Below are 115,343 nucleotides of genomic sequence, written 5' to 3' on the forward strand. Positions count from 1 at the left end.
CCTGCACCCGCACCTGCACCTGCACCTGCACCTGCACCTGCGAAGCAGCCTGAGCCGGCGGCGCCCAAGCCCGCGGCTCCTGCTCCTGCTCCGGCTCCGGTGCCTGCGGCCAAGCCCGCGCCTGCTTCAACAGCCGCGCCTGCTGCAGCCTCGGGTGGCTGGTATGCGCAGCAGCCGGCGTCCCGCTATGCCTTGCAGGTCGTCGGGTCGCGTTCGGAGGCCAACATTCAGGCGCTGGTGCGTGAGGGGGGCAGCGAGTACCGCTATTTCAAGAAGATCCACCAGGGGCAGCCGCTGTATGTGCTGACCTATGGTAGCTTCTCCAGTCGCGATGCCGCGCAGGCGGCCGTGAAGACTCTCCCTGCCACGCTGCAGGCCGGCAAGCCCTGGCCTCGTACTCTGGGCAGCATCCAGCAGGAAATGAGCCGCTAAGCGCTCTGTCCCAAGATGACCGCTTGGTCGCTAGCACGACCTTGCGGTCTTATCCTTCGGTTTTGCGACATTAATTTTCACCCCCTCGTCACGAAAATTTGTGACGCCTTGGGTGGATATGTACAATGACCTCCCTTTTGCCCAGAGCAAAGCTGGCCCGTGCCCGCTATTCGGGTTTAAGTAATTGAATTAGAAAGTAATTTGCCTGAGGTCTAGGCAGCCTGGTGAGAGTTTCCCCTATGAAAGCAGGTTTGTACCGTCCTGATGAGTTCAAGGATAACTGCGGCTTCGGCTTGATCGCCCATATGCAAGGTGAGGCTAGCCATCACCTGCTCAAGACCGCTATTGAGGCCCTCACCTGCATGACCCACCGCGGCGGTATCAACGCCGACGGCAAGACCGGTGATGGCTGCGGCCTGTTGATCCAGAAGCCCGATCAATTCCTGCGCGCCATCGCCCAGGAGCAATTCGGCGTCGAACTGCCTGGGCAATATGCCGTGGGCATGGTGTTCTTCAATCAGGATTCGGCCAAGGCCGAAGCCGCGCGCGAGAACATGAACCGCGAAATCCTGGCGGCCGGCCTGCAACTGGTGGGCTGGCGCAAGGTGCCGATCGACACCAGCGTGCTGGGCAGGCTGGCACTGGAGCGCCTGCCGCAGATCGAGCAGGTGTTCATCGGCGGTGATGGTTTGTCCGACCAGGAATTCGCCATCAAGCTGTTCAGCGCCCGCCGTCGTTCCTCGGTGGCCAACGCCGACGACAGCGATCACTACATCTGCAGCTTTTCGCACAAGACCATCATCTATAAAGGCCTGATGATGCCTGCGGACCTGCAGCAGTTCTACCCGGATCTGGGTGACGAGCGCCTGCAGACCGCCATCGCGGTCTTCCACCAGCGCTTTTCCACCAACACGCTGCCGAAGTGGCCGCTGGCGCAGCCGTTCCGCTATCTCGCGCACAACGGCGAGATCAACACCATCACCGGCAACCGCAACTGGGCGCAGGCTCGGCGTACCAAGTTTGCCAACGAGCTGATCCCCGATCTCGATGAGTTGGGTCCGCTGGTCAACCGCGTTGGTTCCGACTCCTCGAGCATGGACAACATGCTCGAGCTGATGGTCACCGGCGGCATCGACCTGTTCCGCGGCCTGCGCATGATCATTCCGCCGGCCTGGCAGAACGTCGAGACCATGGACGCCGACCTGCGCGCGTTCTACGAATACAACTCCATGCACATGGAGCCCTGGGATGGCCCGGCCGGCGTGGTGCTGACCGATGGGCGCCATGCCGTGTGCCTGCTCGACCGTAACGGTCTGCGCCCGGCGCGTTGGGTTACCACCAAGAACGGCTACATCACCCTGGCATCGGAAATCGGCGTGTGGGATTACCAGCCCGAGGACGTCATCGCCAAGGGGCGTGTCGGCCCGGGGCAGATCCTCGCCGTCGACACCGAGACCGGCCAGGTGCTGGATACCGAGTCCATCGACAGCCGCCTGAAGTCGCGCCACCCCTACAAGCTGTGGCTGCGCAAGCATGCCCAGCGCATCAAGGCGACGCTGGAAGACCGCGACCATGGTTCGGCCTTCTACGACCCGGACCAGCTCAAGCAGTACATGAAGATGTTCCAGGTCACCTTCGAGGAGCGTGATCAAGTCCTGCGCCCACTCGGTGAGCAGGGCCAGGAAGCCGTCGGCTCCATGGGCGATGACACGCCGATGGCGGTGCTTAGCCAGCGCGTACGTTCGCCCTACGACTACTTCCGCCAGCAGTTCGCGCAGGTCACCAACCCGCCGATCGACCCGCTGCGTGAAGCGATCGTCATGTCCCTGGAAATCTGCCTGGGCGCCGAGCGCAATATCTTCAGCGAGTCGCCTGAGCACGCCACCCGCGTGATCCTCAGCAGCCCGGTGATCTCGCCGGCCAAGTGGCGCGCGCTGATGAACCTGGATCGCCCGGGCTTTGACCGTCATGTCATCGACATGAACTACGACGAGTCGCTGGGACTGGAAGCGGCCGTGCGCAATATGGCCGACCAGGCCGAGGAAGCCGTGCGTGCCGGCAAGGTGTTGTTGGTACTGAGCGACCGTCACATCGCCCCGGGCAAGCTGCCGGCGCATGCCGCGCTGGTCACCGGTGCCGTGCATCACCGCCTGACCGAGAAAGGTCTGCGCTGCGACTGCAACATCCTGGTAGAAACCGCCACCGCGCGTGACCCGCACCACTACGCCGTGCTGCTGGGCTTCGGCGCCTCGGCGGTCTACCCGTTCCTGGCCTACGAAGTGCTGGGCGACCTGATCCGCACCGGCGAAGTGCTGGGCGATCTGTACGAAGTCTTCAAGTACTACCGCAAGGGCATCTCCAAGGGCCTGCTGAAGATCCTGTCGAAGATGGGCATCTCCACGGTCGCGTCCTACCGCGGGGCGCAACTGTTCGAGGCCGTCGGCCTGGCCGATGAAGTCACCGAGCTGTGCTTCCGGGGTGTGGCCAGCCGCATCCAGGGCGCGCGCTTCGTCGATATCGAAAGCGAGCAGAAGCTGCTGTCCTTCGAGGCCTGGAACAATCGCAAGCCGATCCAGCAGGGCGGTCTGCTCAAGTTCGTCTACGGCGGCGAGTACCACGCCTACAACCCGGACGTGGTGCGCACGCTGCAGGAAGCCGTGCAGCAGGGCAACTACGCCAAGTACAAGGAATACTCGACGCTGGTCGACACCCGTCCGGTGTCGATGATCCGCGACCTGCTCAAGGTCAAGGAGTCCGCCACGCCGATCACTCTCGACCAGGTCGAGCCGCTGGAGTCGATCTTCAAGCGTTTCGACGCCGCCGGCATCTCCCTCGGCGCGCTGTCGCCGGAGGCGCACGAGGCGCTGGCCGAGGCGATGAACCGTCTGGGTGGTCGTTCCAACTCCGGCGAGGGCGGCGAAGACCCGGCCCGCTACGGCACCATCAAGAGCTCGAAGATCAAGCAGGTGGCCACCGGCCGTTTTGGCGTGACCCCGGAATACCTGGTCAACGCCGAAGTGCTGCAGATCAAGGTGGCCCAGGGCGCCAAGCCCGGTGAGGGCGGCCAGTTGCCGGGCGGCAAGGTCAATGGCCTGATCGCCAAGCTGCGCTACGCGGTGCCGGGCGTGACCCTGATCTCGCCGCCGCCGCACCACGATATCTACTCGATCGAAGACCTGGCGCAGCTGATCTATGACCTCAAGCAGGTCAACCCGAAGGCGCTGGTGTCGGTCAAGCTGGTGGCGGAAGCCGGCGTCGGCACCATCGCTGCCGGTGTGGCCAAGGCCTACGCCGACCTGATCACCATTTCCGGTTACGACGGTGGTACCGGCGCATCGCCGCTGACTTCCATCCGCTATGCCGGCGCGCCCTGGGAACTGGGCCTGGCCGAAACCCACCAGACCCTGCGCGGCAACGACCTGCGCGGCAAGGTGCGGGTGCAGACCGACGGTGGTCTGAAAACCGGTCTCGACGTGATCAAGGCAGCCATCCTCGGCGCCGAGAGCTTCGGCTTCGGTACTGCGCCGATGGTGGCCCTGGGCTGCAAGTACCTGCGCATCTGCCATCTGAACAACTGCGCCACCGGCGTGGCCACGCAGAACGACAAGCTGCGCAAGGATCACTTCATCGGCACCGTCGAGATGGTGATGAACTTCTTCACCTACGTCGCCGAGGAAACTCGCGAGTGGCTGGCCAAGCTGGGCGTGCGCAGCCTGGAAGAGCTGATCGGGCGTACCGACCTGCTCGAGATGCTGCCGGGCGAAACCGCCAAGCAGGGCAACCTGGATCTGTCTCCGCTGCTGGCCAGCGCACATATCCCGGCTGACAAACCGCAGTTCTGCCAGGTGCCGAAGAACCCGCCGTTCGACGAAGGCCTGCTGGCCGAGAAGATGGTGGAAATGGCCAAGGACGCCATCGCCGGCAAGACCGGTGGTGAGTTCGAGCTGAACATCGGCAACTGCGACCGCTCCATCGGTGCGCGCATTTCCGGTGAGATCGCCCGTGTGCATGGCAACCAGGGCATGAACGGCGCGCCGATCACCTTCCGCTTCAAGGGCACTGCCGGTCAGAGCTTCGGCGTATGGAACGCTGGTGGCCTGCACCTGCGCCTGGAAGGCGACGCCAACGACTACGTGGGCAAGGGCATGACGGCGGGCAAGATCGTCATCACTCCGCCTGCCGGCAGCCCGTTCGCCACCGAGGACAGCGCCATCATCGGCAACACCTGCCTGTACGGCGCCACTGGCGGCAAGCTGTTCGCCACCGGTACCGCGGGTGAGCGTTTCGCCGTGCGTAACTCCGGCGCCCACGCCGTGGTGGAAGGCACTGGCGACCACTGCTGCGAGTACATGACTGGCGGTTTCGTCTGCGTGCTGGGCAAGACCGGCTACAACTTCGGCTCCGGCATGACCGGCGGCTTCGCCTATGTGCTCGACATGGACAACGGCTTCTACGACCGCGTCAACCACGAGCTGGTGGAAATCCAACGCATCAACAACGAAGCGATGGAGGCCTACCGCAGCCACCTGGAAAGCGTGCTGGCCGAGTATGTCGAGGAAACCGGCAGCGAGTGGGGGCAGAACCTACTGGAGAACCTGGACGATTACCTGCGCAAGTTCTGGCTGGTGAAACCGAAAGCGGCCAGTCTGAAGTCGCTGTTGTCCAGCACCCGTGCCAATCCGCAGTAAAGCTGCAAGCGGCAAGCCCCAGGCTGCAAGTCAGACGCAGCCACGGGCTTGCCGATCCAACGTGATTGTCTTGCAGCTTGCAGCTTGATGCTTGCCGCTGCTGTTATGAGGTAATGCAATGACTGAACGTCTGAACAACGACTTCCAGTTCATCGAAGTCGGGCGCAAAGACCCGAAGAAGAAACTGCTGCGTCAGCGCAAGAAGGAATTCGTCGAGATCTACGACAACTTCAAGCCGGCGCAGGCCTCCGACCAGGCGCATCGCTGCCTGGGCTGCGGCAACCCGTATTGCGAGTGGAAGTGCCCTGTGCACAACTTCATTCCGAACTGGCTCAAGCTGGTCTCCGAGGGCAACATCCTCGCTGCCGCCGAACTGTCGCACCAGACCAACACCCTGCCGGAAGTCTGCGGCCGCGTGTGCCCGCAGGATCGTCTTTGCGAAGGTGCCTGCACCCTCAATGACGGCTTCGGCGCAGTGACCATCGGTTCGGTGGAGAAGTACATCACCGACACCGCCTTCGCCATGGGCTGGCGCCCGGACATGTCGCGGGTTGTGCCGACTGGCAAGCGTGTCGCGGTGATCGGTGCCGGCCCGGCTGGCCTGGGCTGCGCCGACGTGCTGGTGCGCAACGGCGTGACCCCGGTGGTGTTCGACAAGAACCCGGAAATCGGTGGCCTGCTGACCTTCGGTATTCCCGAGTTCAAGCTGGAAAAGACCGTGCTCAGCCGCCGCCGTGAAGTCTTCACCGGCATGGGCATCGAGTTCCGCCTGAATACCGAGATCGGCAAGGACGTGACCATGCAGCAATTGCTGGATGAGTACGATGCCGTATTTATGGGCATGGGCACCTACACCTACATGAAGGGTGGCTTCCCGGGCGAGGACCTGCCGGGCGTCTATGACGCGCTGGACTTCCTCATCGCCAACGTCAACCGCAACCTCGGTTTCGAGAAGTCGCCGGAAGACTTCATCGACATGAAGGGCAAGCGCGTCGTGGTACTGGGCGGCGGCGACACCGCGATGGACTGCAACCGCACCTCGATTCGTCAGGGCGCCAAGGCCGTGACCTGTGCCTATCGCCGTGACGAAGAGAACATGCCCGGCTCGCGCAAGGAAGTGAAGAACGCCAAGGAAGAGGGCGTGAAGTTCCTCTTCAACCGCCAGCCCATCGCCATCGTCGGTGAAGACAAGGTGGAAGGCATCAAGGTGGTCGAGACCCGTCTCGGCGAGCCGGACGCCCGTGGCCGTCGCAGCCCCGAGCCGATCCCGGGCTCCGAGGAGATCATCCCGGCCGAAGCCGTGCTGATCGCCTTCGGCTTCCGCCCGAGCCCAGCGCCCTGGTTCGAGCAGTTCGAGATCCAGACCGACAGCCAGGGCCGCGTCGTCGCGCCCGAGCAGTCGCAGTTCAAGCACCAGACCAGCAACCCGAAAGTCTTCGCCGGTGGCGACATGGTGCGTGGTTCCGACCTGGTGGTGACGGCGATTTTCGAAGGCCGCAACGCTGCCGAGGGTATCCTAGACTACCTCGGCGTCTGATTCGTCTCGTACCCGCGCGGCTGAGACCTCCCTGGTCTATAGTCGCGCGGGTCGATGGCGAAGCTCTCCAGGCGTGAGCGCAGGGTCGTTGGCTTCAGCTCCAGCAACCGCGCCGCGCCGTCCTTCCCCGATATTCGGCCTGCGCAGGCCGTCAGCGCCGCGATCAGGTTTTCACGCATCTGCCGGCGTTGTTCGCCCTGGGTGAAAATCCGCATTTCCTGTTCGGCCGGTGGCTGTGACGGTACCTCGTTGCCGTTGTCGTTGGGCAAGTCCAAACGTAGCCGGGTGCCGGGAGAAATGATCACCGCGCGCTCGATCAGGTTCTCCAGTTCACGAATGTTGCCCGGCCAGGAATAGGCCTGCAGGCGTTGGATGTCGGCTAGTCGCAGGCTGGGCTCAGGGCGATTGAGCTGGCGACAGGCGCGGCTTAGAAAGTGTTGGGCCAGGGGCGGAATATCTTCCGGGCGCTGACGCAACGGTGCTGACTCGATGGGGAAGACGTTGAGACGAAAATATAGGTCTTCACGGAAGCGGCCGGCACGCACTTCCTGGCGCAGGTCGCGGTTGGTGGCGGCGATCACGCGTACATCCACCTGACGGGTACGGTTGTCGCCAACCCGTTCCAGCTGCTGTTCCTGCAGCACGCGCAGCAGCTTGCTCTGGAGCTCTAGGGGAATTTCGCCGACTTCGTCGAGAAACAGCGTGCCGCCATCGGCCAGTTCGAAGCGCCCGACACGGTCGTTCAATGCGCCGGTAAATGCGCCGCGGATATGGCCGAAGAATTCGCTCTCGAACAGTTCGCGCGGTACTGCCGCGCAGTTTACTCGTATCAACGGGCGGCGGCTGCGTCCGCTGTTGTCGTGAATGGCGCGGGCGATCAGCTCCTTGCCGGTGCCTGACTCGCCGGTGATCAGTACGTTGGCGCCGGTCGGTGCGACCAGCTCGATCTGGTGGATTACCTGCTGCATGGCGGCGCTACGTCCGACCAGGTCGTGCTGGGCGTACTCGCCACGAATTTCCTCCTGCAGGTAGGCATTCTCCAGCTCCAGGCGTTGCTTGAGCTGCTGCACCTCACTCAGGGCCTGGCGCAGGCGGCGCTCGGTTTCCAGGCGCTCGCTGATGTCGCGAAACACCACTACGGCGCCGACCAGTTCGCCGTCATCGCGCAGCGGCGTGCTGGTGTAATCAACCGGGATCGGCTTGCCGTCCTTGTTCCAGAACACCTCGTCGGCCACCTGATGCACCTCGCCGTCGTTGAAGGCGGCGTATATCGGGCAGGTGTGGCCGTCGTAGGTGCTGCCGTCGGGATGGTGGTGGTGAATCAGGTCGTGAATGTTGTGGCCGATAAGGTCGTCGGCACGCCAGCCGAGAATGCGCTCGGCTGCCGGGTTGACGAAGGTGGTCTCGCCGTTACGGTTGACGCCATAAATGCCCTCGCCAGCGGCACCGAGGATCAGCTGATTCTGCCGCTCGAACTGGCGGAAGATGCGTTCCACGCCCTGCCATTCGAGCAGCCCCTGGCGTTGATAGCGCTCGGCTTCGGCCAGCCCGCGCAGGGCATCCAGGCGACGGCGCTGCTGGATCAGCAGGCCGAGCAGGCTAGCGCCGTCATGTTCCAGCCGGCTGCCGTCGATTTCCACCTCCAGGCGCTCGCCATCGCGATGCAGCAGTCCGAGGCCGTCGCGCCAGGCATTGCCGCGCACCTGCACTTCCTCGGTGAAAGTGACCAGTGCTCCCAGGTCATGCGCCCAGAGACTGCTGGCGCGCTGTGCGAGCAGTTCATCCAGCGGCCAGCCGAGCAGGGCGCAACAGGCTGGATTGGCATGCAGGGTGCGGTCGTGGATTGGATCGATGACCAGGCTGGCGCTCTGCATGTGTTGCAGCAGCAATTGGCTGGCGGCATTTGGATCAGGCATCTCGGGCCTCGCGGGATTGAGCTTGTGTCTTGTTATCCAAAGGCCGTGCCATTTGACGAAATATCGTTTCTAGCGATGACGAAATCTCGTTAATGACGAAATATCGTTTTTAAGGGATTTGATTAAAGTCTTTATTTTTCAATTGCTTAATTTGTTTTTTTGAGCTGGTACAGCTCCTGCAATAGCTGACATGAACCGGCCAGCAATGGCTCAGCCCAATCAGCGCCCGCCTCACCAATCTGGGGCAGGCCATCGCAGGAGTGATCACGATGAGCGTCAACAGTCTGGACGATCCATTCAGCCCCGACAGCGAGCTTTCCCATGCCGCCGGGTGTGCTTGCCAGCGTTGCACGCCGAGTGCCGCTGCGCTGCCCGATAGCAGCGAAGCCATGCTCGATCGCGCGGTGGAGAACGCCATCGTGCGTGGCGTGTTCGGCCACAACGATTTCTCCCGACGCAGTTTCATGGGGATGATCGGTGGCGGCGTCGCGGCGGCGATTCTGGGCAGCATGATCCCGCTGGATGCGGTCAAGGCGGCGGTCAAGGACAGCCTTGGCCCGCTGGAAAAGACCAAGCTGAAGATCGGCTTCGTGCCCATCACCTGCGCCACGCCGATCATCATGGCCGAGCCGATGGGCTTCTACGCCAAGTACGGGCTGGAGGTGGAAACGGTGAAGACCGCCGGCTGGGCGGTGGCGCGCGACAAGTCGCTGGCCGGCGAATACGACGCCTCGCACATGCTCTCGCCGATGCCACTGGCCATCAGCCTGGGGCTGGGTTCGACGCAGACGCCCTTCGTCATGCCAGCATTGGAAAACGTCAACGGCCAGGCCATCGTGCTCGGCATGCAGCACCAGGACAAACGCGACCCGAAGCTGTGGAAAGGCATGCGCTTCGGGGTGCCGTTCGAATACTCGATGCACAACTTCCTGCTGCGTTATTACGTCGCCGAGCACGGCCTGGACCCGGATCGCGACATCCAGATTCGTGTGGTGCCGCCACCGGAGATGGTCGCCAACCTGCGCGCCGGCAACCTCGATGGCTTCCTTTCGCCGGATCCGTTCAACCAGCGCGCGGTATGGGAAAAGGTCGGTTTCATCCATCTGTTGACCAAGGAGCTGTGGCCGGGCCATCCGTGCTGCGCCTTCGCCTGCAGTCAGCGCTTCGCCAGCGAAAATCCCAATACCTATGGCGCGCTGCTGCATGCGCTGATCGACGCCACGCAATACTCCTCCAAGGCCGAGAATCGCAAGGCGGTGGCCGAGGCGATCTCCACCCGCAACTACCTCAACCAACCGGTACCAGTGGTGCAGCAGGTGCTCAGCGGACGTTATGCCGATGGTCTGGGCAACATCCATGATGAGCCGCAGCGTATCGACTTCGATCCGTTCCCCTGGCAGTCGATGGCGGTGTGGATCCTCACCCAGATGAAACGCTGGGGCTATCTGCAAGGCGATGTCGACTACCGCAACATCGCCGAGCGGGTGTTCCTCGCGGCTGACGCCAGCAAGGTGATGAACGACCTTGGCCTGCCGGTGCCGGCCGACACCTACAAATCCTTCAGCGTAATGGGCAAGCCGTTCGATCCGGCTGATCCGGACGGTTACCTGGCCAGCTTCGCCATGCGGAGGTCGTGATGAAAGCGTCCAGTTCCCTGCGTGCGGCGATCCTTTCCGTTTTGCTGCTGGTTCTACTGCTGGTGGTCTGGGAGGTGCTCTGCCGCGTGCCCGCCAGCGCGGCAGTCAGTGCCGATGACGAATATGCCCTGCTCATGGGCGAGGCCGAGCAGGAGGCCCGCGTGCCGCCGCCCTCGGTGGTGCTGGCGCATGCCTACACCGAGCTGAGCCAGCCGTTCTATGACAACGGACCCAACGACAAGGGCATCGGCATCCAGCTTGCGCACTCGTTGTACCGGGTGCTGACCGGCTACCTGCTGGCGGCGCTGGTGGCGATCCCCATCGGCTTCGTCATCGGCATGTCGCCGCTGATGTACCGCGCACTCAACCCCTTCATCCAGATTCTGCGGCCAATTTCACCGCTGGCCTGGATGCCGCTGGCGCTGTTCGTGATCAAGGATTCGCAGACCTCGGCGATCTTCGTGATCTTCATCTGCTCGATATGGCCGATGCTGCTCAACACCGCATTCGGCGTCGCCGGCGTGCGCCGCGACTGGATCAACGTCGCCCGCACCCATGAGCTGAGCCCGCTGCGTACGGCATTCAGCGTGATCCTGCCCGCGGCCATGCCGACCATCCTTACCGGTATGCGTATCTCGGTCGGTATCGCCTGGCTGGTGATAGTCGCCGCTGAGATGCTCGTCGGTGGCACCGGTATTGGCTACTACGTGTGGAACGAGTGGAACAACCTCAACCTGGCCAGCGTGATCTTCTCGATTCTGATGATCGGCGTGGTCGGCATGCTGCTCGACCTTCTGCTGGGCAGCGTCGCCCGTCTCGTCAGCTATCAGGAGTGATGTCATGTCCCGCTATTTTCTCGATGCCCGCCGCCTGGCTAAGCGTTTCCCGCAACCCGGCAGCGAGCCGCTGACAGTCTTCGAGGACGTCAGCTTCGGCCTCGACCAAGGCGAGTTCGTCTGCATCATCGGCCACTCCGGCTGCGGCAAGTCGACCATCCTCAATGCGCTGGCCGGGCTCGACAGTTTCAGCGAAGGCACGCTGGAAATGGCCGGCAAGGAAGTCGCCGGACCCAGCCTCGAACGCGGCGTGGTGTTCCAGAATTACAGCCTGCTGCCTTGGCTCAGCGCGCTGGAAAACGTCGAGTTCGGCGTACGCGCCCGTTTTCCCCAGTGGTCGAAGGAACAGCGCCGTGCGCATAGCCGCAAGTACCTGGAGATGGTCGGCCTGGGCGGTTCCGAGGCGCGCAAGCCGGCGCAGCTGTCCGGTGGCATGCGCCAGCGCGTCAGCATCGCGCGCGCCTTTGCCACTCAGCCGCAATTGCTGCTGCTCGATGAGCCTTTCGGCGCGCTGGATGCCCTGACCCGTGGGGTGATCCAGGACGAGCTGATCAAGATCTGGAGCGCCACCAAGCAGACGGTGTTCATGATCACTCATGACGTCGACGAGGCGATCCTGCTTTCCGACCGGATCCTGTTGATGACCAACGGCCCGCAGGCGCGTATCGCCGAGTCGGTGCGCATCGATCTGCCTCGGCCGCGCCAGCGCGACCAGGTGATTCACCACCCGGCGTACTACCGCATCCGCAATCACCTCGTGGACTTTCTGGTGAATCGCTCGCACGAGCTGCGCGGCCGCACCGTGGCCGACGAGCAAGGCTTCCCGCCCGATATCAACCCCGCCCTGGACGAGCCGGCACCTGCCGCCAGGGTCGTACCTCTGACCCCCGTGAAGGAGTTTCACCATGGATAAGCAACAGATGCGCAGCACCATCACCGCCGCCAAGGAGCGCCTGGGCCTGGACTGGGCGGAAATCGGCAAGGGCATCGGCATGTCGCCGGTGTGGACCACTTCGGCCTGCCTGGGCATGAACAGCATGCCCAAGGAGAACGCCGACGCCCTGTGCGAGATCCTCGAGCTGCCGGAGGAAGTCTCCGCTGCGCTGCAGAAATTCCCACACAAGCACTGGGACAAGGCCGTCCCCACCGATCCGCTGATCTATCGCTTCTACGAGATGATCAACGTCTATGGCGAGACCATCAAGGAACTGATCCACGAAGAGTTCGGCGACGGCATCATGAGCGCCATCGACTTCAGCATGGATATTTCCCGCGTCGCCGACCCCAAGGGTGACCGCGTGCAGATCGTGCTCAACGGCAAGTTTTTGCCCTATCGCAGTTGGTGAGTTGTCGCGGCATATCGTCGCGATGGACAAAAGGCACGGCACCCGTCGTGCCTTTTGTTATGCGCTCTGCGAAAATGCCCGCACTTTTTTCGCTGGATGCTGCCATGACTGCCCTGAAGAACGACCGTTTCCTCCGTGCCCTGCTCAAGCAACCCGTGGATGTCACGCCGATCTGGATGATGCGCCAGGCCGGCCGCTATCTGCCGGAGTACCGCGCGACCCGGGCCAAGGCCGGCGACTTCGTGAGCCTGATGAAGAATCCGGAGTTGGCTTGCGAGGTCACCATCCAGCCGCTGGATCGCTACCCGCAGCTGGATGCGGCGATTCTGTTCTCCGACATCCTCACCATCCCCGATGCCATGGGCCAAGGTCTGTACTTCGAGACCGGCGAAGGTCCGCGTTTCAAGAAGGTGATCAGCAGTCTGGCCGACATCGAGGCGTTGCCGGTGACGGATGCCGAGAAGGATCTGGGCTATGTGATGGACGCCGTGCGTACCATCCGCCGCGAGCTGAACGGCCGCGTACCGCTGATCGGCTTCTCCGGCAGTCCGTGGACGCTGGCCACCTACATGGTCGAAGGGGGCTCGTCGAAGGATTTCCGCAAGACCAAGGCCATGCTCTACGACAACCCGCAAGCCCTGCACGCGCTGCTCGACAAGCTGGCGCAGTCGGTCACCGCTTATCTGAACGGGCAGATCATGGCGGGTGCGCAGGCGGTGCAGATCTTCGATTCCTGGGGCGGCGCGCTCTCGGCGGCTGCTTATCAGGAGTTCTCCCTGGCCTACATGCAGAAGATCGTCGACGGTCTGATTCGCGAGCATGACGGGCGCCGCGTGCCGGTGATCCTGTTCACCAAGGGCGGTGGCCTGTGGCTCGAGTCCATGGCTGACACCGGTGCGGAAGCTCTCGGCCTGGACTGGACGTGCGACATCGGCAGCGCCCGCGCCCGTGTCGGCGACAAAGTCGCCCTGCAGGGTAATATGGACCCGGCAGTGCTGTACGCCAAGCCCGAGGCGATTCGCGCCGAGGTGGCGCGTATCCTGGCAGCCTACGGTGCCGGCGGCGGCCACGTGTTCAACCTCGGCCATGGCATCACTCCGGAAGTCGACCCGGCTCACGCTGGCGCCTTCTTCGAGGCCGTGCACGAGTTGTCGGCGCAGTATCATCAGTGACGCAATAAAAAGCCCGGCAATGCCGGGCTTTTTTTCAGAAGCCTGCTCGATACCTGGTATCGACCTTGCGCTTCTCCAGTGTGTATTGGGCGAGATCAAGCTGGCCACTACCTAGTTGGTTATCCAGCTCCTGCAGGTCCCGCTCGTGCAACTTGGCGACATGGGCCTTGGTTACGTTGTAGTTGATTGCGCGTGATGCATCGTAGCCGCTGATAGGGTCCCAAAGGATGGACAGCGGCCAGAACAGCAGGTTGACCACGCCGTATCCGTATTCGCGCCCGTAGAACGAACCGCCGCCAGGGAGCAGCCCTAGCGCGGCTCCGGTGCCAGGGCTCTTTTCCTGAACGGCTAGGCCACGGGCTTCGTAGGAGTCAAGTTCAGCTTTCTGTACGGAATTGAGTCCGTTGGCGCAGCCGGTGGTAATGACCAGAAGACCGCCAATCAATAGTGTGCGCAGGTACGGCATTGCATATCCTTGATTTATAAGTGCTTTCCTGATGCGCTTTATAGCGCGGGCGCAAGCTATCACGGGTAGTGGCGTTTGGCGATCATTTGCGGGGTTCTTTCGACGCCTCGCGCTTGTCACAGCCTTTGCATAGAATCCGAGGTCATTCAGCTCAGGGAGGTGTGCGATGCGACGTGTGGTGTTCAACCAGAAGGGCGGTGTAGGCAAATCCAGCATTGCCTGCAATCTCGCGGCGGTGAGTGCGGCGCAGGGTTATCGCACACTGTTGATCGACCTGGATGCCCAGGCCAATTCGACTCATTACCTCACCGGGCTGACCGGCGAGGAAATCCCCATGGGGATCGCTGATTTTTTCAAGCAGATCCTCTCGTCCGGGCCGTTTTCCAAGAAGGGCAAGGTCGACATCTATGAGACGCCGTTCGACAACCTGCATGTGGTCACCGCCACCGCCGAACTGGCCGAATTGCAGCCCAAGCTGGAGCAGAAGCACAAGATCAACAAGCTGCGCAAACTGCTCGACGAATTGGCCGAAGATTATGATCACATCTACATGGACACACCGCCGGCGCTGAACTTTTATACGGTATCCGCGTTGATTGCCGCCGACCGTGTGTTGATCCCCTTCGACTGCGACAGCTTCTCGCGCAACGCCCTGTACGGCCTGCTGGCCGAGATCGAGGAGCTCAAGGAGGATCACAACGAGGCGCTGGAGGTGGAGGGCATCGTGGTCAATCAGTTCCAGCCGCGTGCCACTCTGCCGCAGCAGCTGCTCGATGAGCTGATTGCCGAAGGGCTGCCGGTGCTGCCGGTCAATCTGATGAGTTCGGTGAAGATGCGCGAGTCGCACCAGGCCTGCACGCCGCTGATCCATCTCGATGCACGGCATAAGCTGACGCAGCAGTTCGTCGAGCTGCACGACCTACTCAACGCCGGTTGAGCATGAGCAAGGCGCCCGGAGGCGCCTTTTTCTTGGACCGCAGCCTCTAGCGCACCACGAATACGTCGCAAGGCGCCTTGTGCAGGAAATGCTGTGCCAGGCTGCCCAGCAGCGCCTGGGAAAAGGCGCTGCGGCCATGGCTGCCGAGCACCAGCAGTTCACCACGGCGGGTCTTGATCTGCTCCTGCAGGCTGCGCAGGATGCCGCCCTGGAGCACTTCGTGGCTCAGCTTAGGCCCGTCGGCCGGAAGCTTCTGCGCCTCGTCATGCAGCAATTGATCAATCAGTCCCTGCTGGGTCTGCAGCTGCAGTTCGACCTGCTGCGGCGTGCCCTTGTCCGGCTCGAACACATGCAGGGCATGCAGCTCGGCCTTGCCAGGCAAAAGGAGGTAGGCCTGTCCCAGAGCGCTGCAGGCGCACAGTGAGAAGTCGATGGCGGCCAGCGCCCGTTGATAGGGCTGGAAGTCGTTGCGTGCTACCAGTAGCAGCGGCACGGTGCAGCGACGGGCGATACGGTCGAGGCTGGTGCCGGAGAAGAAGTCGTGACGTTTCTGATGCCCGCCCAGTACCAGCAGGTCGCAACCGCTGTCCTGAACCTGTTGCAGCACCACGTCCGATGGCTTGCCGCTGAGCATGCGCAGCTCGGTACCGGGCGGGGCGTATTGGGTCAGGCTGCGGTCCAGTGCCTGGCGTGCCTTTTCGTGTTGCTCACTGCTCTGACTCGGGTCCAGCACATGCAGGAGGGTCAGGCGGGCACCGTGCTGGCGTGCCAGCTGGGTGGCACGACATAGCGCCATGTCGGCGGTGTCGCGCAGGTCATGAGCGATGAGGATGTGATTGAACATGGTGGCGGCTCTCCTGCCGATACCCGTCGGCAATTTTATTGTGCCTGTTCAGATAGCCGCTCTTTTGACCTGTGGCAAGGTCGGGGACCGTTAACGATTGCGAATCCGCTAGCGACGCCATTCAGCGTAAACGCAATTGATAGTGACCGCGACTTTCTGCGACGACTTCACCGCTGCCGTCGGTCAGTTGCAGTTCCAGCAGGTAGTCGGCCTTGCCCTGCTGGCTCGCCTGTTCTTCGAGACGGGCGATTTCCTCTGCCGAGAGACGCGCCTCCACCTGGATATCGCCCATGGCCGGACGACGAAAGCGCAGGTTCATTTCCTTGATGATGGGATAGAAACGCTGGGCGTCGAAGCTGGTCAGAAACAGCGCGCCGCCGGGAATTTCCGCGAGGGTGAAGAGGGCGCCGGCATACATGCTGCCGATATGGTTCTGGTTGCCTTGCAGGGGCATGCGCAGGCGTACGAAACCGGGTTCGAGTACCTCGGCCTTGAGGCCGCTGCGTTTGACGAAGGCGATCTGCTCTTCGGTAAGTTGGCGGGCAATTTCCGTGGGCAGCGGCATGGCGAGACTCCTTTGGCGGGCGCTTCGCCAGACTAAGGCTTGCTCCCTGCGCTGCAATTGACCGCAGCGCCCGTGCTGACTGACCGAAGCGCTCAGGCCGTAGTCTGAATGCAATCCGGGAAATTACATGTCGGCCATCCCCGAATTGCATTCGGGCTACTGCGCGCTAGATACCCTGCTGGCGCAGCCAGGCCTGCAGCTGCGGCAGCGGCGTGGCCCCGCTCTGGCGGGCAACTTCGACGCCGTCCTTGAACAGGATCAGGCTGGGAATGGAACGGATGCCCAGTTGCCCGGCCAGGCTGGGGTTGGCTTCGCTATCGAGCTTGCCCAGGCGGCAGCGTCCTTGCAGTTGCGCAGCAGCCTGCTGGAAGGTCGGGGCGAAGGCCTGGCAGGGGCCGCACCAGCTGGCCCAGACGTCCACCAGCAGCGGCAGGTCGCCCTTGAGCTGGCTGGCGAAGTTGCCTTGCGTCAGGGTGATGGGGGCCGCGGGCAGTACGTCGCTCTTGCAGCGGCCGCAGCGCGGGGCATCGCTGACGCGCTCGGCGGGGATGCGATTGAGCCCGTTGCAATGCGGGCAGGGAATCAGCAGGGGATCGGGCATGGCGACGAAACTCCGTGGGACTTACGCCTCAGATGGAGTCGCCGCGGCCTCATATCAAGTCAGATCGGCGTCAGCGGGAAAAACCAGGGGATGACCAGCGAGGCGACGCCCCACAACAGCAGATTCAGCGGAATACCGATTTTCATGAAATCGGTGAAGCGATAGCCGCCGGCGTTGTAGACGAAGGTGTTGGTCTGGTAGCCGATGGGCGTGGCGAAGCTGGCGCTGGCGGCGAACATCACCGCGACCACGAAGGCGCGCGGATCGACACCCAGGTGCTGGGCCATGCCGATGGCGATGGGCGTCACCAGCACCGCCACCGCGTTGTTCGACAGCATCTCGGTGAGGATCGAGGTGAACAGGTAGATGAAGCTCAGCATCAACAGCGGGCCGGCCCAGGGCAGCCAGCCCATGACGTTCTCCACCAGCAGCCTGACCAGGCCGACCTTGTCCATGGCGATGCTGATGGCCAGCATACCGAAGATCAGGCTAAGGATTTTCCAGTCCACCGCCTTGTAGGCGTCTTCCACATCCAGGCAGCGGGTGGCCAGCACCGTCACGGCGCCGATAATTGCCAGGCCCTCGATGGGCATCACGCCAAAGGCGGCCAGCAGCATCACGGCCAGGGTCGCGAGAATGGCGATGGGCGCCTTGTCGCGGCGAAAGGCGCGCTCCTGCACGGCGTTGAGGCTGATCAGCTCACCGTTGTCGGCGAAGCGCTTGATCTGCGCCGGGGTGCCTTCGACCAGCATCACGTCGCCGAATTGCAGCTCGAACTCGTCGAGGTTGCCCTGCACGTTCTCGTCCTGGCGGTGCACCGCGAGCACAGCGATGCCGTAGCGCGCGGTGAGGTCGAGGTCGCGCATCGGCCGGTGGCTGTAGCGCGAATTACGCCCGACGATGGCCTCGGCGAGGATCACATCGTGGCTGCTGATGGTTTCGAAGGCATCGCCACGGTTGAAGCTCAGGTGGCCGCTTTCGCGCAGCTCCACCACATCCTTGACCTGGCCATGCAGCACCAGACGGTCGCCGCTGGCGAGCTGGGTTTCGGCGTCGGGCTCGGTCAGCTCCTGTTCGTCGCGAAACAGCTTGAGCACTTGCAGGCCGCTACCACCGTTGAGGTTGGCCTCGTGCAGGCTCTTGCCGATCATCGGCGAGTCGTGCGGCACCAGCAGTTCGGTCATGAAGGTACGCGACAGGTCCGGGCGCAACTGGCGCGACAGGGTCTCGCGCTCCGGCAGCAGGTGGCGGCCGATGGTCAGCAGATAGAGCATGCCGCAAGCAGCCATGACCAGGCCGACGCCGGTGATTTCGAAGATACCGAAGGGCGCCAGACCGGCCTTGCGTGCCACGCCGTCGACCAGGATGTTGGTCGAGGTGCCGATCATGGTCAGGGTGCCGCCGAGGATGGTGGCGTACGACAGCGGAATCAGCAGCTTGGAAGGCAGGGTGCCGGCGCGGCGTGCCAGGGCGATCGCCACCGGGGTGAGGATGGCCACAACCGGTGTGTTGTTCAGGCAGGCAGACACCACCAGTGCGGTCACGGTCAGGCCGGTAAGCACGCGAATCGGGCTGGTACCAACCAGATCCCCCAGCCAGTTGCCGAGGGCGTCGATGCAGCCAGTGCGCTCCAGCGCGGCGGACAGCACGAACATGCAGGCGATGGTGACCGGTGCGGAGTTCGACAGCACGCTGAGCACTTCGCCCGGCGTCAGCAACTGGCTGACCAGCAAGGCGGCTACGGCGATGGCGGCGACGATGTCCGGGCTCCACTTTTCCCGAATGAAGGCATAGAGCACCCAGATCAGCAGGGCGCCGACGAAGAAGAGGGGCAGGGAATCCCAGAGCATGAAAATCCTTAGAACCGGCCTCTGATCCGCAAGGCGCCTGACTGTTTGGGCAGTAGGGTCTCAACTGGCGGGGCGGCAGGCAGGTTCTTTTGCGTCGAATCTCGTGTGAGGTATCGGGCACGCACTGGGCGGCCTGGATGGGCGCCAAGATAGAGAGGTTCTCTTAGATAGTCTAAGAATGTTTGGATAGATTGATATGCCTTTTCGGTTTAACAGATAAGCGACCGAGCGAGCCGAGCCGAACCTCAGGACGAACAACTGATCTCCAGGTGCTTGCCCCATTCAGGCGGCCGTTCGGCATAGCGTTCCTTGCCCAGCTGCTCGTCGAACGGGCGGGACAACACCGCGTGCAGTTCGCGCACCGGACCATAGTCACCAGCCTCGGCCGCTTCGATGGCCTGCTGCGCCAGATAATTGCGCAGGATGAACTTGGGATTGACCGCGTGCATGCGCGCCCGGCGTTCGCTTTGCTCGCCGCCTTCCAGTGCGTAGCGCGCCAGGTAGTCCTGGCCCCAGGCATCGAAACCGGCGAGGTCGACGAAGTCCTCGCGTACGACCTTCAGCGCCTCGGCGGGCGCCTGTTCGCCCAGATGGCGGAAGAACAGCGTGTAGTCGGTGGCCTTGCCCTGCTGCATCAGTTGCAAAAGACGTTGGACCAGCGCTTCGTCATCGGCCTCGGCGCTAGTGAAGCCCAGGCGCTTGCGCATCAGATCGAGGTAGTGCGCCTGGTACAGCGGCAGGAACAGATCCAGCGCCTCGCGCAGGCGCTCCACGGAGGCGAAGGGCGTCAGTGCCTGGGCCAGGGCCGCAAGGTTCCAGTGTGCGATCGGCACCTGGTTACTGAAGCTGTAGCGACCGGTGTCGTCGGAGTGGTTGCAGATGTGGTTGGCGTCAAAGTCGTCGAGGAAGGCGTAGGGGCCGTAGTCGAAGGTGATGCCGAGGATCGACATGTTGTCGGTGTTCATCACGCCGTGGCAGAAACCGTAGGCCTGCCAGTGGGCGATCATCGCTGCGGTGCGCTCGATCACCTCGCGCAGTAGCGCCAGCCAGGGCTCGTCCTGTTCCAGGCAAGCCAGGAAGTGGCAGGCCATGACGTGCTCGCCGAGGGTTTTCAGCTGCTCGTGCTGGCGGGTGTAGTAGAAGTATTCGAAGTGGCCGAAGCGCACATGACTCTGCGCCAGACGCAGCACCATCGCCGCGCTTTCCTTCTTCTCGCGCCACACGGGCGTGTCCGAGCCGGTGACACACAGCGCGCGCGAGCTGGGAATGCCGAGCGCATGCAGATGTTCGCTGGCAAGGAACTCGCGGATCGAACTACGCAGCACCGCACGGCCATCGCCCATGCGCGAGTAGGGCGTCATGCCGGCGCCTTTGAGGTGCAGGTCCCAGTGCTCGCCAGCGGCGTTGACCACCTCGCCGAGCAGCAGGCCGCGACCATCGCCGAGGCGCGGCGTATAGCCGCCGAACTGGTGGCCGGAGTACACCATGGCGCGCGGCTCGGCCTCTTCCCACAGCTTGTGCCCGGCGAACAGCTCGGCGAACTCAGTGCGTTGCGCTTCGTCAGGGGCGAGATCGAGCAGGGCCATGGCCGACTCGCTCGCCACCACCAGGCGCGGCTGCTCGATGGGCTCGGGCAGCACCTCGGTGGAGAAGGCATCGCCGAGACGGGCGAAGCGGTTGTCGAAGGCTAGCTGGTCGAGGCTTTTCACGGGAGGTTCCTACCTGCTCAGGACGCTGCGGGCGGTTGGGGTGGTTGCTGCACGCTGGCGGCACCGGCTGCTGCAGCTTTGGCCAGACTCTTCTGATCCAGCTTCTGCTCGCCATGTTCCAGGTTTTTCACGTACACCTCGACCTGGCGGAAGGCGATGTTGATGCCGTTCTTCGGGAATTCGCGGTCGATAAAGCGATTGATCTCGTCGGTGGCCGGGTTGCGGTCGCCGAGGTCGCGTACGTGGATGCGCAACTCGTGGTCGAGCGTGCTTTCGCCGAAGTTGAGGAAATACACCAGCGGTGCCGGCTCCTTCAGCACGCGTGAGTTTTCCTGCGCCGCCTGCAGCAGCAGCTTGCGTACCAGATCGAGGTCCGAACCATAGCCGACGCCGACCTTGAGGGTGACGCGAGTGACCGTATCGGTCAGCGACCAGTTGATCAACTGGCCGGTGATGAAGGTCTTGTTCGGAACGATGATTTCCTTGTGATCGAAATCGGTGATGGTGGTGGCGCGGATACGGATCTTGCTCACCGTGCCGGACAGGTTGCCGATGGTCACCACGTCGCCGATGCGCACCGGGCGCTCGAACAGGATGATCAGACCGGAGATGAAGTTGGCGAAGATTTCCTGCAGGCCGAAACCGAGGCCGACCGACAGCGCCGCCACCAGCCACTGCAACTTGTCCCAGCTGACGCCCAGCGTCGATAGCGTGGTGACGATGCCGATGGTCACCAGCGCATAGGACAGCAAGGTGGTAGTGGCGTAGGCACTGCCCTGCGCCAGGCGCATGCGCGACAGCACCAGGACCTCGAGCAGGCCGGGCAGGTTGCGCGCCAGCGCCACGGTGATGGCGACGATGATCAGCGCGCCGATCACGTCCATCAGGCTGATGGGCACCAGCGTCGTGTTGTCGCCGGTGCCGCTGCTGTATTCGTATAGATTGACGGTGTCGAGGTAGGTGAACACACCAATCAGATCGGCCCAAACCGCGTACAGGCAGACCAGGAAGCCGCCGAGCAGGGCCAGACGAATCAGGCGCAGGGACTGCTGGTTGACCTGCTCGATGTCCAGCGTGGGCTCTTCCACCGGTGATTCGCCATCCAGGCTTTCCTTGCTCTGCGCCTGACGCTTGGCCAGGGCGCGCTGGTAGGCCAGGCGCCGTGCCGCCACGCTCAGGCCGCGCACCAGGGTGGCCTCGACGAGCAGCAGAATGATCAGCAGGTAAAGGGTGTCGATCAGCCGGTCGGTGAGCTTGAGCGCGGTGTAGTAGTAGCCGAAGGCGACCGCGCCGATCAGAGCCAGCGGCAGCAGGTTGAACAGCACGCCGACGGTGGTACGCAGGGCCGAGGTGTTCTCGCGCAGCGGTGCGCTGAACAGCAGGTGGAACAGCAGCCAGGCCATCAGGGCATAGCAGCTCAGCACCACGGCGATGCCGATCACATCGTTGGCCAGGCTCGCCGGCTGGTGCTCGGCGATGCTCACCACGGCTACCAGAGCCATGACCACCAGGCCCAGGCGTCGCAGATGCTGGCGGAAGAAGGCCACGTTGGCCGGTGGCCAGTGGAAGTGCAGGATGGCCACCCCATCGGGTGACAGGATGCGGTGCAGGGTATAGAACACCAGCCAGGCCTCCGCCATCTCGTAGAGTGCGGCGCCCAGGTACAGGTTCTGCCCGCGCGCATCGTGCAGCAGGGCGTAGCCGCACAATGCCAGGAACAGCGTGACCGGCAACGCCAGGATCACGTTAAGCCCCAATGCCATTGGCGTGTGCAGCTGGCTGTCGTGCTTGTAATGACCGATGTCGCCATGCAGCGCGCCGAGCTTGTCGAGCAGGTACTGGCGACGCCATAGGATCAGGGCGCAGAGCAGAATCAGCGGCAGGAACACCAGTGGCCGCTCGATCAGGCCCGCGCCCAGTTCGCTGATGGCCATGCCCCAGGGCATGTCGGCCAGCTGCTGCTGGAAATGACGCGGCGCCGTTTTCAGCCATTCGAGGTCGAGCGGCTTGTTGCTGGGAATCCAGAACATCTGCTCGTCGATGGTGGCGCGCAGGCTGCTGGCGGTGCTTTCCAGCTCCTTCTGGTTGAGCTGCAGGGTAATCGATTCGTTGAGCAGCGCGTTCAGCGAGCGGTTCAGGCGGTCGAGCAATTCACGCCGGGTAGTGAGTTGCTCGCGCAGTGCGTTGCGCAGCTCCGGGGTGACTTCTTCGCTTGGCTGGTCGCTGAGCAGGTTCTGCAGATAGCGGGCGGGATCGCTGATCTCCTCGCGCTGCTTGTTCAGCTCGAACTGATAGAGGCGAATGTCGGCGATCTCGTCGGCCAGCGAGCCGTCTTCGAGCGCCAGCTTCGGCAGCGCCTGCTTCTGCTGGTAGAGGATCCTCGACAGCAGCAGGCTGCCTTGCAGCACCCGGATCTGCTCGTCCAGCGCCTGGTTGGCCTGGTTGAGGTTATCCAGTTGCTGGCGGGTTTGCAGGTTCTGCTCGGTCAGGCCATTGAGGCGCTCGGTCGCGCGCAGCAGGTAGTCGGAAAGCTTGAGGTTGAGCGCGCTTTCCCTGGCCAGCAGCTTGTCGGAGCTGGCACGTTCGGCCTCGCGCGACTGCTCGGCGACGGTTTGTTCCGACTCTGCGCGGCGTCGTTCGTTGATCAGGCTCTGCAGGGCCTGGCGCTCCTGCTCGGCGCGGTTGATGCGCTCCTCGAGCAACGCACGCTGGGCACCGCCGAGATCCTGCAGCAGGCTGTTGCCGGCCAGTTCCTGGCGCCGCAGCTGGGTTTGCGCGACGAGTAACGACAGCTCGGCGTTGAGCTGATTGCGCCGTTCCTGGTTCAGCGCCTTGCCCTCGTAGCGGCCGCTCTTGAGCGCGTCGTTGATCAGTTGGCTGCGCGCCTGGTTCTGGCTGATCTCCGCCTGCGCGCGTTCCGGACGGGTCTGCGCGGTGATCACCAGGCTGTTGGCCTCAATGATCGCCTTGTTCCATTCGCTGATCTGGCTGGAGCGTTCGCTGAGCAATTGCTCAAGCTGAGCGAGCGGGGTGCGCGCATGGCGCGTCGCGACCTGTTGTTCGGCACTGGCCTTGAGCCTATCCAGTTCGCGCTGGGCTTCGCTGATCAGACGCGGCGCATCGTCCAGCTGCGTGCGCAGGTCGTTGAGGCGTTGCTCGGCACTCTGCCGGTCCTGCAGCATGCGCAGCGTCTGCTCGAGGGTCTGCTTGAGCGCCAGTTGTTCGGCCTCCGGCAGCTTGCGGTCAGCCAGGCCGTCCAGGCTCTGCTGCACGTTTTCAGCCGTCGGCGGCTCCGCGGCGGCGAACACCTGTGGGATGCCGAGACACAAGACGAACAGAACGGCAGGTAGGGAAAAGCGCGACAGATGCATGGTCGATTGATCTACTGAGTGGACGGTTGCGATTGAAATGCCCGCGGCACAACGAAGGCGCGGGCCTGATGGCCCGCGCATGATGCTGGTGCTGATGCTAGCAGAGTCCCTGCCAGGCGTATTAACCGCCTGCTAGAAGTGCAGCCCAGGGCCCGGACGTGTGCCCTCGGGGAATCTGACGCCGACTTTGCGCACCTTGTTCCCTTCCATGGCCGCCACCGTCCAGGTCAGGCCCTGCCACTCCACCTGGTCGCCGACGACCGGCTCGCCACCGATTTCATGGGCGATGAAGCGGCCCAGCGGCTGATTGCCTTCCAGGTCGTCGAGCTTCAGGCCGTAGAGCGCCGCGACAGCGCTCAGTTCGGCGTCCCCTTCCAGCACGAAATCACCGAAGAAGCGCAGGTCCTGGCCGCGTTTTGGCGCCTGGCTGAACAGCTTGCCGAGTGCCGGCAGGTCGTGTTCGTGGCCGATCACGCAGAGCAGGTCGCCGGCTTGCAGGCGTGTACTGCCCGAAGGGTGGAGCAACTCGTGGCCACGGAACAGCGCGGCGATACGGGTGCCATCCGGCATATTCAGCTCGCGCAGGGCGGCGCCGATGCACCATTTCTCTGCGCCCAGTCGATAGACGAACAGCTCCCATTGACTGGTCGGGTGCACTTCCAGGCCGGCGCGCGACACCGGCGCCGGCTCCGGCGGCACGGTGACCCGCATCAGCTTGGCGGCCAGCGGCAGGCTGGTGCCCTGCAGCAGCAGGGAGATGATCACGATGAAGAAGGCCACGTTGAAGAACAGCTGCGCATTGGGCAGGCCGGCCATCAGCGGGAACACCGCGAGAATGATCGGCACGGCGCCACGCAGACCAACCCAGGCGATGAAGATACGCTCGCGGTCGTGGAAGGCACGAAACGGCAGCAGGCCGAGGAAGATCGACAGCGGTCGGGCGAAGAGAATCATCCACAGTGCCAGGGCCAGTGCCGGCAGGGCGATGGGCAGCAGCTCGTGCGGGGTGACCAGCAGGCCGAGGACCAGGAACATGCCGATCTGCGCCAGCCAGGTCAGGCCGTCGAGCATGTGCAGGATGCCGTGGCGCGAGCGGATCGGTCGGTTACCCAGCAACAGGCCACACAGGTAAATGGCAAGGATGCCGCTGCCACCGACTGCGGTGGTGATGGCGAAGATGATCAGGCCGCCGCTGACCACCAGCAGGGGATACAGGCCGGTGGCTAGCTCCATGCGGTTGATCAGCTTGAGCAGCAGCCAGCCGCCACCCAGACCCATCAGGGCGCCAAGGCCGAACTGCTGCACCAGTTGGATCGGCAGATCCCAGCTGAAGCCGGTCTGACCGCTGGCGAGCATGGCGATCAGGGTCACGGTGAGGAACACCGCCATCGGGTCGTTGCTACCCGACTCGATTTCCAGCGTGGAGCTGACCCGTTCGTTGAGGCCGCGGCCGCCAAGCAGAGAGAACACCGCCGCGGCATCGGTGGAGCCGACGATGGCGCCGATCAGCAGGCCTTCGAGCAGGGTCAGGTTGAACAGCCAGGCGGCGGCCAGACCGGTCAGGCCGGCCGTTATCACCACGCCCACCGTGGCCAGTGACAAGGAAGGCCACAAGGCCACACGGAAGCTGGAGACCCGCGTGCGCATGCCGCCGTCGAGCAGGATCACCGCCAGCGCCAGGTTGCCGACCAGATAGGCCAGGGGGTAATTGTTGAAGACGATGCCGCCGGGGCCGTCGGTGCCGGCCAGCATGCCGACGCCGAGGAAGATCACCAGGATGGGGATGCCGAAACGTGTGCCGAACGCGCTGACCAGAATACTGGCCGCCACTAGCATGGCGCCGATCAAGAACAGATTGTTGATGGCGCTGGCATCCAACTGCGCGTACTCCTGGCTGGGGGAATCGAAGCGCCGTTATGCATGGCGCGTGCCAGGGATTCTAACCGTAGCCTTCGTACCGCTGTCAAAAAGGTTATTACATTTTTCTAAAATGCCCCGAAGCGTCCCGCATGGCGCCGCTCCGGTGCGTTTGGTCGAACTTCAGAACCAGGCGTCCTGCATGCCCAGACAGGTGTCGTCGCGCGCTTCGAGAATCGCCAGATCATGGTGGCAGGCCGGTACTTCCCAGGTCAGGAAGTAGCGCGCCGCTTGCAGCTTGCCGCGATAGAAGGCCTGCTCGTCGGCGTTGTCCGTCTTTGCCAGGCCCTGTTCGGCGCGAATCGCCTGCTCCAGCCAGCGCCAGCCGATCACCGTGTGGCCGAACACTTTCAGGTACAGCGCCGAGTTGGCCAGGCACTGGTTGACTTTGCCGCTCATCAGATCGCCGAGCAGCGCCAGGGTGACCGCCTGCAGGCGGGCCAGCAATTGTTCGAGTGGTTGACGCAGGGCGGTCAGCGACTCGTGCTCGCTGGCGCGCTGGCAGCAGTCGTTGATCAGCTTGAGTAGCTGCTTGAGCGCGGCGCCACCGTTCTGCGAGACCTTGCGCCCGAGCAGGTCGAGCGACTGGATGCCGTGGGTGCCCTCGTGAATCGGATTGAGGCGGTTGTCGCGGTAGTACTGCTCCACCGGGTATTCACGGGTATAGCCGTGGCCGCCGAGAATCTGGATGGCCAGCTCGTTGGCCTTGAGGCAGAACTCCGACGGCCAGGATTTGACGATGGGTGTGAGCAGGTCGAGTAGCTCCAGGGCGCGGGTGCGATCTTCGGCGGTTTCCAGCGTATGGGTGTCGTCGAACAGTCGCGCCGCGTACAGGCCAAGGTCGAAGGCGCCTTCGACGTAGGCTTTCTGCGTCAGCAGCATGCGCCGTACGTCGGCGTGCTCGACGATGGAAATCTGCGGGCTGCTCGGGTCCTTGCCATCCGGCTGGCGCCCCTGCGGACGGTTACGCGCGTAGTCCAGCGAATACAGGTAGCCGGCGTAGCCGAGCATGATCGCGCCCATGCCGACGCCGATGCGCGCCTCGTTCATCATCTGGAACATGTAGGACAGACCCGCATGCGGTTTGCCCACCAGATAGCCCACACATTCGCCGTTGTCGCCGAAGTTCAGCGCCGTGGACGTGGTACCGCGCCAACCCATCTTGTGGAACAGCCCGGCCAGGGTGACGTCGTTGCGTGCGCCCAGGCTGCCGTCGTCATTGACGTGGAACTTGGGCACCAGGAACAGGCTGATGCCCTTCACACCGGGCGGCGCGTCCGGCAGCTTGGCCAGGACCATGTGCACGATGTTCTCGGAGATCGGCTGGTCGCCGCCGGAGATGAAGATCTTGTTGCCCTTGATCCGGTAACTGCCGTCGGCATGCGGTTCGGCACGGGTGCGCAGGTCCGACAGCGACGAGCCTGCGTGCGGTTCGGTCAGCGCCATGGTGCCGAAGAAGCGGCCGTCGATGATCGGCTGCAGGTAGCGGGATTTTTGCTCCTCGCTGCCGAAGGCCTCGATCAGGTTGGCCACGCCCATGGTCAGCATCGAGTAGGAGCTGGTAGCGATATTGGCCGACTGGAAGTGGGCGAAGCAGGCCTGCGACAGCAGGTTGGGCAGTTGCATGCCGCCGTGCTCGAAGTCGCGGGTGGCATTGAGAAAGCCCGCCTCGTGGAAGGCGCGCAGGGCGGGCTCGACCTCGGGGATGAGCACCGCGCCGCCGTCGACGTACTGCGGCTCGTGCTCGTCGTTCTTGCGGTTGTGCGGGGCGAACAGCTCCTCGGCGATGCCGCGTGCGGTGTCGATCGCCGCGTCGAAGGTCTCGCGGTTGTGATCGGCGAAGCGCGGGCGCTGGGTCAGGGCTTCGGCGTCGAGTACTTCATAGAGTTCGAACGCCAGGTTGCGGGAGCTGAGCAGTGTCTCGGACATGGAACGGGCCTCCAGATGATCGACCGAGTCTAGGCAGCCAGTCGCCCAACTGCCCAGTATCATCATTCGCCGTGATAGTCACAGGTTGGTGTTTGTAGGGCGGGTGCAACCCGCCGTCTCGGTTATGGCGGGTTGCACCCGCCCTACGAGGTCATACCAGGCTGTCAGGCGAAGCCGCGTGCCAGCTCAAGAGTCAATTCCGTCGCCGGCATCGGCCGACAACTGGCGACGTTCTGCCCGGCCCACAGCGGCGAGAAATCGCCGCTGCCCTGTGCCTCGGCCGCTGCGCGCAGCGGTGCGATAGCTGCAGTGGCCAACGGGAATTCCGGTGCGTGGGTGCTGAGCGGCCCCTGCTCGCGCATCAGGCGGTTGACGATGCCGCGTGCCGGCCGCCCGCTGAACAGGTTGGTCAGCGCCGTATGGCGCGCCGCCGGGCTTTGCAGGGCGGCGCGATGCAGGGCACTGGTGTTGGCCTCCGGGCACAGCAGGTAGGCGCTGCCGACCTGCACGCCGGCGGCGCCCAGCGCCATGGCCGCTGCAACACCGCGCGTGTCGCTGATACCACCAGCGGCGATCACCGGCACCGAGAGGGAATCGACCAGCTGCGGCAGCAGGGCGAAGGTGCCGAGTTGGCGACTCAGATCGTGCTCAAGAAAATGCCCGCGATGACCGCCGGCTTCCAGGCCCTGGGCGATCACCGCGTCGACGCCGCGTTCCTGTAGCCAGAGCGCTTCGTCCAGTGTGGTGGCGCTGGAGAGAATCTTTGCTCCGCTGCGCCGTACGCGCTGCAAAAGCGCCTCGTCCGGCAGGCCGAAGTGGAAGCTGACCACCGCCGGGCGGAACTCTTCTACCAGTTCGGCGGCTTCGTCGTTGAACGGCAGGCGCCCCGGCCCGCTGGCGATGCTCGCCGGGTCCGCGCCCAGCTCGGTATAGTAGGGCGCCAGGGCTTCACGCCAGGCGGCGTCGCGCGTCGTATCCGGCGCGGGCGGCACGTGGCTGAAGAAGTTGAGGTTGAACGGGCGCTCGGTCAGGCCTCGCATGGCCACCAGTTCCTGGCGCAAGGCTGCCGGGGCGAGCATCGCGCAGGGAATCGAGCCAAGGCCGCCGGCCTCACATACGGCGGCAGCCAGGCGGTGATCCTGCGAGCCGGCCATCGGTGCCTGGATCAGGGGGAGTTCGCTGCCGAGCAAGCGTTGCAAAGACATGGCGGGTTCTCGCTGTCCATTGAGGAGCAGGCAGCCTAGGCCTTGCAGGCACCGTCGAGCAAGCCGCAATGCACGGCTTCGGCCTGTTAAACTGCGCGCCTGATTCGAGGATTCGCGCATGAACTACCGCCACGCCTTCCATGCCGGCAACCACGCCGATGTGCTCAAACACCTGGTGCTGACCCGACTGCTCGCCCTGCTGTCGAAGAAGGAGGCGCCGTTCGCCTACCTCGATAGCCACGCCGGCCTCGGCCTCTACGATCTGCAGGGCGATCAGGCCAGCCGTACCGGCGAGTACCTGGAAGGCATTGGCCGCCTGTGGCAGGCCACTCAGCTGCCGGACGCGGTGGAGGCTTACCTGGAGGTAGTACGGGCGATGAACCCGGACGGCGAGCTGCGTTACTACCCTGGCTCGCCGGAGCTGGCGCGGCTGCTCAGCCGCGAGCAGGATCGCCTGCAACTCAACGAGAAACATCCCGAGGACGGCCGACTGCTCAAAGACAACATGCGCGGTGATCGCCGTGTGGCCGTGCACCTGGGCGAGGGCTGGCATGTGCCGCGAGCCTTGATGCCGACTCGCGAGAAGCGCGTGCTGCTGCTGATCGATCCGCCGTTCGAGAAGGCGGACGAGTTGCAGCGCTGCATCGAAGCGCTGAACGAAGCGCACGGCCGCATGCGTCAGGCCATCGTGGCGATCTGGTATCCGATCAAGGATGAGCGCCAGCTGGCGCGCTTCTACCGCGATCTGCAAAAGAGCGCTGCGCCCAAGCTGCTGCGCGCCGAGCTATATGTGCACGCGCCCGACGATGCGACGCGCCTGAGCGGTTCCGGCCTGGTGATCAGCAACCCGCCATGGGGGTTGGAGGACGAGCTCAGGCAATTGCTGCCGTGGCTGGCCGATACGCTGGGTCAGAGCCTGGGTGACTGGCGCCTGGACTGGCTGATAGACGAAGCCGCAAGCGGCAAGCCATAAGAGCGCAGCCCGGATGAAATCCGGGAGCCGTGGCCCCTGATTCCCGGATTGCATCCGGGCTACAACGGCTCAACCCGGCTTGTGATTGGGCTCGATGTGATAGCTCAGGTTGCGCCGCGGGCTGAGGTATTCCAGCACCTCCAGCGGTAGCTGCGAAGGGCGCAGGCTACGGGCGATGGCCAGCTTCGGCTCCTGCGCGAGATCGAGGATCAGCGCCTCCTGCTTGGGTATATCGGCGTCGTAGAGAATCAGCGTTGGCTTCAGCGCGTGAGTCGGGTTCATGCCCAGTACCAGCGCATAGCGCTCGTCCTCCAGTTGCACCAGGCTGCCCGGTGGGTAGACGCCCATGACGCGAATGAAGGCCTTCAACGCCACGTCGTCGAAGCGCTCGCGCTGCTGCTTGAACATCAGCGCCAGAGCCTCGTGCGGGCTCAGCGCCTGGCGTGGGTCGAGCGGGTTGCACAGGCCGTCGAAATGGTTGGTGATGGCCACCAGGCGGCTCAGACGGCCGATGGCGGCCTCGCGCAGGCCACGCGGGTAGCCGCTGCCGTCGCAATGCTCGTGGTGCTCGTGGATGATGCGCAGCACCTCGTCATCGAGCATCAGCTTTTGCCCCATGCGCAGGCCGAAGTCGGTGTGCATCTGCAGCAGCTGCTGTTCCGGCCGCGTCAGTGGCTCGGGTTTGAGCAGCACCTTGCTCGGCACTTCCAGCTTGCCGATATCGTGCAGCAGTGCGCCGAGCCCGAGGCTATGGCAGGCCTCGCTGTCGAGGCCGAGCTGGCGCCCGAGCAGCAGGGACAGCGCGGTGACGTTGAGGGCGTGGAAGTAGCTGTCCTCGGCGGCCTTGCCGGTGATGCTGTGCAGTACCACGCCGGAGGCGCCGAGCAGCGTCTCGACCATTTCGCCGACGATGGCACCAGCTTGCCGCATGGCATCTTCCGGACGGCTGCGCAGGGTCTGGTTGAGTGCTTTGATGCGTTGGCTGGCCTCGATGAAGCGCCGGTCCACGTCGGCCAGGCGGCTACGCAGGTGGCGCAGTTTCTGTGCGCGTTCCTGACGCTCCTGGGCTTGCGGGTCGACGGGCGGTTCGATGGGAGCGGGCGCCGGTACGTCTTCGGCGAGTTCCAGAGGCGCGCAGTCGCTGCGTGCCGGGTCGTAGCGCAGTTGCTTCAGCTTCAGCGCACGCAGCGCGCGAATCTGCGCTTCGTCCTTGATCTTGAAGTTGCTGAAGGCGAAATCATGCTCCCACCAGCTCAGGTCCAGATGGACGTAGAGGCCGACGCACAGCTGATCGGGAGTGATGGTGGGCAGAGTGGCGGGCATGCCGGGCTCGTCGTTTGATGGCTAATTGCCCGCAGTTTAGTCCGGCTCAAGACGAGAGGGCAGTAGTTCTTCAAGCCATCACGTCGATGCTGTTGCCCAGATGTGGCGGGTTGCTGGAGGCGCTGGCCGGTGCAGCCGACTGCACCAGCCCGCTGATGTTGGCAGCCTGCAGCTCCAGCGTCTTGCGCAGCAGCAGGAGCGACATCTGCGCTGCAATCTGCGTCGATGCCTGACTCGATACCTGGCTGGAAATGCTGCTTAGCTCCACGACCCTTTACCCGTGTTCAGATCTCAGGGGGTAGACATACGCCTGTTCCGCCCAGGCCGCAATAGCCATTGGGGTTCTTCGCCAGGTATTGCTGGTGATAGGTCTCGGCGTAGTAGAAGATCGGCGCTTCGAGGATTTCGGTGGTGATGGTGCCCAGGCCGGCCTTGTCGAGCTCGGCCTGGAAGCGCGCCTGGCTGGCTTTTGCCGCGCTCAATTGAGCTTCGTCGTGGCAGTAGATCGCCGAGCGGTACTGGGTGCCCTGGTCGTTACCCTGGCGCATGCCCTGGGTGGGGTTGTGCACTTCCCAGAACACCTTGAGCAATGCCTCGAAACTGGTCTGCTGCGGGTCGAACACCACGAGTACGACCTCGGTGTGCCCGGTCAGGCCGGAGCAGACTTCCTCGTAGGTGGGGTTGGGGGTCATGCCGCCGGCATAGCCGACCGCCGTGCTGAACACGCCCGGCTGCTGCCAGAAGCGGCGCTCGGCACCCCAGAAACAGCCCAGACCGAACACGGCCTGCTGCAGGCCGGCAGGGAAGGGCGCCTTGATCGGATTGCCGTTGACATAGTGGGTGTCGGCCACCGGTAGCGGCTCGGCACGACCGGGCAGGGCCTGTTCGGCAGTCGGAAGGGCGTTCTTGTTGACGAGAATCTGGGAGCGCAGAACCATGGCGGTCTCCTGAATGTGAGTGATGTGTGGACTACGCGCGGTGCTGCGTATTACGTCCGTTGGTCGGCCTGTGGCCTGCAGGGATAGCGGCGCAGGCTGTCGATGAGCTCGCGGCCGGGAATCGGTTTGTCGAACAGATAGCCCTGGCCGACGTCGCAACGCTGGCGACGAAGAAAGCCAAGCTGGGCGCCGGTCTCGATGCCTTCGGCGACCACCTTCAGCTTGAGGTTGTGTGCCATGGCAATCACCGCCGAGGTGATCTCCATGTCGTCCTGATTGTCAGGGATGTCCTTGATGAAGCTGCGATCGATCTTGATCACGTCGATGGGGAATTTCTTCAGGTAGCTGAGCGAGGAATAACCGGTGCCGAAGTCGTCCATGGCCAAGGTCAGGCCAAGGCTCTTGAGGCGGCCGAGCTGGTGGCGGGTGTCGTCGGTGGCTTCCAGCAGCAGGCTTTCGGTCAGTTCCAGTTCCAGCAGGCGCGGGTCGAGCTGCTCTTCGTGAAGGATCGCGGCGATGGAGCCGACCAGATCGGGGTCGGAGAACTGCTTGGGCGACAGGTTGATCGCCACCTGCAGTTCGCCCATGCCAATGGCGGCGATCTGCTTGCTCATACGACATGCCTGGCGTACCACCCACTTGCCGATGGGGATGATCAGGCCGGTTTCCTCGGCGACGCCGATGAACTGGTCGGGGCGGATCATGCCCTTCTCCGGATGCTGCCAGCGCAGCAGCGCCTCCATGCCCAGCAGTTGGCCACTCTTGAGGCACAGCTTGGGCTGGTAGAAGACCTCCAGCTCGTTCTGGGTCAGGGCGCGGCGCAGGTTGTTCTCGACGAACAGCTTGTAGTTGGCCTCGGCATTGAGCACTTCGGTGAACAGTTGCACCTGGTGCTTGCCGTTGGCCTTGGCCTTGTGCAGGGCGAGGCCGGCGTGCTTCATCAGGGTCTGCGGGTCGTCGCCGTGTTCCGGGGCGATGGCCAGCCCCACCGAGCCGGTGATGCTGATCAGCTGATTGTCGACGAACAGCGGCTTGTCCAGGGTCTGCAGCACCTGCTGCGCGACGCGCAGGCCGTTGTCCTGATCGCAGCCATCGAGCAGGATGGCGAATTCGTTGCTGGCGAAGCGCGCCAGGGTTCCCTTGGCACCGAGGCTGTTGCGCAGGCGCCGGGCCAGCGCCGAGAGCAGCTTGTCGCCGGTCTGGTGGCCAAGGCTGTCGTTGATGCGCTTGAAGTTGTCGATGTCCACCAGCAGCAGCCCCAGCGATTGCTGAGTGTGGCGTGCAAAACGCTCTTCGAGGCTGCGGATGAACGAAGGACGGTTGCCCAGGTTGGTCAGGTTGTCGGTGTAGGCCAGGCGCTCGATGCGTTGCTGCGCCAGCTTGGCCTCGGTGATGTCTTCGTAAATACCGATGTAATGGGTCAGCTCGCCATCGTCGCCATACACCTTGGAGATCGACAGGTGGCCCCAGTACGGCTCCTGGTTCTTGCGGCGGCTGCGAAATTCGCCCTGCCAGCTGCTGTGCTCGGCCAGGCTCGAGTCGGTATCGAACAGCAGGTCGCTGAGGTTGGCCAGGGCCGGCAGTTCCGACAGGCGATGGCCGCAGACCTCGTCGCTGCTGTACAGGGTGATGGCGGTGAAGCTGGGGTTGACGTATTCCACCCGGCCGTCGCGGTCGACCAGCAGGAAGGCGCTGGCGCTCTGCTCGACGGCGCGCTGGAATAGGTACAGCGCATGGGTGACCGAGCGCTTTTCCTGATTGATCAGCACCTGGGCGAACTGATCGGCTAGTTCGCCGGCGAAGGCGATCTCGTCGGCCTGCCAGATGCGCTTGGGGCCGATGTGTTCGAGGCAGAGGATGCCCACCACTTCCCCTTCGATACGAATGCTGGCATCGAGCATCGAGGTGATGCCCAGCGTCTCCAGGTAGCCGGGAGCCAGCTCGCGAGTGCGCAGATCGTGTTGCGCGTCGTGAGCGTCGATTGCCCGGCCGCTGTGCAGCGCCTCCAGGTAATGCGGAAAACTGCCGGCGTCGATAGACGGCAGTTGCTCGTGACGGTCCAGGTCGCGGCGGTACAACGAGATGGAATCGAGACTCTGACTGCCCAGGTGCCAGATCCCCGCGCGGGCCACGCCGTAGACCTCGCAGGCCGCCTGGGTGATCAGTTCGGCAGCTTCCTGCCGCGGGTCGCTGGAGACGTAGCGCTGGCGCGACAGGCGCACGATCAGTTGCTGCTGGGTATGTGAGCGGGCCAGGTGTTGCAGGTGGTTGTCCTGCGTACGCTGATACTGCTGCAGCGACGTGCGCAGGTTCTGATTCTGTGTGTGCAGGTCCAGCTCGCCAGGAGAAAAGGCATCGAAGCTGCCATCGGCGATCAGCAGATAGCCGCGCAGCAACTGGCGGTTGCGCTGTTTGAAGGGTTCGCCGATCTCCAGCAGATTCAGTGCTCCCTGTGGCGTATGCAGGGTATAGCGCACCAGGTAATGCGCACTCTGGAGCAGTTGCTGCTGGATGGCATCGTGCAGGCGATAGCGTGCTTCCGGCTCCATCAGGCTGGCGTAGGGCGCATCCACCAATGCGCAAAGATCGGCGGCGCTGATGCCGAGTTTGAGTTCGCAGGCCGGATCGAGAAAAAGCAGGGCCCAGCTTGGCTCGTTCAAGCGCTCGAAACGCAACATGCCGAGCCGCGAGGGCACTGGCAACTGCGTCACAACCTCGGCTGCCGAGCGGGTGCCGGCATCGGGATGGCTTTTCATTGGGCGTTGGGCTTCCAGTATGCTGACCAGGCGAGGCTTCCGTTCTCTGCACAAAACCACTGCTATCAGGGCGCAGCGGTGTGGACGGAGGCTAGGGCTCAGGCCTACTTCACTATAGCGTTCGGCAAGGGTGCATCATGCAAGCAAGACTGACAAGGAAACTGATGGCCATGCTAGTGGCCATAGCGCTTTTCACAACGTTACCGGCCCTCGCCGATACCGCTGACAAGGGTGCATTGCAGGGCGCTGAACAGGAAGCTTATCTGGACGAACTCAAGCGCCTTTATCTGACCGACAACGAGCGCCAGGCACTGCTGGCGCACAACAACGCACTGCTGGAAACCTACGCCCTGCGCGCCGGCTACCAGGTTGGCCAGGCGCAGCGGCAGGACCTGCTGTACCGTTTCGCTGTCGGCGATGCCGGCGAGCTGATCCTGCGTGAGGAGAGCCGGGGCATGCAGGGCACCGCCATCTCCGTGCGCAACCAGCGTGTTCCGGTGTTTGGTATCGATCCGTTCATCCGCTACGAATGTCCGACCGGCGGTATCCGCTGTGCACTGCTCAACCCGGTCGACGGCAGCCAACTGCTGAGCATCGTGCGCGATCACCAGGGCGCGAGTGAGCTGGCCAAGGCGCTGAGCTTCCTGATTCGCAACGTGCAAAAAGGCTGACCCCTCCGGGCGGCTCGGCATCACAGCTGCAGCAGGAACATGGCCTTGGCCAGGAACAGGATGGCCAGCATCTGCAGCAGCACGCTCAGGTGAATGCGCCGCGAGCGCGCCGCTGTCATGCGGCCGCTGCGCATCAGGAACACCACCAGCAGAAAATGCCCGAGGATGCTCAGGGCCAGGGTGATTTTCAGGCTGAGCAGGATGCCGAAGCTGCTGGCCAGAGGTGCATGTAGCGCCGCGCGGTAGTGCCAGGCCAGGCCCAGGCCGGCGCCGTAAAGCGCCAGCACGACCCAGTGCATGACCTGTCGCGCGCGCCGTCCAAGGGCGCGTGAGAAGCCCGCTTTGGCCTCGTCCGGAAGCTCGCGCGTGGCACGGCTGAGGATCATCACTTCGAAGAATACGCCGCCGATGAAGAAGGCGGCGGCAGTCAGGTGGACGAACTTCAGAAACAGATAGAGCATGGGGATGCGCCGGAACAATATCGATGGCTCGATCATGGCGGCTGCGGCGGTAAATGCCATGACCGGGATCAAGTCCCGCGTGGCTTTGGGCAGGCAAAAAAAACCCCACCCAGATTGGGCGGGGTTGAGGATGCGAGCGTGGCGAGCTCGAAACGATTTACAGCAGGATGGTGCGGATGTCGGCCAGTAGCTGCGACAGGCGCTGAGTGAAGCGCGCGGCAGCCGCGCCATTGATCACGCGGTGATCGTAGGACAGCGACAGCGGCAGCATCAGCTTGGGCTGGAAGGCCTTGCCGTCCCAGACCGGCTGCATGGTCGCCTTGCTCACACCGAGGATCGCCACTTCCGGCGCGTTGACGATCGGCGTGAAGCCGGTACCGCCAATGTGGCCGAGGCTGGAGATGGTGAAGCAGGCGCCCTGCATGTCGTCAGCCGAGAGCTTCTTCTTGCGCGCCTTGTCGGCCAGCTCGGCCGCTTCGCCAGCCAGTTGCAGCAGGCTCTTCTGATCGACGTTCTTGATCACCGGTACCAGCAGGCCGTCCGGCGTATCGACGGCGAAGCCGATGTGCACGTACTTCTTGCGGATGATCGCCTTGCCGCTCGGCGCCAGCGAACTGTTGAAGTCCGGCAGCTCCTTGAGCAGGTGGGCACAGGCCTTGAGCAACAGCGGCAGCACGGTCAGCTTGACGCCGGCCTTTTCCGCCACGGCCTTCTGCGCGACGCGGAAGGCTTCCAGGTCGGTGATGTCGGCCGAGTCGAACTGGGTCACGTGCGGCACGTTGAGCCAGCTGCGGTGCAGGTTGGCGGCGCCGACCTGCATCAGGCGGGTCATCGCCACTTCTTCGATTTCACCGAACTTGCTGAAGTCCACGGCCGGGATCGGCGGAATGCCGGCGCCGCCGGTAGCGGCTGCAGCAGTCGCCTGCGGTGCGGCCTTGGCCTTCTGCATCATGCCCTTGACGTAAGCCTGCACGTCTTCCTTGAGGATGCGACCTTTCGGGCCGGTGCCGGCGATATCCGCCAGCTCCACGCCGAAATCGCGAGCCAGCTGACGCACGGCCGGGCCGGCATGCACCTTGGCGCCATCGCGCTTGGGTGCGTTGGCCACTTCGGCGGCAGCCGCCGACAGCGAGGCGATGGCGCGCACTTCGGCGGCCACTTCCGGCGCTGCACCTTCCGGTACGCGGTGTACTTCCTGGCTTGCCCCTGCCGGAGCCGCAGCCTGCGCTGCGCCAGCGACCTTGAGCTTGAGGATCAGGTCGCCAGTGCCGATTTCGTCATCGAGCTTGACCAGCACTTCTTCCACCACGCCGGCAGCCGGCGAGGGAATTTCCATGGAGGCCTTGTCGGACTCCAGGGTCAGCAGGCTCTGGTCGGCTTCGATGCTGTCGCCGGCCTTGACCATGATCTCGATGACCTTGCCCTTGGCACTGGAGCCGATGTCCGGCACGTGCACGTCCTGCACGCTGCTGCCGGTCGGCGCGGCGGCCGGAGCTGGTGCAGCGGCGGGAGCGGCTTCTGCCTTCGGCGCTGCCGCTTGAGCCGGAGCGGCAGCCGGAGCAGCCCCTTCGACTTTCAGCTTGAGAATCAGGTCGCCGGTGCCGACTTCGGCATCCAGCTTGACCAGCACTTCTTCCACCACGCCGGCAGCCGGCGCGGGAATTTCCATGGAGGCCTTGTCGGACTCCAGGGTGATCAGCGACTGATCGGCTTCGATGCGGTCGCCGACCTTGACCATCACTTCGATGACCTTGACCTTGCCGTCGGTGCCGATATCCGGCACGTGCACGTCCTGCACGCTGCTGGTGGCAGCGGCGGCCGGCGCAGCTGCCGGAGCGGCCGCTTTCGGGGCTTCGGCAGGCGCAGCTTCGGCTTTCGCTGCAGGCGCCGCTTCAGCGGCATCTTCGACTTCCAGCACCAGCAGCTCGTCGCCTTCCTTCAGACGGTCGCCGATCTTGACCTTCAGTTCCTTGACCACGCCGGCCTTGGGCGAGGGCACTTCCATGGAAGCCTTGTCGGACTCCAGGGTCAGTACGCTCTGCTCGGCTTCGACACGGTCGCCGACCTTGACCAGCAGTTCAATCACCTCGCCTTCACCGCCGAGGTCGGGTACGCGAATCAACTCACTCATCGCTACGCTCCTTAGCAGTCCAGGGGGTTGGCTTTGTCGGCGTCGATGCCGAACTTGGTGATGGCGTCAGCCAGCACCTTGGCCTCGATCTCGCCGCGGTCGACCAGGGCTTCCAGCGTGGCCAGCACGACCCAGTTGCGATCCACTTCGAAGAAGTGACGCAGCTGCTTGCGGCTGTCGCTGCGGCCGAAGCCGTCGGTGCCCAGCACCTTGTATTCCTTGCTCGGTACCCACTGACGAACCTGTTCGGCGAACAGCTTCATGTAGTCGGTGGAAGCGATGACCGGGCCCTTGCGACCGCCCAGGCACTGCTCGATGTAGGTCTGCTGCGGCTTCTGACCCGGGTGCAGACGGTTGCGGCGCTCCACGGCCAGGCCGTCGCGACGCAGTTCGTTGAAGCTGGTGACGCTCCAGACATCGGCAGCGATGTTGTACTCGTCGCGCAGGATCTTCGCCGCTTCGCGGACTTCGCGCAGGATGGTGCCGGAACCCAGCAGTTGCACGTGGTGCGCGGCTTCCTTCTTGTCTTCCTCGAGCAGGTACATGCCCTTGATGATGCCGTCTTCCACGCCTTCCGGCATGGCCGGCTGCTGGTACGACTCGTTCATCACGGTGATGTAGTAGAAGATGTCCTGCTGCTCTTCGGCCATCTGGCGAATGCCTTCGCGGATGATCACGGCGAGCTCGTAGCCGTAGGTCGGGTCGTAGGTGCGGCAGTTGGGGATGGTCGCTGCCAACATGTGGCTATGACCGTCTTCGTGCTGCAGGCCTTCACCGTTGAGGGTGGTACGGCCGGCGGTACCGCCGATCAGGAAGCCGCGGGTGCGGCTGTCGCCAGCGGCCCAGGCCAGATCACCGATACGCTGGAAGCCGAACATCGAGTAGAAGATGTAGAACGGCAGCATCGGCTGGTTGTGGCAGGAGTACGAAGTACCGGCGGCGATGAAGGAGCTCATGGCGCCCGCTTCGTTGATGCCTTCCTCGAGGATCTGACCTTTCTTGTCCTCTTTGTAGAACATCACCTGGTCTTTATCGACCGGCTCGTACAGCTGGCCGACCGAAGAGTAGATGCCGAGCTGACGGAACATGCCTTCCATACCGAAGGTACGGGCTTCGTCCGGAATGATCGGGACGATGCGCTGGCCGAGTTCCTTGTCCTTGACCAGCTGCGCGAGGATACGCACGAAGGCCATGGTGGTGGAGATTTCGCGGTCGCCCGAGCCGTCGAGGATGGCCTTGAGGGTATCCAGCGGCGGGGTGGGGATGCTGAAGCTCTGCTGGCGACGCTGCGGTACGAAGCCACCCAGCGCGTTGCGGCGCTCGTGCAGGTACTTGTACTCCGGGCTGCCCGGCTCCGGGCGCACGAACGGCAGGTTTTCCAGGTCCTCGTCCTTGACCGGGATATCGAAGCGGTCGCGGAACTGACGCAGGCTGTCGACATCGACCTTCTTGGTGTTGTGCGCGGTGTTCTTCGCTTCACCGGCGCCAGTGCCGTAGCCCTTGATGGTCTTGGCCAGGATCACGGTCGGCTGGCCGCTATGGTTCACGGCCTGGTGGTAGGCCGCGTAGACCTTGTACGGGTCGTGGCCGCCACGGTTGAGTTTCCAGATCTCGTCGTCGGAGAGGTCCTTGACCATCTCCTTGAGCTCCGGGCTGTTGAAGAAGTTTTCGCGAACGTAGGCGCCGTCTTTGGCCTTGTAGTTCTGGTATTCACCGTCGACCACTTCGTCCATGCGACGCTGCAGGGCGCCGTCCTTGTCCTTGGCGAACAGCGGATCCCAGAAGCGTCCCCAAACGACCTTGTTGACGTTCCACTGGGCACCGCGGAACACGCCTTCGAGTTCCTGGATGATCTTGCCGTTGCCGCGTACCGGGCCGTCGAGGCGCTGCAGGTTGCAGTTGATGACGAAGATCAGGTTGTCCAGCTTCTCGCGACCAGCCAGGGAGATGGCGCCGAGGGATTCCGGCTCGTCGCACTCGCCGTCGCCCATGAAGCACCAGACTTTCTGCTTGCCGGCCGGAATGAAGCCGCGCGCTTCCAGGTACTTCATGAAGCGCGCCTGGTAGATCGCCTGGATCGGACCGAGGCCCATGGATACGGTCGGGAACTGCCAGAAATCCGGCATCAGCCACGGGTGCGGGTAGGACGACAGGCCCTTGCCGTCGACTTCGCGGCGGAAGTTCTTCATCTGGTCTTCGCTGAGGCGACCTTCCATGAAGGCGCGGGCGTAGACGCCAGGGCTCGCATGACCCTGATAGAACACCAGGTCGCCGCCGTGTTCTTCGGTCGGGGCCTGGAAGAAGTAGTTGAAGCCGATGTCATACAGCGTCGCGGAGGAGGCGAAGCTGGAAATGTGGCCGCCCAGGTCCGGGTCGTCCAGGTTGGTGCGCATCACCATGGCCAGGGCGTTCCAGCGCACCAGCGAACGGATGCGGCGTTCCATGAACAGGTCGCCGGGCATGCGAGCTTCATGGGTAACCGGGATGCTGTTGCGGTAGGGCGTGGTGATCGCGTAGGGCAGTTGCGCACCGCTACGGGTGGCCAGCTCGCCCAGACGGGTCATCAGGTAATGGGCACGGTCTTCACCCTCACGGTCGAGGACGGATTCAAGGGCGTCCAGCCATTCCTGGGTTTCGATCGGATCGAGGTCTTGCATGGCTTGCTCCAGGGCGGAAAGGCTTCCAGAATCGGAGGCCAGTTGAGTCTCGCCGGCTTTTTGGGCGGGCGAGTTGAAATTCTTGGATTTACCGGGGGTAGGACCGGCCGTATGTAGTTTTACTACATTTCGACGGCGGATTCAGCCCTCTGGATACAATTCTTTCGTAGTAAAACTACAATCCGCGGCACCGCCGGCCGCACGTGCCCCGCAGGAACGGGGCTCCGGGCATTTGCGCCATGCGTCCGGCAGTCCGCCAAAAAGGATAGACCATGAGCCTGCCGTCGCTGGTCGAGTTGCCCCCTTCCCTGATCCCCCTGGCCGAGCGAGCCGAACACTCACTACAAGGAGCGTTGGTCGAGCATGAGGGGCTGGCCGATAGCGTTGCCGTCTGGCCGCAGGCACGACGCGATGCCTGGCGGCAGGTGACGGCCCTGAGCGATTTCGTTGCCGAGCAGGCTCAGCGTGACCCGCAGATGTTCGTCGCGCTGGCCGAGTCGGGCGAGCTGGAGCGCAGCCTGGCGCCAGGCGAACTGCGTCAGCAGTTGGAGGCGCAGCTGGCCGAGTGTGGCGACGAAGACGCGCTGGGCCGCTGTCTGCGGCGTTTCCGCAACCGTCAGCAGTTGCGCATCATCTGGCGCGACTTCAGTCGCCAGGCGGCGTTGGCGGAAACCTGTCGCGATCTCTCTGATCTCGCTGATGCCTGTATCGACCTGGCCTATCACTGGCTCTATCCACGCCACTGCACGCAGTTCGGCACGCCGGTCGGGCGACGAACTGGCCAGGCGCAGCACATGGTCATTCTCGGCATGGGCAAGCTCGGCGCGCACGAGCTCAATCTGTCTTCGGATATCGACCTCATCTTCGGTTATCCCGAGGGCGGCGAGACCGAGGGCGTCAAGCGCCCGCTGGATAATCAGGAGTTCTTCATCCGCCTTGGGCAGAAACTGATCAAGGCGCTGGATGCGATCACCGTGGATGGGTTCGTGTTCCGCACCGACATGCGTTTGCGCCCTTACGGCTCCAGCGGTGCGCTGGTATTCAGCTTCAATGCGCTGGAGCAGTACTACCAGGACCAGGGGCGCGACTGGGAGCGCTACGCGATGATCAAGGCGCGCGTGGTGGGCGGCGACCAGGAGGCCGGCGCCGAGCTGCTGGAAATGCTGCGGCCCTTCGTCTATCGCCGCTATCTGGATTTTTCCGCCATCGAGGCGCTGCGCGCGATGAAGCTGCTGATCCAGCAGGAAGTGCGGCGCAAAGGCATGAGCGAGAACATCAAGCTCGGTGCCGGCGGTATCCGCGAGATCGAGTTCATCGCCCAGGCGTTTCAGCTGATCCACGGCGGGCGCGACCTCAGCCTGCAGCAGCGGCCGCTGCTCAAGGTGCTGGCGACCCTGGAAGGGCAGGGCTACCTGCCGCCAACAGTGGTCGCGGAGATGAAGGAAGGTTACGAGTTCCTGCGTTACGCCGAGCATGCCCTGCAGGGCATCGGTGACCGGCAGACGCAGATGCTGCCGGCCGATCCGCAGGATCAGGCGCGGGTGGCGGCGATCATGGGCTTTGCCGACTGGACGAGCTTTCACGAGCGCCTGATGCATTGGCGTGGCCGCATCGAATGGCATTTTCAGCAGGTGATCGCCGATCCTGACGAGGATGAGTCGCAGGCAGGCGAGGCCTGCGTCGGCGCCGAATGGTTGCCTTTGTGGCAAGGTGCACTGGACGAGGAGGCCGCCGCGCTGCAGTTGCAGGAGGCGGGCTTCGCCGACGCAGTCACGGCCAGTCGGCGTCTCGCCGATCTGCGCAACGGGCCGCAGGTTCGTGCCATGCAGCGTCTGGGGCGCGAGCGTCTGGATGCCTTCATTCCGCGTCTGCTGGCGCAGACGGTGGAGCACGACGCGCCGGACCTGGTGCTTGAGCGGGTGCTGCCGTTGGTGGAAAAGGTGGCGCGGCGCTCGGCTTATCTGGTGCTTCTGACCGAAAATCCGGGGGCGCTGGAACGATTGATCACGCTTTGCGCCGCCAGCCCCTGGATCGCCGAGCAGATCGCCCGCTACCCGCTGTTGCTCGATGAGCTACTCAACGAGGGGCGCCTTTATTCGCCGCCGCTGGCGCCGGAGCTGGCGGCCGAGTTGCGCGAGCGGCTGGTGCGCATTCCCGAGGAGGACCTGGAGCAGCAGATGGAGGCGCTGCGTCATTTCAAGCTGGCGCACAGCCTGCGCGTCGCCGCCTCGGAGATCGCCGGCACGCTGCCCTTGATGAAAGTGTCGGATTACCTGACCTGGCTGGCCGAGGCGATTCTCGACCAGGTGCTGGCGCTGGCCTGGCAGCATACGGTGCAGCGTCATGGTCGGCCCTTCCGTGCAGACGGTACGCCGTGCGACCCGGACTTCATCATCGTCGGCTACGGCAAGGTTGGCGGCCTGGAGTTCGGCCACGGCTCGGACCTGGATCTGGTGTTCATCCATGACGGCGATCCGCAGGCCGAGACCGATGGTGCCAAACCCATCGACGGTGCGCAGTTCTTCACCCGCCTGGGCCAACGCATCATCCATCTGCTAACCACCCAGACCACTTCCGGCGCCTTGTACGAGGTGGATATGCGCCTGCGACCATCGGGCGCAGCCGGGCTGCTGGTCAGCTCGCTTGGCGCCTTCCAGCGCTATCAGGAGAGCGGGGCCTGGACCTGGGAGCATCAGGCGTTGGTGCGCGCGCGGGTGCTGGTGGGATGCTCGCGTCTGGCCGGCGAGTTCGCCCGGGTGCGCGCTGAAGTGCTGGGGCGCCAGCGTGATGTCGAGGCGCTGCGCGTCGAGGTCAGCGAGATGCGCGCGAAGATGCGCGACAACCTTGGCAACAAGAAGACCGCGGCCGGAACGGCGCCGAATGCCTTCGAAGCCTCGTCCTCCTTCGATCTGAAGCAGGACGCCGGTGGTATCGTCGATATCGAATTTATGGTGCAATACGCGGCCCTGGCCTGGTCGTGGCAACACCCGCAGCTACTCGAGTTCACCGATAACATCCGCATTCTAGAAGGTCTGGAGCGGGTCGGTCTGATGAGCGCTGAGGACGCCGCGTTGCTGCGAGAGGTCTACAAGAATTACCGCTCGGCGGCCCATCGCCAGGCGCTGCAGAAGCAGCCTGGAATGGTGCCCGGAGATCAGTTCCAGGATGAACGCCGCGCTGTGATGCGCCTGTGGCGCGAGTTGGGACTGAGTTGAATGACGGGGCTGCGGCCCCATCTTATTTGTGCGAACCGTGAAGCGAATTTGAGGAGCAGGCAAGATGTCGATGTCCGACCGTGATGGCGTGATCTGGTACGACGGCAAACTGGTGCCGTGGCGCGAAGCCAACACCCATGTGCTGACCCACACCCTGCACTACGGCATGGGCGTGTTCGAGGGTGTGCGTGCCTACAACACCCCGGACGGCACCGCGATCTTCCGCCTGCAGGCGCACACCGATCGCCTGTTCGACTCCGCGCATATCTTCAACATGCAGATTCCTTTCTCCAAGGAAGAGATCAACGAAGCCCAGCGCGCCGCCGTACGCGAGAACGGTCTGGAAAGCGCCTACCTGCGCCCGATGGTGTTCTTCGGCAGCGAAGGCATGGGCCTGCGCGCCGCCGGCTTGAAGGTGCACGTGATCGTCGCCGCCTGGCACTGGGGCGCCTACATGGGCGAAGAGGCGCTGGAAGCCGGCATCAAGGTGCGCACCAGTTCCTACACCCGCCACCACGTCAACATCGCCATGACCCGCGCCAAGGCCAACGGCAACTACATCAACTCGATGCTGGCCCTGCAGGAAGCCATCTCCGGCGGCGCCGACGAGGCCATGCTGCTGGACCCGGAAGGCTATGTGGCCGAGGGTTCGGGCGAGAACATCTTCCTGGTCAAGGACGGCGTCGTGTACACCCCGGAGGTGACCTCCTGCCTCAACGGCATCACCCGCAGCACCATCCTGACCCTGGCCGAAGAGCACGGCATCAAGGTGGTCGAGAAGCGCATCACCCGTGACGAGGTGTACATCGCTGACGAGGCGTTCTTCACCGGCACCGCCGCCGAAGTTACGCCGATCCGCGAAGTCGATGGCCGCAAGATCGGCGCCGGCCGCCGTGGCCCGGTGACCGAAAAGCTGCAGAAGGCCTACTTCGACCTGGTCACCGGCAAGACCAGCGGCCACGCCGAATGGCGTACGCTGGTCAAGTAAGCGAATCCTCGAAGGCTCGACGGGGAGGCCTCAAGAGTCTGCCGGCAATCTTGCGAGCTAGAGTCAGGCTAGGCGCAACAGGGGCGAGGGCGTGAGTTTACTGCGGTAAATGAACGCCCGAGGCCCTTTTGCAACGACGCATGACCGACGCGCAGAGGATTGCAGGTGGGCTCTGAGCCTCCCCGGTTGTTTTTGGATAAGGCATGAAAATACTGATCATCGGCCCTAGCTGGGTGGGCGACATGGTGATGGCGCAGACACTGTTCCAGTGCCTGAAACAGCGCCATCCCGAGTGCGAGATCGACGTGCTGGCGCCGGACTGGAGTCGGCCGATCCTTGAGCGCATGCCCGAGGTGCGCGCCGCGCTGAGCCTGCCGCTCGGCCATGGCGTTCTCGATCTGGCCACGCGCCGGCGTATCGGCAAGTCGCTGGCCGGTCAGTACGATCAGGCCATCCTGCTGCCCAACTCGCTGAAGTCCGCGCTGGTGCCCTGGTTCGCCGGTATTCCCAAGCGCACCGGCTGGAAGGGCGAGATGCGCTACGGCCTGCTCAACGACATCCGCACGTTGGACAAAGAACGCTACCCGCTGATGATCGAACGCTTCATGGCGCTTGCCTATGAGCCCGGTGCTCTGTTGCCGCAGCCTTATCCACAGCCGCGTTTGCAGATCGATGAGTCCAGCCGTGCGGCTGCCTTGGCCAAGTTCGGCCTGCAGCTGGATCGTCCGGTGCTCGCGTTGTGCCCTGGCGCGGAGTTCGGCGAGGCCAAACGCTGGCCGGCCGAGCACTATGCCAAGGTCGCCGAGATCAAGATTCGCGAGGGTTGGCAGGTCTGGCTGTTCGGCTCGAAGAACGACCATGCCGGCGGTGAAGACATTCGTATGCGCCTGATTCCGGGCCTGCGCGAGGAAGTCAGCAACCTGTCCGGGCAGACCAGTCTGGCCGAGGCCATCGACCTGATGTCGGCGGCCACCGCCGTTGTTTCCAACGACTCCGGGCTGATGCACGTGGCGGCGGCGCTGAATCGACCGCTGGTGGCAGTCTACGGCTCCACTTCGCCGGGCTTCACCCCGCCGCTGGCCGACCGCGTCGAGATTGTTCGCCTGGGGCTGGAGTGCAGCCCCTGTTTCGAGCGCACCTGCCGTTTTGGTCACTACAACTGTCTGCGCGAGCTCAAGCCGCGCCCGGTGATCGAAGCGCTGGATCGGCTGGTCGGCGAGACCTTGACCCTGGTCGAGGGCGACTGATTTGCGGGTGCTGATCATCAAGACCTCGTCGCTCGGTGACGTGGTGCATACCCTGCCGGCACTGACCGATGCCGCGCGTGCCATTCCCGGCATCCGCTTCGACTGGGTGGTGGAAGAAGGCTTCGCCGAGATTCCCGCCTGGCATCCGGCGGTGTCCCAGGTGATTCCGGTGGCTATCCGCCGTTGGCGCAAGCATCCGCTGCGCACCTGGCGCATTGGCGAATGGGCGCGCTTCAAGCAGCGTCTGCGCGAAACCCGCTACGACCTGGTGATCGACGCCCAGGGCCTGCTCAAGAGTGCCTGGCTGACGCGTTACGTGTCGGCGCCAGTGGCCGGTCTGGATCGTGATTCGGCGCGTGAGCCGCTGGCCAGTCGCTTCTATGATCGCCGCTATGCGGTGCCCAGGGATCAGCACGCCCTGGAGCGCGTACGTCAGCTGTTCGCCAAGGCGTTGGGATATACGCTGCCGTCCGGTCGCGGTGACTACGGACTGAACCGTGCGGCGATGATGGACGCTAGCGCGCAGCCCTATCTGGTGTTCCTGCATGGCACCACCTGGGCCAGCAAGCACTGGCCGGAATCCGACTGGCGTGCGCTGGCCGAGCGCATGGACAAGCTGGGCTGGGCCGTGCGCCTGCCTTGGGGCAATGAGACGGAGAAGGCGCGCGCCGAGCGCATCGCTGCCGGCCTGACGCATGCCGCCGTGCTGCCGAAGCTGAGCCTGGCCGGTGTGGCCAAGGTGATTGCCGGTGCCAGCGCCTGCGTCTCCGTCGACACCGGGCTCGGCCACTTGGCCGCGGCGCTGGATGTACCGAACATTTCCCTCTACGGCCCGACCTTGCCCGGCAAGGTGGGCGCCTACGGCCGTAGCCAGATTCATCTGTGTGCCAGTGGCCCGGGCGCCGGCAGCGGTGACCGTGACAAGCCCTGCTTCGATGGCCTCGGCGCCGAGCGCGTCGGTCTGGAACTGGAGGCGCTGTTGCTTGCGCCTCCCGGCACCCTTTAAGGAGCGGCTATGCAACTGGCCTTCGTTCTCTACAAATACTTCCCGTTTGGTGGGCTGCAGCGCGATTTCATGCGCATCGCCCTGGAATGCCAGGCGCGTGGCCACGCCATTCGCGTCTACACGCCGATCTGGGAAGGGGAAAACCCCGGCGGCTTCGATGTACGCGTGGCGCCGGTGCGTGCGCTGTTCAACCACCGTCGCAATGAGAAATTCAGCGCCTGGCTGCAAGCCGATCTGAAGCGCGACCCGGTCGACCGGGTAATCGGCTTCAACAAGATGCCGGGCCTGGACGTCTACTACGCCGCCGACGGCTGCTTCGAGGACAAGGCGCAGACCCTGCGCAACCCGATCTACCGTCGCTGGGGGCGCTACAAGCATTTCGCCGAGTACGAGCGCGCGGTGTTCGCGCCGGAGTCGAAGACCGAGATCCTGATGATTTCCGAAGTGCAGCAGCCACTGTTCATCAAGCACTACAAGACTCCGCTGCAGCGCTTCCATCTGCTGCCGCCAGGCATCGCTCAGGACCGGCGCGCGCTGGCCAATGCTGGCGAGATTCGCGCCGAGTTCCGCCGTGAGTTCAAGCTGAGTGATGATGACCTGCTGCTGGTGCAGATCGGCTCCGGCTTCAAGACCAAGGGCCTGGATCGCAGCCTCAAGGCCCTGGCATCCCTGCCGCGTGAGCTGCGCAAGCGCACCCGGCTGATCGCCATCGGCCAGGACGATCCCAAGCCCTTTCTTCTGCAGGTCAAGGCGCTGGGCTTGAGCGACCAGGTGCAGATTCTCAAGGGGCGCAGTGACATTCCGCGCTTCTTGCTCGGCGCCGATCTGCTGATCCACCCGGCCTACAACGAAAACACCGGCACCGTGCTGCTGGAGGCGCTGGTTTCCGGCCTGCCGGTGCTGGTCACCGACGTCTGCGGCTACGCCCACTACATCGCCGATGCCGATTGCGGCAGAGTCCTGCCCGGCCCCTTCGAGCAGGAGCAACTCAACCGCACCCTGGCCGATATGCTCGCCGACCCGCAGCGTCGTGCGCTCTGGGGGCGCAACGGCCTGGCCTATGCCGACAGTGCCGACCTGTATTCGATGCCGAAGAAGGCCGCCGACGTGATCCTGGCGGAGAAGCGCGCGTGAGCATGTTAGCTACTGCGGGTGGTATCGACCATTTGGGCGCACCCTTCTCGGTGCGAGGCAACGGTGGTCGCTCCGCCCGACTTGCGCTGTTTGCCGTATTCATCATGAGGGCGCAGCGCCTACAGGGAGGCTTATGCAGCTGATTCTTGCTGAACCATTCAAGTCCCTATGGGCCGGCAAGGATGCCTTTGAGGAAGTCGAGGGCCTGCAGGGGCAGGTCTACCGCGAGCTTGAGGCGCGCCGAACGCTGCGCACCGAGGTGGACGGCAAAGGCTACTTCGTCAAAATTCATCGAGGGATTGGCTGGGGTGAAATTCTCAAGAACCTGGTCACGGCCCGACTGCCAGTTCTGGGCGCTGGTCAGGAGTGGAAGGCCATCCAGCGTCTGAGCGAAGCGGGTGTGTCGACCATGACTGCGGTGGCCTATGGCGAGCGTGGCAGCAATCCGGCGCAGCAACATTCCTTCATCGTCACCGAAGAGCTGGCGCCCACTGTCGATCTTGAGCAGTTAACGCTGAACTGGCACGCTCAGCCGCCAGCACCCGGGTTGAAACGGGCGCTCATCCGCCGGGTCGCGCAAATGACCGGACGCATGCATGCCGCCGGCGTGAATCACCGGGACTGTTATATATGTCATTTTCTCCTGCATACCGACAAACCCTTCGACGCTGATGATTTCCGGCTGTCGATAATCGATCTGCATCGGGCGCAGGTGCGTGATGCCGTGCCGCGACGCTGGCGCGACAAGGACCTGGCCGGGCTGTATTTCTCCGCGTTGGGCATTGGCCTGACCCGGCGCGATCTGCTGCGCTTTCTCAAGGGTTATTTCGGCGTCGTCGACAGCCGCCCATTGCGCCAGATCCTGCAGGACGAGGCCGCGTTGCTGCGCTGGCTGCAGGGCAAGGCCGACCGGCTGCGCGCGCGTTATGTACGCAAGTACGAAAAAGAAGGTGAAGCATGAGTCAGTGGCGCGTCACCGCCTTGACTACACCCGAGGCAGCCAGGGCATTCGCGTCGCTGGATGCGGTCTTCGCTTTGCAGGGCGAGGCCATCACCCATGACCCGCTATCGGACGTCATTCGCGTCGAGCTCGGTGGGCTGCGTTATTACGTCAAGCGCTACCACGGTGCCGGCAAGGGCGCCCGGCGCTTCATCGGCCGGCCGCGGGTCAAGGCCGAGTGGCAGAATCTCAAGCACTTCGCGGCCTGGGGTATTCCTACCGCGCCCATTGCCGCCTATGGGTTGGAGCGTAAGGGCGCGGCCTTTCACCGGGGCGCGCTGATTACTCAGGAGTTGGTCGATACCTCAGACATGTGGCGGCTCGCCTCCTCTGGCGATGCGCGTCTGCGTGATCGGGCCTGGGTTGAGGATGTCAGCTCTCAGCTGGCTCGCGCCACGCGCATCCTGCATGATCACCATTTCGCCCATAACGACCTGAAGTGGCGCAATTTGCTGGTCGATGAGCATCGCCGTCTGTATTTGATCGACTGCCCGACCGGGGCGTTCTGGTGGGGGCCTTTTTTGCGCCGACGCATCGTCAAGGACCTTGCCTGCCTCGATAAAGTGGCCAAGTATCATCTGTCACATACGCAGCGCCTGCGCTTCTACCTGCAGTATCGAGGTCGCGACCGGCTCAGCGACAGCGACAAGCAACGTATCAGGCAGATCGTGCGGTACTTCGAGGGAAGAGAATGAAGGACTTCATCGACAGCGATGATCAAACGCTGCTCGAGCGTCATGGACTGGCCAGTTTCGAGGCGCTCTGGGCGCTCGAACTGCATGCGGTCGACGAACCCAACAAGGCGCCGCGCGGCGGCTGGAGCACGGTCTATCGGCTCGACCTCGAAGGCCATGGCTATTACCTCAAGCGCCAGAGCAATTACCTGACCCACAGCCTGGAGCGCCCCTGGGGTGAGCCGACCCTGGCGCGAGAGCTTCGCAACATTCGCCGCTATCAGCGCCTGGGTATCCCGGCCATGAGCGCCGCGTTCTACGCCGAGCGGCGCATAAATGGTGAGCGCCGAGCCGTGCTGCTGACCCGTGCCCTGGATGGCTGGCGCGACCTTGACAGCTGGCTGCCCGAGTGGCGCCAGCTCGCAGCCGAGCAGCGCCAGGCGATCGTCAGCGCCTGTGGTCTGCTGGCTCGCCGGGTGCACGAAAAGGGTCAGGTGCATGGCTGTTTCTATCCCAAGCACATCTTCCTGCAGCCACGAGATGATGGTTTTGCGGCGCAACTGATCGACCTGGAAAAGACCCGGCCGCTGTTTCTCGGCGAGCGGGACAGGGTCAAGGATCTCGAACCGTTGCTACGCCGCGCCAATCCCTGGAATGAAGCGGATCACCTGGGCTTCCTGACCGCCTATCTGGGCAGTGGGCAGCATCTTGATCATTGGTCGCAGCGTCTTGCGGCGCGTTTGAAGGACAAGGCCCAACGCCAATGAAACTGGTTCTCCTCAACGAGGCGGGGCGTAATCCTGCGCTGCCGCTGTCGATCGATCTGCCGGGCGGTGAGTCACTCCAGTTGCACAGTCTGCTGCGTGTGTTGCCGGGGCAGCGTTATGTCGGCGAGGCGCAATGGCAAGGGCGCAACGTGCTCGCCAAGTTATTGGTTGGCAGCAAGGCTGAGCGACATTTTGCGCGGGAGCTGCAAGGTGCCCAGTTGTTGGCGGAGCAGGGGTTGTGCACGCCGTTGCTGCTCGATCACGGTGTCGCAGCAGGCGGCGGCTGGCTGCTGTTCGAGTTCCTGGAGGGCGCGCGTAGCCTGGCGGATGACTGGCAGGCCGTCGCCGACGAAGCCTGGCTGAGCGATGCGCAGCAGCAGGTACTGGGTGAGGCGCTTGGCGTTATCGGTGAGCTGCATCGTCGAGGCTTGTGGCAGGAGGACCTGCACCTGGACAACCTGCTGCGCCATGACGGCCGACTGCTTCTCATCGATGGCGGCGGTATTCGCGCCGAGACGCCCGGGCAGGCCCTCTCCCGAGACCGCGTGCTGGAAAACCTGGGGTTGTTCTTCGCGCTGTTTCCCCGAGCCATCGATGACTTTATCGAGGAGTTGTTGGTGCACTACCTGCTGGTCAACGGCGAACATGCACTGCCACTTGAGGCTCTGCTCAAGGCGGTGGCCAAGGCACGTGGGCTGCGCCTGCATACTTTCATGGCCAAGATTCAGCGAGAGTGCACGGCTTTTCGTGTCTGGCGCGGCCCGTCGCGTCTGCAAGTAGTGAGGCGTGAAGAGGACGCGGCGCTGGCGCCCATCCTGGCCGATCCCGATGCGGCGATAGAGGCTGGCGAGCCGCTCAAGCTGGGCGGCTCCTCGACCGTTGCGCGCATTGAGCAGGGCGGCCGGCAACTAGTCATCAAACGTTACAACATCAAGGGCTTCAGTCATTGGCTACGACGCTTCTGGCGGCCTAGTCGCGCCTGGCACAGCTGGTGCGAGGGTAATCGCCTGGATTTCCTCGGTATCGCCACGCCCAGACCGCTGGCCGTGCTCGAACGACGTACCCTGTGGCTGCGCCGCCAGGCCTATCTGATTACCGAACACGCGCCGGGTATGGATATAATCGCCCGTTTCGCGCCCTGCGGGGCGGACGGGCTGCCGCCCGAGGCGGATTTGCAGGCCCTGGAGGCCTTGTTTGCGGCCCTGCTGCGCGAGCGCATCAGCCATGGTGACTGCAAAGGTAGCAATATCCTCTGGCAGGACGGCCGCTGGGCGCTGATCGATCTGGATGCCATGCAGTACCATGGCCAGGCCAGCAGCTTCAAGGCTGCCTATGCACGTGACCGTGCGCGCCTGCTGCGCAACTGGTCGGCCGACAGCGCTCTTTACCGTGAGCTCGATCGGCGCCTGCCAACACTTATTTGAGCCCTCCGACGGAGGCTCAGCGAAATCAAACCGTATCGGCTGTCGAGTCAGACAGCCGCGTTAAGAGGCTTTATCCGTGGCATTGACGATTCTTGGCCTGTCCGGCGCCCTCAGTCATGACCCTTCCGCGGCGTTGTACATCGACGGCAAGTTGATTGCAGCGGCGGAAGAAGAGCGCTTCGTGCGTGACAAGCACGCGAAGAATCGCATGCCCTACGAGTCGGCCAAGTTCTGCCTGGAGCAGGCCGGTATCAAGCCCTCCGACGTCGACGTGGTAGCGATCCCCTTCGCCCCCATCAGCCTGTTTGGCAAGGCGCGTTGGCACTACGCCAAGCGCTACTGGTACGCACCGGATCGCGCCCTCGACGCCATTCTCATGGGTAACCGTCGTTACAAGCGCTATCGTAAGAAGATCGTCTGGTGCCTGGAGCAACTGGGTTTCGACGCCAAGAAGGTCAAGATCGAGCCGGTCGAGCATCACCTGGCCCACGCCGCCAGCGCCTACCACTGCTCGGGCTTCACCGAGAAGACCGCCATCCTCGGGATCGACGGCAAGGGCGAGTACGCCACCACCTTCTTCGGTTATGGCGAAAACGGTCGCATCCACAAGATCAAGGAATTCTACGACCCGGATTCCCTGGGCGGCCTGTATGGCGCGGTCACCGAGTTCCTCGGTTTCGAAATGCTCGATGGCGAGTTCAAGGTCATGGGCATGGCGCCCTATGGCGATGCCAGCAAGTACGATTTTTCCCGCCTGGCCAAGTTCGAGAACGGCGAGCTGGTGATCAACACCGACTACGCCAACGTCATCGGCCTGCGCCGCCACAAGGAAAAGGGCAAGGGCTTCTACTTCTCGCCCAAACTGATCGAGTGGCTGGGGCCCAAGCGTGAAGGCGATATCGCCGACGATCCCTACATCCACTACGCCGCCAGCATGCAGGCGCTGTTCGAGAAACTGGCGCTGGAGATGATGGATTACTACCTGGGTGACATCATCCGCGAAACTGGCAAGATCGCCTTCGCGGGTGGTTGTGCGCTGAACGTCAAGCTCAACCAGAAGATCATCGCCCGGCCCGAGGTCAAGGAGCTTTTCGTTCAACCTGCCTCGGGTGATGCCGGTACTTCGGTTGGTGCCGCTGCCTACGTGTCCCACAAGCGCGGCGTGCCGGTGGAGAAAATGGAGCACGTCTACCTAGGCCCGGCATATTCCAATGAAGACGTGATTGCCGCTTGCGCGCGCCACCCTAATGCGCCGAAATGGCAGAAGATCGACGACATGCCGCAGCGCATCGCGCAGATCATGGTCGATGGCAACCCCGTAGCCTGGTTCCAGGGCCGCATGGAATTCGGTCCGCGCGCCCTGGGCGGTCGTTCGATCATTGGGTGCCCGAGCATCCCCGGCGTGGCCGACCGCATCAACGAACAGATCAAGTTCCGCGAGCGCTGGAGACCCTTCTGCCCGTCGATGCTCGACACCGTAGCGCCGCAGATGCTCAAGGTCGATCACCCGAGCCCGTTCATGACCTTCACCTTCGAGGTCAACGATGAGTGGAAGGAGCGTGTCAGCGAGGTCGTCCACGAAGACGGCACCTCCCGCGCCCAGGTCCTCAAGCGCGAATACAACCCGCGCTGGTACGACCTGATGCTGGAGCTGGAAAAGCTCACCGGCAACGGCGTCTCCCTGAACACCTCGTTGAACCGCCGTGGCGAACCGATGATCTGCTCGCCGACCGACGCCCTGAACATGTTCTTCGGCTCGGATCTGCAGTACCTGATCATGGAAGACATTCTGGTGGTCAAGGATGGCGTCGTTGCGCCGAACAGTGATCTGTCCGGCAGCGTGGAGTCTTAGGGTTGGCTGGCAGTCAGGCAAGGTTGAAGGCGTTGTTGTTCAACGACACGTCTTCAGAGGGCCATCACGGCTGCCATTTGGTGATGCAGCAGATCTACACGCTGGCCGAACAGGCTGGCATGGATATTTTGCGTTCCTGCCCGATGTATCACGACTGGCAAACAGACGAGCAGTTGCAAGCCGACATCCGCGCTGCCGATATATGCCTGGTCAACGGCGAAGGCACCATGCACGACGATGCGCCGCTGGCCCTGCGTTACGGGGCGCTGGCGCGCTACTGCAAAGAACATGAGGTGCCGTGTTTTCTGATCAATTCGGTTTGGCAGAACAATGATCGGCTCAATGCCGATGCGCCTTGTTTTACCCGGGTTTTCGTCCGCGACGTTCTGAGTCAGGCGGCGCTGGGCGAGCTTGGTGTCGCGGCCGATGTGGTTCCGGACTTGACTCTCTCCTATGAATACAAGGCAGGTGCGTCCCCCCGGCGGGGCCTGTTGATCAATGGAAGCGTCATAACCGAGCGCTTGCGTGAGGCATGGCGCGTTAGTCGTGCCAATACTCAACTGCGTTATGTCAGCATCCGTACAGTCGCTCCGCTGCAACTGGGCAAAGGTTTCGATATGTACTTGCGCAAGAATCTGCGCAAGCGGCTGAAGGCTTACCGTCGTATGGCCGCCAGTTATTTGCATCGCTACCCCGCCGACTTGCCAAACTCGCGGATAGACAAGCTGCGCTGGCGTTACGCCGTGCTGTCTCCCAAGCGCTTCCTGGCTTTGCTGCGGCGTTCCGAGGGCGTAATCACCGGGCGTTTTCACCTAGTTACCTTGTGCCTGGTCACCGGTACTCCTTTCTACGCCATTCCTTCCAATACTCACAAGATCGAGGCTCTGCTGGCACAGGTCGGCTTGAGCGGTCGCCTTCGTCTGTCATACGAAAATGCTGTTTCCGACGCTCGCGCCATCGCTTTCAGCGAGATGGAGCAGGCGCACATCGAGCGCCTCCTGCAAGAAGCCCGCGTCCAGGCCCGGGAGATGTTTGCGGCCATGGCGCAAGTAGCCAGGAGTCGCCGTGAAGCTGCTTAATGTTCAGGGCAATGCCACATAGACGTAGATGACTTATCAGTCAAGGTCGACTTATTGCCGGCCATCAGAAAAAATTGAACTAGCTGAAAAACCTTGCCTCCGACAGTTAAGGTCGAAGCATTCGCTGTTCAGGTTAAGGGCTAGAGTTCCTTTTTAAGTGTTCGTCGTGACTTTTGGTAGGGATCATGAAAACCAATAACAAGAGCCAAGCATGGGTGCTGCAGATTTGTCATGGCTACGATGGGCCGTTTCTCGATTGTGCTCGGCAGTACGCTGTGCTTTTTGCCGACACTCCGTACAAGGTGATGACCGTGTATCTGAGCGGCAAGTACGACGCTCAGGTGGAGGCGGGATCTGCCTCCGATGAGGTGGTCTTTCTCGAATACAGCAGCAAGCAGTTGAGGGGCTTGAAGCTCGGCGCGATTCGAGCGATTCGTCGCATCGCGTCTCAACGCAACTTCGCCCTGTGCATTGCCCATCGCTCCAAGCCCGCCTATGTGGCCATGCTGGGCACCAAGTTGCCAGTGATCGGTATTCATCACGCCTTCGGCGATTATCAACGCAAGTCGCGCCAGTTTTTCGCCAACCTGTTTCGTAAGCGGCTTTACCTGTTTGGTGTATCCGACGCGGTCCGTGATGACCTGCGCGCTTGCTTGCCGGGGTGGCCGCAGCAGCGCATTCAGACGCTCTACAACCGGATTGATCTGCAAGCCGTGCAGTCCGAGCAGCTCTCACGTTCAGTTGCACGCCAGGCGCTAGGCCTGCCGAGTCAGGCTTGGGTGATCGGTAACGTGGGGCGGTTGCATCCTGACAAGGATCAGGAAACCCTTATCCGCGCCTTTGCCGACGCGCTTCCCACTTTGCCGGACAACAGTCTGCTGGTCATAGTCGGAGAGGGGCGGCTCGAGGCCACGCTCAAGGCCTTGGTGGCCGAACTGGGTATCGCAGAGCAGGTTCGTTTCCTGGGGCATGTGCCGCAAGCCAGGCGCTACTTCCGGGCCTTCGACATGTTTGCTCTAAGTTCCGATCACGAGCCGTTCGGCATGGTGTTGCTCGAGGCCATGGCGGCTGGTTTGCCTGTGGTCTGCAGCGATTGCGGTGGCGGCAGGGAAGTGGTCGGTGAGAGTGGAGAACTGTTCACCTTCGGTGATTGGCATGCCTTGTCTGCCAGTCTGCGAAACGTCGCATCGGTTCAGCAGGGAGAGCTGGAGCGGCTGCGCGAAGACATGCGCGGCCGGCTGGAGAGCCGCTTCGTCGACTCTGCAGTCGCTCCGCGATTCTTCGACACCCTGTCCCGCTGGTCGGCCTGTCGCTTATGAGCGTGAGCGAGCGCCCCGGTGCGCCTTTGGTCAGTGTCATTGTGCCTTGCTACAACTACGCATCTTATGTGGGCGATGCACTGCGCAGTATCCTTGAGCAGGATTATCAGTCCATCGAGCTGATCGTGATCGATGACGGATCAACTGATGACAGTGCGCGCTGTATCGAGGATGCGCTGCGCGACTGGCGCAGTTACCCGGGGGTACGTCGCGTGGAATTCATCCGTCAGTCCAATCAAGGGGTCAGCGCCGCGCTGAACAAGGGGCTGGAATTGGCGCAGGGTGAATTCGTCGCCACTTTCGATGCGGACGATGTCATGGTGCCCGGTCGCATCGCGCTGCAAGCCCATTACCTGATGGACCATCCGGAAGTCGGGTGCCTTGGCGGTCGTGCGCAGCGTATCGATCAGCATGGCGCGATACTGCCGAAGAAAAACAAGGCTCGTGAGGTCCGGAGCTATGATTTCTCCCAGGCGCTGGCTCAGGCCTTGGTGGTAGGTGGGAATCTGGTGATGTATCGGCGCGATGCCATGCTCGCGGCCGGCATGTATGACCCTTCGTTGCGTGTGCAGGATTTTCAGATGACTCTGAAAATCGCCCATGCAGGTTACCGTATCGATGTCATACCCGACACCGTGACCCTGTATCGCAAGCACGAAGGAGGTTTGTCGCGTAATTATCTTGCCGAGTACCGTTACGGTATGCAGTTGCTTGATCTATTCCGCGATCATCCGGCTTACGAGTCCGGAAAGGCGCGCTTGCTCACCAAGATACTCGGTCCAGCCGTAACCCAGGACAAACGGTTCGCGTGGAGACTTTTCGCGCAGATCCCCCTGCGGCAGTGGGATCGTCAGCTGTTCAAGCGCTTTCGGCACCTACTGTTGAAACCGCGAGCCAGGCAAGCGTGCTGAGCTGCCATCAGTGTGCAGCGCAGCCGTCACCTAGCGATCAAGCGATCATTAATTCGAGCTACCGGCCGGGTGTTGCAAAGCAGTACCCGGAGCCTATGGATGGATGACATGGAGCACATGCTCGATAGCGATACGACGCCTGTTGGCAAACGCAAGTATTTGATTCTGGATGGCATAGGCGGCGTGCCACTGGGCCGCGAGTTGTACGAGGCCTTTCTCGGTGCTGGTGTGTCAGCAGTCCACTGGGATGCTTTGCAGCAGAAGCCGCGCCGCTGGTATGGCGTGGCATCGGCACTTTACAAGGCGAGAAACAAAGCCCGTGAACGGGACGGCTTCACTCATTTGCCGCGTCTGCCGCTGCAACCGCTGCGCAAGCTCATCGAGGAAGAGGCGCCGACGCACGTGTTGGTGATCGGCTTCCTGTACAAGCACTACGACGTGGAGCAGGTGGCAAGCATGGTGCGTGGCGCCGGTGCGCGCTTCATGCTCTACGATACCGACAGTTGCAACCTGTATTCCAAACGTCGGGAGTTTCTCTACTTCATCGGGCAGGAGCTGCCACGTTACGACCAGCTGTTCTCCTTCTCTGCGGTGACGACGCGTTTCTTTCGTGAAACCTTGGGGCTCGAGGCTCTGCACTTGCCGTTCGGTGCCGTGGTCCTGCCTCAGCATCAGGCTGAGCCAGAGCATGATGTGCTGTTCGTTGGTAGCGCCGATTTGCGCAGGGTGTTCCTGCTGGAAAATATCCGCGAACACCTGACGGTGCGCGGCAATCGCTGGCGTCGTAACCGGGCACTGATGTCTCCGGCGCTGCAACAGCGCGTCGACGATAGAACCGTATGGGGTGAGGAGTTGCGGCAGTTGCTACAGACTTCTCGAATGGTGCTCAACATCACCCGCTCGGATTTTTATGGCGCCGAAACAGGCGTCAATCTAAGGATTTTCGAAGCGCTATCGGCAGGCTGTTTCCTGATGACCGACTACTGTGAGGAAATCGCCGAGCTGTTCACGCCTGGAGAGGAAATCGAGATATTTCGCTCAAGAACCGAGCTAAGGGACAAGGTTCGTCATTATCTGGCCAACCCCGAAGAGCGTGAGCGTATCGCACGTAAGGGGCAGGCGCGCTTTCTTGCAGAACACACCTGGACGCATCGCGTGGCGCGTATTCTGGCCTGTTCCTGATGGCGATCTTTTTACGTTTCGAGATATCGCATGAATGATTTCCCTGCATCGTCACCCGTATGGTTTGACGTAGTGATACTCAGCTTCGCCAAGGACGACGCCTTGCGCCAAGTTACCGAACACTGTCTGGACTCTCTGGTCACCTCGGAAGACTCCGAGCGGATTCGCTTCCGTATCTGGGTGCTCGAGTCGAATGCACAAGCGCCTATCTATACGCAGCCGGACGTGGTCACGCTATATCCCAAAGGCGTTTTCAACTACCACGCCTATATGAACATCGGCATTCGCGAAGGACAGGCGCCCTTCGTGGCCATTTGCAACAACGATCTGTCCTTCCATCCCGGCTGGGCTTCAGAGCTGCTGCGTGTGTTCGAACAGGATCCGAGCGTCAGCAGTGCCAGCCCGGCTTGCTCCCTGCATCATCCGGCCAAGGGGTTCCCGCTCGACAGCGGTGTCTATCCAGGCTACGGCGTGCTGCGGGAAATTTCCGGGTGGTGCCTGGTGTTTCGCCGATCCATTCTGGACATCATCGGCGCGCTGGATGAGCGGTTTTTCTTCTGGTACGCCGATAACGACTACGCCTTGACGCTGCAGGCGAATGGATTGCGGCACGTGCTGGTCACCTCTTCGGTAGTCGATCATCTCGATAGCCGCACGTTAAGTACTCACACCTCGGCTCGCCAGTGGCTGATGACCAAACGAGCCAAGTACATATTCGAGGAGAAATGGCTCGGCCGTAGCCGGGGTTACCTGCTGCGTAAAAAGCTCAAGCTGTACCTCAAGTTTCCACTCTATTACCTGGGGCTGAAGAAAGTTAAATGAACGGTGGTTTTTCGGGACGCGTCGCGTGATTTCCGTTGTGATCTGCAGCGCCCAACCCGCAAGGTTGCAGGCGGTGGCTCGCAATATCGAGGCCACGATCGGTGTCGAACACGAGCTGATCGCCATGGACAACAGTATCGAGGGGCGAGGTATTTGTGCGGTCTACAACGAGGGGGCGTCGAGGGCGAGCTTCCCATTCGTGTGTTTCGTGCATGAGGATGTCGAGTTCCTCAGCCCGGATTGGGGCGCGCGTGCGCTAGCTCATTTCTCAGGCGACGCAGAGCTTGCCCTCATCGGGCTGGCGGGAAGCCGCTACAAGGCGGCAACGCCCTCTGGTTGGCACAGCGGTGATGAAGACGATCTGTGCATCAACGTACTGCACGGTTCATCGAGTGCAGATGCCAGCGCGGCTTTCGCCAAGCCTGCCGACAGCGGTTCGAGCCAATGCGTGCCTGTCGTGGCGCTGGACGGCGTCTGGCTGTTCGCGCGCCGTTCGGTATGGGCTCAAACGCGCTTCGACGAGCGACTGAGGGGGTTTCATTTCTACGATGTTGACTTCAGCCTGCGCGTGGCCCGGGCCGGCAAGGTCGCAGTCGTCTTCGATATCGATCTTTTGCACTTTTCAATGGGCAGCTTTGGCGAGGCCTGGGCTCGTCAGGCGCTTGCCTACGCTGATGCTGCGCCGCTGGAGTTGCCTTTTTCCTGCGCGCGGCCGTTGGCCAAGGGGCAGCAGCGGCGTAAGGAGGCACTAGCGGTGCGTTACTGGCTGCGCTTGTTGAGAAGAGCGCACCTTCCGCTGGCATTGCGCGTTCGCTGGCTTAAGGCCGTGGGAATTCAGCGCTATCCGGCTCAATGGCGGGTGGCGTTGAAGTTTCTGCTGCGTTGATGATTTCGCGGTAGCGAAAAAACGAGGCGCCCAGCAGATAATCGGCGATCAGCCGGGTGTCGATTGGAGATTCAATCAGCGCTGCCAGCTCCGCGGCAGTCCGGAAACTGGGGACTCCATCTGCGGTGAGGTTGAGGCTCTGTGCCCGATACAGTGCACAGGGGACGTCGAACATCATCGTTTCGAACAGGCTGGTGGTATTGAAGCCGACGACCAGGTCGTAGCGTCCGGCGCGTAGTGTATCGGCAAGGGTAGGACTGTCATCGAGCGTTGCGCTGGGCGGCAGAGCAGCCAGCAATGTTGCATTGCTGGCGAGCAGCGGGTGCAGGCGCACTGTAAGCGGGTAGCGTGGCTGCAGTGCGGCCAGTAAACGGAGTAGTTCGATGCTGTCCTTCACGTAGCGTTTGCCTGGCAGCACGCAAAGGAGGTGCTTCTGCGCATGTGCGGGCCGCGGTGAAACTTGGGTTGGCTCAGGCGGGTTAATGTAACCGGCAACCTGCATGTCGAAATCGGGGGTTCGGGCTGTTTCGCGGTAAAACGCCTCGATCTCCGTACGGCAGAACTCGCTCCAGACCAGCAGAGTACCGGCGGTGACGTTTTCGTAGTTGATGATGTCGATCGGTTGCTCGCCGCGATAACGATGATAAAGCCCATGCTGCAGCGAGTAGGTCGGCAGGCCGTGATGCCGGCAGGCGGCGACCAGAAAGCACTCGGGAATGTTGGCGCTGTTGTAGCTCACCAGGGAGGTGATTTGCTGGGGTATCTGCAGTGTGTCGATGGCTTTGAAATGTTTGATGGTGTGGCACAAGACGCTGAATACGTAGAACCGTTGTAGCCAGGGCAACGGGCAGCGCCGTGTTATCTTCCAGGCTGCGTACATGGCACGCCAGTCCAGCGATTTGTCGGCGTCCTGCTTGATGGCAGGCATGAAGCTGATATTGCGCTCGAGCTGCTTGCCCAGGCTCATGGCCAAGGCGCTCTGGTCATCGCGGTCGCAGTGCCAGATGTACGCGTGGCCCTTCAACTGCTCGTGGTTGCTGTAACGCGGCGTCATGCGTATCAGCTTGATTGCGCTGCGAATGCGCTTGCGTGTAGAGCGATTGTCGAATAGCAGGTGTGCCAGCAGCGCGGCTGCTGGATTGCATAGGTTGTGGCCGGCATAAGTAGCGAGCCTTAGGCTCTCTTTTGTTTTGGCGTAGAGGCTATACATGAATCGATCCATGGGGCAGCAAGAGGCTGCACGCGAAGCACCCGACGCCGCCAGACTTCACTGGGAGGCTCTAGGTGAGTAAAACCATAGTCTTTCAAAAGGAGCTGCTCGGGCGCAAACAGATCGGGGCGTTGTTGCCGGTCTTCGCTCAGTTAGACGATTTTGCGCCGGGGCGAGCGGTCGCCAGGATTACGCGGGGAGACGACGTCCTGTTCGTCAAACGTTATCGCCGCTCGATGAAACCCTGGTGGAAGCGAATATTGCGTCGGCCCTACCGTTCTCCTCTACGCGATGAGGCGATGGTGCTGGCAAGGCTGCATACACTGGGATTTGCAGCCCCAGAGCCACTAATGTACACCGAAAACCGGCATCCGCGTTGTCACGAAAGCCTGCTGCTCACGCGGTTTTTGCCGGGCGTACCACTGGCGACATTGACGGGGCCGCAATTGTTGCGAGGCGCTTGCCAGTCGCTGAGCCTGCTTGGCCAGTTGCACGGTCACGGCATCGCCCATGGTGACTGTAACCCCTATAACTTCTTGGTCGCCGACGAAACTTGTCTGCTGGATTTCGAGCGTGCAGATGATTTCAGCGAAGAAGCAGGCGTCGAAGATCTGAAGAAGATTCTCCTTCGCTTGCGCGATCTGGGGCTGAGTGATCCCGAACTTCAAGATGTGGTTGCATGCTATGCCTCTGCAATTAGGTCGCCGAGGATCGACGCACGGGCTGTGCTGAATGAGCTGCATGGTATGAGCGTGGCCTGCAAACCGACACGCTGGCGTCCGCCGCAGGAATTGCAGAGTTCGCCATGACGCCATCCTGAGCTGAGCGCCAATGCAGGCGCACAAATGCGAAGGTATTTCGCCTGCATTTGGTTGCGTGTTGCCTGATGGTACAATCGCGCGCCTAATCACAGAGCCAGCATCTTATGCCTGATTCAAGCGCCAAACCGTCTTCCCTCTCCAGCTTCAAGTTGTACATGCGGCTGTTGAGCTACATGAGGCGCTACTGGTTCATGTTCGGCGTGAGCATGATCGGTTACATCATCTTCGCCTCGACTCAGCCGATGCTCGCCGGCCTGCTCAAATACTTCGTCGACGGGCTCGCCAGCCCCGAGGCCGGGATGGTCGAATTGCCGCTGCTGGGCAGCATGCAGTTACTCTACGGCGTACCGCTGGCGCTTTTGCTGATCACCTTCTGGCAGGGTATCGGCTCCTTTCTTGGCGGCTATTATCTGGCTAGGGTATCGCTGGGGTTGGTACAGGATCTGCGCATCGCGCTTTTCAACAACCTGCTGACACTGCCCAACCGCTATTTCGATAACCACTCCACGGGCTACCTGATTTCCCGCATCACCTACAACGTCGGCTCGGTCACCGGCGCGGCGACGGACGCCTTGAAGGTCATGGTGCGAGAAGGCCTGACGGTGGTTTTCCTGTTCGGTTATCTGCTGTGGATGAACTGGAAACTGACCATGGTGATGGTGGCGATCCTGCCGCTCATTGCATTGATGGTTAAGAGTGCGAGCAAGAAATTCCGCAGCCAGAGCCGCAAGATTCAGAGCGCCATGGGCGAGTTGACCCATGTTTCTTCCGAGACCATTCAGAACTACCGTGTGGTGCGCAGTTTCGGTGGCGAGCGCTACGAGCGTGAGCGCTTCTACGAGGCGAGCGAGGACAGTACCCGCAAGCAACTGCGCATGACCCGCACCAGTGCGATCTATACGCCTAGCTTGCAGCTGGTGAATTACGCCGCCATGGCGTTCCTGATGTTCCTGGTGCTGTTCCTGCGCGGCGACGCCAGTGTCGGTGATCTGGTGGCGTATATCACCGCCGCAGGGCTTCTGCCCAAGCCGATTCGCCAGCTTTCGGAGGTCAGCTCGACCATCCAGAAAGGGCTTGCCGGCGCCGAAAGCATCTTCGAGCAACTGGACGAGGCGCCCGAGCCGGATCAGGGCACGGTCGAGAAAGAGCGGGTCAGTGGAGCTCTCGATGTCAAACATCTGAGCTTCGTCTACCCGGGCACTGAAAAAACCGTCCTGCAGGACATCAGTTTTAGCGTGGAACCGGGGCAGATGGTTGCGTTGGTCGGTCGTTCAGGTAGCGGCAAGTCGACTCTGGCCAATCTGATTCCGCGTTTCTACCAGCATGATCAGGGGCAGATTCTGCTCGACGGCACGCCGATAGAAGACTATCGCGTCGAGAACCTGAGAAAACATATTGCCCTGGTCACGCAGCAGGTCTCCCTGTTCAACGACTCCGTCATCAACAATATTGCCTATGGCGATCTCCGGAATCTGCCTCGCGAGGCGGTCGAGCAGGCCGCCGAGGCTGCCTATGCCCGCGAATTCATCGATCTGCTTGCGCAGGGTTTCGACACCAAGGTGGGCGAGGATGGCGTCATGCTGTCGGGCGGCCAGCGTCAGCGTCTGGCGATCGCCCGGGCGCTGCTCAAAAGCGCGCCTGTGCTGATTCTCGATGAGGCGACCTCGGCACTGGATACCGAGTCCGAGCGTTATATTCAGGCCGCTCTGGACAAGGTCATGGAGGGACGCACCACGCTGGTCATTGCGCATCGGTTGTCGACCATCGAGAAGGCTGATCTGATCCTGGTCATGGATCAGGGACGCATCGTCGAGCGCGGTACCCACGAGTCACTGCTTGCGCAAAACGGTTACTACGCCCGCCTTCATGCCATGGGCCTCGAGGAAAAGGATGAACCGCAAGTGCAGGAACAGCCCGAGCCCTGACTGAAAGGGCGGACGTCGAAGCGACAGCGACACGGCGTTCCGAATGAGCGGATGTGCTCAAAAGTTTGCAGTACTTGGTCACGGACGATATTGGATTATGCGGGAGTTTTGATGGGCGAGGTTTTAACGCACGCTGATACCCATCTATCAGTGGTGTCGGCTGATTGTCGGATCGCATTGGTGCCTTCCATGGGCCTGGGCGATGGATGCGTCTACCTGGTACTGGCTGCCAACCTGGCGCGCGCTGGTTATCGGGTTACAGTGCTGAGCAATCACTTTGGCGCCCTCAACGACTGGTTGCCGCTATTCGAGACCCGGCCGCTGCCGCCGCCCGCAGACACATTCGCGGTGCTCGATGGTTTCGATCTGGTCATCTCAGACATGGGTAGCATGCTGACCCGCTATGCTGAGGCGGCCGAGGAATTGGCCAGGCGTTATGTCTTCGTCGGCACACTCAAAGTCGACTCACGATTCGTGCAAGACCCGGCGGTCGATACCCTGGCGCGACTGCCAGCGGAAAAGGCTCGCCTTCTGGCTCCTCTGGCTGCAGCCGCCGGGCCGCTGCGTTGCCTGCCGGACGATAGCGTCAGTATGGTCGAGCAGGCGGTCGCCTTCTGCCGTATGCGTTTGGGGCTGAGCGATGCCAGTAGCGATATCGGCCTGCAGACGCCGCCCACGCTCCAGCATCGCCGACATGCTCGGCGTGTGATGTTCCACCCGCTTTCGTACAACGTGAAGAAGAACTGGCCCGCATCTAAGTACCTGGCCTTGGCCAGGCGTTTGCGCGCTGCCGGCTATCAACCGCAGTTCGTGCTGTCGCCCAAGGAGCGCGACGATCATGTGGATGTGTTCGCACCCGAATTCGAGGTCCCCGAGTTTCCAGATGCCAAAGCGTTGGCCGCGCACTTGTACGAGTCCGGTTATGTGATTGGTAACGATTCGGGGGTTGGCCATCTGGCTTCGGCGTTGGGCGTGCCGGTTCTGACGCTTTATCGCAAGCGACGAGATGGTTTTTGCTGGCGACCGGGCTGGGGCACAGGCCAAGTCGTGCGGCCGGCTTTGTCGCTGAGTTTCATGCGTGATCGATGGGCGATGTTCATGAGTGTCAATCGCGTGGCCAGAGGCTTCCGCGTACTGAGTCGAAAGGTCGGAGGGGACCGTTAATGAGTGGGCCTACTGCGATCACGATCGTTATTCCGGCATATAACTATGCCAAAACTCTGGGACGCACCGTTCGCTCGGTGGTGCCGCAGTTGGGTGATGATGATGAGTTGCTGATCATCGATGACGGCTCCAAGGACGACACGCCGCAAGTCATCGAGGCGTTGAAGGTCGAATTTCCCGATCGCTTTACCGCACTGCGCAAGGAAAATGGTGGATTGGCCTCCGTGCGCAATCTGGGTATCGAGAGGGCTCGCCATGACTGGCTGATCTTTCTCGATGCGGATGACGAAATGGCGCCACACAGCCTGGCTCTGATTCGTGCGCACCTGATCGGCAACCCCCATACGCGTATGGTGATCGGCGGGCATTGGTCGGTCGATCAGAATGGGCGGCGTCGCCAGCATTCGCCCGATCATTTGCCTGATACACCGCTGCTGCGTGTGCGCGCCTATCTGCTCGACAAGACACTGAGCATTTCCAACGGCGCCTGCGTGATGCATCGCTCCATCTTCCAGGCTGGCAACTATCCCGAGCGTTTTCGCAACGCCGAGGATATTCCCGTCTTCGCGCAGACCCTTGCGGTTTATCCGATCACGCTGCTGCCAGAACCATTGGCGATGATTCACAAGCATAGCGACAGCCTTCGCCATGATTTCTCTTCCAGCCTCGCGGGCGGGGTTGAACTGGTCGACGAGGTGTTCGGGCGATTGCCCGAGGCACTGCAACAACTGCGTGCGGCCTTTTACCAGCAACGCTGCCTTTCACTGTTTCGCAGTGCCTGCCTGGCAAGAGATTTGCCAGCTGCCAAGCAATTCTACCGCCAGGCGGTGGCGAGCGACTGGCGTGTCCTGCTCAAGCTGTCTTATTTGCGCAAGGCTATTCGTCTGTGGATAGGACGGATGGATGGCTAAGGCCCTGAAAGTTCTGCAACTGCAGACACGCTATAACGCAGCGGACACCAATTCCGACCTGGGCGAACAGATCCTGCAGGGGCTGCCTGCAGAGCGCTTCGAGGTTGTCAATGCCTACCTGGAAGGCCGGCCTGCTGAGGGTGAGCTCAACCCGCCAGACCGACGCCAGGTGTTCTTCGAATTTAAAGAGAAGGACATGAGCGGTTTACGCCGCAAGGTGCGGGCGCGACTGCTGGAGTTCTGTCGTGAGGAAGGTTTCGATGTGGTGCTGCTGCACCGTTTCAAGGCCGTGAACCTGTTCATGCACCTCAACAAGCAGTTGCGTATTGCCCGCTGTATCGGCGTATCCCACGGCTTTGGCGAGTACGACCGGTTCTATCGGCGCTGGCAGGCCAGGCGTTTGATTGATGAGCGCTGGCGCTTTGTCGGAGTGTCGCCGGCGGTGGTCGACTACCTCGTCTCTTTGCGCTGTGGTTTCACGGCGGCGAACACGCTGGCGATAACCAATGCGCTGGATATCGACTTGGCGGAGTCCCTACAACTGTATCGAGACGAAGCGCGTCAGTCGTTGGGCTTGCCGATGGAGCCGGTGATCATCGGTGCCATCGGGCGTCTGGTTCCGATCAAGGGGCATACTCATCTGATTGAAGCATTCGCTGCCGTGAGTCAGGAGTTCCCGCAATCGAATCTGGCCATCGTCGGCGGCGGGCGTGAATACGACAAGCTCGCTGCGCAGATCGCCGGGTTGGGGCTGCAGGGGCGTGTTCATCTTTGCGGCACGCAGCCCGATGCGATGCGTTACGTCAAGGCTTTCGATATCTTCGCCATGCCTTCGCTGCAGGAGGGGCTTGGCCTGGCCCTGCTGGAAGGTATGTGTGGCCGTTTACCGGTCATCGGTTCGGATATTCCGGCAATGCGGCCGTTGTTGCAGGGCGCTGGCGGGCGGCTGTTCGCCGCTGGCGACGTGGCCTCGCTGACCGGACAACTGCGTGCCAGCCTGGCCGATAGCGAGGCCGAGCGGATCGAACTGGGGGAGCGGGCCTACCAGTATCTTCGTCGGGAGCACGATATCGAAGACTTCCGTCGTAAATACCGTGAGCTGCTCGAAGGCGATCAGCCGCTGACAGGATCGTCTGCATGACCGACAACAACCCGCTGCCTCTGGTATCGGTACTGATCTCCTCGTATAACCACGCCGACTTCATCGAGGCCAGTATCCGTAGCGTGTATGCGCAGCGTTACCCCAACATCGAGTTGCTGGTGGTCGATGACGGCTCGCGTGACGGTAGCGTCGAGCTGATCCGGCGCTTGCAGGCGGAGCTCGGGTTCGACTTCGTGGCACAGGCCAACAAGGGGCTCTGCACCACACTCAACGAAATGATCAGCCGTAGCAAAGGCCGCTATATCGCGCCGCTGGGGTCGGACGACGTGATGTTACCCGAGCGTCTTTCCCTGCAGATCCCATTTATGGAACTGCATCCGGAGACGGGTATCTGTGCAGGTGGCATCGTGCTCATTGATGGTGACGGCAAGCCACTGCCCGACAAGAAGCAGCGTCATCGCCCCGCTCGGCGCCTCGATTTTGACGATCTGTTCATGGATCGCAAACCGGGCCCACCAGCGCCGACCCTGCTGTTTCGCCGTCAGGCACTCGAAGAGGTGGGCGGCTTCGATCCGACCATTCGTATCGAAGATTACTTCGTGGAGCTGCGCATAGCGCGGGCCGGCTATTTCATCGACATACTCGAGGAACCGCTGGCCCTGTACCGTGTACATGGCAGCAACACTTACAAGAACCGCCGCCTGATGATCGAAACCGAACTTGCGATCTACCGGCGCTTCAGCGACCACCCGGGCTACGAGGCGACGCGCCTGCGTTACCTGAACGCCATGTTCACCAAGGTCGCCAATGAGGATCGTCAACTCGCTGGCGAGCTGCTCGCGCAGATTCCCTGGCGCTCGCGCAACCTAAAGACGCTCAAGGGGCTTTGGCGCTACTGGCTCAAGCGTTGAGCGGTCCCCGTCTCGGCAATAATGCTGCTGCCGTCAGTCGGCTGGCTGGTTCGTCCGGTATCACCTGTCCTTCAGCCACTTCTTCAGATCACGGGTGAAGCGCGCGGCGTCGCGCTGGCCGGCGCCACGCGCATAGCCGGCTAGCCAGCTGTCCAGATGCTGTTGCGTCAGCCAGTCGATGTCCTCGGCGTAGCGCAGGATGTGCTGGAGATTGCGGCGCCGCTTCCAGGGCGCGAGCGGGCTGCCCTCCAGCTTCATGTCGGAAAGGTCGATCAGGCCGAAGGAACCGTCCGGCAGGAGCAAGACATTGCCCAAGTGCAGAGAGCGAAAGTAAACGCCACGTTGATGCAGCTCTGCGAGAAAGGTGCCGAATGCCACCACCAGTTCGGCGCGTGCCACGGGATCCGCCAAGCCCAGCTGACTACGCAGAGTGTCACCTGGCAATGGCTGATAACGTACAGCGCTCAGGCGGCGTTCGCTGATGATCAGGACATCGAGGATGGTCGGGGCGGTAATGCCCAGTTGCAGCAGGCCTCGGGCATTGTCTGCAAAGCGTTGCGCCGGCAGGTTCCAGAGGTCGGAAGACAGCAGTCGCTTGCGCCGGTAGAGCTTCAGGAAATCGCCGCCCTGCAGGCGCGCGACCTTGATACCCAGGCCATCCTCTTCAATGGTTTTGGCGCCCTCCAGCAGCAGGTTCAACTGCGCCGCATCGATTCGTTTCATGCCTGGGCCTGTCGGTGTCGGATGGAAAGGGCGCCCAACAATGCCAGGGGAATCCAGATCAGAAACCAGCTTTCGTTGGGGCGCGACAGATAGTTGCCGCCTTCGGTCAGGCCTGCGGACAAGCCATAGATCAGCAGTGCCGAGGCGATCTGGAACTGTGGCAGCGCACGCAGGCGCATGCAGCGATAGAGGGCGAAGGTGTACATGGTCGCCCACAGAGCGAGACCGATCAGGCCCAGTTCGAGAAGTACCGCTAGCTCGACATTGTGAGGGTCGTACAGCAGATGGCCGACGCCCGGAATATCGAACTCGAACTTGCTGTTATAGCCGGCACCGAACCACAGATGCTCGCCAGCCTGGCGCCAGGCATCGGCCCAGAGCTCGGGGCGAAAAGAGGTACCGCGCTGCAGAATGATCTCCGGGGCTGCAAGATAGGCCGCGCCGGCGCCGATTGGCAGGAGGGCGTTGAGATAAATCGCGCGTTGGCGGCTCATCAGCAGCATCCAGCAACTGGTCAGTACCAGACCCATCAGCGGTGTGCGTGAGCCGGTTGCGACCAGCGCTGCCAGCAAGGGGATCGCCATCAGTATTGGCAGCCAGTCATGACGCTCGTTGCGTGACAGCCATGCCGCGATCCAGTAGGTGCACAGAAAACCAAGTACGTGGGAGGTGAGCAGGGGGTTGCGCAGGGCGCCGGTTCCGATCAACCGAGCGCCCGGCGCCGCGCTGTACAGGAACCAGGCGACGTTGATCAGCGCGGCCAATGCACCGATTGCTGCGCCAATGCGCAGGGTTTTCAATAGCAGCTGTTCGCTTTTGATGGCGATCAGTGCGCAGCCTATGAATAGCATGAGCGCGTAGAGAGGGCGCTTGGCCAGGCTGCCAGCGCTTTCCTCGGCGCGGCCCCAGCTCATGCTGATCAGCAGCCACAGGCTGAACGCAAGAAAGCTGAGAATCACCGGATCGCGCAGGATGACCCTCAGCTGAGCAGGGGCGAGCAGGGCCGCCAGTAGGGCGGGTGCAGCGAGAAAAGCGTAATAGAATTTCGTGTACAGGCTGCCGTCGGGTATCCAGAACAGGCCGGTCAACAGGACCAGATAACCCCCCACGAGCCAGCGACTGGTGATGAAATCGTGGAGTCGCAGGCGTCTGGCGCCAGGCTGTGAAGGTGTTTGCACCAGAAATCCTAATCATCGATCAAAGGAGCCTATGTTAAAGCATCGACCGGGTGAGAGGCAGCGACTGCGTGTTAAGCTTTGCGATCTTTTCGTTCGAGCCGGATACCGATGTTCAACCCGTTACAACGCTGGCGCGAGCGTGGCTGGCGCCCCATCAGCGCTGATCTTTATGCACAGATGTGGGAGCGGCTGGGCGGCAGCGTGATGACTCACCCACAGGTGGTCTCACGGCTTTCGGCACTGGCAGGTATCTCCGTGCGCTATCTGGGCTGGCCACTGCAGGGTGAGTTGCGGGCAGCCGTCCCCGTGTGGGGACGCCATCTGGCGTTGTCGCGCGATGTGCTCAAGCGTCAGGGGCGACGGGACTTGTTCGATCTGGGCAATGCCGAGGTCATATTGCCGATCGCCGCGGGGGCGATGGCCCCGGTTCGCCAGCGCATGCGTTATGTAGCTGCCCTGCATGAGGGCGGCATATCGACGCTGCGCAAACAGCGAGAAGAGCTGGCGCTGGCGCGCCAGCCGGAGGAATACGGCAAGAAGTTTCGCTACAACCAGCGGCGCGAGTTGCGAATGCTGGAAGGGGCGGGTGGTGAAATCCTGCCGGTTTCGGGCCTGTCGCCCGATGCCCTGGCTGCCATCTACACGGAACTGTTCGAAAAAAGATGGGGCTTCGCTGTCCCCGGCAAACAGCATTTGTGCGAAGTGTTCGACGCACTGAAGGATTTTCTCTGGGGCAATTATCTGCAGCTGGACGGCAACCCGATTGCCGTTCAGGTGCTGTACAGGGTCGAATCGCCAGACTGGATCAGCATCGAATACATCAACGGCGGAGTCGATCCAGCCTCCCGTGATTTCAGTCCCGGTAGTGTGCTCAGCTTTATCAATACTCAGTCCGCCTGGGAAGATGCGCGTGCTCGAGGGAAGCCGCTACGCTACTCATTCGGCCGAGCCGATGTGGAATACAAGGATCGTTGGTGTAATCGCCAACCTGTTTTTCAGGTGTAAATGAATGGAAGCACGCAAGCAGCAATTGCTACGTCGGCATCGGCGTAACAAGCGCATTCTCATGGTCGTGGCACTGCCGATTCTGGTCGGTTTGGACTGGTTCGGATCATGGAGTACCACCCCGGTGGTGCTGCTATTGGCCTGGATCGCCCACGAAGCCTGGTTCTCCGATCATCTTTTCTACTCCCCCCGCGATGACTATCGCCATGCCTTTCCGCCCGACAGCCTGAGCTTCCCGGTTCTGCTCGACCGTAAGGGGTTGGTATCTCCGAATGGGGCCGCATTGCCCGACGATGCCGACACGCTGGTACTGGCGGTGCACATCCGCAGCGGTTGGCTTGGCCGTTACCTCGATCCTCATGTGCTCATCGGCGAGGGCGAAGCCCAGGATCGGCAGGATTTCGAGCGAGGCGTCAATGGCGTGCGCTTTCTCAATCTTTCGGGTTGCCTGCCGTCGCTGCGCAGCGGGCAGTTGCGACTGCGTGGGCGCTTCTGCCGGGTAGGTCGTGAGGCGACCCTGTATTGCTTCAACAATCCCGATTACTCCCGGCGTCGGGTGATGGTGCTCGCCCCTCATGCCGACGATGCCGAGCTTGCCGCGTTTGGTCTGTACAGCCGCAGTAGTGAAGTTTCCATCGTCACCCTGACCCAAGGTGAGATCGAGGCCGATTTCTACCGTCGCCTCGGTCTCAGTGATGCGGCCGCGGCTCGTCTCAAGGGACGGCTGCGCAGCTGGAGCAGCCATACGGTGCCGTTGTGGGGCGGTGTCGAACCCAGTCGTTGTGTGCACCTGGGTTATTACTGCATGCAACTGAGGCACATGGAGGGCGAACCGAACATGCCATTCGCCTCACGTGAATCCGGCGACTCCGACATCCGCAGCGTGCGTCGCTTCAATGCGATGAAGTTGCCCGCCGATGCGGATGGCGCCCCCACCTGGCATAACCTCACAGCCGATCTTGCCGCCCTGCTGAATCACTTCAAGCCAGAAGTGGTGGTGCTGCCTCATCCCGAACTCGACCCTCATCCCGACCACATCCAAACAGGGCGCGCATTGCTCCAGGCCATTGAGCAAAGTGGTTGGCAGCCGGATGTGCAACTGCTCTACGCCAATCACCTGGTTGATAATGATCGTTGGCCCATGGGCCCTGCGGGTAATGGTATCGCTCTGCCTCCGTGCATCGAGCCTTTGCCGGCCGACAAGCTTTGGTGCCTGCAGCTCGATGACCATGTGCTGCTCGACAAGAGTCAGGCGCTGGCGATGCAGCACGACCTGCAAACCCCGCTGGCTTTCAAGAAGCGTCTGCGTCGCTTCATTCAATGGTGTCTGGCTGCACGTCGCTGGCCGCAGGCGGGCGAAGATGAGTTCTTCCGCAAGGCTGTGCGTCGGCATGAATTGTTCTGGGTGCGTCCCTTCGTCCGCTGAGCTGCGCTGAATAGCACACGGCGGTGCGTGAAAGCCGATGTGTTATTCTCCGCGGCGATTTTGCAATCCCGGAGTTTCCGCATGAAATTATCCATGCCCCGTTTCGATCAGGCGCCCGTCTTGGTAGTCGGTGATGTCATGCTCGATCGTTATTGGCACGGCGGCACCTCGCGCATATCGCCCGAAGCCCCGGTGCCCGTGGTGCGGGTCGATCAGATCGAGGATCGTCCGGGCGGCGCTGCCAACGTGGCGCTGAATATCGCGGCGCTCGGCGCGCGTGCCTTGCTGGTCGGCGTCACCGGCGACGACGAGGCGGCTGAAAGCCTCGGCGACAGCTTGCGTGGCGCCGGGGTGGAGGCGCACTTTCAACGCATCGATAACCAGCCCACCATCGTCAAGCTGCGTGTGATGAGCCGTCATCAGCAGCTGCTGCGCATGGATTTCGAAGAACCCTTCAATACCGACACCGCTGCGCTGGCGCGTGAGGTCGAAGCATTGCTCGACGGGGTCAAGGTGCTGGTGTTGTCGGACTACGGCAAGGGCGCGCTACAGAACCACCAGGCGCTGATCCAGGCGGCACGCAAGAAAGGTATTCCGGTACTCGCCGACCCCAAGGGCAAGGATTTTTCCATCTACCGTGGTGCCAGTCTGATCACGCCGAATCTTCACGAGTTCGAGCTTATCGTTGGTGGTTGTACTGATGAGGCTGAGCTGGTCAGCAAAGGTGCCAAGCTGATGCGTGAGCTGGAGCTGGGCGCGCTGTTGGTCACCCGTGGCGAACATGGCATGACCCTGCTGCGTCCCGAGCATGCCCCGCTGCACCTGCCGGCTCGGGCCCGTGAGGTGTTCGACGTTACCGGCGCTGGCGACACGGTAATTTCCACCCTGGCGGCATCTATCGCCGCAGGGGAGGAGCTGCCGCAAGCGGTTGCCCTGGCCAACCTGGCCGCCGGCATCGTCGTCGGCAAGCTGGGCACGGCTGCTATCAGCGCGCCGGAACTGCGTCGTGCGGTGCAGCGCGAGGAAGGCTCCGAACGTGGTGTGCTGAGCCTGGACCAGCTTTTGATCGCCATTGAGGACGCCCGCGCCCATGGTGAGAAAATCGTCTTCACCAATGGCTGTTTCGACATCCTTCACGCCGGTCACGTGACCTATCTGGAGCAGGCTCGCGCGCAGGGTGATCGACTGATCGTTGCGATCAACGACGACGCCTCGGTCAGTCGGCTCAAGGGGTCGGGCCGGCCTATTAATGCCGTCGATCGTCGTATGGCAGTGCTCGCCGGTCTCGGCGCCGTTGACTGGGTGGTGAGTTTCAGCGAAGACACGCCCGAGCGACTGCTCAGCCAAGTGCAGCCGGATGTGCTGGTCAAAGGCGGCGACTATGGCATCGACCAGGTGGTCGGCGCCGATATCGTTCAGGCCTATGGCGGCGAAGTGCGCGTACTCGGTCTGGTGGAGAACAGCTCGACCACCGCCATCGTCGAGAAGATCCGCAGCAAGTAGGTGCAACGTTATCCTGAGCGACTGCCGCCGGCTCGCTGCTTGATGGTGCTTGTCGCGGCGAGCGCGGTGTCTTGAGCTTCGACGGCCAAGGCTCACAGGTGTAGTGGCGATGATGCAGTCGAATGCATCGAGCCGTCCCCGGGACTCTGTGAGCTCGGCAAATTCAGCTGTCTTTTACCCATAAAAAAGCCCGCATCAGCGGGCTTTTTTGTCTAGAAACGAAACACTTCCGTATCGATCTTGATCGGTTCTGCCACCGGAATCTTCGGCCCGGCAGTGGTCGGTTCCTGCGGTTTGGCTTTGGCCACCGGCGGTTTTTTGCGCGGCTCGGGTGTCGGTTCGGCTGCGGCAACAGGTTGAATGGCCACTGCCATCTCAGCGGCCAGGCGCTGCAGCAGAGTGCTCTGCGCCTTGACCTGCTCGGCCAGCGGGCCCCCGTGTGGCTGTTCCAGGCGAATCAGGCGGCTGTCGCGCAGTTGTCCGCGCCGATCGAGCAAACGCCATTGTGCTTCGAGCACGGCCGGTTGGGTTGGGCCGGAGTCCAGGCGGGTAATGGTCAACATGACCTGTGCGTCGGCGCTGAAGCCGGGTGCGGCAGGAGCCAGTACCAGGCGCTGGCTATCCAGGCGCCAGGCCAGCTGGCGCAGCACCTGCTGGTCGATATCGTTGGCCAGGCTGCTGGCCCAGCGAGCGTCCTGCGCGGCAACCAGGCTGCCATCGGCTTGGCGCTGCAGCAGATGCTGTTGGCGCAGGTAATCGGCCACGCTGATCGGGCCGACCAGCACGGTTACACCATTGTCTTTGGTCGGCGTCACCGCATCGCCGCTGTCGAGTTGGTAAAGGGGCACCGGCTTCTGCTGCAGCAGGCTGCAACCGCTCAGTGCGAGCAGCGCGGTCAGAAGCAGAGCCATCGGGCGTACTACAGTCATCATCAATTCCAGGCAGCCGCTTCTGGGGCAGCTGCACATCGATCCCATATCATGCAGGGGGTCATGGACGACCCAGGGCGCGTATCATCCGTCAAACCGCGCTACGACTCCAGCCTTGGCTGCTTGCCGGTAGCGCGGATATCCCGGACGAACGGGGCGTGTTGCCGACGCTATTCCACCAGAAGCTGGTCGACGCGCTGGAAGCCGCGCGGCAGTTTGTTGCCACGGCGGCCGCGCTCGCCCTTGTAATGCTCGAGGTCGTCGGCTTTGAGTGTCAGGGTACGCTTCCCGGCCTGCAAAACCAAACTGGAGCCGCTGGGCAGTACGGCCAGATCGGTCAGATACTCCTCACGCGAGGCCACGCGCTCGCCAGGAATGCCGATGATCTTGTTGCCCTTGCCTTTGCCCAGTTGCGGCAGGTCGGTGACCTTGAACAGCAGCAGGCGGCCTTCGGTGGTCACGGCGGCCAGCCAGTCGTCTTCCAGGTTGGTGACCGGCTTGGGAGCAACCACCTTGGCGCCGTTGGGCAGGCTGAGCAGGGCCTTGCCGGCCTTGTTCTTGGCTTGCAGGTCCTCGCCCTTGACCACGAAGCCGTAGCCGGCGTCGGAGGCGATCACATACAGCGCGCTGTCTTCGGGGAGCATCACGCATTCGAAGGTCGCGCCCGGCGGCGGGGTCAGGCGGCCGGTCAGCGGCTCCCCCTGGCCTCGGGCTGATGGCAGGCTGTGGGCGGTGAGCGAATAGCTGCGGCCAGTCGAATCGATAAATACCGCGTACTGGTTCGAGCGTCCAGGCGCCGCTGCTTTGAAGCCGTCGCCAGCCTTGTAGGAGAGGCCGGTGGCGTCGATGTCATGACCCTTGGCGCAGCGCACCCAGCCTTTTTCCGAGAGCACCACGGTGACCGGTTCGGTCGGCATCAGCTCGGTTTCCGACAGCGCCTTGGCCTCGGCGCGGGCGACGATCGGTGAGCGGCGGTCGTCGCCATACTTCTCGGCATCCTCAAGAATTTCCTTGCGCACCAGCTTCTTCAGCTTGGCTTCGCTGCCGAGCAGGGCCAGCAGTTTCTCGCGCTCCTTGGCCAGTTCGTCCTGCTCGCCGCGGATCTTCATTTCTTCCAGGCGTGCCAGCTGACGCAGGCGGGTGTCGAGGATGTAGTCGGCCTGCACGTCGGTGAGGCCGAAGGTTTCCATCAGCACCGGCTTGGGCGAGTCCTCGGTGCGGATGATGCGGATCACCTCGTCGAGATTGAGGAAGGCGATCAGCAAGCCTTCCAACAGGTGCAGGCGCTTTTCCACCTTGTCCAGGCGGAACTGCAGGCGACGGCGCACGGTGCCGACGCGATATACCAGCCACTCGCTGAGCAGGGTGCGCAGGTCCTTGACCTGCGGCTTGCCGTCGAGGCCGATGACGTTGGTGTTGACGCGGTAGCTGGACTCCAGATCGGTGGTGGCGAACAGGTGGGTCATCAGTTCGTCGGCATCGACGCGGTTGGAGCGCGGGATGATGACGATGCGGGTCGGGTTCTCGTGGTCCGACTCGTCACGCAGGTCGGCGACCATCGGCAGCTTCTTGGCCTGCATCTGGCCGGCGATCTGCTCCAGCACCTTGGCCCCGGACACCTGATGCGGCAGAGCGGTGACGACGATGTCGCCGTCCTCGACGCGATAGACGGCGCGCATGCGCACCGATCCGCGGCCGGTTTCGTAGATCTTCAGCAGGTCGGCCTTGGGCGTGATGACCTCGGCTTCGGTGGGGAAGTCCGGGCCCTGGATATGCTCGCAGAGTTGCTCGACCGTGGCGCTTGGCTCATCGAGCAGGCGTACGCAGGCGGCAGCGACTTCGCGCAGGTTGTGCGGTGGTACGTCGGTGGCCATGCCCACGGCAATGCCGGTGGTGCCGTTGAGCAGCAGGTTGGGCAGGCGCGCCGGCAGCGTCGCCGGCTCGTTCATCGTGCCGTCGAAGTTCGGCACCCAGTCCACCGTGCCCTGGCCAAGTTCGGCCAGCAGCACTTCGGAGTAACGCGACAGGCGCGCCTCGGTATAACGCATGGCGGCGAAGGACTTGGGATCGTCCGGCGCACCCCAGTTGCCCTGGCCGTCGACCAGGGTGTAGCGGTAGCTGAACGGCTGCGCCATCAGCACCATCGCTTCGTAGCAGGCGCTGTCGCCGTGCGGGTGGAACTTGCCGAGCACGTCACCGACGGTACGCGCCGATTTCTTGTGCTTGGAGTCGGCGTCCAGGCCCAGCTCGCTCATGGCGTAGACGATACGGCGCTGCACGGGCTTGAGGCCGTCGCCGATATGCGGCAGCGCGCGGTCCATGATCACGTACATGGAGTAATTGAGATAAGCCTGCTCGGTGAAGTCGGCGAGTGAACGGCGTTCAACGCCTTCCAGGCTCAAATCGAGGGATTCGCTCATGCGGGCCTCATTGCAAAGTTGATTGGCGCAGCACCAGGGTGCCGCCCTTCTGGCTGAATTCGAGTTGTTTCAGGGCGCTCATGCCCAGCAGGATCTCGTCGCCGTCCATGCCCGGAGCAATCAGCGCGGAAATGTCATGCAGGACGATGTCGCCGAGCTGCAGGCGCTCCAGGCGCGTGCGGTGCGCGGTGGCGATACCGTTGGCGGTGCGGATCTGTACCGGTGCGCCGGCCTGCAGGCCGAGGTTTCGGGCGACCTGGCTGGGAATCGCCACCTGGGTGGCGCCGGTATCGAGCAGGAAGGTCACGTCCTGCCCGTCGATCTGGCCGTTGACCACGTAGTGCCCCTGGCGGCTGCTGGCCAGGCTCACTTCGACGAAACCCTCGCCATGCAGCGACTGCGGCGCTTGGTTGGGGTTGCGCTGGCGATCTTCCCAGCCGCCAAAGAAATGCGTAGCCAGCAGCAGGCCGGCGCCCCAGGCGAGCACCCACATCACGCGTCCGGCACGACGGCCGGGCGTCTGCTCACTCACGGACGCCGGCTCCAGCCGCCCTTGGGAGCAGCGAAACGCCAGACGATGGGGCGTTCTTCACCATCGGCGCGGGTCTGGCTGCCATTGTCGACGCCGATCCAGGCGCCGTCCTTGTCGATCCACAGCGCTTCGGCCATGCCGTAGTCTGGCGCGTAGCGGCGCGGCTCGCTCAGGGCCTCATCGGCGAACGACCAGCAGATCTCCGCGACGCCGTCGCTCAGGGCGCGGCGGCAGATGCGATGCGCCTGGCGTTCCAGGGTGAAGAGTTTCTCGCCGAAATAGGCCAGGCCGGAGAAATCGCGAGGGGCCGGATGACCGCCAAGGGCTTGTGGCGAAGGCTCATCACCGCTTTCGCTGGTCAACACGCAGCCACCGGTGCAGCGCCAACTGCTGTTGCTACGATGCAGCACGGCAAGACCGCGGCGGCGCTGCTCGGCGGCCAGCCACAGGCGCTCACCGGCAGGGTCGACGGCGATGCCTTCGAAACCCTGGTTGAAGTGCAGCAGCATGCCGCTGGCGCGGGCCTGGCGCACCAGTCCGCTGGGCAGGTTGAGCCACTGGGCGTTGCCGTTGCTGGTGACCTGCAAAACGGCGGCGCGGGTTTCGCTGACCAGATAGCGGTTGCCTTGCGTGTCGCATGACAGGCCCTCGAAATCCAGCTTGCCGCCGCGTACCAGGCCGGCCGCCCAGTTGCGCATGCGCAGGCCCCAGGGCAGGGCGCTTTCGGGCGGCTCGGGCGTGACGAAGGTTTCCGCCTCGGCACGCAGCAGACCGTCTTCGCGGTGCAATTGATAGAGGCGGTCGTCATCGCGGTCGGATACCGCCCACAACGTCTCGCCGCACAGCGCCAGGCCGGACAGGTTGCCGTTGGGCATGTCCGTTACCGGATACTCGGCCTGCAATTGCAGCTCTTCCAGCACCACTGGCTCGGCATTCGCGACGCCGGCCAACAGACCGAGTGCAAGGAGATGATTACGCATCAGGCCAGTACCTCGGCCAGGTTGCCCTTGGTTTCCAGCCAGTTCTTGCGGTCACTGGCGCGTTTTTTCGCCAGCAGCATGTCCATCACTTCGCGGGTGCCCTCGAAATCGTCCAGGGTCAGCTGCACCAGGCGTCGGGTGTTGGGGTCCATGGTGGTTTCGCGCAGCTGCGGCGGGTTCATCTCGCCGAGGCCCTTGAAGCGGGTGACCTGCGGCTTGCCGCGGCGCTTCTCGGCCACCAGGCGGTCGAGGATGCCGTCGCGCTCGGCGTCGTCCAGGGCGTAGAAGATTTCCTTGCCCAGATCAATCCGATACAGCGGCGGCATGGCGACATAGACGTGGCCTGCGTCGACCAGCGTACGGAAATGGCGCACGAACAGGGCGCAGAGCAGCGTGGCGATGTGCAGGCCGTCGGAGTCGGCGTCGGCGAGGATGCAGATCTTGCCGTAGCGCAGCCCGGAGAGGTCGCTCGAACCCGGGTCGATGCCGATGGCCACGGCGATGTCGTGCACTTCCTGGCTGGCCAGCACTTCGCTGCCGTCCACTTCCCAGGTGTTCAGGATCTTGCCGCGCAGCGGCATGATCGCCTGAAATTCCTTATCGCGCGCCTGCTTGGCGCTGCCGCCAGCAGAATCACCTTCGACCAGAAACAGCTCGCAACGCATCGGGTTCTGCCCCGCGCAGTCGGCCAGCTTGCCGGGCAACGCCGGGCCCTGAGTGATCTTCTTGCGCTCGACCTTCTTGCCCGCCTTGAGGCGGCGGCCGGCGTTGCTGATGGCCAGTTCGGCCAGTTGCAGACCGGTTTCCGGGTTAGCGTTGAGCCACAGGCTGAAGGCGTCCTTGACCACGCCGGAGACGAAAGCGGCGGCTTCGCGCGAAGACAGGCGTTCCTTGGTCTGGCCGGAGAACTGGGCGTCCTGCATTTTCATCGAAAGGACGAAGGCGATGCGCTCCCAGACGTCTTCCGGCGCCAGCTTGACCCCGCGCGGCAGCAGGTTGCGGAACTCGCAGAACTCGCGCATGGCGTCCAGTAGGCCCTGGCGCAGGCCATTGACGTGGGTGCCACCCTGAGCGGTGGGGATCAGGTTGACGTAGCTTTCCTGCACCGCATCGCCGCCTTCCGGCAGCCACAGCAAGGCCCAGTCGACCGCCTCCTTGTTGCCGGCCAGGCTGCCTACGAACGGCTCGGCAGGCAGGCGCTCGAACTCGCTGACCGCATCCACCAGATACGAGCGCAGGCCGTCCTCGTAGAGCCACTCGACCTTCTCGCCGGCGGCCTTGTCCTCGAACGTGACGGAAAGGCCCGGGCACAGCACGGCCTTGGCCTTGAGCACGTGCTTGAGGCGGCTGACGGAGAACTTGAAGGAGTCGAAGTACTTGGCGTCCGGCCAGAAGTGCACGCTGGTGCCGGTGTTGCGCTTGCCGACGCTGCCGATCACTTCCAGCTCGCTGGCCTTGAAGCCATCGGCGAAGCTCATCTGGTATTCGTTGCCGTCACGCTTGACGGTGACCACCACGCGGGTCGACAGGGCGTTGACCACGCTGATGCCGACGCCGTGCAAGCCGCCGGAGAACTGGTAGTTCTTGTTGCTGAACTTGCCGCCGGCATGCAGCTTGGTGAGGATCAGCTCGACACCCGGCACGCCTTCTTCCGGATGGATGTCCACCGGCATGCCGCGGCCGTCATCGAGCACTTCCAGCGAGTTGTCCTCATGGAGGATCACCTGGATCGACTTGGCGTGCCCGGCCAGGGCTTCGTCGACGCTGTTGTCGATCACTTCCTGGGCGAGGTGGTTGGGGCGCGTGGTATCGGTGTACATGCCCGGGCGCTTGCGCACCGGGTCGAGGCCGGAAAGGACTTCGATGGCGTCTGCGTTATAGGCGTTCTGCTGGGCCATAGGGGCTCTTGTTCATCAATTGAATACGGAAAAGTCGATATCGCGCCAGAGTGTGGCGTTAATACCGGCAAAAGCGAAGAGCATCGGCAGGCGCTGGGCGAAACCCTGGAAGCCATGGTCGCCACCGGCCTGGATGCGCAGGGCGCAGCCGCGGTAGTAACGCTCGGCGTCGCGGTGGTCGAGGGTTTCGTCGCCGGTCTGCAGCCAGACCTGATAACGCATCGGATCGCTCGGTGGCGGAACTTCGAGTTCGGCCAGAGCGTGGACGTGATCCTCGGTCAGGTCCCAGGTCTCGTCGCTGTAGTAGTTCTTCTGCGGGCCGAGGTAACCGTCGAAGCGCGAGTGCGGCTGTACGGCGGGGTTGATCAGCAGCGCCTTGAGCCCGTGCTGCTCGGCCAGGTAGGTGGCGTAATAGCCGCCCAGCGAGCTGCCCACCAGCACAGGATTACCCAGCTCACTGACCAGCGCCTGCAACTGGGTCATCGCCTGGCGCGGATGGTGATGCAGCGCGGGTACGCGCAACTGGTTTTCCAGGCCAAGCTGGGCTATGGCGCGGCTCAACTGGCTGGCTTTGTGCGAGGCGGGCGAGCTGTTGAGGCCGTGTATATAGAGGATGGATGCGGTCATGGAGCGGGAGGCTACTACAAAAAGCGGCTATAAGCTGCAAGCGTGTAGGAGCGAATTTATTCGCGACAAAGGCGACCTCCAGCTCCTCACAATCAGGGGCGTTCAGTAGCCCTTTACGCTGTAATCCACTTCGAACTGGATGCCGGTGACGCGTGATACGCCGGTGTCCAGCGTGCCGTCGTCATGCAGGCGCAGCCAGCGATAACCCGGGGCCTCGCTGCCGACCTGGAAGTCTTCGCTGCCTGGCGCGAACTGCACGCAGGTCGAGGGCGAGGCGAGCAGGCGCAGATTGCCGCGCATCTGGTCAAACTCCTGATGCACGTGCCCCCAGAGCACGGCACGGGCGTGCGGGTGGCGGTCGAGGATGGCGAACAGGGCATCGGCATTGCGCAGGCCGATGGGGTCCATCCACTTGCAGCCGATCGGCACCGGATGGTGGTGCAGGCAGATCAGGTGATGACGCTGCGGCGCTTCGCTGAGGGAGCGCTCGAGCAGATCGAGCTGGTTCTCGGCGAGAAAGCCCGGCACCGCGCCGGGGATCGAGGAATCGAGCATGACGATGCGCCAGGCACCGAGGTCGGTCACCGGCTCCAGTAGCTCGCTGTCTTTGCACACCGCCTGCATCGGCGGCGTTTCGTCGTGGTTGCCGGCCAGCCAGCGGCACGGCGCGCTGATCGCCGCGGTGAGTTGGCGAAAGCGCTGATAGGACGCCTCGCTGCCGTCCTGGGAAAGGTCGCCCGTGGCAAGGATCAGGTCGATCTGCGGCTGCTGTTCCTGCACCTGCTGGATCACTCGCTGCAGGCTGTCGCAGGTGTCCATGCCCAGCAGCTTGCCGTCCGCTTCGGCGAACAGATGGCTGTCGGACAACTGCACCAGCAGAACCGAGGAATCAGAGGGTGGGGTGGGCAGGCTCGGCAAGACCGTCTCCTTGGGCTTTATCGAGTGAATTATGGTGGTTGCCGCCACAAAGGGAAAACCCGGGAAGCGGACGCAGATCACAGAAAAAACGCCGAAAGGGTTTTTCGTCTTTCCTCGCCATGACCCACTGGGTGGCCATCATGTAATGGCAAGTCACACAAGCATGCGACGACGCGCTATCGGCCGGATGGAAAGAAGCTTGAAGACTAGGGTGTGTTACATCACCGGCTGCGGCTCATGCCCACAGGCCAGGCAGTGGCTCAGCCACTCGCCGAGGAAGAGGTTGAGCTGGCTCTTTTCATCCGGCTGATGCATGGCAGCGTTCGGATAAGGGTAGCGAATGTGCAGGCGGCGGGCATTCTCGGCACTGACCACTTCAGCCATGCGCGCGTCGTGATAGACCCGCACTTCCAGCTGCGGCACCGGCAGCCAGGGCAGGCTGTGTTCCTGGCGCACGCACAGGGTGGTGGTATAGGGGCAGGTTTCCAGCACTTCCAGCGCCAGCACGCCGAGCAGGTGTTCGCCTTCGCTCAGGGCGACGCGGCGGCTTTCGGTGTGCTCGCGCATATGCGGCAGCAGGCGCATCAGGCGCGCATAGTTGGCCTCGCAAGCCGCCTGCAGCTCGACCAGGTCGACCCGATAGCGGTCGCGCAGCAGATTCACGACCACATCCCCCGCACTTCGTCGCGGTTCAGCGCCAGCCATTGCAGGGCGATGATGCTCGCCGCGTTGTTGATGCGTCCGTCGCGCACGGCGGCCAGGGCATCGGCCAGGGGCATCACATGCACGCGAATATCCTCACCTTCCTCGGGCAGGCCATGGACCCCGCCGGCACCGGCGCTGTCGCAGCGACCGAGGAACAGGTGGACGAACTCGTCGGAGCCGCCAGGGGAGGGGAAGTACTGGGTGATGGGCCACAGCGGGCCGAGGGTCAGGTCAGCTTCTTCGACCGCTTCGCGAAGCGCGACCTCCTCGGGCTCCTCGTCCTTGTCGATCAGACCGGCAACCAGCTCCAGCAGCCAGGGATTGGCCGCCTTGTCCATGGCGCCGACACGGAACTGCTCGATCAGCACCACCTCGTCGCGCTGCGGGTCATAAGGCAAGACGCAGACGGCGTCATGGCGCACGAACAGCTCGCGGGTCAGCTGCGGGCCCATGTTGCCGGCGAACTGGCGATGGCGCAGCTTGATCCGGTCGAGGCGGTAGAAGCCGCGAAAGCAGCTCTCGCGCTCGATGATTTCCACCGCTTGCGGATCAGGCTTAAAGGGTTCACTCATCTACTACGCTCTCGTTCGCAGGCTTACCGCATTCATCCTAGGGGCTGTTCAGGCTCTCTCGCAAGCACGGTTGTACATGGCTTTTGCCAATCGTATCGACAGTGCGGCGACCTTGCTTATGCACAGCAGGCCAACGCAAGGTAGTGGTCGCGCTGGCCAATATGTGCCGGTAGCTACTGCTTTACCCGGTCACCTTGTCCCTTGCCCAGGACCGTCATCAGAATGAGTTTGAAATAGTGAGAGAGAGTCAGTTCCCTCAGCATTTCTGCATCGGTCTGAGCCAGCAGCTCGGGGGTGGACATGTCGATCCCGTTCACCTGCGCAAGTCCGGTGATACCAGGCCTTGCCTCGAAGACCTTGCGGATACTGCGCTCATGCATCAGTTGCTCTTGATTAAAGAGCCCTGGGCGTGGCCCGACCAGGCTCATCTCGCCTTTGAGCACGTTCCATAGCTGGGGTAGTTCGTCGAGCTTGGTCTTGCGCAGCAGGGCCCCCAGGCGAGTGATACTTGAGCGTGAGGCCAGGTGGCTCGCCACGGAAGCGGTATCGACATGCATCGTACGAAATTTGACCAGGGTGAACGGCTTGCAATGCCGCCCGACACGTCGCTGAAAAAACAGCGGAGAGCCCGTATCCAACAAGCCGACACAATAAATCAAGAGCAAGACAGGAGCGCCGACCACAAGGCCGAGCAATGAAAACAGAATATCGACGAAACGAATCACTCACTCACTCCAGCCAACTACAAAAAAGCTGGCAATTCAATCATGAAATCGCGTTGGTAGCGCGCTGGGTATACCACTGCGCCGTAACACGCAAACCCTCATCAACGGTGAATGGGGGGCTCCAGCCAAGCTGGGTGGTAATCTTCTGATTACTGAGCACCAGTGACCGCGTGAGTCTTTCGATCATGGCCTGACGTCCCAGAACCCTTGCCGCTGCATTCAGCACCCACAAGGGCACTGCGAAGTCGCGATTAGGTGCGCCCAGGCTCCTGGCGATGGCTGCGACCAGTTCACTGCTGGACAGAGCATTGCCGTCATCGAGCAGATAGGTTTCGCCTGCCGCCTCGTCATGAGTTGCACACAGGATCAGGGCGTCGGCCAGATTGCCGACAAACAGCAGACTGCGCTTGTTGGTGATGGCCTTGAAAGGCATCGGCCAACCGCCGCGTACACGGCGCAGCAACTGCAGGAAATTGGCGCGTACGCCCGGCCCGTAAACCAGAGGCGGGCGCACGATCACCACTTCCAGCCCAGTTTCAACTCCCACCCGCAACAACGCCTGTTCGGCCTCCCATTTTGACAAGGCGTAAGCGTCATCGGGGGCCGGAGCATCGGCCTCCGAAAATACCTCACCCGCAGGGGAGTACTCGCCATTGACCTTTATCGAGCTGACGAACACAAAACGCCGCACACCGGCCTCTACCGCTTGGCGCGCCAGATTCACTGTGGCCTCGACGTTGGTTCTTCGAAACTCGGAAAGTGGATCAACGGCAGCATCACGCATTACATGAACGCGAGCGGCCAGGTGTACCACGACATCGATATTTTCGAGGGCAGGCCGCCAGTCCGTATGAGCGGTCAGCTCGCCACTGGCATAGAACCGCTCTCCGTCTATCGCATTGCGCATGGCGGCACGACAGTAAAGCCCTCTCGCTGCGAGTTCATTACACAGCGCAGTACCTACGAAACCATTCGCCCCTGTTACCAGAAAACGCATCGTACTCCCGGGACGCTCCTGCACTCATACCTCACTGTTTATTATCATCACCTCGCGCTGTACTTCAGCGTAGGTGCGTGTCAGCGCTTCACCAAGCGAATGACGCGCCTGAGCCTCGCCGTGCACCAGACGAATTTCGCCGGGCCATTCGCGCATGCCGGTTACGAAACGCAGCAGCCCAGCTTGATCGGCATGTGCCGAGTAACCGTCGATAGTCTGTACGCCAGCACGGATGTCATAACGCTCACCATCCAATTCTACATAACCCCTGTCGGGCCCGAAGCGTTGAATTGTACGGCCTGGCGTGCCCAGGGCTTGATAGCCGACGAACAACACATCATGCCGCGGGTCGCCCAGCATGGCCTTGAGATAATTGACGATGCGACCACTGGTGCACATGCCGCTACCGGCGATAACAATGGCGGGGCGAGCGCTAGTGGTGAGATGGTTGAGGATTCTCTGGTGGTCGGCATGGCTGTCTACCGTGATCAGTTGCTCAAACGCCAGCGGGCGACGACCGGATTGCACCCGCTCCTGAGCTTCCTCGTTCCAGAACTCCTTGAGTTCGCGGTAGGCCTGGGTAAGCCGGCTGGCCAGAGGCGAATCGAGGATAACAGGCAGGTGTGGCCAGTTTACGCCCTCGTCGTCTGTAACCGTCGGCTGATCAAGTTGACGGGTGTGGATGATGTCCTCGAGCTCATAGAGCAGTTCCTGGGTACGCCCCAAGCTGAAGGCCGGGATCAGCACCGTGCCGTTATCGGCCAGTGCGTGCTCGATCACCTGTTCAAGGCGCTCACGGCGGCGCTTGCGGTTCTCATGCAAGCGATCGCCGTAAGTGCTTTCCAGCACCAGTAAATCAGCCCGCTCAGGCGCATTGCATGCTTTCAGGATGGGCGCGTCGGGTGCGCCCAGATCTCCGGAAAAGACCACGCGGGTGCTCTCAGCCCCCTGCCCCTCGTCCAGATCCACTTCCACATACGCCGAACCGAGCATATGGGCAGCACGTTGCAGGCGCACCCTAGCCAGCAGCCCGGGCTTGTCCTGCAGCTTGAACCAGGTCGCGTATGGCAGAGCGATCATGCGCTGCTGCACCTCGGCTATATAGCGCTCGACCTGGTTTCGATCGCGGCTGAAAGACAACTTGAAGGCATCTTCAAGCACGATCGGCAAGAGTTTGGCGGAAGGAATGCTGCACAGGATCGGTCCCTTGAAGCCGGCAGCTAGCAGATAGGGTATGCGCCCGACATGATCGGCGTGCACATGGGTGACGATCAGTGCCCGAATGCCCGTGAGGGAAAAGTCGACAGCCTGGTGGTGCTCGTCACCTTCGACCGTTGAAATGTCTGCACCCTGAAACAGGCCGCAGTCGATCAATACACTGTTATCCGCATCCAGAAAAAGCTGGTGGCACGAACCGGTGACCCCTTTGTCGGCGCCGTGATGAATAAGTTGTGGTAGTGACATCGCAGGCGGCCCTCCCTGAGCCGTGGAACATTCCTGATAATGCCTGCGATGTTAACAACGTACTGGAAGTGTGCGTGAAGCGCTTTCACCGATCATACAACGGCACGTTTCCGCACATCTGCTGCCTCAAACCTGTCGATAGATCACCGAGCCTTCTTCCCGGAAGCGCTCGGCCTGCTCCCTGAAGCCGACCTCAACGGCCTTGCTCTCATCGGAAAGACCGTGGTCCTTGGCGTACTCGCGCACCTCTTGGGTGATCTTCATTGAGCAGAACTTCGGCCCGCACATGGAGCAGAAGTGAGCGACCTTGGCCGAATCCTTCGGCAGCGTCTCGTCGTGGAAGCTGCGCGCGGTATCCGGGTCCAGGCCCAGGTTGAACTGGTCTTCCCAACGGAACTCGAAACGCGCCTTGCTGAGGGCGTTGTCGCGAATCTGCGCACCCGGGTGGCCCTTGGCCAGGTCCGCGGCATGGGCGGCGATCTTGTAGGTGATGATGCCGGTCTTGACGTCATCCTTGTTGGGCAGCCCCAGGTGCTCCTTGGGGGTGACGTAGCAGAGCATGGCGCAGCCGAACCAGCCGATCATCGCCGCGCCGATGCCCGAGGTGATGTGGTCGTAGCCCGGCGCGATGTCGGTGGTCAGCGGGCCGAGGGTGTAGAACGGCGCCTCGTCGCAGCACTCGAGCTGCTTGTCCATGTTCTCCTTGATCAGCTGCATCGGCACGTGGCCGGGGCCTTCGATCATGCACTGCACGTCGTGCTTCCAGGCGATCTTAGTCAGCTCGCCGAGGGTTTCCAGTTCGCCGAACTGCGCGGCGTCGTTGGCATCGGCAATCGAGCCCGGTCGCAGGCCATCGCCCAGCGAGAAGCTGACGTCGTAGGCCTTCATGATTTCGCAGATTTCCTCGAAGTGGGTGTAGAGGAAATTCTCCTTGTGGTGCGCCAGGCACCACTTGGCCATGATCGAGCCACCGCGGCTGACGATACCGGTGACGCGCTTGGCGGTCAGCGGCACGTAGCGCAGCAGCACGCCGGCGTGGATGGTGAAGTAGTCCACGCCCTGCTCGGCCTGCTCGATCAGGGTGTCGCGGAACAGCTCCCACGTCAGGTCTTCGGCCACACCGTTGACCTTTTCCAGCGCCTGGTAGATCGGCACGGTGCCGATCGGCACCGGCGAGTTGCGGATGATCCACTCGCGGGTTTCGTGGATGTGCTTGCCGGTGGACAGGTCCATCACCGTGTCCGAGCCCCAGCGGATGCCCCAGGTCAGCTTGGCCACTTCTTCCTCGATGGAGGAACCCAGCGCCGAGTTGCCGATATTGCCGTTGATCTTCACCAGGAAGTTGCGGCCGATGATCATCGGCTCCAGCTCGGTGTGGTTGATGTTGGCCGGGATGATGGCGCGGCCGCGAGCCAATTCCTGGCGCACGAACTCGGGAGTGATCTCCTTGGGAATGCTGGCGCCAAAGCTGTTGCCGCCATGCTGCTCATTCAGCAGGCCGGCCGCGCGGTGCTCGGCGAGCTTCATGTTCTCGCGGATGGCGACGTATTCCATCTCCGGGGTGATGATGCCCTGGCGCGCGTAGTGCATTTGGCTGACGTTCTTGCCGGGCTTGGCGCGGCGCGGATTGCGCACGTGGGCGAAGCGCATTTTGGTCAGCTCTTCATCGGCCAGGCGACGCTGGCCGAACTCCGAGGACAGACCGTCCAGGCGCTCAGTGTCGCCACGATCCTCGATCCAGGCGCTGCGCACGTCGGCCAGGCCCTTGCGCACATCGATGGTCACGCTGGGGTCGGTATAGGGGCCGGAGGTGTCGTAGACGGTGACCGGGGCGTTGATCTCGCCACCGAAGTCAGTGGGCGTCATGTCCAGGCTGATCTCGCGCATCGGCACGCGGATGTCCGGGCGCGAGCCTTGTACGTAGACTTTCTGCGAGCGGGGGAAGGGCTGGATCGACTGCTGGTCGACCTGGGCGGATTCACTGAGGTTCTGTTGTTGTTTGATGCTCATCGGGTGGCTCCTCGGCTTGATGTCGGGGAGAACCTGATTGGCGCACGCGATGAAGCAACGCCGTGCCCTGGCTGCTTGAACATGCAGTATTCGAAGAACGTAATCACGACCAGCTGCGCGTCGGCCCCGCTGCGTTGGAAGCAGGCTCGAAATGCTCATGTACAAAAGTACACTCCGCTTTCTCACCTACTTCCGCCTTGCTGGGCTCTAGCTCGCAAGATCGTGAATACGTTCTTGAACGCACATGATCAAACAGCCAGGGCGCGGGCACACCACAAGTGCGGTGTGGGGGAATCCATCCAGCGGGTGCCGGAGCGGATACCTCTTGTTCCCTACGCAGGCCTTAACCTGATCAGGTTCAACGGGATCCGGAACTCTCCGATCTCAGCCTCCGATTCGAGGCACCCCGACAAGAACCTGGCCAGTCTACTGGCAGCAACAGGTGACGGCAACGGCAGGCGCCGCAATCGGCTGAACGGTATTCCGTTGGCGGCCAGAACATCTGTGTTCGTCCTGAGCTGCCAGCAGAGAAATCATCACGAAGGAACGCGCCCGTAACGGTCCTGGAAACGCACGATGTCGTCTTCGCCCAGATACGATCCGGATTGCACCTCGATCAGTTCCAAAGGCACCTTGCCGGGGTTGGACAGCGCATGCTTGACGCCCAGAGGGATATAAGTGGACTGATTTTCCGACAGAATCTGCTCGTTGTCGCCGCAGATAACCTTGGCCGTGCCCGATACCACGATCCAATGTTCGGCACGGTGGTAATGCATCTGCAGGGACAGACTTTCGCCAGGCATCACGCAAATGCGCTTGACCTGATAACGGCTGCCATGGTCAATGCTGTCGTAGTGCCCCCAGGGCCTGCTGACCTTCGGGTGCTCGACGAACTCGCTGCGATCAGCAGCCTGCAATTGCTCGACGATCCCTTTCACCTGCTGAGACTGCTCGCGGTGCGCCACCAATACCGCGTCCTTGGTCTCGATTACCAGCAAATCCTCGACACCGACCGTTGCCACCAGGCGATGATTGGACTGCACCAAGCTGTTGCGCGTGGCAATACTCAGCACGTCGCCCTCGAGGCGATTTTCGTCAGCATCGCGCGGGCCGGCTTCCCAGATCGCGGCCCAACTACCCAGATCACTCCAGCCGGCATCGAGCGGCACGACCAGTCCCAGCGAGGTGTGTTCCATCACCGCGTAGTCCACCGACTCGCCCGCGCAAGCCGAGAAGACTTCCAGTGGCAGGTGGAGAAAATCGCGATCCAGTTCGGCTTTCTCCATCGCTGCCCAGCAGCAGTCGAGGATATCCGAGCGCAAACGGCCCAATTCAGCCAGAAACACCGAAGCGCGGAACATGAACATGCCGCCGTTCCACAGATAGTTGCCACTGGCTACATACTGCTCGGCTACTTCAGCCGCAGGTTTTTCCTTGAATGCAGCGATAGCGAAGCCACCTTCCTCAGCGGCGGCACCGCACTGGATGTAGCCGAAGCCAGTTTCCGCGTGAGTGGGTGTGACTCCGAAGGTCACCAGACGCCCCGCACGTGCCTGCACTTCGGCGCAGCGAATCGCGGCGCGGAAGGCATCGTCATCGCGTATGTGGTGGTCGGCGGGCAGTACTAGCAATACAGGATCATCTCCATCCCGTACGGCCTCGAGCGCTGCCAACGCGATGGCTGGTGCTGTATTGCGTGCAACCGGCTCCAATAGAATGCGCCGGCCGTTGACGCCAGCCTGGCGTAATTGCTCGGCTACGATGAAGCGGTGATCCTCGTTGCTCACGACAAGCGGGGCGGAATGTTCCAGCCCGTCCAGGCGCGCCAGCGTGCGCTGGAACATGGTGCCGAGACCCTGTCCATCCAGCGACAGAAACTGCTTGGGGAAGCGCTGGCGAGACAGCGGCCAAAGGCGCGAACCGCTACCGCCGGCCAGAATTACAGGCGTGAACATCGAAAGCTCCAGTGTCGTTCCTATCAAAGCAGGTGGCGGATTATCAGAGCCTGGGAAGCGTCATGCAACAAGGCTGATCAGTCTCTGGCCAAACGCAAGCCTGAATAGCACCCGCTGCGGCCTGTTTATGCGATTTGCTACACACCAGAGCCCTTCCTGGCTTGCCCTCAGCAACTTGGCTCCAGATACTACAAATGCAATTAAAGGATGAGATAGCAGGCATGCTTAAAGAGATTCAAACCCTTAACGACTACCCCTACAACGCCATCGTTCACCTGGAGGTGAGCTTCCCCGACGGACTCATTTATCGGGGCACTGGCGCTTTGGTAGGTCGCAACGATGTTCTGACTGCCACCCACATGCTTTACAACCCGGACTACGGCGGCTGGGCCACTGGCATCGACTTCTATTTCGGCGCTGACTATAACGCCCGCGAAGATCGTTACGAGTCCGGCACACTGCTCAACCAGGGTAACTATCGCTGGGAGGCCAATGCCTGGCCTAGCGGCGTATACCAGGACAATGACAATCAGGGAATGACCCTGAGCGAAGTGCAAAGCGATGTCGCCCTGATCGGCCTGGATATACCCGTTGGGGATGATCGGGGCTGGTTCGCCCTGTCCCCAGGCTACGACCAACCGCAGTGGGCATACCAGATCGGCTACCCCGAGGGCAGTACCGGCATGATGCTGGGCCAGGCCTGGATCAACAAGGAAAGCGGCTACGAGGTGTATTCCGGCTATTACCGCCAGGGCACCGACATCATGGGCAAAGGCAGCTCCGGCGGCCCGCTGTTCGTGTATGAAAATGGTGTGCCAACGATCATCGGTGTCAAATCCGCCGGTACCGACACCAGCAGCTTCTGGGCTGATATCGGCCTGCACTACCATGAGTTGACGCAACTCATCGCAGGCAATGACGGCATGCTACCGCCGCGCTATGCGCTGAGCACCGATGGCGACGATATTTTCTTCGCTACCAACGCGGCGGACGCGTTCGACGGCGGCGCCGGCCGCGATACGGTGATCTACAAAGGCTACCATGGCGACTTCCAGTTCAACCTGGGGGCCGATTACACCCAGATCATCAGCCGTAGCGATCCGGCAGACGTCGACACGCTGATCAGCATCGAGCGCGCCGCTTTCTGGGATGGCACCATGGCCCTGGACGTTGGCGCCGGCGAGACTGCAGGCAGCGCCTATCGGCTGTATCAGGCGGCGTTCGACCGCACCCCTGACACCGCCGGGCTAAGCTACTGGATCAGCGCGATGGACAAGGGCATGTCACTTGGCGAGGTGGCCAGCTACTTCACCAAAAGTCCCGAGTTCATAGGTATTTACGGCAGTGCTCCGAGTAACGAGCAACTGCTCACCGGGTACTACAACAACGTGCTCGACCGTGATCCGGATGCCAGCGGCAAAGCCTATTGGCTGGAGAAAATGCAGCAGGGCCTGCCGAACAGCGAAGTGTTGGCCTATTTCTCCGAGAGCCCCGAAAACCAGATCAAGCTGCAAGGCGTTCTGGAACAAGGCATTTGGCTCGAAGGTCAGTACGTCTGACCGCTGCCGGGCCGCACCGTGGCCGGCGTGAGGGTGCTGACGTACACTCACGCCCCCGCGGCTCAGCCAACCGGCCAGGTACATGCCCCCCATGAAGTTGCTGCTCAATACCGAATCACTCAAGCCGCCGATCACCGGCATCGGCACTTACACCCTCAACCTCCTGCAAGCCTTCGCACGCGACGATGCACTTGAAGTGGAGTGCTTTTCCGGCAGCCGCTTCCAGACCCCGCAGCAGGCTCTACTGGCCGCCACAGCACCTGCGCCTGCCACCAGCAGCCATTCCGGCGGTATGGTCGGTCGTCTGCTGCGCAACTCCATGCTCGCATACAGAGCAAGAGAAGTACTGCGCAATGGCTTGCTCCAGCTCAACGCCCGGCGCCTGGGCGGGCATGTCTACCACGAACCCAACTTCATCCTAAAGCGCCACCGTGGCCCGTGCGTAGCGACCATTCATGACCTATCGTTCATTCGCTATCCGCAGCACCATCCTGCCAAACGTGTCGCCTGGCTGAGCAGTCAGTTGCCCGCCACACTGGCACGCGCCGATGCGCTGATCACCGATTCCGAATACGTACGCCGCGAACTGCTTGAGCACTATCGAGTCGCTCCCGAGAAAGTACGGACCATCCATCTCGGGGCCGCAGCCCATTACCAGCCCCGTGGCGCCGAGGCCACGCGCGAAACCCTGCAGCGCCTGGGTCTCGAGCACGGCCGTTATCTGCTGTTCGTCGGCACGCTGGAGCCGCGTAAGGGCGTCGATACGCTGCTCGATGCCTGGCAGGCCTTGCCTGCCGAAATACAGCGTGAGTACCCACTGGTGCTGGCCGGTGCATCTGGCTGGAAGAACATCGAACTGCACAGACAAATCGAACGACTGGTCGCCAACAATGGCCTGCGCCACCTCAATTTCGTACCAGCCGCCGAACTGCCGCTGCTCTATGCTGGCGCCGCCCTGTTCCTCTACCCGTCCCGCTACGAAGGTTTTGGTCTGCCGGTACTGGAGGCCATGCAAAGTGGCGTGCCGGTGATCTGCACCGCCGATACCTCGATGGCGGAAATTACCGGTGACAGCGCGCTGCTGGTCAACGCCGGTGACAGCGCTACCCTGCGCGAACTGCTATTGCAGGCACTCAGCGACGAGCCATTGCGCCAGCGCCTGGCAAGCGAAGGCCTGCAACGTGCGCAGGTCTTCTCCTGGCAGCGTTGTGCTGAGCAGACGCTGGGGGTTTATCGCTCAGTGTCCTGAGCATGAAGCGGTATGAAAAAAGGGGGAGAGAGATAATATTTTCGGTTTTACGATAAATATTGCGAATTGCCATCAAAGCTGGATACTTCGCTGATACCTTCCCAATCAAGCACAACAACAATACTGTGCTTTCCCGGAGCTTCTCCCATGGCTCAACCAAAAGCTGCGACCTGGTGGCTTACCGGTTTGCCGAGTGCAGGTAAAAGTACCCTTGCCCAGGCTCTGGCGGTCGCCTTGCGTGAGCGCGGAGAAGCTGCCTGCATTATCGACGGGGATGAATTACGCGCCGGACTTTGTAATGACCTTGGCTTTGACGTCTCCAGTCGCGCGGAAAACGTGCGCCGCGCCGCACATATGGCGCGATTGCTCAATGCCAACGCTATCCATGCTGTCGTCGCCATGGTATCCCCGTCCTCGCATGCTCGCGAAGCAGCCTACGCAATCATAGGGTTTGAGTGCTGCAAGGAAATCCACGTCAGCACCCCGCTGTCAGTGTGCGAAGCGCGTGATACCAAAGGGCTGTACGCCCGAGCTAGAAACGACCACACCATGCAAATGACAGGCGTGCAGGCGGCTTATGAAATGCCGCTGACACCTGCGCTGTGCATCGACACCAGTCAGATCGAACTTAACGTGGCCGTGCAGCAGATGCTCACGGCTTGACCGTTCACCCTTGCGACGTACACCCCTACTATGAAGCCAACACCGTGCTACCACTTCATCTCTGGCCTGCCTCGCTCGGGCAGCACGCTGCTGTCGGCGCTGCTGCGGCAGAACCCGCGCTTTCACGCGAGCATGAGCAGCCCGGTGGGTGCGCTGGTGTCTGCCAATATCAAACTCATGAGCAGTGGCAGCGAAGTCGCCCTGATGGTCGACGCACAACAGCGCCGCAGGATACTCGCAGGGATTTTCGACTCCTATCATGGCGACCGTGCGCAAGACGTGGTGTTCGATACCAACCGCATGTGGTGCGCCAAGATGCCCTTCGTGGCCGATATGTTTCCTCAGGCCAAGGTGATCGCTTGCGTACGCGACGTACCCTGGATCATGGACAGCATCGAGCGCCTGCTGCAGAAGAATCCGTTCGAGAATACCAAGCTGTTCTCCAGCGAATCCGAGCGAATGACCATATACAGCCGCATGGCCGCGCTGGCACGGCATGACCGTCTCATAGGCTTTCCCTGGGCGGCCTTGAAAGAGGCTTATTACGGTCCTCACGCGAGCAATCTGTTGCTGGTGGACTATGATCTATTGGCTCGTGCGCCGGCGCAGGTCCTGCGTCTGGTTTATCAGTTCATTGAAGAACCCTGGTTCGACGGGCACGACTTCGAGAACGTGGAGTTCGATGCCCCAGAGTTCGACGAGGCGCTGGGCATTGCAGGCATGCACCGCATCCGTCCGAAAGTGGCCTTCGAAGAGCGCGCTACCGTACTGCCACCCGACATTTTCGAGAAGTACCGAGACATGGCTTTCTGGCGTAACGATACACGCGGCCAGGCCAGAGTCATCAAACCCAATGCGAACTGAGTAAAGGACTACAGGATGGCCCTCTCTTTCATCCCCGGACAGATGCTCTGGTATTTCTCGAGCAACAGTGACAACTCCAATGCCAGTACAGCCCAGTTCGCTGACTTCGATGGTGATGGCGATCTCGATATCTATATCGGCGTAGAAAGGGCCGCAGGTAGTCAGGGCAGCCAGATCTGGAAAAATGATGGTGCCGGCAACTTCACTTTGCACCAGACCTTTCCTGCCGCACGTGTTGTCCAGTCGTGGCTGGTCAATATCGACAACGATCCTGAGTTGGAGTTGATCACTCGGTCATACGACTCACCTCTGCAGATATGGCAAAACAACGGTAATGGCACGTTTACAGCTGGTGCGACCATTGGCAGCAATGTAAGGACCGCTGACATTGGTGATCTGGATAACGATGGCGATCTGGATATATTCGTCGGAAATTTTCAGGGCAACTACGCCGTATACAAGAACAATGGCTCCGGTGCGTTCACACTGTCGTCCATCCCGGCCAAGGTCAGTGATCCGCTTTCATTGACGCTGGTGGATCTGGACAAGGACGGCGATCAGGACGTCGTGGCCGTTGAAGAGAACTCCATCCGAATTCTGCGCAACGATGGCAGCGGTGGCTTCACCCAGCTCAGCAGCTTTGGTGATGTTTACGGTGGCATTGCCCGCTCTGCGGACCTGACGGGCGATGGCTACGCCGACGCTCTAGTCAGTGGAATGAACGGCCCGCCAGCCAATCTCATCCTGTTCGAGAACAACGGCAGCGGTACGATCGGAACTCAGTTGCAGGTTTTCAACTCTTCCGAAGCGCCAGGCGCATTCGCCGATGTCGATGGAGATGGATACCTTGATGGTCTGGGCCAGAAGCTCATGATCAACAACGGTTCCGGCGTGCTCGTGGATTCGGGCTTCACCTTCCAGGATGGTGCCTTCACCTACTACGGTGCGCCGGTGAATGGCAGAATCCTCGCGGCCGGGGATGTCGATGGCGACGGCGACCTGGACCTGGCAGTAGCGTTCTACTCGATGGACTGGGCTACATACACTTACTCCGCCGCAGTCAAGATATTCATCAACAACTCGACGCCCCCAACCAACGCCGACGGCACCCTGACTCCGGCCCCCGGTGTCAGCGAACCTGTCGGCCTGCCTGCATCCGCCGACACGGTGGGCGAGGCGGTGAATGTCTTCGACTTCACCCTGACGGATGGTGGCGGTGGTGACAACGTCGCCCTGGGTGTCAGCAGCCTGGTGGTCCACACCTCGGGCACAGGCGACTTCAGCAAGGTAACCTGGCGCCTGAACGGCGATGATGCGAACAATGTCATCGGCACCTACAGCGCAGCGACCAATACCATCACCTTCGCCGGGCTGAACATCTCGGTGAACGATGGCGGCGCCGAAACCTACACCATCAACGCCTACTACAACGATACGACTGGCCTGGCCGGAGGGCAGACCTACATCCTCTCCATCGACGGCGATACGGATGTCACCACCACGGCTGGCACGCGCATGCAGGCGGGGCAGACGGCGGTAACCAATGGCACAGGTACCGAAGTCATCGTCAATGCGGCGCCCACTGCCACCAACCTCACCCAGACGGTGAGCTACACCGAAGACGCGCCCTCCGTGGCCCTCGGCGATATCGTCGTCACCGATCCCGACGGCGACATCCTGACAGTGACACTGACCCTGAGCAACCCGGTCGCAGGCAGCCTGAGTACCGGCACCTTCGGCGGGGCGACCTCCACCTATAACGCCGGCACGGGTGTCTGGACGGTGGTCGGCGTGGCGGGCGACGTCAATCTGGCACTGGCAGCGGTAGCCTTCGCGCCTGCGGCCAACTGGGACCAGGACATCACCATCACCACTCGTGTGCGCGATACCCTGGGCAGCGGGCCAGCCGACGGCGTGATCACGCTCGACGTCACCCCCGTGAACGATGCGCCTACCGATATCGCGCTATCGGCTGCCACGGTGAGCCACTCCGGCGGCATCAACGCGAGCGTTGGTAGTCTTTCCACCACCGATGTCGACACTGGCCAGACGCACACCTACACACTGGTCAGCGGCATGGGCGACACCCACAACGCCTTGTTCTCCATCCAGGGTGGCATGCTGCGCGCCAATGACGCGGCAGCGCTTGCCCCAGGTGCTTACAGCGTACGCGTTGCAACCAGCGACGGCAGCGCTACCTTCGAGAAAAGCTTCACCATCACCGCAACGGACGACGTGGCGCCCATCGTCACCTCGATCACGCGCGATGGTGCTGCCAGCACCAACGCCACCAGCCTGGGTTACACCATAACGTTCAGCGAAGCGGTGACGGGCGTGGACATTTCCGATTTTGCCCTGGGCTCGACCGGTACGGCGAATGGCACCATTACCAGCATCAGCGGCTTCGGCAGCAGCTACACCCTGACCGTGAGCGACGTGAGCGGCGACGGCACGTTGGGGCTCTATCTCAATGCCGCAGCAACCGGCATAAGCGATATCAGTGGCAACCCCATCCTCGGCGGCTTCGTGGGGCAGAGCTATACCATCGATACCACACCGCCGAGCGCCTCGATTGTCGTGGCTGACGCCACACTTGCGGCTGGTGAAACCAGCACAGTGACCATCACCTTCAGCGAAGCCGTTACAGGCCTCACAGAGGATGACCTGACGGTCGCCAACGGTACCTTGAGCGCCCTCAGCTCCTCTGATGGGGGTATTACCTGGACCACGACCCTGACCCCCACTGCCAATATCAGTGCCCCCACCAACCTGATCACCCTCGACAAGTCGGGCGTCAGCGACCTCGCCGGTAACGCAGGTACGGGCATCGCTACGTCGAACAACTACGCCGTTGATACCGCACGGCCGAGCGCCACCATCGTGGTAACTGATAACGTGTTGACAATCGGCGAAACCAGCCTGGTGGTCATCACCTTTAGCGAAGCCGTGCTGGACTTCACATTGTCTGACCTGAGCGTCTCTAACGGCAGCTTGAGCGGCCTTAACAGCAGCGACGGCGGCGTAACCTGGACGCTCAACCTGACCCCCAATACCGGGGTCGCGGATGCCACGAACCTGATCACTCTCGATCTTTCGGGAGTTAAAAACATCTCTGGCAATGCAGGTATAGGCCGCGCCGACTCCAACAACTATGCCATCGACACTGTGGCACCGACGGTCGGCTCCGTCAGTGTGCCGGCCAATGGCACCTATGGCATAGGTGCGGACCTCACCTTCACCGTTAACTTCAGTGAAGCGATCAACGTGGGCGGCGCGCCACGCATCGCTATGCTGATCGGTGCCGATACGTACTATGCGAGTTACGTCTCCGGTTCGGGCACATCGGCGCTGCAGTTCAGCGCTATTGTCCAGCCAGGCTGGCTCGATGCGAATGGCATCACCGTCAGTTCGCTTTCCCTTAACGGCGGCAGGCTCACTGATCTGAACGGCAACGACGCGGTGCTCACGCTCAACTCGGTTGGCAGTACAGCAGCCGTGCTGGTGGACGGTATAGCGCCCAGCGCGCCGTCGGTGCCGACACTTCAGCCAGCTTCGGACACCGGCGTCAGCAACAACGACGGTATCACCCGCGACACCACCCCGACCCTAACGGGAACAGCCGAATCCGGCGCCACGGTCAGCTTGTACGTTGGCACCACGCTGCTGGGCAGCACCACGGCCGATGGCGCCGGCAACTGGAGCATCACCAGCTCTGCGCTGGCCGACGGCAGCCATGCCCTGACGGTCCAGGCCACCGATGCAGCGGGTAACAAGTCGGTGTTCAGCAGCCCTCTGCTCATCACCATTGACACCACAGCGCCTGCCTTCGACTCTGCAGGCAGCACGCCCGTGGACGATGCGACCGGCGTTTCCATCACCAGCGACCTCGTACTGAAGTTCTCCGAGCCGCTGAGCATGGCCGGTAGCGATCTTTCCCGCGTCTATCTAAAGAGCACGGCTACCGACACATTGGTGCCGGCCACCATCACCATCAACGCTGACGGCGCGCTGGTCATCAACCCCACCGCCAGCCTGGCCTACGGCACCAGCTACTACATCACCTGGGACGCAGGTGCGCTGCAGGACCTGGCGGGCAATGCCGCCGCTGCTGTGACCGACAAGACCACCTACAACTTTACCGCACAGCCTGTGCCGTCTTCGCCCCAGCCAACGCCGACGCCGGGACCTGACGGCGACAACGTGAGTACCGAAGAAGAAAACGCCGTGCCTGGCCTGCCTACACCCGGCGGTGGTGCGCCGCTGCAGGGCGATGGCAACGGCGACGGCATCCTCGACAGCCAGCAGCGCGAGGTTACCTCGCTGATGTTCCGCCAGACTGGCCAGATCAGCACCGATCCCTCGGCGCTGCAAACACCGCTCACCCTGGTGGCCAACAGCCTCGCCGGCCAGATCAGCCCCGACGGCAGTGCCCAGATCACCTACCTCGAGCAGATGGATGCGCCTGCCGTCCTGCCGGGTGGCCTGAGTGCGCCACTGGGTTTGCTGGCCTTCGCCACCAAGGTGGACATTCCGGGCTCCGTTGAAACCTTCAGCCTGTTCGTCGACGCCAGCCTCGGTATCAACGGCTACTTCAAGCAGAACGCCAGTGGCGTCTGGGTGAACCTGGCCGACCCGGCGAATGGTGGCCAGATCGTCACCGAGTACGGCAAGACCCGCCTCGACTTCGTGATCCAGGACGGCGGCGAATTCGATAGCGATGGCAAGGCCGATGGCATCATCACCGACCCCGGCATCCTCGGCATCCTTGCCGAAAATGTCGCGTGCCCCCACGACCCGTTCCGTATCGATGCGGACCAGGACCAGATCCCTGATGCCATCGAGTTGCTCACGGGCACCGACGTCAACCAGAAAGACAACGATGTCTTCGGTAACGCCAGTCAGTGGGTCAACCAACTGTGGCGAGACCTCTATGGCCGCGAAGGGCACGGTGACAGCCAGGCCGCCGAACTGGCCAGCCAACTCAGCCAGGGCAACATCGGCAAGGTCGAAGTGTTGAGCCAGGTGCTGGGCAGCAGCGAGCTGGATACCCATGCCGCCGCCATCATTCGCCTCTACCACGCCATTCTGGACCGTAGCCCCGAACTCTGCGGTTATAACTACTGGCTGGCCCGCGCCAACGAAAACGTAGGCCAGGCGCAAATAGGCGAGGCGTTTCTGAATTCCCCCGAATTCATGGCGCAACACGCTGACTTGAGCAACAGCCAGTTCGTCGACTTCATCTACCAGAACGTGCTCGGGCGTGCGGCGGATGCCGAAGGTGGAGCCTGGTGGCTGGATAAGATCGACACCGGCGTGACGACCCGTGGCGGCATGCTCTACGGTGTATCCCAATCCAGCGAATACAAGGCCGCGATGGCTGATGACGTAGCGGTTGACCTGCTCTACCTGGGCTTGCTCAACCGCGCACCGGATGCCGAGGGCCGCGACTTCTGGCTCCAGCACTATGCCGCAATTGGCGATGTCACCCAGTTCATGGCGGTGTCGACCGCGACCACCGCTGAGTACCACGACCGCTTCCTGCCCAGCGATGGCAACGCAATCGGCATCGTCGGCGTGCCGGCAGTGGTCGACATAGGTCTGGGTTAAGCTGCGATCTGGCCGATCCATATGCGCTAGCGTAAATGGACAGGCCAGGTCGAATAGCCTGCCATTGTCCCAATTCTGTTCACTCAAGACTCCTGCGCTTGACTGCCCCTTCCCGTTCGGCGCGGGGCGCGTCTGGCGGATAGGGGGGGCGGGCAAGAGGCTGATTGCTTTCGCTCTTTATTACGTGAGCGGCATCAAGCCGTTGCCGGCTACAAGCGTTTGGGCGTGATGCACCGCGGGACCTGATCAAAGAAAGGCGCGAGAGCCGGTAATGTGCTCTAAAGCTAGTTGAGTAATCTGCGCTCGCCTGCAGCACCAGCGCTATGCAGCAGATGTTGATTGGCGTTGCGGTCGGCTAAACCCCCCATTGCAGAGCCATCGCACAGTATTTTTTTTGTTTACCGCCTGTCGCTGCGCTCGATATCATTTTGCCTGCATATGACTGTCACATGGACAATGGAGTTTCACTAGCATGGCAAGCGCATCCTCTCTCGCAATGGTCCAGAAAGCCTACGTCGCCTTCTATGGGCGACCGGCTGACTACGCCGGCCAGCAGTTCTGGGCTCAGGTACTGGAACAGAGCGGCGGCAACCTGGCTTCCATCATCGATGCCTTCGGGGCCTCGGCTGAAAGCACCGCGCTTTACGGCGCAGGCACCACGCTGCAGCGAGTCGAGAAAATCTATCTGCAACTGTTCAACCGTGAAGCGGAAGAGTCGGGCAAACAGTGGTGGGCCAATCAGATCGACTCAGGCAATGTTTCGCTGCAAAGTGCAGCCCTGTCGATTCTCAACGGCGCCACCAGTGGCGATGATCTGGTCATCGTCAACAAGAAGGTCGAAGCCGCCGCGCTTGCGACCACGCAAATGGAAAGCAAGGGCCTGAGCGGCTCCTATGACGAGCGCGATATCGATGCGGCGCGTAGCTTTCTGAGCAACATTGGCAAGGAGTCGACATCTGCCCAGATCTCCACGGCTGTCAGCGCATTTCTCGGTCAGGTAGAGGCCTCGCCGCCCATCAAGCCTCTGCCGAAAATTTACGATGATCGTCAGGCCGACACCTCCGCGCAGCTCAGCAAGCTGACGAAGATCACCTTCGATACCCATGTCGAGGGCGTGCTGGGGCTGCGCTACAACCAGGACGGGCAAATCTACAAGGACATCTCCGACGGCTACACCTTCACCGCACCCAGGGACGGCGTGCTGCAGATGGATTTCTATGGTGACCCCAGCATCTACGTCAAGGTGGCGGGGCTGTTCGACAATTACGTCAGCAAGGCCACCTATCGTGGCCCGGCAGAGGACTACCATTACCAGGCGACCGCGACCGTATTCGCCGGTGAGCAGGTGATCATCCAGCTGGGTGGTGGTGAGCTTAACGCTGCTGGCCAGGGCAGCTATTACAACTTCGACTTTGCCATCATCTGACCATCGCGCGTGGTGCGACTGCTGCCAAGCGGCGCACTCGGCAGTCTAGGTGCTGGGTGAAATAACGCATGGCACATTAGAAGCGCTTGAAGCTGTACCCAAAACGCCCCGGCTTACGGGGCGTTTGCTTTTGCACGGGCTGCGTATTGGCTGCTTTGTTGCGAGCAGGGAAGCTCGCGGGCGATGAGTGCGGGCGTACAGTAATTGTATGTGAAAGGTCGGCCAGTGCAGGCAATATTACCCATCGCTCTGACGTGTCGGAGTCAATATATGCTCGTGTCTTGCGGTCGCTATAGTCTGATGAGGGCGCTTTGATGATGCAGCTAGTGAACTCACTGACAGTGCCTGAGTAAGCACAATTATTCAGTCATGGCATGGTGCAAGGCAGGAGCGCCTACTGTCACTGATGAGCGCCTTTGTCGTAGCTGGACGCCTATTAAGGGGGCAGCTAATTAAGGTCAATAAAAAACCCGGCAAAAGCCGGGTTTTTTATGGCTACACGACACGGGCAGGTGCCGTGTCGTGCAGGACGGACAGATCACATCAGGCGATGGAGATCAGGCCGGTTTGGGCATCGAAGCTTACTTTGCTGATGTCGGTAACACCGGCCAGTTCGATGGTGGTTACTTCTTGAGTGGCTGCGTTGCTACCGAACGCAGTCTGCTCAACCACAACGAACACGTTGCCAGCACCGTTAGCCTGGGTCAGGAACACTTCCAGTACGCTGGCGTCGCCGCCCTCAACCGTGACGGAGGTCTTGTCAGTGTCGGTACCCAGCTTGTAGCCTGGGCCAACGAACAGAACATCGCCTGCGTTCAAGCCTACAGCGGTGTCCAGAGTTACGTCGTTGTCACCAACTACGAAGACGTCGTTAGCGGTGTTGCTACCGGTGTCACCGCTATCCAGAACTTCCAAGCTGTATTTCAGGCCAGAAGTGATGGCAGTTTCAGCAGCAGTGATTGCATCAGCCAGGGCTTGGTACTCGGCTGCGTCAGCGGCCGCCTCGTTGAACTTCGGAATGGCGTCAGCCAGAGCTTTTTGCTCAGCCAGGGCCTCAACCAGAGCGGCAGCTGGGCCGCCACTGAAGGAACCGGCGGTGTCACCTGCAACAGCGGTGTAGGAATCGGTGCTCAGCGCATCGATCTCTGCACCAGTTTTGTCCAGGGCAGCAGCTGCGTCAGTTTGTGCTTTTGCAGCAGCCAGGTTGGCTTTGATGTCTTTCAGCAGTTCGTTGGCGGCAGCCAGTTGAGTCGGATTGGCGCCGGCAGCGTAAGTGCTGTCAAGAACCAGATTGTTGCTGCTGTCCAGAACGATAATGTTGGCGATAGTGCCGTTACCGTTAATGGTAACGGCAGCACCGTTAACCACTTCGAACTTGGCCTGTTCGGCATCTTGCTCGAGCGAAGCAGCGTTGGCCGCTGTCACAGCGTTCTCGAACGCGGCCAGCTGAGTGTTGAAGGTGTTGACCTTGGCGGTCAGGCCGGTAACGGTGCCAACCTCGGTACGGGCAGCAGCGACGTTGTTAGCAGCCAGGGTAGTAGCCGACTGGATTTTGACGGTGATGTTTGCAGCACTGTCAGTACCCGGAACAACTGCGGTACCGCCAACGGCAGTGATTGCAGTGTTCAGAGCGCCAGCAGCAGTGCCAACGGCGGCATTGATGTCGCCTTGGGCGGTAGCTACGTCAGCAGGGGTCTTGGTTGCGGCGTCACCCAGGTACGCTTCGGCGTAGGCCTGCTGTGCATCTTGTGCGGCATCCAGAGTAGCCAGAGCAGAAGCCAGTTGAGCATTGCTTACACCGGTAACGGCAGCAACGTCGTTCAGCGCAGCGGAAACGCTAGCAACGGTGGCGTCTACGCCTGCCAGGATGTCGGCGCTTTCAGCCTTGCTGGCTTCGACGTAAGCGTCGCCTTTGGCGGAGGTGTAGTAGTTAGCAACAACGATCTTGTTGGAAATGATCGCAGCATCGTTGGCGCTCAGGCCGCTCAGCAGGCCTTCGATCAGCTGGTCTTCGGTGATCAGACCGGTGTTGATGGCGTTGGTCCAGAACTCCAGACCGGCTTCGTCAGCAACGCGACCCAGGACGTTTTCGTAAACGGCAGCTACTTTTTCGCTGACGGTCATGCCTTCGTACTGAGCGTTGTACTCGTCGCTGTTGACGAATGCAGTGTGAACGTTGTCCAGGCTCAGGCCGCCGCTGTTGATGGCGTCCAGCCAGAAGTTCAGACCAGCTTGGTCGGCCGCGCGGCCGAAGTAACCGATGTACAGCTGTTGCAGATCAGATGCAGTTGCCATTTAGCAATCTCTCCAAAAAATTTAGGTCGAATCGACATGTAGACCTGGGTGCATAGAGCCCGTCGGCTCGGCCTACCTGCCATGCCCCATCGGGGCATGGCCCCCCTTGATGGGTGGTGCAGTATCAGGTGCCGCAATGCTCGTTGTCCTAGGCATTTGCATACACTCGATATCAAGCCCCGTCATGCTACACATTTTTCCTCGCGGGCAACAAGACCAATAGCAAAATGATGCGAGCAATTTCAGGGTTATGGCGCCAATTTTCTGCCTTCATTCAGCAGCCTGGGTTTCCAGATAGTCAATGAAGTAGGGCAGCAGCAATTGATTACCATAGCCGCTGAGATGGTCGCCGTCTAGAAACAGGGGCTGTCCATCATGCCAGGCCCAGCACTCAGCCCCTGGGCAGAGCAGCGGGAAGGGGTCCCAGATGCCCACGCCCGGCAGTTGCCGGGCAATCTCGGCAAACCCATCCAGTACCGGCTGGCGGTACGCCTGTAGCTCTTCACGCGGCAGGCTGAAGCCGGGTGCGCAGACCGGGTTGCGCCGGTTGAACCAGTCCGCACAGCGGAACGGCGGTGCCTTGAACAGCGGCTTGGGCCCCTCCAGGACGATATGCACGCCGCCAGTGGCAAACTCACGCAAGACCTCTACCGCGTCAGCCTGTGCGCGCTGGCGACCGGCAATGGCGCGCTCGCTGAATACCTGTTCCTGTACTTTCTCATCACTGAATACGCCCCACTGGTCAGCCAGCCTAGGCATGCGCAGCGAGGGCAGGAAGAGGATATCGCCCGGTTTTATCCGGGTACGCAAGTCGCGTAGCGCCGCGTCGATGTGCTGGAGGCAGCCGGGGTTTTCGCTGTCCCGCCAGGGCTGCAGGCTGATGAAGGGGCAGCCGCCATTGTTGTAGGCCTGTACGGTGCGCCCGGTTTGCATGGCGTACTGCTTGAACAGCCCTTCATAGGCCAGGGCGTGGGAATCACCGATGACATAGAGTGTGGTGCTGGCTGGCGGCAGCGGCTCCTGGCAGCCCCGCGCCTGATAGATCAGCAGCAACCCGCCCTCGGCATTGCGGTATTCGGGATCGGCATTGCATCCGGGGCGCTGGGGGTTGGCGGACCAGCCGTGGGGGTACCACAGCTCGGGCTGGCGGCTGAGCTGGCTCAGGGAGATGGAGGCCGTGTGTTCGTCGAGCAGGCGCGCGCCCCAGCTCCCCAGGCCGATGGCTGCCAGCCCGGCCAGGATCGTCACCGCCTTCGGCAGGCGCCGCAGCAGGGTAGCGTGGCGCAGCGGGTTTTCCACCCAGTGGTAGGAGGCCAGTGCCAGCACGAAGGCCAGCGTTACTGCCGCCAGCCTGGTGGTCGGGGTTTCCAGGCCGCAGGTCCAGCGAAACAGTACGAACACGGGCCAGTGCCACAGGTACAGCGAGTAGGAGATACGCCCGACCATGACCAGGCCGCGCCAGCCCAGTATGCGATGCATGAAGCCAGGGCGGCGGTGCAGGCAGGCGATCACCCCGAGGGTTCCCGTTACCGCGAGCAAGGCGCCGGGGAAGGGAAAGTTGTTCGAGCGGGACAGGACGAACGCCAGCAGGATCAACAGCAGCGCCGCCAGCGCCAGGCCGTGCCCGTGCCGGGCCGCAGGCTGTTCGCGGCGCTGGCCGATGCATTGGTAGAGCAGCACGCCCGCGGCCAGCTCCCAAAAGCGTCCCGGTGCCAGAAAGAAGGCGGCGATGGGATCGCTGCGCAAGGTCGATACGGCATAGCCGATGGAGGCCAGGGCGCCAATGGCGAATAACCCTACGGACAGCTTGCGCCCCCGGCCCCCGACCAGCCAGGCGATGAATAGCAGCGGGAAGACGAGGTAGAACTGCTCTTCGACCGCCAGCGACCAGGTGTGGGTGTAGGGGTTGTACTCGGTGGCCGGTGCGAAGTAGTCACGCCCCGATTGCGCGAGGATGAAGTTGCTCAGGCCGAAGAACGCATAGAAGCCGGTTTGCTGGTTGACGGCGCTGAGCCAGGCAGAAGGAATGAACAGGGCGCTGAACAGGGCGGTGACCAGCAGGCAGACGATCAGCGCGGGAAATATGCGGGTGATGCGGCGGCTATAGAAGTAGCCGAGGAACTGCCACAGGCCTTGCCCCTTGAAGCCAGCGACCGAGGCACTGACGACGAAGCCGGAAATGACGAAGAAAACGTCTACGCCGACGAAGCCGCCGGGCAGCCAGGGACCGTGGAGGTGGTAGATAAGTACCGAGAGGACGGCCAGCGCCCTCATGCCATCTATATAGGGTTGGTACGGCAGGGGCGCGAGGGGGCTGCCAGTGGCGCTTTTCAGCGGGGACGACATGCGTGTAGGGCCATTTCGCTCAGGGGGTGTGCTGCGCCAGGGGGTTGCCGAGGCGGGCGTTCATGTAGGTGCTGAAGTCTGCCAGCAGCCGGCTGTTGCCGTAACCACTAATGTGATCGGCGTCTAGGAACAGAGGCCTGGCGTCATGCCAAGCACTGCAGGTTTCGGCAGGGCATAGAATGGGGAAGGGGTCCCAGATGCCGATAGTGGGTAGCTGTCGCTGGATTTCGGCAAAGGCCGTCAAGACCGGCTGGCGATATTCCTGCAGTTGCTGCCGGGGGATTTCCAGGCCCTGCGCGCAGATCGGATTAGCCTGGTTGAACCAGTCGGTGCAACGGAACGGCGGCGCCTTGAACAGCGGCTTGGGTGCCTCGAAAACCACCTGTACGCCGCGCTCGGTAAATTCGCGCAGCATGACAATGGTTTCGTCCACGACCTGCCGGCGACCGGCATCGGCTTGCGCGCCGAACATGCCGTCGTAGGCTTGCTCCATGCCGAGGAAGGCCCACTGATCGGCGAACCTTGGCAGGCGTAGCGAGGGCAGGAAAAGAACATCTCCGGCCTTCAGATCGGTCAGGCTGTGGAGGACGTCGCGGGCGAACTGCCGGCAGGCTGGGTCGTTGTTCCAAGGTTGCAGACTGATGAAGGCGCACCCGCTTTTGACGTAGGCGTGCACGCGAATCGACTGTTCGATGGCGTACTGCTTGAACAAACCTTCGTAGGCCATGGCGTGGGAGTCGCCGATGACGTAGAGCACGCGCTCTTTCAGCGGGCGCGGCTCGGTGCAGCCGTGCGGAGTATAGAGCATCAGTGTGGCGCCATTGACCACTCGGTATTCGGGGTCGGCGATACAGCCTGGAAAATCCCTGAAGCTGGATGCGCCGCGTGGATACCAGTCGTCCGGGGCACGGCTGACGCTGCTGAGTGACAGTTGCGGCTGTTTTTCATCGATATAGCGTGCCCCCGACCAGCCGGTCAGGATGATCAGCAGGCCGCAGGCGATCACTGCGGGCTGGGGCATGCGTCGGATAAAGGCGGCATGACGCACCGGCGTTTCGATCCAGCGGTAGGAGGCTATGGCCAGTCCCAATGCCAGTGCTACCGCGACGGTCCGCTGCAGCGGGGTTTCCAGCCCGACTGTCCAGCGGAACATGACGAAAACCGGCCAGTGCCAGAGATACAGTGAGTAGGAAATCCTGCCCACGGCCACAAGCGGGCGGCTGCCGAGCAGGCTGTGCAGCCGATGCAGGCCTGCGTGATGGTAGAGCAGCCCCAGCACGCCCAGCGTTCCCACGACGGCCAGCAAAGCGCCGGGCATTGGGAAGCGCTGGGGCGTCGATACGACGAAGGCGAGCAGCACCAGCATCAGCGACAGGCTGGCTGCAAGCGCGTAGAGCCAGGTGTGACGCGCCTCGCTGGTGCGTTCAGGCAGTTGGCTGAGCAACTGGTACAGCAGCACGCCTGCCGCCAGTTCCCAGAAGCGGGCCGGCGTCAGATAGTAGGCTTGGGTGGGGTTGGCCTGGCTCTGCCAGCCCGCGAGGACAACGGAAGCCGCTGCGGTGGCGGCAAACAGCAGGACGGAGAGCTTGCGGCCGCGAGGGCCGGACAGCCAGGCGAGGAAGAGGAAGGGGAAGACCAGATAGAACTGCTCTTCGACGGCCAGCGACCAGGTGTGGGTGTAGGGGTTGAACTCGGTGGTAGGGGCGAAGTAATCCCGTCCGGTTTGCGCGAGGATGAAGTTGCTCAGGCCGAAGAAGGCGTAGATGCCGGTGCGCTGGTTGACCTCGCTAAGCCAGATGGAAGGTATGAACAGCGCACTGGCCAGGCTGGTTATCAGCAAGCAGGCAATCAGGGCCGGGAAGATGCGACGGATGCGGCGGGCGTAGAAGTAAGCCAGGAACTGCCACAGCCCCTGGCCCTTGAAGCTGGCGATGGAGGCACTGACGACGAAGCCGGAGATGACGAAGAACACATCCACCCCGACGAAACCGCCGGGCAGCCATGGGCCGTGCAGGTGGTAAACCAATACCGAAAGCACGGCCAGCGCACGCAGACCATCTATATAGGGGTAATAACGTGCGGGTGACCCCGTCACTCCGTGACTCATGGATGCTGTTCTCTGTTGCGAAGAATGATCCGCTGAAGGTTGTCGGCACTTTGCTGCCAGGTCAGCCAGGGCATGTCAGTGGAGGCAGGCCTGAAACCGTCGAGCTGCCAGGCGTTGATGGCTGCAGCCAGTTGTGCCGGGTTGCCGGCCTGGAAGTACGCGGCATGCTCGCCCGCGACTTCGCGGAATACCGGGATGTCACGTGCCAGGATGGGTAGGCCTTTCTGAGCGGCCTCGATCAGGGGCAGCCCGAAGCCTTCGTCTTCCGAGGCAGCGAGCAAGCCATCGGCTTCGGCGTACAGGCGCTCCAGGAACTCGTCGCTGACGCCATCGAACCAGTGCAGCCGCTTACCCATTTCCGGGTGCTGACGCAGTAGTTGCATCAGTTTGGGAATATCGCGGCGCTGGCCGTCGGCCAGATCCGTCCAGCCCTCGCGGCCGACGATCAGCAGGTTGATGTCCACGCCCTGCTGCCACAATTCGCCGAACGCCTGAACCGCCTGCAAGTAGCCCTTGCGCGGCTCCAGCGTGCCGACCATCAGCACGCTGGGACGCGCGGCGATGCCGGCGAACAGTTGCTCGGCGTCATCCGGCAGGCCGAGCGTGGGAGCGGAGCCTGAGAGGTCGGCACCATGATGGGAGTAGTCGATGGCCAGGGTTTCGGCTCGCGCCGGGCGCTCCTGGCGTAACCATGCCCGCAGTTCCTCGCTGACGGTGCGGGTCACGCAGATGATGCCGTCGAGCGCGATGGCGTGCTCCAGCCAACGCCCGAAATGCTGGTGCGACTGGGCAGGGAACAGTTCGGGGCGTGTTACCGGCAGCAAATCGTGGAGCAGCAGGTGGCAGCTCACGCCCTGCTCGCGCAGATGTTCGTACAACCCGCTCTGGCTGGCCCGTACCAGGGCCTCGCCGGAATAGTCGAGGGCAATGAGGCGATCACCAGGGCGGCAGGCGATGCCGCGGTCCGGCACGACGGCCTCGATGCCGAGCATGCGGCAGGTGTAGGCATTAGCCAGGCGATAGTGCCAGCGTCCATCCTGGTGCGTGAGGTAGACCGGCTCTACGCGATAGCCTTCTGGCGGCGATTGCAGCAGGGCGAGCGTCAGGGCGCGGGCAACCCGCTCGATGCCAGTACGTCGTTCCGACTGCGCGGTGGCGGTGATATCGATGTAGATACACGGCTGGTGCAGGCTGACCGGCTGAGACGGCATCAACTGTTCGGCCACCGCCAGTAGGGTGTTTCGATGCAGCGGCTGAGGCAATTTGCCTAGCGCCTTGAGTTGTAGTTGGCGGCTGGCTTGCTGCTCGGCGACCACCTGACTGATGGCTTGCTGGTAGAGCGCCGCACAATGTTGCGGCGCGTGCTGCTGCTCGATGATTGCGCGCGCACGCTGGCCAAGCGCCTGGCGTTGCCCGGCGTCATCGCCAAGCGCCTGCAGCGCGGCGGTCAGGGCTTCATCGGTGAAGTCATCGGCGATGCGATAGACGCTGTCGCTGCTGAGGTCGGCCATGCTGCCGTTGGCGTTGACGATGGTCGGCAGGCAGTGGTTCATGCAGTCGAGAACGGCGGCAGAGGTTTCCCCGCGCGACAGTGCGCGCAACTGCACGGCCATGTCGGCGGCACCGAGATACAGCCGATAATGCTCGCCATCCACCCGGCCGGTGATGCGAACCCGATCCTGCAGGCCGCTCTGGGCAATGGCGGCGCGCAGCTTCTGCGCATAGGCGCTCTTGCCGAGCTCGCCGACGAAAATCAGATAGCTGTTGTCAGACCGCGCCAGGGTACTGGCCAGCCAGGCCTGAAGCAGGCGATGGTTGAGCTTGGTTTCGCCCAGTTGGCCGTAACTGCACAGGATGAAGGCGTCACTCGGCAGTTGTAGCCGCTGGCGGATGGCGTGTTTGTCACCCAGTTCGGCTGGCGCCCGTAGCAGAGGGATGGTGTGCCAGTCTGCCCCGGCTTGCGGCCCGTACCATTGCTGGGCAAGGCGAATGGACACCTCGCCATGGACGATAATGCCGGTCGCACTCTCGATGATGCTGCGGTTGAATGGATAGGTGTAGGCGATCTGCGCGCTGCCAGCTCCCTCCAGGCATTCCCTGAGGGCCAGGTAACCATGGCTGTATTGCAGTTCGCGCAGCTTGACGCCACGGTGCTCGGGTAACTGCTCGAGCGCCCAGATCAGGCCGCTGAGGTAGAAATCATGCAGCACGACAATGCCGGGCACGTCGTCGAGCAGTGCCACCATCCAGTCGTGATAGGCCGAGTTGCCGATATGGTAGAGCACCGCATCGAAATCATCGGCGTGCTCGCGCAGCCAGGCCGCGTCATGAATCGGGTAGGCATCTGCCGGCTGCAGCGGGTCGAGCTTGGGTTGGTTGACGATGACGTCGATACGATAGTGTTCTGCCAGTGCAGGCAGCAGTTCGGCGCTGTAATCGGCGATGCCGGTGTGCTCGGGCGGCAGTGGCGATACGAATGCCAGACGGGGCTTGCCTGCCGGCGCAGGACGGTCGACCTGCTGCAGGGAGGCCAGGTGGCGCTGCAGGCGCACAACTTGGGGCGCATAACCATCCTGCAGGGTATCCTGCTGCAGGGCATTGCGGCTGAGGGCCAATTCCAGGCGTTGCAGCCTGGCATTGAGCGCCGGCATTCGGTTGAGTACTTTGCGTGCCGCGCCGGCAACGGTTGGGTTGCGTCGTGCACAGGCGATGGCCAGGCCAAGCGGTCGCAAGGCAAAGCGGGCAAGCCCGCGCATGTTGCCATGGCGAACGAAGTCGGTGAACTCGCGCAGCGGCCGGGTGATGCGCCAGGAGCGGCTGCTGTAAATCTGTGCCAGCAGAGCCTCGGTATGCTCGATATGTTGCGCGTGCAGAGCGTGACGCTCGGCAAGTTGTTCGATCTGTGCCTGCAGTGCGCTCAGCTGTTGAGTGTGCCGGGCGTCCTGTTGCTCGCGCTGTTGCTGACTCTGCAGCAGTTGCAGGTGCTGCTGGTCGTGTCGCAGAGCCAGCGACTGCAGGCTGAGGCCATATTCATGTTGTAGCAGCGTGTTCAACTCATCATCGCTTCGCCCGCCTGCCTTGCGTGCGATGACGGCGTAGTCCGGGCTGGCTCCATACAGCACTTGCCAGAGGCCGATGAAAGCCTCGGGGTTATGCAGGGCCGGGTCCTCTTGCAGGCGCAGTATGCTGCTCTGCGAAAAACCGGCGTGCTGGCAGAGGAACTCCAGAAACAACGAAGGCACGGGGCGCTGATGGGTCGGGTCTAGGTAGAAGCTGTTGGTGCCGACCAGCAGGTTCTCGCTATTGGGCGTTTCCATGATCAGCAGGCCGCCCGGTACGAGTACCCGACGTGCTTCGCCGATCAGCTCGCGCAGGTAATCGAACTCTAGGTGCTCGACTACGTGAAAGGCGGACACCAAATCCAGGCTCTCGGGCGGCAATTCGCGCAGGGCGCTGAGCGCGTCCTGATTGCGTGCCTGCAGGCCGGATTCATGACAGGCGCGCAGCATCTCGTCATCGAGGTCGACCCCCTGCGCGCTGATGCCCTCGTCTTGCAAAACCCGCAGCCATTCACCACGACCGCAGCCGATATCGAACCCCTGGGCCTTCGGGTTTTGCTGCCGCAGCGCTTGCAGAAAGGGCCGGTAAATGGACAGGCGGCGCTGAATTTCGTCCACTGGCGCGCGGAAGCGCTCTTCCAGCGCTCGGTAAAAGGTGTCACTCATGGTGCTGTGTACACTCCAGATTCGCGCCTAGCCAGGCCACACCGGCGAACTCGGGGTGGCCCTGGTTGATGACTTCAAACATGATGGCGCGCTCCTGCCACGCGTAATTGCGATCGATATGACCGTTACGGCTGTGCAGGGCTAGCGTGATGGAATAAGTGCCGGGGCCGATGCTGGCATCGAACTCGAAGTCCCAGCACAGCTGTTGGCCCGCCTGGGGCGCCTCGGCGATCTGTTGCAGGTGGCGGGTATTGGTGCCGAATACGTCCTGCCCGTAACGGTCCTTGATCAGAAAACCGATTACCACGTCAGGCACCGCCTGCTTGCAGTGGGCAGTTACCCGCAGATGCACGCGTTGGCCGACGTCGATTTTTTCCACCGGCCGCCCATCGGCGAGCAATGAAATATCACCGAATACCAATTCGCCCGTGCCCGATAGCAAGGCTTTGGCCTGCGGGTCGTAGGTGATCTTTTGCTCCTGGTGAGCAGCGAGCATGGCATTGTAGTAATCCATTACCTGGTCGGGCTCGCCCTGCATGACCACGCGGCCATGTTCCAGCAGGATGGCGCGGTCGCAGATGCTCTGGATGGCCTGTTTGTCGTGACTCACCAGCAATATGGTGGTGCCTTCACGAGAAAACTGGCGGATGCGTTCGAAGCTCTTGTGCTGGAAGTAGGCGTCGCCCACTGACAGTGCCTCGTCGACGATCAGTATGTCCGGGCGCCAAGCGGTTGCCACCGCGAATGCCAGACGCACCTGCATGCCGCTGGAGTAGGTACGGACCGGCTGGTCGATGTACTCACCAATTTCCGAAAAGGCATGGATGTCGTCGATCAGCTCATTCACTTGCCCGGCCGTGTATCCCATTAGCCCGGCGACGTGATAGACGTTCTGCCGGCCACTGAGATCCGGGTGGAAGCCCATGCCAAGTTCGAGAATGGCAGCAATGCGACCGCGCACGGCGAGGCTGCCGAGCGTCGGCTTGAGGGTGCCGGTGATGATCTTGAGCAGCGTGCTCTTGCCCGCGCCGTTGAGCCCTATCAGGCCGACGGTTTCACCGGCCCCAAGCGTGAAGGAAATGTCACGCAGCGCCCAGTGCTCTTCGGCGCCCGGCGTGGGAATGCCCAGCCAGGACAGCACCCGGTGGCGCTCGCGTCGATATTGCCTGAACACTTTGCCCAGATTGGTTATCTGCAACATTGCACTCATAGCGCGTCCACCACTTCTTCAATGCCGCGGCGGTAAAGAAATATCGCCAAAACCATCACCAGCAAGGCGAGTGCTGCTGGGTAGAGTAGCGCTGACAGATCCGGCGCCCGTCCGAATACAAGCACTGCCTGATAGGCCTGAACGATTGCCGTGAGCGGGTTGTAGGAAAGCGCCAGTTGAGCGGTAGGCGGCATCACGTCCAGGGTATAGACGATAGGGGTGAGCCAGAAACCGAACTGCAGACCGATCCCGACAAGCTGTCCTATGTCACGCATGAACACATTGAGAATGCTGATTGCCAGGCCGAGCCCGGCCGCCAGGAAGATCACCAGCCCGTACAGCACGGGCAGCCAGATCAGGCTGGCTATGACGTTGTGGCCAAGCACGACGAAGATCAGCAGGATGGCCAGCAGAAGCAACAGGTTGTTGATGATGGCGCTCCCCAAGGCAGCGATGGGAAGTGCCAGCCTTGGGAACGCCATCTTCTTGATCAGGTTGCTATTGTCGATGAATACGCCGAGGCTGCGTCCGACGATGTCGGAAAACAGCGACCAGGCGAGAATCCCGGACATCAGGTAGATGGGGTAGGCGTGTTCGGACTGCACGCCGGGAAACCTGGCCTGCATGAACATGGAGAGTACGAAGGCGTAGATGGCCGCTTGGGCCAGAGGCAGTAGAACGATCCAGATAAGCCCCAGCCGGCTTCTGACCACCCGCGCCATGAACTCATTGCGAATCGAGCTCTTGATGAAGTGGCGTGCGGACCACATTTGCGCGACTTTGCTGTTCAAACGGCTGGAAACCTCGCTGTTGAGATGCGGGGCCGACGTTTATCGGGCTTCGATAACGTCGGCCATGCGGCATCGTGGGATGTTAGAAGGACTTGCCTGTCTTGACGCGCTCAAGATCAGCCTTGACCATCAGGTCGCAAAGCTGCTCGAGGGTGGTATGCGGTTTCCAGCCAAGCACATCCTGGGCCTTCTGCGGATTGCCGATCAGCAGTTCCACCTCGGCGGGGCGGTAGAAGCGTGGGTTGACCTGTACCAGCGTCTTGCCGGTATTCACGTCCACGCCTTGCTCGTCTTCACCGCTGCCGCTCCACTCGAGCTGGATGTCCACAGCCTTGAACGCCATGTTGACGAAGTCACGCACGGTTTCGGTGCGGTTGGTGGCGATCACGAAGGTGTCCGGCTCTTCGGCCTGGAGCATGCGCCACATCAGGTCGACGTACTCCTTGGCGTAACCCCAGTCACGCTTGGCATCGAGGTTGCCGAGCTCGAGCACGTTCTGTTTGCCAAGTGCGATAC

84 protein-coding genes and 1 riboswitch (1 of these 85 running past the window's edge) are annotated in these 115,343 nt (G+C 62.2%); of the genes, 42 read left to right on the top strand and 42 right to left on the bottom strand.

Annotated features, from left to right (window positions below; genetic code table 11):
- From B2U07_RS17735 to B2U07_RS17745, 3 genes are all read left to right on the top strand, one after another.
- Nucleotides 1-432, top strand: a 432-nt coding sequence (locus B2U07_RS17735; RefSeq protein ID WP_296277409.1) for an SPOR domain-containing protein, incomplete at its 5' end; no start/stop codon positions are given.
- Nucleotides 433-671: 239 nt separating this feature from the next.
- Nucleotides 672-5,120, top strand: a complete 4,449-nt coding sequence (gltB, locus tag B2U07_RS17740) for a glutamate synthase large subunit (RefSeq protein ID WP_197856978.1) — start codon at nt 672-674, stop codon at nt 5,118-5,120.
- 118 nt (nt 5,121-5,238) lie between these two features.
- A complete protein-coding gene (locus B2U07_RS17745) occupies nt 5,239-6,657 on the top strand; it encodes an FAD-dependent oxidoreductase (RefSeq protein ID WP_275545488.1) in 1,419 nt (472 codons plus the stop codon).
- Here B2U07_RS17745 and B2U07_RS17750 read toward each other — a convergent pair.
- Nucleotides 6,642-8,573 carry a sigma 54-interacting transcriptional regulator gene (locus B2U07_RS17750; RefSeq protein WP_275545487.1) on the bottom strand — a complete coding sequence of 644 codons (1,932 nt, stop codon included), beginning with the start codon at nt 8,571-8,573 and terminating at the stop codon, nt 6,642-6,644. The genes B2U07_RS17745 and B2U07_RS17750 overlap by 16 nt on opposite strands.
- 269 nt (nt 8,574-8,842) lie before the next feature.
- On the opposite strand from B2U07_RS17750, the gene B2U07_RS17755 reads away from it, so the two are divergent.
- The 5 genes from B2U07_RS17755 (at nt 8,843) to hemE (ending at nt 13,564) form a co-directional block, all read left to right on the top strand.
- Nucleotides 8,843-10,210 carry a CmpA/NrtA family ABC transporter substrate-binding protein gene (locus tag B2U07_RS17755; protein WP_296277410.1) on the top strand — a complete coding sequence of 456 codons (1,368 nt, stop codon included), beginning with the start codon at nt 8,843-8,845 and terminating at the stop codon, nt 10,208-10,210.
- The gene (gene ntrB / locus B2U07_RS17760) at nt 10,210-11,046 is read left to right on the top strand and encodes a nitrate ABC transporter permease (protein WP_275545485.1); all 837 of its coding nucleotides are present in this window, start codon (nt 10,210-10,212) and stop codon (nt 11,044-11,046) included. The genes B2U07_RS17755 and ntrB overlap by 1 nt, the downstream gene beginning before the upstream one ends.
- 4 nt (nt 11,047-11,050) lie before the next feature.
- Nucleotides 11,051-11,959 carry an ABC transporter ATP-binding protein gene (locus tag B2U07_RS17765; protein WP_275545484.1) on the top strand — a complete coding sequence of 303 codons (909 nt, stop codon included), beginning with the start codon at nt 11,051-11,053 and terminating at the stop codon, nt 11,957-11,959.
- Nucleotides 11,952-12,392, top strand: coding sequence for a cyanase (gene cynS, locus B2U07_RS17770; RefSeq protein WP_296277411.1), 441 nt, complete (start codon nt 11,952-11,954; stop codon nt 12,390-12,392). The genes B2U07_RS17765 and cynS overlap by 8 nt, the downstream gene beginning before the upstream one ends.
- A gap of 104 nt (nt 12,393-12,496) precedes the next feature.
- On the top strand, nt 12,497-13,564 hold the full coding sequence (gene hemE, locus B2U07_RS17775; RefSeq protein ID WP_197856980.1) for a uroporphyrinogen decarboxylase: 1,068 nt from the start codon (nt 12,497-12,499) through the stop codon (nt 13,562-13,564).
- 34 nt (nt 13,565-13,598) lie between these two features.
- On the opposite strand, the gene B2U07_RS17780 is transcribed toward hemE, so the two are convergent.
- On the bottom strand, nt 13,599-14,030 hold the full coding sequence (locus B2U07_RS17780) for a hypothetical protein (RefSeq protein ID WP_197856981.1): 432 nt from the start codon (nt 14,028-14,030) through the stop codon (nt 13,599-13,601).
- 166 nt (nt 14,031-14,196) lie between these two features.
- Between B2U07_RS17780 and B2U07_RS17785 the strand changes: the two genes are divergently transcribed.
- Nucleotides 14,197-14,967 (top strand): ParA family protein, encoded by a 771-nt coding sequence (locus B2U07_RS17785; protein WP_275545482.1) that lies wholly within the window; start codon nt 14,197-14,199, stop codon nt 14,965-14,967.
- A gap of 46 nt (nt 14,968-15,013) precedes the next feature.
- Here the strand turns inward: B2U07_RS17785 and B2U07_RS17790 are convergent, their stop codons facing one another.
- The 9 genes from B2U07_RS17790 to B2U07_RS17830 form a co-directional block, all read right to left on the bottom strand.
- On the bottom strand, nt 15,014-15,811 hold the full coding sequence (locus B2U07_RS17790; protein WP_197856983.1) for a universal stress protein: 798 nt from the start codon (nt 15,809-15,811) through the stop codon (nt 15,014-15,016).
- Nucleotides 15,812-15,932: 121 nt separating this feature from the next.
- On the bottom strand, nt 15,933-16,376 hold the full coding sequence (locus B2U07_RS17795) for a YiiD C-terminal domain-containing protein (protein ID WP_197856984.1): 444 nt from the start codon (nt 16,374-16,376) through the stop codon (nt 15,933-15,935).
- 166 nt (nt 16,377-16,542) lie between these two features.
- Nucleotides 16,543-16,977, bottom strand: a complete 435-nt coding sequence (gene trxC, locus B2U07_RS17800; RefSeq protein WP_197856985.1) for a thioredoxin TrxC — start codon at nt 16,975-16,977, stop codon at nt 16,543-16,545.
- 59 nt (nt 16,978-17,036) lie between these two features.
- Nucleotides 17,037-18,827, bottom strand: coding sequence for an SLC13 family permease (locus B2U07_RS17805; protein WP_197856986.1), 1,791 nt, complete (start codon nt 18,825-18,827; stop codon nt 17,037-17,039).
- 245 nt (nt 18,828-19,072) lie between these two features.
- Entirely contained in the window at nt 19,073-20,536 is a 1,464-nt protein-coding gene (selO, locus tag B2U07_RS17810) for a protein adenylyltransferase SelO (RefSeq protein WP_275545481.1), read from the bottom strand.
- A gap of 17 nt (nt 20,537-20,553) precedes the next feature.
- Complete coding sequence (gene mscK, locus B2U07_RS17815; protein WP_275545480.1) at nt 20,554-23,907, bottom strand: mechanosensitive channel MscK; 3,354 nt, start codon at nt 23,905-23,907, stop codon at nt 20,554-20,556.
- Nucleotides 23,908-24,039: 132 nt separating this feature from the next.
- The gene (locus B2U07_RS17820) at nt 24,040-25,785 is read right to left on the bottom strand and encodes a potassium/proton antiporter (RefSeq protein ID WP_275545479.1); all 1,746 of its coding nucleotides are present in this window, start codon (nt 25,783-25,785) and stop codon (nt 24,040-24,042) included.
- Nucleotides 25,786-25,947: 162 nt separating this feature from the next.
- Nucleotides 25,948-27,753, bottom strand: a complete 1,806-nt coding sequence (locus tag B2U07_RS17825) for an acyl-CoA dehydrogenase (protein ID WP_275545478.1) — start codon at nt 27,751-27,753, stop codon at nt 25,948-25,950.
- Nucleotides 27,754-27,917: 164 nt separating this feature from the next.
- Nucleotides 27,918-28,958, bottom strand: a complete 1,041-nt coding sequence (locus B2U07_RS17830; RefSeq protein ID WP_275545477.1) for an NAD(P)H-dependent flavin oxidoreductase — start codon at nt 28,956-28,958, stop codon at nt 27,918-27,920.
- Between the two features lie 118 nt (nt 28,959-29,076).
- On the opposite strand from B2U07_RS17830, the gene B2U07_RS17835 reads away from it, so the two are divergent.
- Nucleotides 29,077-29,931, top strand: a complete 855-nt coding sequence (locus B2U07_RS17835; RefSeq protein ID WP_197856992.1) for a 23S rRNA (adenine(2030)-N(6))-methyltransferase RlmJ — start codon at nt 29,077-29,079, stop codon at nt 29,929-29,931.
- 69 nt (nt 29,932-30,000) lie between these two features.
- Here B2U07_RS17835 and B2U07_RS17840 read toward each other — a convergent pair whose 3' ends face one another.
- The 4 genes from B2U07_RS17840 to B2U07_RS17855 form a co-directional block, all read right to left on the bottom strand.
- The gene (locus tag B2U07_RS17840; RefSeq protein ID WP_197856993.1) at nt 30,001-31,254 is read right to left on the bottom strand and encodes an HD-GYP domain-containing protein; all 1,254 of its coding nucleotides are present in this window, start codon (nt 31,252-31,254) and stop codon (nt 30,001-30,003) included.
- 70 nt (nt 31,255-31,324) lie between these two features.
- Nucleotides 31,325-31,522, bottom strand: a complete 198-nt coding sequence (locus tag B2U07_RS17845; RefSeq protein WP_017363348.1) for a putative motility protein — start codon at nt 31,520-31,522, stop codon at nt 31,325-31,327.
- 16 nt (nt 31,523-31,538) lie between these two features.
- Nucleotides 31,539-32,192 (bottom strand): peptide-methionine (S)-S-oxide reductase MsrA, encoded by a 654-nt coding sequence (gene msrA, locus B2U07_RS17850; protein WP_181563643.1) that lies wholly within the window; start codon nt 32,190-32,192, stop codon nt 31,539-31,541.
- 50 nt (nt 32,193-32,242) lie between these two features.
- Complete coding sequence (locus B2U07_RS17855; RefSeq protein WP_296277412.1) at nt 32,243-34,948, bottom strand: putative bifunctional diguanylate cyclase/phosphodiesterase; 2,706 nt, start codon at nt 34,946-34,948, stop codon at nt 32,243-32,245.
- Nucleotides 34,949-35,112: 164 nt separating this feature from the next.
- Between B2U07_RS17855 and B2U07_RS17860 the strand changes: the two genes are divergently transcribed.
- Nucleotides 35,113-35,619 carry a hypothetical protein gene (locus tag B2U07_RS17860; protein WP_275545476.1) on the top strand — a complete coding sequence of 169 codons (507 nt, stop codon included), beginning with the start codon at nt 35,113-35,115 and terminating at the stop codon, nt 35,617-35,619.
- A 20-nt stretch (nt 35,620-35,639) separates the two neighbouring features.
- On the opposite strand, the gene B2U07_RS17865 is transcribed toward B2U07_RS17860, so the two are convergent.
- The 3 genes from B2U07_RS17865 to aceE all read right to left on the bottom strand — a co-directional run bounded on the left by B2U07_RS17865 (nt 35,640) and on the right by aceE (nt 40,868).
- Nucleotides 35,640-36,080, bottom strand: a complete 441-nt coding sequence (locus tag B2U07_RS17865) for a CopD family copper resistance protein (RefSeq protein WP_275545715.1) — start codon at nt 36,078-36,080, stop codon at nt 35,640-35,642.
- A gap of 157 nt (nt 36,081-36,237) precedes the next feature.
- Nucleotides 36,238-38,211: a dihydrolipoyllysine-residue acetyltransferase gene (gene aceF / locus B2U07_RS17870; protein WP_275545475.1), complete on the bottom strand. Its 1,974-nt coding sequence runs from the start codon at nt 38,209-38,211 to the stop codon at nt 36,238-36,240.
- An 11-nt stretch (nt 38,212-38,222) separates the two neighbouring features.
- Nucleotides 38,223-40,868, bottom strand: coding sequence for a pyruvate dehydrogenase (acetyl-transferring), homodimeric type (aceE, locus tag B2U07_RS17875; RefSeq protein ID WP_197856999.1), 2,646 nt, complete (start codon nt 40,866-40,868; stop codon nt 38,223-38,225).
- A gap of 272 nt (nt 40,869-41,140) precedes the next feature.
- On the opposite strand from aceE, the gene glnE reads away from it, so the two are divergent.
- The 16 genes from glnE to B2U07_RS17955 all read left to right on the top strand — a co-directional run bounded on the left by glnE (nt 41,141) and on the right by B2U07_RS17955 (nt 60,374).
- Entirely contained in the window at nt 41,141-44,083 is a 2,943-nt protein-coding gene (glnE, locus tag B2U07_RS17880; protein ID WP_275545474.1) for a bifunctional [glutamate--ammonia ligase]-adenylyl-L-tyrosine phosphorylase/[glutamate--ammonia-ligase] adenylyltransferase, read from the top strand.
- A gap of 64 nt (nt 44,084-44,147) precedes the next feature.
- Entirely contained in the window at nt 44,148-45,071 is a 924-nt protein-coding gene (locus tag B2U07_RS17885) for a branched-chain amino acid transaminase (RefSeq protein WP_013713797.1), read from the top strand.
- A 203-nt stretch (nt 45,072-45,274) separates the two neighbouring features.
- On the top strand, nt 45,275-46,318 hold the full coding sequence (gene waaF / locus B2U07_RS17890; RefSeq protein WP_275545473.1) for a lipopolysaccharide heptosyltransferase II: 1,044 nt from the start codon (nt 45,275-45,277) through the stop codon (nt 46,316-46,318).
- Between the two features lies 1 nt (nt 46,319).
- A complete protein-coding gene (gene rfaC, locus B2U07_RS17895) occupies nt 46,320-47,324 on the top strand; it encodes a lipopolysaccharide heptosyltransferase RfaC (RefSeq protein ID WP_296277413.1) in 1,005 nt (334 codons plus the stop codon).
- A gap of 9 nt (nt 47,325-47,333) precedes the next feature.
- The gene (locus B2U07_RS17900; protein WP_275545471.1) at nt 47,334-48,458 is read left to right on the top strand and encodes a glycosyltransferase family 4 protein; all 1,125 of its coding nucleotides are present in this window, start codon (nt 47,334-47,336) and stop codon (nt 48,456-48,458) included.
- A gap of 133 nt (nt 48,459-48,591) precedes the next feature.
- Complete coding sequence (gene rfaP / locus B2U07_RS17905; RefSeq protein WP_275545470.1) at nt 48,592-49,419, top strand: lipopolysaccharide core heptose(I) kinase RfaP; 828 nt, start codon at nt 48,592-48,594, stop codon at nt 49,417-49,419.
- The gene (locus tag B2U07_RS17910) at nt 49,416-50,153 is read left to right on the top strand and encodes a lipopolysaccharide kinase InaA family protein (RefSeq protein WP_275545469.1); all 738 of its coding nucleotides are present in this window, start codon (nt 49,416-49,418) and stop codon (nt 50,151-50,153) included. Before rfaP ends, B2U07_RS17910 begins: the two co-directional genes overlap by 4 nt.
- Complete coding sequence (locus B2U07_RS17915) at nt 50,150-50,899, top strand: lipopolysaccharide kinase InaA family protein (protein ID WP_275545468.1); 750 nt, start codon at nt 50,150-50,152, stop codon at nt 50,897-50,899. Before B2U07_RS17910 ends, B2U07_RS17915 begins: the two co-directional genes overlap by 4 nt.
- The gene (locus B2U07_RS17920; protein ID WP_275545467.1) at nt 50,896-52,323 is read left to right on the top strand and encodes a lipopolysaccharide kinase InaA family protein; all 1,428 of its coding nucleotides are present in this window, start codon (nt 50,896-50,898) and stop codon (nt 52,321-52,323) included. Before B2U07_RS17915 ends, B2U07_RS17920 begins: the two co-directional genes overlap by 4 nt.
- 76 nt (nt 52,324-52,399) lie before the next feature.
- On the top strand, nt 52,400-54,175 hold the full coding sequence (locus tag B2U07_RS17925; RefSeq protein ID WP_275545466.1) for a carbamoyltransferase family protein: 1,776 nt from the start codon (nt 52,400-52,402) through the stop codon (nt 54,173-54,175).
- 2 nt (nt 54,176-54,177) lie between these two features.
- A complete protein-coding gene (locus B2U07_RS17930) occupies nt 54,178-55,254 on the top strand; it encodes a polysaccharide pyruvyl transferase family protein (RefSeq protein WP_275545465.1) in 1,077 nt (358 codons plus the stop codon).
- Nucleotides 55,255-55,439: 185 nt separating this feature from the next.
- Nucleotides 55,440-56,573, top strand: coding sequence for a glycosyltransferase (locus tag B2U07_RS17935; RefSeq protein WP_275545464.1), 1,134 nt, complete (start codon nt 55,440-55,442; stop codon nt 56,571-56,573).
- 2 nt (nt 56,574-56,575) lie between these two features.
- A complete protein-coding gene (locus B2U07_RS17940) occupies nt 56,576-57,484 on the top strand; it encodes a glycosyltransferase family 2 protein (protein WP_419096353.1) in 909 nt (302 codons plus the stop codon).
- Between the two features lie 99 nt (nt 57,485-57,583).
- Nucleotides 57,584-58,666, top strand: a complete 1,083-nt coding sequence (locus B2U07_RS17945) for a CgeB family protein (RefSeq protein WP_275545462.1) — start codon at nt 57,584-57,586, stop codon at nt 58,664-58,666.
- Between the two features lie 30 nt (nt 58,667-58,696).
- Nucleotides 58,697-59,488, top strand: a complete 792-nt coding sequence (locus B2U07_RS17950) for a hypothetical protein (RefSeq protein WP_275545461.1) — start codon at nt 58,697-58,699, stop codon at nt 59,486-59,488.
- Between the two features lie 25 nt (nt 59,489-59,513).
- Nucleotides 59,514-60,374 carry a glycosyltransferase gene (locus B2U07_RS17955; RefSeq protein ID WP_296277414.1) on the top strand — a complete coding sequence of 287 codons (861 nt, stop codon included), beginning with the start codon at nt 59,514-59,516 and terminating at the stop codon, nt 60,372-60,374.
- On the opposite strand, the gene B2U07_RS17960 is transcribed toward B2U07_RS17955, so the two are convergent.
- Nucleotides 60,307-61,584 (bottom strand): hypothetical protein, encoded by a 1,278-nt coding sequence (locus tag B2U07_RS17960; protein ID WP_275545459.1) that lies wholly within the window; start codon nt 61,582-61,584, stop codon nt 60,307-60,309. The genes B2U07_RS17955 and B2U07_RS17960 overlap by 68 nt on opposite strands.
- A 74-nt stretch (nt 61,585-61,658) precedes the next feature.
- Between B2U07_RS17960 and B2U07_RS17965 the strand changes: the two genes are divergently transcribed.
- The 6 genes from B2U07_RS17965 to B2U07_RS17990 all read left to right on the top strand — a co-directional run bounded on the left by B2U07_RS17965 (nt 61,659) and on the right by B2U07_RS17990 (nt 68,418).
- The gene (locus tag B2U07_RS17965) at nt 61,659-62,393 is read left to right on the top strand and encodes a lipopolysaccharide kinase InaA family protein (RefSeq protein WP_275545458.1); all 735 of its coding nucleotides are present in this window, start codon (nt 61,659-61,661) and stop codon (nt 62,391-62,393) included.
- Between the two features lie 116 nt (nt 62,394-62,509).
- Complete coding sequence (gene msbA, locus B2U07_RS17970) at nt 62,510-64,330, top strand: lipid A export permease/ATP-binding protein MsbA (protein ID WP_275545457.1); 1,821 nt, start codon at nt 62,510-62,512, stop codon at nt 64,328-64,330.
- A gap of 111 nt (nt 64,331-64,441) precedes the next feature.
- A complete protein-coding gene (locus B2U07_RS17975; protein WP_296277632.1) occupies nt 64,442-65,494 on the top strand; it encodes a glycosyltransferase family 9 protein in 1,053 nt (350 codons plus the stop codon).
- Nucleotides 65,494-66,405 (top strand): glycosyltransferase family 2 protein, encoded by a 912-nt coding sequence (locus B2U07_RS17980; protein ID WP_275545714.1) that lies wholly within the window; start codon nt 65,494-65,496, stop codon nt 66,403-66,405. Before B2U07_RS17975 ends, B2U07_RS17980 begins: the two co-directional genes overlap by 1 nt.
- Nucleotides 66,398-67,546 (top strand): glycosyltransferase family 4 protein, encoded by a 1,149-nt coding sequence (locus B2U07_RS17985; protein WP_275545455.1) that lies wholly within the window; start codon nt 66,398-66,400, stop codon nt 67,544-67,546. Before B2U07_RS17980 ends, B2U07_RS17985 begins: the two co-directional genes overlap by 8 nt.
- Nucleotides 67,543-68,418 (top strand): glycosyltransferase, encoded by an 876-nt coding sequence (locus B2U07_RS17990; protein ID WP_275545454.1) that lies wholly within the window; start codon nt 67,543-67,545, stop codon nt 68,416-68,418. The genes B2U07_RS17985 and B2U07_RS17990 overlap by 4 nt, the downstream gene beginning before the upstream one ends.
- 60 nt (nt 68,419-68,478) lie before the next feature.
- On the opposite strand, the gene B2U07_RS17995 is transcribed toward B2U07_RS17990, so the two are convergent.
- Nucleotides 68,479-69,141 (bottom strand): polymerase, encoded by a 663-nt coding sequence (locus B2U07_RS17995; RefSeq protein ID WP_275545453.1) that lies wholly within the window; start codon nt 69,139-69,141, stop codon nt 68,479-68,481.
- Entirely contained in the window at nt 69,138-70,319 is a 1,182-nt protein-coding gene (locus B2U07_RS18000; protein ID WP_275545452.1) for an O-antigen ligase family protein, read from the bottom strand. Before B2U07_RS18000 ends, B2U07_RS17995 begins: the two co-directional genes overlap by 4 nt.
- A 108-nt stretch (nt 70,320-70,427) precedes the next feature.
- Here B2U07_RS18000 and B2U07_RS18005 point away from each other — a divergent pair, with 108 nt between their 5' ends.
- The 3 genes from B2U07_RS18005 (at nt 70,428) to hldE (ending at nt 74,253) form a co-directional block, all read left to right on the top strand.
- A complete protein-coding gene (locus tag B2U07_RS18005) occupies nt 70,428-71,324 on the top strand; it encodes a GNAT family N-acetyltransferase (protein ID WP_275545451.1) in 897 nt (298 codons plus the stop codon).
- A 4-nt stretch (nt 71,325-71,328) separates the two neighbouring features.
- A complete protein-coding gene (locus B2U07_RS18010) occupies nt 71,329-72,750 on the top strand; it encodes a PIG-L deacetylase family protein (RefSeq protein WP_280075243.1) in 1,422 nt (473 codons plus the stop codon).
- Nucleotides 72,751-72,831: 81 nt separating this feature from the next.
- A complete protein-coding gene (gene hldE, locus B2U07_RS18015; RefSeq protein ID WP_275545449.1) occupies nt 72,832-74,253 on the top strand; it encodes a bifunctional D-glycero-beta-D-manno-heptose-7-phosphate kinase/D-glycero-beta-D-manno-heptose 1-phosphate adenylyltransferase HldE in 1,422 nt (473 codons plus the stop codon).
- Between the two features lie 212 nt (nt 74,254-74,465).
- Here the strand turns inward: hldE and B2U07_RS18020 are convergent, their stop codons facing one another.
- From B2U07_RS18020 to B2U07_RS18085, 14 genes are all read right to left on the bottom strand, one after another.
- Entirely contained in the window at nt 74,466-75,185 is a 720-nt protein-coding gene (locus B2U07_RS18020; RefSeq protein WP_275545448.1) for a PqiC family protein, read from the bottom strand.
- Nucleotides 75,186-75,352: 167 nt separating this feature from the next.
- Nucleotides 75,353-77,602 carry a DNA topoisomerase IV subunit A gene (gene parC, locus B2U07_RS18025; protein WP_275545447.1) on the bottom strand — a complete coding sequence of 750 codons (2,250 nt, stop codon included), beginning with the start codon at nt 77,600-77,602 and terminating at the stop codon, nt 75,353-75,355.
- A gap of 7 nt (nt 77,603-77,609) precedes the next feature.
- A complete protein-coding gene (locus B2U07_RS18030; protein ID WP_275545446.1) occupies nt 77,610-78,134 on the bottom strand; it encodes a retropepsin-like aspartic protease family protein in 525 nt (174 codons plus the stop codon).
- Nucleotides 78,131-79,114, bottom strand: coding sequence for an esterase-like activity of phytase family protein (locus B2U07_RS18035; RefSeq protein WP_275545445.1), 984 nt, complete (start codon nt 79,112-79,114; stop codon nt 78,131-78,133). The genes B2U07_RS18030 and B2U07_RS18035 overlap by 4 nt, the downstream gene beginning before the upstream one ends.
- On the bottom strand, nt 79,114-81,012 hold the full coding sequence (gene parE / locus B2U07_RS18040) for a DNA topoisomerase IV subunit B (RefSeq protein WP_275545444.1): 1,899 nt from the start codon (nt 81,010-81,012) through the stop codon (nt 79,114-79,116). The genes B2U07_RS18035 and parE overlap by 1 nt, the downstream gene beginning before the upstream one ends.
- Nucleotides 81,013-81,027: 15 nt before the next feature.
- Nucleotides 81,028-81,639, bottom strand: a complete 612-nt coding sequence (locus tag B2U07_RS18045; RefSeq protein WP_275545443.1) for a YqiA/YcfP family alpha/beta fold hydrolase — start codon at nt 81,637-81,639, stop codon at nt 81,028-81,030.
- Between the two features lie 102 nt (nt 81,640-81,741).
- Complete coding sequence (cpdA, locus tag B2U07_RS18050) at nt 81,742-82,557, bottom strand: 3',5'-cyclic-AMP phosphodiesterase (RefSeq protein ID WP_275545442.1); 816 nt, start codon at nt 82,555-82,557, stop codon at nt 81,742-81,744.
- A gap of 216 nt (nt 82,558-82,773) precedes the next feature.
- Nucleotides 82,774-83,226 carry a DUF1249 domain-containing protein gene (locus B2U07_RS18055; RefSeq protein WP_275545441.1) on the bottom strand — a complete coding sequence of 151 codons (453 nt, stop codon included), beginning with the start codon at nt 83,224-83,226 and terminating at the stop codon, nt 82,774-82,776.
- On the bottom strand, nt 83,217-83,834 hold the full coding sequence (locus B2U07_RS18060) for an NUDIX domain-containing protein (protein ID WP_275545440.1): 618 nt from the start codon (nt 83,832-83,834) through the stop codon (nt 83,217-83,219). The genes B2U07_RS18055 and B2U07_RS18060 overlap by 10 nt, the downstream gene beginning before the upstream one ends.
- Nucleotides 83,835-84,007: 173 nt before the next feature.
- Nucleotides 84,008-84,559, bottom strand: coding sequence for a sugar transferase (locus B2U07_RS18065; protein ID WP_275545439.1), 552 nt, complete (start codon nt 84,557-84,559; stop codon nt 84,008-84,010).
- A gap of 40 nt (nt 84,560-84,599) precedes the next feature.
- Nucleotides 84,600-85,556 (bottom strand): UDP-glucose 4-epimerase family protein, encoded by a 957-nt coding sequence (locus tag B2U07_RS18070; protein ID WP_275545438.1) that lies wholly within the window; start codon nt 85,554-85,556, stop codon nt 84,600-84,602.
- A gap of 24 nt (nt 85,557-85,580) precedes the next feature.
- Entirely contained in the window at nt 85,581-87,020 is a 1,440-nt protein-coding gene (locus B2U07_RS18075) for an MBL fold metallo-hydrolase RNA specificity domain-containing protein (protein WP_275545437.1), read from the bottom strand.
- Between the two features lie 126 nt (nt 87,021-87,146).
- A complete protein-coding gene (thiC, locus tag B2U07_RS18080; protein WP_296277415.1) occupies nt 87,147-89,030 on the bottom strand; it encodes a phosphomethylpyrimidine synthase ThiC in 1,884 nt (627 codons plus the stop codon).
- Between the two features lie 312 nt (nt 89,031-89,342).
- Nucleotides 89,343-89,449, bottom strand: a riboswitch (TPP riboswitch).
- Nucleotides 89,450-89,566: 117 nt separating this feature from the next.
- Nucleotides 89,567-90,985, bottom strand: a complete 1,419-nt coding sequence (locus B2U07_RS18085) for a mannose-1-phosphate guanylyltransferase/mannose-6-phosphate isomerase (protein ID WP_161864690.1) — start codon at nt 90,983-90,985, stop codon at nt 89,567-89,569.
- 221 nt (nt 90,986-91,206) lie between these two features.
- On the opposite strand from B2U07_RS18085, the gene B2U07_RS18090 reads away from it, so the two are divergent.
- The 6 genes from B2U07_RS18090 to B2U07_RS18115 all read left to right on the top strand — a co-directional run bounded on the left by B2U07_RS18090 (nt 91,207) and on the right by B2U07_RS18115 (nt 102,353).
- On the top strand, nt 91,207-92,544 hold the full coding sequence (locus B2U07_RS18090) for a DUF4214 domain-containing protein (protein ID WP_296277416.1): 1,338 nt from the start codon (nt 91,207-91,209) through the stop codon (nt 92,542-92,544).
- Between the two features lie 91 nt (nt 92,545-92,635).
- Nucleotides 92,636-93,793, top strand: a complete 1,158-nt coding sequence (locus B2U07_RS18095) for a glycosyltransferase family 4 protein (protein WP_296277417.1) — start codon at nt 92,636-92,638, stop codon at nt 93,791-93,793.
- Nucleotides 93,794-93,940: 147 nt separating this feature from the next.
- On the top strand, nt 93,941-94,456 hold the full coding sequence (gene cysC / locus B2U07_RS18100; protein WP_296277418.1) for an adenylyl-sulfate kinase: 516 nt from the start codon (nt 93,941-93,943) through the stop codon (nt 94,454-94,456).
- A 30-nt stretch (nt 94,457-94,486) separates the two neighbouring features.
- Nucleotides 94,487-95,320 carry a sulfotransferase family protein gene (locus B2U07_RS18105; protein WP_296277419.1) on the top strand — a complete coding sequence of 278 codons (834 nt, stop codon included), beginning with the start codon at nt 94,487-94,489 and terminating at the stop codon, nt 95,318-95,320.
- 15 nt (nt 95,321-95,335) lie between these two features.
- A complete protein-coding gene (locus B2U07_RS18110; RefSeq protein WP_296277420.1) occupies nt 95,336-100,927 on the top strand; it encodes an Ig-like domain-containing protein in 5,592 nt (1,863 codons plus the stop codon).
- Between the two features lie 472 nt (nt 100,928-101,399).
- Nucleotides 101,400-102,353 carry a DUF4214 domain-containing protein gene (locus B2U07_RS18115; protein ID WP_161864696.1) on the top strand — a complete coding sequence of 318 codons (954 nt, stop codon included), beginning with the start codon at nt 101,400-101,402 and terminating at the stop codon, nt 102,351-102,353.
- Nucleotides 102,354-102,896: 543 nt separating this feature from the next.
- Here B2U07_RS18115 and B2U07_RS18120 read toward each other — a convergent pair.
- The 7 genes from B2U07_RS18120 to gmd form a co-directional block, all read right to left on the bottom strand.
- Entirely contained in the window at nt 102,897-104,648 is a 1,752-nt protein-coding gene (locus B2U07_RS18120) for a DUF4214 domain-containing protein (protein ID WP_419096354.1), read from the bottom strand.
- A 270-nt stretch (nt 104,649-104,918) separates the two neighbouring features.
- Nucleotides 104,919-106,994, bottom strand: a complete 2,076-nt coding sequence (locus B2U07_RS18125; protein WP_296277422.1) for an acyltransferase family protein — start codon at nt 106,992-106,994, stop codon at nt 104,919-104,921.
- Between the two features lie 19 nt (nt 106,995-107,013).
- Entirely contained in the window at nt 107,014-109,089 is a 2,076-nt protein-coding gene (locus tag B2U07_RS18130) for an acyltransferase family protein (protein WP_296277423.1), read from the bottom strand.
- Between the two features lie 8 nt (nt 109,090-109,097).
- On the bottom strand, nt 109,098-112,826 hold the full coding sequence (locus B2U07_RS18135) for a glycosyltransferase (RefSeq protein ID WP_296277424.1): 3,729 nt from the start codon (nt 112,824-112,826) through the stop codon (nt 109,098-109,100).
- Nucleotides 112,819-114,036 (bottom strand): ABC transporter ATP-binding protein, encoded by a 1,218-nt coding sequence (locus tag B2U07_RS18140; RefSeq protein WP_296277425.1) that lies wholly within the window; start codon nt 114,034-114,036, stop codon nt 112,819-112,821. Before B2U07_RS18140 ends, B2U07_RS18135 begins: the two co-directional genes overlap by 8 nt.
- Entirely contained in the window at nt 114,033-114,806 is a 774-nt protein-coding gene (locus B2U07_RS18145) for an ABC transporter permease (protein WP_275545423.1), read from the bottom strand. Before B2U07_RS18145 ends, B2U07_RS18140 begins: the two co-directional genes overlap by 4 nt.
- Nucleotides 114,807-114,909: 103 nt before the next feature.
- On the bottom strand, nt 114,910-115,343 hold the 3' end of the coding sequence (gene gmd, locus B2U07_RS18150; protein ID WP_275545422.1) for a GDP-mannose 4,6-dehydratase. It continues 613 nt past the right edge of the window; only the last 434 of its 1,047 coding nucleotides appear in the window; the start codon falls outside the window, past its right edge; its stop codon occupies nt 114,910-114,912.

It is taken from the genome of Pseudomonas sp. UBA7530, from assembly GCF_002479365.1.
In the GTDB taxonomy this organism is placed as follows: Bacteria; Pseudomonadota; Gammaproteobacteria; order Pseudomonadales; family Pseudomonadaceae; genus Aquipseudomonas.

Bases quoted from the DNA above. Each gene is read 5' to 3' on its own strand.
- B2U07_RS17920 (WP_275545467.1), top strand. From the start codon at position 50,896: ATGAAACTGGTTCTCCTCAACGAGGCGGGGCGTAATCCTGCGCTGCCG.
- B2U07_RS17860 (WP_275545476.1), top strand. From the start codon at position 35,113: ATGGCCATGCTAGTGGCCATAGCGCTTTTCACAACGTTACCGGCCCTC.
- B2U07_RS17750 (WP_275545487.1), bottom strand. From the start codon at position 8,573: ATGCCTGATCCAAATGCCGCCAGCCAATTGCTGCTGCAACACATGCAG.
- B2U07_RS17830 (WP_275545477.1), bottom strand. From the start codon at position 28,958: ATGTCTTTGCAACGCTTGCTCGGCAGCGAACTCCCCCTGATCCAGGCA.
- aceF (WP_275545475.1), bottom strand. From the start codon at position 38,211: ATGAGTGAGTTGATTCGCGTACCCGACCTCGGCGGTGAAGGCGAGGTG.
- B2U07_RS17865 (WP_275545715.1), bottom strand. From the start codon at position 36,080: ATGCTCTATCTGTTTCTGAAGTTCGTCCACCTGACTGCCGCCGCCTTC.
- B2U07_RS17780 (WP_197856981.1), bottom strand. From the start codon at position 14,030: ATGCCGTACCTGCGCACACTATTGATTGGCGGTCTTCTGGTCATTACC.
- trxC (WP_197856985.1), bottom strand. From the start codon at position 16,977: ATGCCCGATCCCCTGCTGATTCCCTGCCCGCATTGCAACGGGCTCAAT.
- B2U07_RS18135 (WP_296277424.1), bottom strand. From the start codon at position 112,826: ATGAGTGACACCTTTTACCGAGCGCTGGAAGAGCGCTTCCGCGCGCCA.
- B2U07_RS17765 (WP_275545484.1), top strand. From the start codon at position 11,051: ATGTCCCGCTATTTTCTCGATGCCCGCCGCCTGGCTAAGCGTTTCCCG.
- B2U07_RS17900 (WP_275545471.1), top strand. From the start codon at position 47,334: ATGCAACTGGCCTTCGTTCTCTACAAATACTTCCCGTTTGGTGGGCTG.
- waaF (WP_275545473.1), top strand. From the start codon at position 45,275: ATGAAAATACTGATCATCGGCCCTAGCTGGGTGGGCGACATGGTGATG.
- B2U07_RS17910 (WP_275545469.1), top strand. From the start codon at position 49,416: ATGAGTCAGTGGCGCGTCACCGCCTTGACTACACCCGAGGCAGCCAGG.
- cysC (WP_296277418.1), top strand. From the start codon at position 93,941: ATGGCTCAACCAAAAGCTGCGACCTGGTGGCTTACCGGTTTGCCGAGT.
- B2U07_RS18035 (WP_275545445.1), bottom strand. From the start codon at position 79,114: ATGCGTAATCATCTCCTTGCACTCGGTCTGTTGGCCGGCGTCGCGAAT.
- B2U07_RS18070 (WP_275545438.1), bottom strand. From the start codon at position 85,556: ATGCGTTTTCTGGTAACAGGGGCGAATGGTTTCGTAGGTACTGCGCTG.
- B2U07_RS17945 (WP_275545462.1), top strand. From the start codon at position 57,584: ATGGATGACATGGAGCACATGCTCGATAGCGATACGACGCCTGTTGGC.
- B2U07_RS18125 (WP_296277422.1), bottom strand. From the start codon at position 106,994: ATGTCGTCCCCGCTGAAAAGCGCCACTGGCAGCCCCCTCGCGCCCCTG.
- B2U07_RS17785 (WP_275545482.1), top strand. From the start codon at position 14,197: ATGCGACGTGTGGTGTTCAACCAGAAGGGCGGTGTAGGCAAATCCAGC.
- aceE (WP_197856999.1), bottom strand. From the start codon at position 40,868: ATGCAAGACCTCGATCCGATCGAAACCCAGGAATGGCTGGACGCCCTT.
- B2U07_RS18095 (WP_296277417.1), top strand. From the start codon at position 92,636: ATGAAGTTGCTGCTCAATACCGAATCACTCAAGCCGCCGATCACCGGC.
- msrA (WP_181563643.1), bottom strand. From the start codon at position 32,192: ATGGTTCTGCGCTCCCAGATTCTCGTCAACAAGAACGCCCTTCCGACT.
- B2U07_RS17975 (WP_296277632.1), top strand. From the start codon at position 64,442: ATGGGCGAGGTTTTAACGCACGCTGATACCCATCTATCAGTGGTGTCG.
- B2U07_RS18045 (WP_275545443.1), bottom strand. From the start codon at position 81,639: ATGACCGCATCCATCCTCTATATACACGGCCTCAACAGCTCGCCCGCC.
- cynS (WP_296277411.1), top strand. From the start codon at position 11,952: ATGGATAAGCAACAGATGCGCAGCACCATCACCGCCGCCAAGGAGCGC.
- B2U07_RS17790 (WP_197856983.1), bottom strand. From the start codon at position 15,811: ATGTTCAATCACATCCTCATCGCTCATGACCTGCGCGACACCGCCGAC.
- B2U07_RS17885 (WP_013713797.1), top strand. From the start codon at position 44,148: ATGTCGATGTCCGACCGTGATGGCGTGATCTGGTACGACGGCAAACTG.
- B2U07_RS17985 (WP_275545455.1), top strand. From the start codon at position 66,398: ATGGCTAAGGCCCTGAAAGTTCTGCAACTGCAGACACGCTATAACGCA.
- hemE (WP_197856980.1), top strand. From the start codon at position 12,497: ATGACTGCCCTGAAGAACGACCGTTTCCTCCGTGCCCTGCTCAAGCAA.
- B2U07_RS18145 (WP_275545423.1), bottom strand. From the start codon at position 114,806: ATGTGGTCCGCACGCCACTTCATCAAGAGCTCGATTCGCAATGAGTTC.
- B2U07_RS18140 (WP_296277425.1), bottom strand. From the start codon at position 114,036: ATGAGTGCAATGTTGCAGATAACCAATCTGGGCAAAGTGTTCAGGCAA.
- B2U07_RS17915 (WP_275545468.1), top strand. From the start codon at position 50,150: ATGAAGGACTTCATCGACAGCGATGATCAAACGCTGCTCGAGCGTCAT.
- B2U07_RS17995 (WP_275545453.1), bottom strand. From the start codon at position 69,141: ATGAAACGAATCGATGCGGCGCAGTTGAACCTGCTGCTGGAGGGCGCC.
- B2U07_RS17855 (WP_296277412.1), bottom strand. From the start codon at position 34,948: ATGAAAAGCCATCCCGATGCCGGCACCCGCTCGGCAGCCGAGGTTGTG.
- ntrB (WP_275545485.1), top strand. From the start codon at position 10,210: ATGAAAGCGTCCAGTTCCCTGCGTGCGGCGATCCTTTCCGTTTTGCTG.
- B2U07_RS18110 (WP_296277420.1), top strand. From the start codon at position 95,336: ATGGCCCTCTCTTTCATCCCCGGACAGATGCTCTGGTATTTCTCGAGC.
- B2U07_RS17825 (WP_275545478.1), bottom strand. From the start codon at position 27,753: ATGTCCGAGACACTGCTCAGCTCCCGCAACCTGGCGTTCGAACTCTAT.
- B2U07_RS17805 (WP_197856986.1), bottom strand. From the start codon at position 18,827: ATGCTCTGGGATTCCCTGCCCCTCTTCTTCGTCGGCGCCCTGCTGATC.
- B2U07_RS17980 (WP_275545714.1), top strand. From the start codon at position 65,494: ATGAGTGGGCCTACTGCGATCACGATCGTTATTCCGGCATATAACTAT.
- B2U07_RS17795 (WP_197856984.1), bottom strand. From the start codon at position 16,376: ATGCCGCTGCCCACGGAAATTGCCCGCCAACTTACCGAAGAGCAGATC.
- hldE (WP_275545449.1), top strand. From the start codon at position 72,832: ATGAAATTATCCATGCCCCGTTTCGATCAGGCGCCCGTCTTGGTAGTC.
- rfaP (WP_275545470.1), top strand. From the start codon at position 48,592: ATGCAGCTGATTCTTGCTGAACCATTCAAGTCCCTATGGGCCGGCAAG.
- B2U07_RS17950 (WP_275545461.1), top strand. From the start codon at position 58,697: ATGAATGATTTCCCTGCATCGTCACCCGTATGGTTTGACGTAGTGATA.
- msbA (WP_275545457.1), top strand. From the start codon at position 62,510: ATGCCTGATTCAAGCGCCAAACCGTCTTCCCTCTCCAGCTTCAAGTTG.
- thiC (WP_296277415.1), bottom strand. From the start codon at position 89,030: ATGAGCATCAAACAACAACAGAACCTCAGTGAATCCGCCCAGGTCGAC.
- gltB (WP_197856978.1), top strand. From the start codon at position 672: ATGAAAGCAGGTTTGTACCGTCCTGATGAGTTCAAGGATAACTGCGGC.
- B2U07_RS18115 (WP_161864696.1), top strand. From the start codon at position 101,400: ATGGCAAGCGCATCCTCTCTCGCAATGGTCCAGAAAGCCTACGTCGCC.
- B2U07_RS18075 (WP_275545437.1), bottom strand. From the start codon at position 87,020: ATGTCACTACCACAACTTATTCATCACGGCGCCGACAAAGGGGTCACC.
- B2U07_RS17840 (WP_197856993.1), bottom strand. From the start codon at position 31,254: ATGCCCGCCACTCTGCCCACCATCACTCCCGATCAGCTGTGCGTCGGC.
- B2U07_RS18105 (WP_296277419.1), top strand. From the start codon at position 94,487: ATGAAGCCAACACCGTGCTACCACTTCATCTCTGGCCTGCCTCGCTCG.
- glnE (WP_275545474.1), top strand. From the start codon at position 41,141: ATGAGCCTGCCGTCGCTGGTCGAGTTGCCCCCTTCCCTGATCCCCCTG.
- B2U07_RS17935 (WP_275545464.1), top strand. From the start codon at position 55,440: ATGAAAACCAATAACAAGAGCCAAGCATGGGTGCTGCAGATTTGTCAT.
- B2U07_RS18060 (WP_275545440.1), bottom strand. From the start codon at position 83,834: ATGAGTGAACCCTTTAAGCCTGATCCGCAAGCGGTGGAAATCATCGAG.
- B2U07_RS17755 (WP_296277410.1), top strand. From the start codon at position 8,843: ATGAGCGTCAACAGTCTGGACGATCCATTCAGCCCCGACAGCGAGCTT.
- B2U07_RS18010 (WP_280075243.1), top strand. From the start codon at position 71,329: ATGGAAGCACGCAAGCAGCAATTGCTACGTCGGCATCGGCGTAACAAG.
- B2U07_RS17835 (WP_197856992.1), top strand. From the start codon at position 29,077: ATGAACTACCGCCACGCCTTCCATGCCGGCAACCACGCCGATGTGCTC.
- mscK (WP_275545480.1), bottom strand. From the start codon at position 23,907: ATGCATCTGTCGCGCTTTTCCCTACCTGCCGTTCTGTTCGTCTTGTGT.
- B2U07_RS18005 (WP_275545451.1), top strand. From the start codon at position 70,428: ATGTTCAACCCGTTACAACGCTGGCGCGAGCGTGGCTGGCGCCCCATC.
- B2U07_RS18020 (WP_275545448.1), bottom strand. From the start codon at position 75,185: ATGATGACTGTAGTACGCCCGATGGCTCTGCTTCTGACCGCGCTGCTC.
- B2U07_RS17990 (WP_275545454.1), top strand. From the start codon at position 67,543: ATGACCGACAACAACCCGCTGCCTCTGGTATCGGTACTGATCTCCTCG.
- B2U07_RS17745 (WP_275545488.1), top strand. From the start codon at position 5,239: ATGACTGAACGTCTGAACAACGACTTCCAGTTCATCGAAGTCGGGCGC.
- parE (WP_275545444.1), bottom strand. From the start codon at position 81,012: ATGGCCCAGCAGAACGCCTATAACGCAGACGCCATCGAAGTCCTTTCC.
- B2U07_RS18090 (WP_296277416.1), top strand. From the start codon at position 91,207: ATGCTTAAAGAGATTCAAACCCTTAACGACTACCCCTACAACGCCATC.
- parC (WP_275545447.1), bottom strand. From the start codon at position 77,602: ATGAGCGAATCCCTCGATTTGAGCCTGGAAGGCGTTGAACGCCGTTCA.
- B2U07_RS18120 (WP_419096354.1), bottom strand. From the start codon at position 104,648: ATGGCAACTGCATCTGATCTGCAACAGCTGTACATCGGTTACTTCGGC.
- B2U07_RS18085 (WP_161864690.1), bottom strand. From the start codon at position 90,985: ATGTTCACGCCTGTAATTCTGGCCGGCGGTAGCGGTTCGCGCCTTTGG.
- B2U07_RS17960 (WP_275545459.1), bottom strand. From the start codon at position 61,584: ATGTATAGCCTCTACGCCAAAACAAAAGAGAGCCTAAGGCTCGCTACT.